This window comes from Gemmatimonadaceae bacterium (genome assembly GCA_040882285.1).
Taxonomy (GTDB): Bacteria; Gemmatimonadota; Gemmatimonadetes; order Gemmatimonadales; family Gemmatimonadaceae; genus JACDCY01.
The window spans coordinates 1-115,343 of record JBBEBQ010000007.1; the positions used below are offsets into that span (position 1 = coordinate 1).

General features: G+C 65.1%; 102 protein-coding genes (1 of these 102 running past the window's edge). 46 read left to right on the forward strand and 56 right to left on the reverse strand.

Annotated features, from left to right (window positions below):
* Window positions 1-104 precede the first annotated feature (104 nt).
* On the reverse strand, window positions 105-3,452 hold the full coding sequence (locus tag WEA80_04105; GenBank protein ID MEX1185748.1) for a VCBS repeat-containing protein: 3,348 nt from the start codon (window positions 3,450-3,452) through the stop codon (window positions 105-107).
* Window positions 3,453-3,652: 200 nt separating this feature from the next.
* Between WEA80_04105 and WEA80_04110 the strand changes: the two genes are divergently transcribed.
* Window positions 3,653-3,982 (forward strand): TonB-dependent receptor plug domain-containing protein, encoded by a 330-nt coding sequence (locus WEA80_04110; protein ID MEX1185749.1) that lies wholly within the window; start codon window positions 3,653-3,655, stop codon window positions 3,980-3,982.
* Here the strand turns inward: WEA80_04110 and WEA80_04115 are convergent.
* The 11 genes from WEA80_04115 to uvrA all read right to left on the reverse strand — a co-directional run bounded on the left by WEA80_04115 (window position 3,976) and on the right by uvrA (window position 22,918).
* Entirely contained in the window at window positions 3,976-5,361 is a 1,386-nt protein-coding gene (locus WEA80_04115) for a vanadium-dependent haloperoxidase (protein ID MEX1185750.1), read from the reverse strand. The two genes, WEA80_04110 and WEA80_04115, sit on opposite strands and share 7 nt — an antisense overlap.
* Window positions 5,358-8,735, reverse strand: coding sequence for a VCBS repeat-containing protein (locus tag WEA80_04120; GenBank protein MEX1185751.1), 3,378 nt, complete (start codon window positions 8,733-8,735; stop codon window positions 5,358-5,360). The genes WEA80_04115 and WEA80_04120 overlap by 4 nt, the downstream gene beginning before the upstream one ends.
* An 80-nt stretch (window positions 8,736-8,815) precedes the next feature.
* Window positions 8,816-10,348: a RagB/SusD family nutrient uptake outer membrane protein gene (locus tag WEA80_04125; protein MEX1185752.1), complete on the reverse strand. Its 1,533-nt coding sequence runs from the start codon at window positions 10,346-10,348 to the stop codon at window positions 8,816-8,818.
* Between the two features lie 58 nt (window positions 10,349-10,406).
* On the reverse strand, window positions 10,407-13,514 hold the full coding sequence (locus WEA80_04130; GenBank protein ID MEX1185753.1) for a SusC/RagA family TonB-linked outer membrane protein: 3,108 nt from the start codon (window positions 13,512-13,514) through the stop codon (window positions 10,407-10,409).
* Between the two features lie 866 nt (window positions 13,515-14,380).
* Complete coding sequence (locus WEA80_04135) at window positions 14,381-16,288, reverse strand: hypothetical protein (GenBank protein MEX1185754.1); 1,908 nt, start codon at window positions 16,286-16,288, stop codon at window positions 14,381-14,383.
* 145 nt (window positions 16,289-16,433) lie between these two features.
* Window positions 16,434-16,583, reverse strand: a complete 150-nt coding sequence (locus tag WEA80_04140) for a helicase HerA-like domain-containing protein (protein ID MEX1185755.1) — start codon at window positions 16,581-16,583, stop codon at window positions 16,434-16,436.
* A 58-nt stretch (window positions 16,584-16,641) separates the two neighbouring features.
* Window positions 16,642-17,103, reverse strand: coding sequence for an isoprenylcysteine carboxylmethyltransferase family protein (locus WEA80_04145; GenBank protein MEX1185756.1), 462 nt, complete (start codon window positions 17,101-17,103; stop codon window positions 16,642-16,644).
* A gap of 43 nt (window positions 17,104-17,146) precedes the next feature.
* The gene (locus tag WEA80_04150; GenBank protein MEX1185757.1) at window positions 17,147-17,752 is read right to left on the reverse strand and encodes a hypothetical protein; all 606 of its coding nucleotides are present in this window, start codon (window positions 17,750-17,752) and stop codon (window positions 17,147-17,149) included.
* Between the two features lie 60 nt (window positions 17,753-17,812).
* On the reverse strand, window positions 17,813-19,252 hold the full coding sequence (locus WEA80_04155) for a multicopper oxidase family protein (GenBank protein ID MEX1185758.1): 1,440 nt from the start codon (window positions 19,250-19,252) through the stop codon (window positions 17,813-17,815).
* Between the two features lie 150 nt (window positions 19,253-19,402).
* Entirely contained in the window at window positions 19,403-19,897 is a 495-nt protein-coding gene (locus tag WEA80_04160) for a DinB family protein (protein ID MEX1185759.1), read from the reverse strand.
* Window positions 19,898-20,089: 192 nt separating this feature from the next.
* Window positions 20,090-22,918: an excinuclease ABC subunit UvrA gene (gene uvrA / locus WEA80_04165; GenBank protein MEX1185760.1), complete on the reverse strand. Its 2,829-nt coding sequence runs from the start codon at window positions 22,916-22,918 to the stop codon at window positions 20,090-20,092.
* A gap of 268 nt (window positions 22,919-23,186) precedes the next feature.
* On the opposite strand from uvrA, the gene cutA reads away from it, so the two are divergent.
* The 4 genes from cutA to WEA80_04185 are packed head-to-tail and all read left to right on the forward strand — an operon-like array spanning window position 23,187 to window position 26,823.
* A complete protein-coding gene (gene cutA, locus WEA80_04170) occupies window positions 23,187-23,522 on the forward strand; it encodes a divalent-cation tolerance protein CutA (GenBank protein MEX1185761.1) in 336 nt (111 codons plus the stop codon).
* The gene (locus WEA80_04175; protein MEX1185762.1) at window positions 23,519-24,382 is read left to right on the forward strand and encodes a hypothetical protein; all 864 of its coding nucleotides are present in this window, start codon (window positions 23,519-23,521) and stop codon (window positions 24,380-24,382) included. The genes cutA and WEA80_04175 overlap by 4 nt, the downstream gene beginning before the upstream one ends.
* Before the next feature lie 13 nt (window positions 24,383-24,395).
* Window positions 24,396-25,154, forward strand: a complete 759-nt coding sequence (locus tag WEA80_04180) for an ABC transporter ATP-binding protein (protein MEX1185763.1) — start codon at window positions 24,396-24,398, stop codon at window positions 25,152-25,154.
* Window positions 25,147-26,823 carry a hypothetical protein gene (locus tag WEA80_04185; protein MEX1185764.1) on the forward strand — a complete coding sequence of 559 codons (1,677 nt, stop codon included), beginning with the start codon at window positions 25,147-25,149 and terminating at the stop codon, window positions 26,821-26,823. The genes WEA80_04180 and WEA80_04185 overlap by 8 nt, the downstream gene beginning before the upstream one ends.
* 141 nt (window positions 26,824-26,964) lie before the next feature.
* Here the strand turns inward: WEA80_04185 and WEA80_04190 are convergent, their stop codons facing one another.
* The 4 genes from WEA80_04190 to WEA80_04205 all read right to left on the reverse strand — a co-directional run bounded on the left by WEA80_04190 (window position 26,965) and on the right by WEA80_04205 (window position 30,217).
* Complete coding sequence (locus tag WEA80_04190; GenBank protein MEX1185765.1) at window positions 26,965-27,183, reverse strand: zinc ribbon domain-containing protein; 219 nt, start codon at window positions 27,181-27,183, stop codon at window positions 26,965-26,967.
* Window positions 27,180-28,718 carry a cytochrome c biogenesis protein CcsA gene (gene ccsA, locus WEA80_04195; GenBank protein ID MEX1185766.1) on the reverse strand — a complete coding sequence of 513 codons (1,539 nt, stop codon included), beginning with the start codon at window positions 28,716-28,718 and terminating at the stop codon, window positions 27,180-27,182. The genes WEA80_04190 and ccsA overlap by 4 nt, the downstream gene beginning before the upstream one ends.
* Window positions 28,719-28,752: 34 nt before the next feature.
* Window positions 28,753-29,049, reverse strand: coding sequence for a DUF2279 domain-containing protein (locus WEA80_04200; GenBank protein MEX1185767.1), 297 nt, complete (start codon window positions 29,047-29,049; stop codon window positions 28,753-28,755).
* A 148-nt stretch (window positions 29,050-29,197) separates the two neighbouring features.
* On the reverse strand, window positions 29,198-30,217 hold the full coding sequence (locus WEA80_04205) for a hypothetical protein (protein MEX1185768.1): 1,020 nt from the start codon (window positions 30,215-30,217) through the stop codon (window positions 29,198-29,200).
* Between the two features lie 35 nt (window positions 30,218-30,252).
* Between WEA80_04205 and WEA80_04210 the strand changes: the two genes are divergently transcribed.
* The 4 genes from WEA80_04210 to gyrB all read left to right on the forward strand — a co-directional run bounded on the left by WEA80_04210 (window position 30,253) and on the right by gyrB (window position 34,797).
* Complete coding sequence (locus WEA80_04210) at window positions 30,253-31,032, forward strand: enoyl-CoA hydratase-related protein (protein MEX1185769.1); 780 nt, start codon at window positions 30,253-30,255, stop codon at window positions 31,030-31,032.
* On the forward strand, window positions 31,029-32,159 hold the full coding sequence (gene recF, locus WEA80_04215) for a DNA replication and repair protein RecF (GenBank protein ID MEX1185770.1): 1,131 nt from the start codon (window positions 31,029-31,031) through the stop codon (window positions 32,157-32,159). Before WEA80_04210 ends, recF begins: the two co-directional genes overlap by 4 nt.
* A gap of 205 nt (window positions 32,160-32,364) precedes the next feature.
* Complete coding sequence (locus tag WEA80_04220) at window positions 32,365-32,679, forward strand: DUF721 domain-containing protein (GenBank protein ID MEX1185771.1); 315 nt, start codon at window positions 32,365-32,367, stop codon at window positions 32,677-32,679.
* 177 nt (window positions 32,680-32,856) lie between these two features.
* Window positions 32,857-34,797, forward strand: coding sequence for a DNA topoisomerase (ATP-hydrolyzing) subunit B (gyrB, locus tag WEA80_04225; protein MEX1185772.1), 1,941 nt, complete (start codon window positions 32,857-32,859; stop codon window positions 34,795-34,797).
* Window positions 34,798-34,890: 93 nt separating this feature from the next.
* On the opposite strand, the gene WEA80_04230 is transcribed toward gyrB, so the two are convergent.
* Both WEA80_04230 and WEA80_04235 read right to left on the reverse strand, forming a co-directional pair.
* The gene (locus WEA80_04230; GenBank protein ID MEX1185773.1) at window positions 34,891-36,216 is read right to left on the reverse strand and encodes a thymidine phosphorylase; all 1,326 of its coding nucleotides are present in this window, start codon (window positions 36,214-36,216) and stop codon (window positions 34,891-34,893) included.
* A 172-nt stretch (window positions 36,217-36,388) separates the two neighbouring features.
* Complete coding sequence (locus WEA80_04235; GenBank protein ID MEX1185774.1) at window positions 36,389-36,742, reverse strand: YtxH domain-containing protein; 354 nt, start codon at window positions 36,740-36,742, stop codon at window positions 36,389-36,391.
* A 76-nt stretch (window positions 36,743-36,818) separates the two neighbouring features.
* On the opposite strand from WEA80_04235, the gene WEA80_04240 reads away from it, so the two are divergent.
* From WEA80_04240 to WEA80_04255, 4 genes are read left to right on the forward strand one after another with little or no spacing between them, the layout of a single operon-like run.
* The gene (locus tag WEA80_04240) at window positions 36,819-37,208 is read left to right on the forward strand and encodes a response regulator (protein ID MEX1185775.1); all 390 of its coding nucleotides are present in this window, start codon (window positions 36,819-36,821) and stop codon (window positions 37,206-37,208) included.
* On the forward strand, window positions 37,198-38,235 hold the full coding sequence (locus tag WEA80_04245) for a diguanylate cyclase (protein ID MEX1185776.1): 1,038 nt from the start codon (window positions 37,198-37,200) through the stop codon (window positions 38,233-38,235). Before WEA80_04240 ends, WEA80_04245 begins: the two co-directional genes overlap by 11 nt.
* An 8-nt stretch (window positions 38,236-38,243) precedes the next feature.
* Window positions 38,244-40,265, forward strand: coding sequence for an NAD-dependent DNA ligase LigA (gene ligA, locus WEA80_04250; GenBank protein ID MEX1185777.1), 2,022 nt, complete (start codon window positions 38,244-38,246; stop codon window positions 40,263-40,265).
* A gap of 9 nt (window positions 40,266-40,274) precedes the next feature.
* Window positions 40,275-40,811, forward strand: a complete 537-nt coding sequence (locus WEA80_04255) for a hypothetical protein (GenBank protein MEX1185778.1) — start codon at window positions 40,275-40,277, stop codon at window positions 40,809-40,811.
* Window positions 40,812-40,966: 155 nt separating this feature from the next.
* Here WEA80_04255 and WEA80_04260 read toward each other — a convergent pair whose 3' ends face one another.
* Window positions 40,967-41,524 (reverse strand): phosphoribosyltransferase family protein, encoded by a 558-nt coding sequence (locus WEA80_04260; GenBank protein MEX1185779.1) that lies wholly within the window; start codon window positions 41,522-41,524, stop codon window positions 40,967-40,969.
* 172 nt (window positions 41,525-41,696) lie between these two features.
* On the opposite strand from WEA80_04260, the gene WEA80_04265 reads away from it, so the two are divergent.
* Genes WEA80_04265 through WEA80_04280 form a run of 4 tightly spaced genes read left to right on the forward strand, consistent with a single transcriptional unit; the run spans window position 41,697 to window position 45,556 of the window.
* Complete coding sequence (locus WEA80_04265) at window positions 41,697-42,182, forward strand: tetratricopeptide repeat protein (GenBank protein MEX1185780.1); 486 nt, start codon at window positions 41,697-41,699, stop codon at window positions 42,180-42,182.
* Window positions 42,183-42,950 carry a ParA family protein gene (locus WEA80_04270; GenBank protein ID MEX1185781.1) on the forward strand — a complete coding sequence of 256 codons (768 nt, stop codon included), beginning with the start codon at window positions 42,183-42,185 and terminating at the stop codon, window positions 42,948-42,950.
* Window positions 42,947-43,699: a hypothetical protein gene (locus WEA80_04275; protein MEX1185782.1), complete on the forward strand. Its 753-nt coding sequence runs from the start codon at window positions 42,947-42,949 to the stop codon at window positions 43,697-43,699. The genes WEA80_04270 and WEA80_04275 overlap by 4 nt, the downstream gene beginning before the upstream one ends.
* Before the next feature lie 15 nt (window positions 43,700-43,714).
* Window positions 43,715-45,556: a long-chain fatty acid--CoA ligase gene (locus WEA80_04280; protein ID MEX1185783.1), complete on the forward strand. Its 1,842-nt coding sequence runs from the start codon at window positions 43,715-43,717 to the stop codon at window positions 45,554-45,556.
* 165 nt (window positions 45,557-45,721) lie between these two features.
* Here WEA80_04280 and WEA80_04285 read toward each other — a convergent pair whose 3' ends face one another.
* From WEA80_04285 to WEA80_04300, 4 genes are read right to left on the reverse strand one after another with little or no spacing between them, the layout of a single operon-like run.
* Window positions 45,722-46,336 (reverse strand): hypothetical protein, encoded by a 615-nt coding sequence (locus tag WEA80_04285; GenBank protein MEX1185784.1) that lies wholly within the window; start codon window positions 46,334-46,336, stop codon window positions 45,722-45,724.
* A gap of 12 nt (window positions 46,337-46,348) precedes the next feature.
* On the reverse strand, window positions 46,349-47,053 hold the full coding sequence (locus WEA80_04290; protein ID MEX1185785.1) for an SDR family oxidoreductase: 705 nt from the start codon (window positions 47,051-47,053) through the stop codon (window positions 46,349-46,351).
* A gap of 2 nt (window positions 47,054-47,055) precedes the next feature.
* A complete protein-coding gene (folE, locus tag WEA80_04295; protein MEX1185786.1) occupies window positions 47,056-47,670 on the reverse strand; it encodes a GTP cyclohydrolase I FolE in 615 nt (204 codons plus the stop codon).
* On the reverse strand, window positions 47,663-48,076 hold the full coding sequence (locus WEA80_04300; GenBank protein MEX1185787.1) for a 6-carboxytetrahydropterin synthase: 414 nt from the start codon (window positions 48,074-48,076) through the stop codon (window positions 47,663-47,665). Before WEA80_04300 ends, folE begins: the two co-directional genes overlap by 8 nt.
* Window positions 48,077-48,436: 360 nt before the next feature.
* Here WEA80_04300 and WEA80_04305 point away from each other — a divergent pair, with 360 nt between their 5' ends.
* A complete protein-coding gene (locus tag WEA80_04305; protein MEX1185788.1) occupies window positions 48,437-49,549 on the forward strand; it encodes an NAD(P)H-binding protein in 1,113 nt (370 codons plus the stop codon).
* Window positions 49,550-49,752: 203 nt separating this feature from the next.
* Here the strand turns inward: WEA80_04305 and WEA80_04310 are convergent, their stop codons facing one another.
* From WEA80_04310 to WEA80_04340, 7 genes are read right to left on the reverse strand one after another with little or no spacing between them, the layout of a single operon-like run.
* Window positions 49,753-50,727: a GNAT family N-acetyltransferase gene (locus WEA80_04310; protein MEX1185789.1), complete on the reverse strand. Its 975-nt coding sequence runs from the start codon at window positions 50,725-50,727 to the stop codon at window positions 49,753-49,755.
* A complete protein-coding gene (locus WEA80_04315; GenBank protein ID MEX1185790.1) occupies window positions 50,727-53,192 on the reverse strand; it encodes an SMC family ATPase in 2,466 nt (821 codons plus the stop codon). Before WEA80_04315 ends, WEA80_04310 begins: the two co-directional genes overlap by 1 nt.
* Complete coding sequence (locus WEA80_04320) at window positions 53,189-54,412, reverse strand: DNA repair exonuclease (GenBank protein ID MEX1185791.1); 1,224 nt, start codon at window positions 54,410-54,412, stop codon at window positions 53,189-53,191. Before WEA80_04320 ends, WEA80_04315 begins: the two co-directional genes overlap by 4 nt.
* A complete protein-coding gene (locus WEA80_04325) occupies window positions 54,409-55,236 on the reverse strand; it encodes a hypothetical protein (protein ID MEX1185792.1) in 828 nt (275 codons plus the stop codon). The genes WEA80_04320 and WEA80_04325 overlap by 4 nt, the downstream gene beginning before the upstream one ends.
* Window positions 55,237-55,240: 4 nt before the next feature.
* On the reverse strand, window positions 55,241-57,196 hold the full coding sequence (locus WEA80_04330) for a hypothetical protein (protein ID MEX1185793.1): 1,956 nt from the start codon (window positions 57,194-57,196) through the stop codon (window positions 55,241-55,243).
* Complete coding sequence (locus WEA80_04335) at window positions 57,193-58,173, reverse strand: hypothetical protein (GenBank protein ID MEX1185794.1); 981 nt, start codon at window positions 58,171-58,173, stop codon at window positions 57,193-57,195. Before WEA80_04335 ends, WEA80_04330 begins: the two co-directional genes overlap by 4 nt.
* Window positions 58,174-58,187: 14 nt before the next feature.
* Window positions 58,188-58,466 (reverse strand): Lrp/AsnC ligand binding domain-containing protein, encoded by a 279-nt coding sequence (locus WEA80_04340; protein MEX1185795.1) that lies wholly within the window; start codon window positions 58,464-58,466, stop codon window positions 58,188-58,190.
* Window positions 58,467-58,542: 76 nt separating this feature from the next.
* Between WEA80_04340 and WEA80_04345 the strand changes: the two genes are divergently transcribed.
* The 4 genes from WEA80_04345 to gcvH all read left to right on the forward strand — a co-directional run bounded on the left by WEA80_04345 (window position 58,543) and on the right by gcvH (window position 61,695).
* Entirely contained in the window at window positions 58,543-59,820 is a 1,278-nt protein-coding gene (locus WEA80_04345; GenBank protein MEX1185796.1) for a hypothetical protein, read from the forward strand.
* On the forward strand, window positions 59,817-60,428 hold the full coding sequence (locus WEA80_04350; GenBank protein ID MEX1185797.1) for a thymidine kinase: 612 nt from the start codon (window positions 59,817-59,819) through the stop codon (window positions 60,426-60,428). Before WEA80_04345 ends, WEA80_04350 begins: the two co-directional genes overlap by 4 nt.
* A 185-nt stretch (window positions 60,429-60,613) precedes the next feature.
* Window positions 60,614-61,243, forward strand: coding sequence for a dephospho-CoA kinase (gene coaE / locus WEA80_04355; protein ID MEX1185798.1), 630 nt, complete (start codon window positions 60,614-60,616; stop codon window positions 61,241-61,243).
* A 68-nt stretch (window positions 61,244-61,311) separates the two neighbouring features.
* Entirely contained in the window at window positions 61,312-61,695 is a 384-nt protein-coding gene (gcvH, locus tag WEA80_04360; protein ID MEX1185799.1) for a glycine cleavage system protein GcvH, read from the forward strand.
* A gap of 9 nt (window positions 61,696-61,704) precedes the next feature.
* Here gcvH and WEA80_04365 read toward each other — a convergent pair whose 3' ends face one another.
* Window positions 61,705-62,769: a DUF1028 domain-containing protein gene (locus WEA80_04365; GenBank protein MEX1185800.1), complete on the reverse strand. Its 1,065-nt coding sequence runs from the start codon at window positions 62,767-62,769 to the stop codon at window positions 61,705-61,707.
* 302 nt (window positions 62,770-63,071) lie between these two features.
* Here WEA80_04365 and WEA80_04370 point away from each other — a divergent pair, with 302 nt between their 5' ends.
* From WEA80_04370 to WEA80_04380, 3 genes are all read left to right on the forward strand, one after another.
* Entirely contained in the window at window positions 63,072-63,428 is a 357-nt protein-coding gene (locus WEA80_04370; protein MEX1185801.1) for a hypothetical protein, read from the forward strand.
* Window positions 63,429-63,677: 249 nt separating this feature from the next.
* A complete protein-coding gene (locus tag WEA80_04375) occupies window positions 63,678-64,481 on the forward strand; it encodes an AraC family transcriptional regulator (GenBank protein ID MEX1185802.1) in 804 nt (267 codons plus the stop codon).
* 69 nt (window positions 64,482-64,550) lie between these two features.
* Window positions 64,551-65,717 carry a hypothetical protein gene (locus WEA80_04380; protein ID MEX1185803.1) on the forward strand — a complete coding sequence of 389 codons (1,167 nt, stop codon included), beginning with the start codon at window positions 64,551-64,553 and terminating at the stop codon, window positions 65,715-65,717.
* A gap of 155 nt (window positions 65,718-65,872) precedes the next feature.
* Here WEA80_04380 and WEA80_04385 read toward each other — a convergent pair whose 3' ends face one another.
* The 7 genes from WEA80_04385 to WEA80_04415 form a co-directional block, all read right to left on the reverse strand.
* Window positions 65,873-66,058, reverse strand: a complete 186-nt coding sequence (locus tag WEA80_04385) for a type II toxin-antitoxin system HicA family toxin (protein ID MEX1185804.1) — start codon at window positions 66,056-66,058, stop codon at window positions 65,873-65,875.
* A 12-nt stretch (window positions 66,059-66,070) separates the two neighbouring features.
* A complete protein-coding gene (locus WEA80_04390; protein MEX1185805.1) occupies window positions 66,071-66,295 on the reverse strand; it encodes a type II toxin-antitoxin system HicB family antitoxin in 225 nt (74 codons plus the stop codon).
* 149 nt (window positions 66,296-66,444) lie between these two features.
* Window positions 66,445-69,300 (reverse strand): pitrilysin family protein, encoded by a 2,856-nt coding sequence (locus WEA80_04395; GenBank protein ID MEX1185806.1) that lies wholly within the window; start codon window positions 69,298-69,300, stop codon window positions 66,445-66,447.
* A gap of 31 nt (window positions 69,301-69,331) precedes the next feature.
* Window positions 69,332-69,577, reverse strand: coding sequence for a DUF4926 domain-containing protein (locus WEA80_04400; GenBank protein ID MEX1185807.1), 246 nt, complete (start codon window positions 69,575-69,577; stop codon window positions 69,332-69,334).
* 1,384 nt (window positions 69,578-70,961) lie between these two features.
* Window positions 70,962-71,189: a hypothetical protein gene (locus WEA80_04405; protein ID MEX1185808.1), complete on the reverse strand. Its 228-nt coding sequence runs from the start codon at window positions 71,187-71,189 to the stop codon at window positions 70,962-70,964.
* Between the two features lie 164 nt (window positions 71,190-71,353).
* A complete protein-coding gene (locus WEA80_04410; protein ID MEX1185809.1) occupies window positions 71,354-72,037 on the reverse strand; it encodes a DUF4145 domain-containing protein in 684 nt (227 codons plus the stop codon).
* A gap of 122 nt (window positions 72,038-72,159) precedes the next feature.
* Entirely contained in the window at window positions 72,160-72,885 is a 726-nt protein-coding gene (locus tag WEA80_04415; GenBank protein ID MEX1185810.1) for a hypothetical protein, read from the reverse strand.
* Between the two features lie 467 nt (window positions 72,886-73,352).
* On the opposite strand from WEA80_04415, the gene WEA80_04420 reads away from it, so the two are divergent.
* From WEA80_04420 to WEA80_04440, 5 genes are all read left to right on the forward strand, one after another.
* On the forward strand, window positions 73,353-73,652 hold the full coding sequence (locus WEA80_04420) for a type II toxin-antitoxin system RelE/ParE family toxin (protein MEX1185811.1): 300 nt from the start codon (window positions 73,353-73,355) through the stop codon (window positions 73,650-73,652).
* 19 nt (window positions 73,653-73,671) lie between these two features.
* Window positions 73,672-74,799 carry a helix-turn-helix domain-containing protein gene (locus WEA80_04425; GenBank protein ID MEX1185812.1) on the forward strand — a complete coding sequence of 376 codons (1,128 nt, stop codon included), beginning with the start codon at window positions 73,672-73,674 and terminating at the stop codon, window positions 74,797-74,799.
* An 18-nt stretch (window positions 74,800-74,817) separates the two neighbouring features.
* Window positions 74,818-75,396 (forward strand): hypothetical protein, encoded by a 579-nt coding sequence (locus WEA80_04430; GenBank protein MEX1185813.1) that lies wholly within the window; start codon window positions 74,818-74,820, stop codon window positions 75,394-75,396.
* A gap of 573 nt (window positions 75,397-75,969) precedes the next feature.
* The gene (locus WEA80_04435; protein ID MEX1185814.1) at window positions 75,970-78,099 is read left to right on the forward strand and encodes a DNA methyltransferase; all 2,130 of its coding nucleotides are present in this window, start codon (window positions 75,970-75,972) and stop codon (window positions 78,097-78,099) included.
* On the forward strand, window positions 78,096-80,678 hold the full coding sequence (locus WEA80_04440; protein ID MEX1185815.1) for a DEAD/DEAH box helicase family protein: 2,583 nt from the start codon (window positions 78,096-78,098) through the stop codon (window positions 80,676-80,678). Before WEA80_04435 ends, WEA80_04440 begins: the two co-directional genes overlap by 4 nt.
* 103 nt (window positions 80,679-80,781) lie before the next feature.
* Here WEA80_04440 and WEA80_04445 read toward each other — a convergent pair whose 3' ends face one another.
* From WEA80_04445 to WEA80_04520, 16 genes are all read right to left on the reverse strand, one after another.
* Window positions 80,782-82,302, reverse strand: a complete 1,521-nt coding sequence (locus WEA80_04445) for an ATP-dependent helicase (protein MEX1185816.1) — start codon at window positions 82,300-82,302, stop codon at window positions 80,782-80,784.
* Entirely contained in the window at window positions 82,299-84,038 is a 1,740-nt protein-coding gene (locus tag WEA80_04450; GenBank protein ID MEX1185817.1) for an AAA family ATPase, read from the reverse strand. Before WEA80_04450 ends, WEA80_04445 begins: the two co-directional genes overlap by 4 nt.
* Before the next feature lie 241 nt (window positions 84,039-84,279).
* The gene (locus WEA80_04455; protein ID MEX1185818.1) at window positions 84,280-84,510 is read right to left on the reverse strand and encodes a BrnA antitoxin family protein; all 231 of its coding nucleotides are present in this window, start codon (window positions 84,508-84,510) and stop codon (window positions 84,280-84,282) included.
* A gap of 2 nt (window positions 84,511-84,512) precedes the next feature.
* Window positions 84,513-84,803 carry a BrnT family toxin gene (locus WEA80_04460; GenBank protein MEX1185819.1) on the reverse strand — a complete coding sequence of 97 codons (291 nt, stop codon included), beginning with the start codon at window positions 84,801-84,803 and terminating at the stop codon, window positions 84,513-84,515.
* Window positions 84,804-84,903: 100 nt separating this feature from the next.
* Window positions 84,904-85,509: a hypothetical protein gene (locus WEA80_04465; GenBank protein ID MEX1185820.1), complete on the reverse strand. Its 606-nt coding sequence runs from the start codon at window positions 85,507-85,509 to the stop codon at window positions 84,904-84,906.
* 159 nt (window positions 85,510-85,668) lie between these two features.
* A complete protein-coding gene (locus WEA80_04470; protein MEX1185821.1) occupies window positions 85,669-86,244 on the reverse strand; it encodes an HNH endonuclease signature motif containing protein in 576 nt (191 codons plus the stop codon).
* Between the two features lie 107 nt (window positions 86,245-86,351).
* The gene (locus WEA80_04475) at window positions 86,352-87,158 is read right to left on the reverse strand and encodes a hypothetical protein (protein ID MEX1185822.1); all 807 of its coding nucleotides are present in this window, start codon (window positions 87,156-87,158) and stop codon (window positions 86,352-86,354) included.
* A 131-nt stretch (window positions 87,159-87,289) separates the two neighbouring features.
* Window positions 87,290-87,739, reverse strand: a complete 450-nt coding sequence (locus tag WEA80_04480) for a hypothetical protein (protein MEX1185823.1) — start codon at window positions 87,737-87,739, stop codon at window positions 87,290-87,292.
* Between the two features lie 142 nt (window positions 87,740-87,881).
* The gene (locus WEA80_04485) at window positions 87,882-88,598 is read right to left on the reverse strand and encodes a hypothetical protein (GenBank protein MEX1185824.1); all 717 of its coding nucleotides are present in this window, start codon (window positions 88,596-88,598) and stop codon (window positions 87,882-87,884) included.
* A 120-nt stretch (window positions 88,599-88,718) separates the two neighbouring features.
* Window positions 88,719-89,396 carry a hypothetical protein gene (locus tag WEA80_04490; protein MEX1185825.1) on the reverse strand — a complete coding sequence of 226 codons (678 nt, stop codon included), beginning with the start codon at window positions 89,394-89,396 and terminating at the stop codon, window positions 88,719-88,721.
* 144 nt (window positions 89,397-89,540) lie between these two features.
* Entirely contained in the window at window positions 89,541-90,182 is a 642-nt protein-coding gene (locus WEA80_04495) for a hypothetical protein (GenBank protein MEX1185826.1), read from the reverse strand.
* 566 nt (window positions 90,183-90,748) lie between these two features.
* Window positions 90,749-91,228: a hypothetical protein gene (locus WEA80_04500; protein MEX1185827.1), complete on the reverse strand. Its 480-nt coding sequence runs from the start codon at window positions 91,226-91,228 to the stop codon at window positions 90,749-90,751.
* 60 nt (window positions 91,229-91,288) lie between these two features.
* Window positions 91,289-91,747 carry a hypothetical protein gene (locus tag WEA80_04505; GenBank protein MEX1185828.1) on the reverse strand — a complete coding sequence of 153 codons (459 nt, stop codon included), beginning with the start codon at window positions 91,745-91,747 and terminating at the stop codon, window positions 91,289-91,291.
* 149 nt (window positions 91,748-91,896) lie between these two features.
* On the reverse strand, window positions 91,897-92,685 hold the full coding sequence (locus tag WEA80_04510; protein MEX1185829.1) for a hypothetical protein: 789 nt from the start codon (window positions 92,683-92,685) through the stop codon (window positions 91,897-91,899).
* A gap of 320 nt (window positions 92,686-93,005) precedes the next feature.
* A complete protein-coding gene (gene gcvP, locus WEA80_04515; protein ID MEX1185830.1) occupies window positions 93,006-95,906 on the reverse strand; it encodes an aminomethyl-transferring glycine dehydrogenase in 2,901 nt (966 codons plus the stop codon).
* Window positions 95,907-96,071: 165 nt separating this feature from the next.
* Entirely contained in the window at window positions 96,072-96,245 is a 174-nt protein-coding gene (locus WEA80_04520; protein ID MEX1185831.1) for a hypothetical protein, read from the reverse strand.
* A gap of 113 nt (window positions 96,246-96,358) precedes the next feature.
* Between WEA80_04520 and WEA80_04525 the strand changes: the two genes are divergently transcribed.
* The 7 genes from WEA80_04525 to WEA80_04555 all read left to right on the forward strand — a co-directional run bounded on the left by WEA80_04525 (window position 96,359) and on the right by WEA80_04555 (window position 104,447).
* Window positions 96,359-97,156 (forward strand): hypothetical protein, encoded by a 798-nt coding sequence (locus WEA80_04525; protein ID MEX1185832.1) that lies wholly within the window; start codon window positions 96,359-96,361, stop codon window positions 97,154-97,156.
* A 29-nt stretch (window positions 97,157-97,185) separates the two neighbouring features.
* Window positions 97,186-98,847 carry a peptide ABC transporter substrate-binding protein gene (locus WEA80_04530; protein MEX1185833.1) on the forward strand — a complete coding sequence of 554 codons (1,662 nt, stop codon included), beginning with the start codon at window positions 97,186-97,188 and terminating at the stop codon, window positions 98,845-98,847.
* A 1-nt stretch (window position 98,848) separates the two neighbouring features.
* Window positions 98,849-99,820 carry an ABC transporter permease gene (locus WEA80_04535; protein ID MEX1185834.1) on the forward strand — a complete coding sequence of 324 codons (972 nt, stop codon included), beginning with the start codon at window positions 98,849-98,851 and terminating at the stop codon, window positions 99,818-99,820.
* Window positions 99,813-100,673 carry an ABC transporter permease gene (locus tag WEA80_04540; protein MEX1185835.1) on the forward strand — a complete coding sequence of 287 codons (861 nt, stop codon included), beginning with the start codon at window positions 99,813-99,815 and terminating at the stop codon, window positions 100,671-100,673. Before WEA80_04535 ends, WEA80_04540 begins: the two co-directional genes overlap by 8 nt.
* A complete protein-coding gene (locus WEA80_04545) occupies window positions 100,666-101,700 on the forward strand; it encodes an ABC transporter ATP-binding protein (protein ID MEX1185836.1) in 1,035 nt (344 codons plus the stop codon). The genes WEA80_04540 and WEA80_04545 overlap by 8 nt, the downstream gene beginning before the upstream one ends.
* Window positions 101,697-102,773, forward strand: a complete 1,077-nt coding sequence (locus WEA80_04550; protein ID MEX1185837.1) for an oligopeptide/dipeptide ABC transporter ATP-binding protein — start codon at window positions 101,697-101,699, stop codon at window positions 102,771-102,773. Before WEA80_04545 ends, WEA80_04550 begins: the two co-directional genes overlap by 4 nt.
* A gap of 123 nt (window positions 102,774-102,896) precedes the next feature.
* Window positions 102,897-104,447 (forward strand): peptide MFS transporter, encoded by a 1,551-nt coding sequence (locus WEA80_04555; protein ID MEX1185838.1) that lies wholly within the window; start codon window positions 102,897-102,899, stop codon window positions 104,445-104,447.
* 338 nt (window positions 104,448-104,785) lie between these two features.
* Here WEA80_04555 and WEA80_04560 read toward each other — a convergent pair whose 3' ends face one another.
* A complete protein-coding gene (locus tag WEA80_04560) occupies window positions 104,786-106,528 on the reverse strand; it encodes a hypothetical protein (protein ID MEX1185839.1) in 1,743 nt (580 codons plus the stop codon).
* 94 nt (window positions 106,529-106,622) lie between these two features.
* Between WEA80_04560 and WEA80_04565 the strand changes: the two genes are divergently transcribed.
* The 4 genes from WEA80_04565 to WEA80_04580 all read left to right on the forward strand — a co-directional run bounded on the left by WEA80_04565 (window position 106,623) and on the right by WEA80_04580 (window position 110,008).
* On the forward strand, window positions 106,623-107,351 hold the full coding sequence (locus WEA80_04565) for a gamma-glutamyl-gamma-aminobutyrate hydrolase family protein (protein MEX1185840.1): 729 nt from the start codon (window positions 106,623-106,625) through the stop codon (window positions 107,349-107,351).
* A 12-nt stretch (window positions 107,352-107,363) separates the two neighbouring features.
* Window positions 107,364-108,437 carry a glycosyltransferase gene (locus WEA80_04570; protein MEX1185841.1) on the forward strand — a complete coding sequence of 358 codons (1,074 nt, stop codon included), beginning with the start codon at window positions 107,364-107,366 and terminating at the stop codon, window positions 108,435-108,437.
* Between the two features lie 81 nt (window positions 108,438-108,518).
* Entirely contained in the window at window positions 108,519-109,283 is a 765-nt protein-coding gene (locus WEA80_04575) for a glycosyltransferase family 2 protein (GenBank protein MEX1185842.1), read from the forward strand.
* Window positions 109,280-110,008, forward strand: coding sequence for a DUF3108 domain-containing protein (locus tag WEA80_04580; protein ID MEX1185843.1), 729 nt, complete (start codon window positions 109,280-109,282; stop codon window positions 110,006-110,008). Before WEA80_04575 ends, WEA80_04580 begins: the two co-directional genes overlap by 4 nt.
* A 28-nt stretch (window positions 110,009-110,036) precedes the next feature.
* On the opposite strand, the gene WEA80_04585 is transcribed toward WEA80_04580, so the two are convergent.
* Window positions 110,037-110,270: a hypothetical protein gene (locus WEA80_04585; protein MEX1185844.1), complete on the reverse strand. Its 234-nt coding sequence runs from the start codon at window positions 110,268-110,270 to the stop codon at window positions 110,037-110,039.
* 152 nt (window positions 110,271-110,422) lie between these two features.
* Here WEA80_04585 and WEA80_04590 point away from each other — a divergent pair, with 152 nt between their 5' ends.
* The 5 genes from WEA80_04590 to WEA80_04610 all read left to right on the forward strand — a co-directional run.
* Window positions 110,423-111,493, forward strand: coding sequence for an FAD-dependent oxidoreductase (locus WEA80_04590; protein MEX1185845.1), 1,071 nt, complete (start codon window positions 110,423-110,425; stop codon window positions 111,491-111,493).
* Window positions 111,494-111,540: 47 nt separating this feature from the next.
* Entirely contained in the window at window positions 111,541-112,452 is a 912-nt protein-coding gene (lipA, locus tag WEA80_04595; protein MEX1185846.1) for a lipoyl synthase, read from the forward strand.
* 107 nt (window positions 112,453-112,559) lie between these two features.
* The gene (gene pdhA / locus WEA80_04600) at window positions 112,560-113,558 is read left to right on the forward strand and encodes a pyruvate dehydrogenase (acetyl-transferring) E1 component subunit alpha (protein ID MEX1185847.1); all 999 of its coding nucleotides are present in this window, start codon (window positions 112,560-112,562) and stop codon (window positions 113,556-113,558) included.
* A 107-nt stretch (window positions 113,559-113,665) separates the two neighbouring features.
* Window positions 113,666-114,649 (forward strand): pyruvate dehydrogenase complex E1 component subunit beta, encoded by a 984-nt coding sequence (locus WEA80_04605; GenBank protein MEX1185848.1) that lies wholly within the window; start codon window positions 113,666-113,668, stop codon window positions 114,647-114,649.
* A 6-nt stretch (window positions 114,650-114,655) separates the two neighbouring features.
* Window positions 114,656-115,343: the 5' end (the start) of a pyruvate dehydrogenase complex dihydrolipoamide acetyltransferase gene (locus WEA80_04610; GenBank protein MEX1185849.1), read on the forward strand. 794 nt of this gene lie beyond the right edge of the window; 688 of the gene's 1,482 nt are visible here — the first part of the coding sequence; its start codon is at window positions 114,656-114,658; the stop codon falls past the right edge of the window.

A 115,343-nucleotide genomic window follows, 5' to 3' on the forward strand; every position in this document is an offset into this window, starting at 1 on the left:
GCATCGTCGCCCAGATCGCGACTCCAAAGACGAGCAGGAAGTACAGCGCGATGATCACCCAGTCCCACGTCGCAAGCAAGCCCGTCACGTGCGCCTCTCTTTGCTCAGGGTTGTTGCTGCATTACTGGTCTCGCCGGGGCGAGTGGTCGAAGAATCTGGAGCTTGGCACCATTTCGTGCCACCACGACCAGCCGTTCGCCGCCCGCGCGCTTAAGCAGCTTCATCTCCCGCACCTCACCTTCGATCACGAGCTTGCTGGCCTCGAGATCGGCCGCGGCAAATCGACCGCTGCCGTCGCCGCTCAGCATGAGTCCATAGCTCGCGTCGTACCGCCCGCGCGCCGGGGTCACGCCGCTGAAGTTTCCGGCGACGATCAGATCGATATGCCCATCGGCGTTGAAGTCGTCCGGCACGACGGCGTAGATCGGAGCGAACTGGGCTTCGATCGGGAGCGGCGCAAGGGTGAACGCTCCCTTGCCTGTATTCAGGGCGACGGAGCTCGCAAAGAGCTGCGCTTCCCGCACCTCCGCCTGGGCCAGCTCTGATCCAGGAAAAATGTCCTCGATCCGGCTGGCGCCAAAGCTGGAGTAGGACGGGTACTTGCCGCGGAGCTGCGGCATCAGGCGCACCATGTCATCGCGTCCTGCGAGCGGATAGCTCACTCCGTTCTTGTAAAAGGTGAGGATCTGCTCCACCGCACCGTTGCCGAAGAAATCGTGGACGTACATCCGCGCGGGCTCCCCGGGTGACGCCCGGATATACGAGTTGAGGCCGAGATTGCCCAGCACGAGATCCTTCCTTCGATCTCCGTTCAGGTCGACGGCCTTCACTGTGTTCCACCACCCGCTCGTTGCCGACATGCCGGCCTCGGCAGTCCGGTCCACAAAGCGCCCGTTCTCCTGCCGAAAGACGCGTACCGGCATCCACTCTCCGACTACCACCAGGTCGAGCTCGCCGTCGCCGTCGTAATCCAGCCACGCGGCCGAGGAGACCATTCCCGCCTCACCGAGTGCGCCGCCCGCACTGGCGGTGACATCCACGAAACGGCCTGTCCCGTCGTTCCGCAGCAAATGGCTGCGAGGAGTCAGGCCGTATTGTCTCGAGACGACACGGCTCCCAACGAAGAGATCAGTCCAGCCGTCGCCGTCAAAGTCCGCGGAAACTACACACGATCCGTTCTCGAAAAAATCAGGAAGGGCCTCCCTCGCCCGATGGAAATTTCCACGCCCGTCGTTGACATAGAGGCGGTCACGAAGCGCCTCGGCGGTGCCCCAGAACTCGTTCCCGCCGCTCACCACGTACAGATCCAGCTTGCCGTCGCCGTTGGCATCGAAGAACTCCGCGTCGACGTCCTCGTGCAGGCTGTCGGTACGAAACGCCGTTTGCGCGCTGGCCTCGAAGCGCCCGTCCCGACGCTGGATGAAGAGGCGTCCAGCCTGCCACTTCGCGCCGCCCACGTACACATCATCCAAGCCGTCCCCGTTCACGTCGCCTGTCGCGAGAGCCGGTCCCTCGGCCGAAAGCAGGTGCGGCATGAACGGCTCGCGATTGTAATCGAAAAACGCGTTCTCCTCGTGCTCGAAGTCGAGGCCCGCGGAAGCCGTCACGTCCTCGAAAAGCGGCGGCGTCGCGGGCCGCGCGCCGTAGTCGTACTCCCCGCCGGCGTCGTCCTGCGAAAGCGTAACGAACTGATCGGCGGCTACGCCTGTGATCACTTGATAGCGGCCGTCCGGCCAGATGACCGTGAGCGAGTCTACGCGTTCCGTTAGCCCCAGCCCGAAATGCAGCCGCGGATCGACTGACGACTGGAACCCCCGTGTCGGCATCTGCTCGAGCATCTGCGTCGCGCCGGCATGCTTGAGCAGCACCTTGGCCCCGATGCCCGCGGTGTTGGCGCCGGCGCCGCGCAAGGCGACCGTGAGATGGTGATTCCCGTTCCTCTCACGCGCGCGGTTCCGATAGATCGCGGCAGGCGCGTTCACGTTGTTGACGACGAGATCGAGAGCGCCGGTGTTATTGAGATCCACGTAGACGGCGCCGTTGGAAAAACCGGGCTGCGCCAACCCCCATCGTTCAGCCATGTTCGTGAAGGTCAGATCGCCATTGTTGCGGTAGGCGAAATTGGCCAGCGGGACCCGGGGCATTTTCTCCAGCAACGCCAGGTTTTCACGGGTGATGCCCTGCGAGAGCGAAGCCTGGACCGCCTCGTTTCCCACATAATTGATGTAGTCCAGGTCGTTGGGCCGGCGATAGACCCCGTTCGTGATGAAGAGATCCTTGCGGCCGTCGTTGTCGAGATCCGCGAACAACGCGGCCCAGCTCCAATCGGTGGCGAAGACACCGGCCAGATATCCGATCTCACTGAATCGGCCGCCGCCGCGATTGACCTGCAGCGTGTTTCGCGCGTACTGAGGGTGATAGCCCGCCTTCACCTTCAGGTTGAAAACGTTGAAGCTTTCCGCGTTCGCTGAAGTCTTGAGTATGTCCTCCCGTTCGGGAAGCATGTCGAGGACGACCAGATCCGGTCGTCCATCGTCGTTGAAGTCCGCCGCGTCCACTCCCATCGAAGAACGGCTGGTGTGGCCCATGGCGTCGGCTATGGATTCGGTGAACGTGCCGTCGCAGTTGTTGCGGTAAAGAAAATCGTTCTCCTGGAAATCGTTCGCGACGAAAAGGTCGGGGCAGCCGTCCAGGTTGAAGTCGCTCGCGACAACGCCGAGTCCGTAACCCTCGACCCCGCCGAAAATCCCGGCCTGAGCGCTCACGTCGGAAAACCGGTTGCTGTCGTTCCTGAAAAGCCGGTCGCCTGCTGCCGGGTGGCGCACGGCGCGTTGCGGCTTCGCGCTCACGCCGCGCTCGGTGTGAGTGGAGTAATTCAGCAGGTACATGTCGAGGTCCCCGTCTCCGTCGTAATCGAAGAAGAGAGCCTGGGTTGAATATCCGGCGTGCTCGAGCCCGTACTCCGTGGTCCTGTCACTGAAGGTCAGGTCGCCGTTGTTGATGTAGAGGACGTTCCGCCCGCGCATCGTGAGATAGCTGACCGCGGAAACATAGATATCCAGACGACCGTCCCCGTTGACGTCGGCCATCGTCACGCCGGTCGTCCAGCCGCCCGGAGACCCCGCCACGCCCGCACGCTCGGTAATGTCTTCGAACCTGTAATCGCCCTTGTTGAGGTAGAGCCGATCCGGTCCGAGATTCGAGGTGAAAAAGAGGTCCGGGAGTCCGTCGCCATCTATGTCGCCAGCGGCGACCCCTCCGCCGTTGTAATAGGCGAGAAAGTTGAGAATGTTGAGCTCCGGCTTCTCCGGTAGCTCGTTAGCGAACGTGATTCCCGTGGCCGCGGGAGTGAGGAGGTCGAACAGGGGGTCCGCGGGCGTCGCGCGCTCGCAGCCCGCCAGTGCCACCGCCAGCACGCCCGCGGCGATGCGCATCGCGGGCGCGCGTGACATGTTTATGCCGCGAGGGAGCGATTTATGCAGCACATCCATGCAGCCATGCGATGCGATCTCCGCTGATGAAATCGAAAGTCCACGGCTTGCTCCCCCTTGGTCTGCTGGTCGGACTACTCTGCGCGTGCGCCCATCCGGGCGGAACGGGCCCGGATGAAACAACAAGCGCCTTGTCCGGGGATCCACCCGGTGGAAGCGCCGTGACCGCGGAAGACATTCAACGCACCCCCAGCGTCCCGTTGGAAGAGCAGCTGAGGTCCGAATTCCCGGGGGTCTGGCTGACGCGCACCCCTGATGGTCGTATCGCCGTCCGCATCCGCGGCGCTACCTCCATGGTCGGGAGTAATGAGCCGTTGTTCGTGATCGACGGCATCCCGATCGAGCCGGGGCCGAATGGGGCCCTGACCGGAATCGTACCCAACGACATCAAGTCGATCGAGGTACTCAAGGATGCAGCCAGTACCGCGTTCTATGGATTGCGTGGCGCTAACGGCGTAGTCGTCATCAAGACCAAGCGACCGGGTCAGTAGGGGGAAAGACCGGCTGACACCCGCCTAGCGGCGCTGGAGGCGGTCGGTTTAGCCTTGGCAACCTCCTGGCGAGTGCTCACCCGCCGGACGACGAGCTCACCCACCTTGCGTCCCTGAGTTATCCCTTCCTCGATCGCCATCCTGTAATGGATGCCGCCGTAGAGCCGGCTGATGGCAGCTTCGGCGGCTGCCTGATCGAATGATGAGAATGACCGCGCGGGCAGCCCATACTCGACTTCAGTGCTGTCGCTGAATGCAAACTTGTCGCCGAAAATGTCCGTCAGTACCGTGGCGGCAGCGGTCGAGATGACGCTGTGGCCGCTCGTGTATTCCGGGAACGGCGGTGTCTGGAGAAGCGGCTGCCACGCCTCGTCCAGGTGGGCGTTGATCACCGTCTCCGGTCGCACCAGGTTGCTCCTGTATTTCTCATCCCAGCTGCTGATGAAAGCATCGGCCAGGGCAATGGCGGTGAGCGCATAGGCTTCAGCCGACCGCACGAGATCGGAACCCGACTCCCGGGAAGCGATTGCCACGATGCCCATCCAATGGCCACCGGGCGTGATCTTCTTCATCGCGTACATCGCATGCCCGCGTATGTGCATGACGTATGGGTTGCAGTCCCAGAAGCCCGCGATCTCCCGCTGTTCGTCGCTTAGCTGGTTCCCTATATCGAAGACTTCTTTCACCTGCAGGAAAAAAGGACTTGCCTGCGCGGTATCGAATGCGTGTGGCGGCTTCGGGCGGAACTGGCTGGACGAGTCCATCAGGAACGGACGCAGCGTGGCCCAACTGGGTTCGATCGCGTCCATGTAGCCGGGCGGGGTTGGGATCCACCGGCCCGGCTCGGAACCAACGGTGAATTTCGGATAGCCGCGGGTCTGAGGGAAATGATCCTTCGCTGCCCAGGCGAGTATGTGCTCGGCGACCTTTCCCCCGTACGCTATTGAGCGGTCGAATACGGGAGCGCCAATTCCCTGACGCCGGAAGCTCGTGTGCATGGCGGACCGCAGCGAATCCATTCGCGCCCGCGAGAAAGTGAGCGCCTTGCCCACCGTCATGAACGCGTGCACGCCGGCGAGCGACAAGTCGTACTGGGAGTCTGGCTCCGGAGCAGCCACGGGTTCCAGTCCGTTGAGCTGACCCGCCAGCGTCCGATACTCGGGACGTCCGTGGCGAAGGGCTTCGTAGGCGGCGACGCTCGCATAGGCATACACGCGACTCGACTGGGGCGGACTGAAGATGTCATAGACGATGACGCGGGTGAGCTGGCCCATGGCGGTATGAAGCAGCTCGGCATCCTGCTCGGTTCGATTACTGTCGCGCCCGCAACCCTGGAGCAGGCACGCCGCAAGCATCGCCAGTGCGATCCGCCCTGTCATCGCGCGGGGGTCCGAGTGGACCGGAAGACGAGCGGGCGATCGTTGTTGCGCGTAACGACGTACACCTCTCCCTCACTCGTCCGAAGCCGCTGGATATCGCGCGCCTGCCCGGGCACGAAGAAGCCGCTCTCGGCTGCCCGCATCGGCGCGAACCTCCCGTTTCCGGTCCCGCGCAGAAACAGGCCATACCCCGCGGTCATCCGGCCGATCTCCGGCTTGACCCCGTCGAAATTTCCGGCCAGCAGCAAGTCTGTTTTCCCGTCGGCATCGAAATCGGACGCCAGGATTCCGTAGATCGGTGAAAGCTGCGCTTCGAGCGGCAGCGGGATGAGTGTGAAGGAACCGTCACCATTATTCCTGACGAGGGTCGTTGCAAAGGTGTGTGATTTCCTGAGAATCGCATCACCGAGCTCACCAGCCGGGAAAATATCCGTCACGGTCTGGCCCGCGTAGTCCTTGTAATTGAGGTAACGCGCCTTGAGAAAGGGGAGCGCCTTGATCAGGTCGTCACGCAGCGCGAGTGGATAACTGACGCCTCCGGTGTAATACGATACGATTTGCTCGACGAATCCGTTCCCGTCAAAATCCTTTACATGCATGGTCGCCGGTTCACTGTCGGTGGCACGAAGGCGCGTGTCGAGGCCCAGATTACCGATGACGAAGTCGGTAAGACCGTCGCCGGTAAAGTCGCCGGCAACGATCCGGTTCCACCAGCCGTGGCTCTTCTCGAGACCGCGCGCATGCATCCGCACGAGCTTTCCGTTACCGGCGTTTCGAAAAATGGTGATAGGCATCCACTCGCCCACCACGACGAGATCGAGCCGGCCGTCCTTGTCTACATCCTGCCAGACGGCGTCGGTGACCATGCCGGCCTGCGCCAGACCGGGCGCGGCTTGGCTGATGACATCGGTGAAACGGCCGCCCCCGTCGTTCCTGAGGAGCGCGCTCGTGGGATCTATCCCGTACCGGCCTGGAAGCACCCGTCCGCCGACGAAAAGATCCATGTCGCCGTCCCCATCGTAGTCGGCGGCCGTCACACGCGATCCGCTGGTGAGCGCTGGCGGTATGCTACCCACTGCTTTTCTGAAATTACCCCGACCGTCGTTCAGGTACAGCCGGTCCGCGAGTGCCGGCGCCATGTCGGAAAACTCATTGCCGCCGCTGACGACGTAGAGATCGGGGAATCCGTCCCCGTTGGCGTCGAAGAATACGGCGCCGAGGTCTTCCGAAATCCTGTCCTGCTCGAAGAGCCTATCGTTGGTTCCGACGAATCTGCCGCCACGCCGCTGGATCAGGAGCTTGCCCGGCTGATCCTTCGCACCCCCGATGAACGCGTCTTCCAGCCCGTCGCCATTCACGTCGGCTACGGCCATGTATGGCCCTTCCGTCGAAAGCATCTTGGGAATCAGACGCTCGCGATCGAAATCCACGAACGCGTTCTCCCGGTGCACGAAACCGAGATCGATACGGTCCGTCACATCCACGAAGACCGGCGTGGAGCGTTTGGGCTCCACGTCCACCGGCGAAACCGAGCCCGACTGCCGGACCACCAAACGCTGGTTGGCCGCGACGTCGTTGAGGGTGCTCACCCGGCCGTCGGACCACTCGACCCTCACTGTGTCCACCTTGTCGAGCGTACCGAGCCCGAACGTAAGCACATAGTCAACGCTCGACTGGAATCCGCGGGAGGGCATCATTTCCTGAAAGAATACGGATCCTCCGCCCGTCACTGTGACCTTGGCGCCAATGGCGAACCGATTGAGTTTTTCTCCTTCGAGCCTGACTTGGAGATACCGGTTATTCAGCAGTGACCGCGCGTTGTTTCGATAGACGAAAGCTTCCTGATTCACGTTGTTCACTACGAGGTCGAGCGCGCCGTCGCCGTTCAGATCACCGTATGCCGCTCCATTGGAGAACCCGCGCGTATCCAGTCCCCAAGTTGGACCCTCACTCGTGAAGGTGAGGTCACCGTTGTTTCGGAACGCATAGTTCGGAAGCTCCGTCGAGCTCATCGCGTTGACGAGGCCGAGGAAGTCAACCCGCTTACCGCCCTTGGTCGCGGACGCCATCGTCTCATTGTTCGCCAGGAACGAGATGTAATCTTGTGACGTAACGTCGCGGGCCATGCCGTTCGTCACATGGATGTCCTTATGACCATCCAGATCGAAATCGGCGATAAGCGCGCTCCAGCTCCAGTCCGTCCGGGCTACGCCCGAAAGCTGTCCGATTTCGCTGAACGTTCCGTTCGCGTTATTGAGCTGAAGCGTGTTCCTGGTGAACTGGTGGTGGTAGTCGTTTCTGACCTTGGTCTGGTACACGTCCCAGCCCTCGAACGAGCCCGTTGTCTTGAGCCTGTAATCATCCTCGGGCAGCATGTCGGTGACGTAGATGTCGAGCCAGCCGTCGTTGTTGATATCGGCCATGTCGAGACCCATCGACGAATAGCTGATGGAGGGCATCTGCCGCTCGAGGTCCTCAACGAAAGTCCCATCGCGGTTATTGATGTAGAGATAGTCGCGCTCGAAGAAATCGTTCGAAACGTAGATGTCCGGCCAGCCGTCGCGGTTCACGTCGCCCACCGCGACACCGAGACCGAACGCGATCTCGCTCCCGTAGATCCCGGCTGTCTCGCTCACATCGGTGAATCGCGCGCCGTCGTTGCGAAAGAGCTTGTGCCCGCCGAACTCGCTGCGCACATGCCGGATATTGCGCAACCCGAAGCTGCTGACGGGCCGAAACGAATTGTTGACCACGTACAGGTCCAAGTCTCCGTCGCGGTCGTAGTCGAAGAAGGCAGCGTGCGTCGAGTAGCCTTCGTCCGCGATGCCGTAGGCGGTCGCCCTCTCGATGAAGGTCGGCACTCCCTCGGCGTTCAGTCCCCTGTTGATGTAAAGCTCGTTGGCCCTCCGCTCCCCTTCGACGTTTCCGGCATAGCAGATGTAGATATCCAGCAGACCGTCGCCATTGACGTCGGCGATCGTGACTCCCGTCGCCCAGAAACCTTTTCCTTCGACCCCGGCTTCCCTGGTCACGTCGCGGAAGCGAAAGTCGCCCAGGTTCAGGTACAACCGGTTGCCGCCCAGGTTCGACGTCAGCAGAATTTCCGGCAGCCCGTCTCCGGTGAGGTCGCCCAGCGCCACACCACCGCCGTTGTAGTAGTTGCGATACGTGAAGACGTTGAGCTCGCGCGTGTCGGTGAGGCGATTCTCGAAGCGAACGCCCGTATAATCCGACGGCAGGCTGGTGAAGAGATGGTTACCTACCGCAGGCGCCTCAACAGCCTGGTTCGCGGAGCCATCGGCAAGTGAGCAAGCCGCAACGAAATACAATCCCGAGAGCCTGAACAAGACGTTCAGGCCGAATGCCTTCTGCATGAAATAACCTGTTAAATGCATCGTAGCCTGCTCTCACCCTGAGAGCAGGCTACGATGCCGAGTCGATAACTACCCGGAATTCAGTATCCGACGTTCTGCACGAGCAGCGGGTTGGTCTCGATCTGAGTCTGAGGAATCGGCATCAGGATGCGATACGGATCGGTTACACCCTTGTTGAACCAGGCTCGCTGCGTGAACTGCCCGTGGCGTATAAGATCCTGCCTCCGCTTGCCCTCGGCGGTGAGCTCGAACAGACGCTCCTTCAGGATCACATTCCGAAACTCAGCCTGTGAGGTCGTCGCAGGAATCGGCTCGGGAGTAGCGAATACTCGCGCGCGCACGGTATTCACGAGCGCGATAGCCTCCGCGGTACGCCCAAGCTCGTTGAGCGCTTCGGCCTTGATGAGGTAGATCTCGCCGAGGCGAAAATGCGCGAAATCGTTGCCGTTGTCCTGGTTGACGTGATTCGGATCGACCGTCCACTTAGCGATTCGCACACCGGCGCCTTCGCTGGCATTCGTCGGATCACCGATGTTCGGATCAAAAACGAGCGGCTCTCCCGTCCGGTCGTTGACCGGCTCTCCCGTCTCCAGATTGAACTGCCTGCCTTCGAGGAATATCTCCCGGCGCCGATCATCCGCGTCGAAAGCAAAATAGGTCTCGGCGATCGTAGCAAAGCCGTTCCAGGGGCTGGGCGTGAACTGGGTGTAATGCAGCGCCCGCAGGAGGAAGTTTAGCCCCAGCCCACTTTCGTTTAGGAACTTCACCGCCAGGATGATTTCCGGCGACAGATAGTTGTCGTGGGTGAAGTTCGAGCGCCAGTTACCCGCGAGACTGTAGACGCCGGAATTAATGATTCTGTCCGCGACGGTGACGGCATCCTGCCACCGGGCCGCGCCTTTCTGCAGGCCCGCCGCGGTAACAGACCCGGAGAATACTTCGGCGTTCAAATACAGGCTCGCCAGAATAGCGTCGGCCGCGCCGCTAGTCATGCGCCCTTGCATCTCGGATGGCCAGGTAGCAGGCAGCACGGCCCGCGCCGCGTTCAGCTCGTCCTCGATGAACTTGAATACTTCCGCACGGGTGTTCTGCTTTCGAGGCATGATCTCCGTGGTGGTCACGATCGGCACGCCACCGAACATGTCCTGGAGCAGGAAGTAATAGAACGCACGTAATACCTTCAGCTCGGCCTCAACGACCGATTTGCTCGGGAAGCTCACCTTCTCCACGCCGGCCAGCACCGCGTTGGCCCGGGCCACGCCGATAAAGAGAGCGTTCCACGCGCCATTGATGTCGTCCAGGCCCGAGGGACTGTTCGCACCCCAAAGCTGCCGGTCGATCTCCAGCCACCGGCCGTTGTCGTACCAGTCGGTGCCGCGCGTCGGCACGATGTACTCGTCCGAGCTGATCTCGGTCAGATTGTAGTAGGCCTCCGTCGTCTGCCGCAGCTGCGCATAGACTGACGCCAGCGCTCCGATCACTTCTTCTTCGTTGTTGAAGAAATTCTCCGGAGCGATCGCGCTGGTCGGCTCCTCCGTCAGGTCGGTGCATCCCTGTAGGACCCCGACGGCCGGAAAAAGGACCAGCAGCGCGCGCAGTGCGGCCGTTCTCATTATTTCCCTCACAGCATCGGTCATACAGGTCGGATCCTGACGGAGGTTGGCGAGAAGGCTAGAACTGGACACGAAGTCCTCCCGTGATGGTGCGGGGGCGCGGATAATGGAGGTAATCTATCCCCCGGGTGCCCACACTGTTGATTCCGGCATCGGTGTGTACTTCCGGGTCGTAGCCTGAGTAGTCCGTCAGCAGAATCAAATTGTCGCCCGAGAGGTAGACCCGGGCCCGCTGGCCCATGCCCGTGAACGTGGGCATGTCGAAGCTGTATCCTACCGTCAGATTCTGTAGACGCACGAAAGATCCATCCTCGATCCAGCGTGACGAATAGATCTGGGGCTCATCAATATCCACGCCGTCGTCGAGAGCCTCCTTGAGGAAATTCTTGCCGCGCTTCGCATTGCCCTTGGTCGCGTACACGAGCGCCGTGTTGTTGAACACATCGAGCCCCTGCTGGCTGTTGACCAGAAAGCTGAAATCGAAATTGCCGTAAGTGGCTCGGCTGTTGATGCCGAAGCTGAAGTTTGGATTGGCATCTCCGATTACGACGTAATCGTCACCCCCTGGAGAGGTCGTGACTCCGGACAGCTCGCGGGTCAATTCCCGTCCCGCGGCGTCCCGCGTGACCGTGTACTTGTTGAACTCCTGCTGGCCGGAGGCGTTCACGCCAATGAACTGCGGTCCGTAGAACGTTCCGATCGCATGGCCTGGTATCACTCGCTGGGAGACCTGGCCGGACTGGCCCTCTCCGCTGACTCGGCCGGTGGAGATGAAACTCCGGCCGCCGAGATCCACGACCTCGTTTCGCTGAACATCGAAGACGATGCCGGCGTCCCAGGTCAGACCGGTGCGGTTTATCAACGATCCATCGAGCGAGAATTCGAAGCCCTTGTTCTGGGTCTTCCCGATGTTCTCCAGCCTGGTGGACGCTACCGCGGGCTGAGGTACCGGAACGGTGAGCAACAGGTCATTCGTCTTCTTCACATAGTACTCGACGCTGCCGTTGAACCGATTGTCCAAAAAGCCGTAGTCGAGCGCCACATTCGTCTGCGCGGTCTCTTCCCACTTGAGATCCGGGTTGGGATTCTGAGTCGGAGAGAAACCGGTCACTGCCCGTTCGCCGAACACGTACCGCGAGTTTCCGTCGGCAGCCAGCAGGATCAGTGACGCGTACGGCGGCACGCCGGGGTTGCCCTGCAATCCCCAGCCAGCGCGAAGACGCAGCTCGGAGAACGGGCCGCGGGGAATGAAGCTCTCTTCGCTCAACCGCCAGGATCCCGAGATGGCCGGAAAGACCGCCCACTTGTTCCCCTCTCCGAACATGGACGCCCCGTCCCGCCTGAGTACGCCGGTCAGGAAGTAGCGGTCCTTGAAGCTGTAATTCGCTCTCGACAAAAAGCCGATCAGCCGACTGTCTTCGCGCCGCGAATAGAGAGGCTGCGGCTGGCTTCCGCTGCTGAGGCTGTGATAGGCGGACGCATCGGTGAGGAAATTCCGAGTCTCCGCGTAGAATTCAGTGAGCGTGTTACCGAAGAACTCGTACCCGCCCAGCACGTCGAAGTCGTGGTTGCCGGCGAATTGTGGGTGATAGGTCAGAATCGTTTGCAGCGTCTTGGACTGATTGTTCCGGTTCGCCTGCCGGGCGAGCCCCTGATACTGCGCTCCAACGGGATTTGCCCGCGGGAAGTAGGTGTCGCGGTTGCTGTCGAATCGATCGATGCCGACGCTCACCCTTGCGGTCAGAGCCGAGAAGATGTCGTAGTCGGCCGAGACGTTGCCGAGGACTCGGGTGGTCTTACCCAGGTCCAGTATCTGCGTGGCGAGCGCCACCGGGTTTCGCACCGACTGAAAGCCGGGTCCAAGCTCGAAGAAAGTAGCCTCTCCCGTGGCCGGGTCGGTCATGGAAACCGGATACGTGGGGTTGTACACGAGCGTATTGATGAACACGCCCCCTTCAAAGCCGCCGGTGTTGTCGAACGGGAGATAGTCGTTGATGACGTGCGAGCCGGTCAGATTGAGTCCCATGCGCAGCCGCCCGGTCAAGGCATGATGAGTTCCGTTCAGCCGCGCCTGGTACCGCTTAAAGCCGTTATCCAGCACCACTCCCTGCTGGCTGAGATGGTTGAGCGAAGCGCGGAACTGCGTGTTCGGGGAACCACCGGCGAAGGACAGGTTATGGTTGACTGTCGCGGCGCTGCGGGTCATCGCTTCTTCCCAATCCGTATCAGCCGTCCCCAGCCCTGCAAGGACGCTCGCACTCACGTTCCCCTCGGCCACCTGTTCCTGGATGAAGTTTCTGAATTCGGCGCCGGAAAGCACTTCGAGCGACCGCCCGAGTGAAGATCGGCCCGCAGAAAACTCATACTCCATCGTGGGGCCGCCCGCTGCGCCCTTCTTGGTCTCGATGACGATGACACCGTTCGCGGCGCGCGTGCCGTAGATCGCTGCCGCAGCATCCTTCAGGATGGTGACCGACGCAATGTCGGCGGGATTGAGGAGATTCAGCGGATTGCGCGGCAGGGCCGGCTCATTGTCGCTGATTCTGACGGCGGACGCTTCGGTTGGCACGTTGTTGACCGGAACGCCGTCGATCACGTACAGCGGGTCGTTGCTCGCACTGATAGAGGTGCCGCCGCGGATGCGTATCTGCGCCCCGCCGCCCGGCTCGCCGCTGTTCTGAGTGATGTTGACTCCGGCGGCCCGCCCCTGGATCATCTGGTCGACGTTGGCTATCGCCCCGACGTTCGCCTCGCTCGCGTCAATAGTCGCAATCGAGCCTGTGATCGCCACTCGGCGCTGGGTGCCATAGCCCGTGGTGACAACCTCTTCGAGCACGGTCGCCGCTCCGCCGAGCATGAACTGGAGCGTAGCCGTCGCGCCAGCGGCTACGGTCACGCTTTGCACTTGCGGGGTGTATCCGATCCGGCGTGCCCGCACGCTGTGAGTTCCTGCGGGCACTCCGCTTAAGACGAAGGTTCCGTCATTCCGTGTGAGGGCGCCTCGGTCTGTCCCTTCGATGAAAACGGTGACACCGGCAAGCGGCTGCTGACTCGTGCTGTCAACGACTCGTCCGGTGACGGTGCCTGTCTGGGCCTGGGCGGCAAGCGGAGCCGACAAAAACGCGCATCCAACAAGCGCCAGAAAGACGTTACGGACCTTTACCATAATGATTGCGCTCCATTGGATGGGAGTTCGGACGCATCGCGTGCCAGGTACCCTCATGACTCGGGCAAGAGTCAAGAGTATGGTTCCGGGCAACGCCCTGTCAAGCAATTCCGGCCTGCAGGGCCTTTCTTCGGCTTGTATGCCGCGAATCGGGTCTCATCTGGATGAGGCGATCCTGCATCGAATGAAGTTGTGCGCCGCGTGCTGTTTGCCGGGATCGTCTTCGTCGGAACCCACGATAGGCCGCGTTCGGAGCTAATTGACATGGCGGCTTCCGTTTAGGGAGTGAACGATGCGCGTTCCGGCCAAGTGCCGCTAGTCGACGGAAAAGCCCTGCGGCGCCAGACCGGTCAGAGGATCTCGAGCTCCGCCGGTCGGCGCGCGAAGCCGGCCGTCATCGCCGTGGGCTGTCATATCCAGCGGCGCACCCGCCGGGCATACGCCTCGAACGCTCCGGGAAAAAGTGCGCGCAACGATTTCTCCTCCGGGCCGATCTGAAAGCGGTTCATGTATGCGACGAAGATGGCCACACCCAATAGCGAAAGCGGATGCGATAAGGTAGACCGCCCAACCCACGAGCACGCTCGCCACGCCAAGGTACATCGGGTTTCTGGTAAAGCGGTATATGCCCGTGGCCACCAGCGCCGAGGCAGCCGCCGGATTCAGCGGATTCACGGTCGTGCGCGCGCGACGGAATTCGAGGACCTCCGGCGAGCACGATGAATACGCCCAGGATTGCCAGACCCGACGCGAGCGCGGCACGCGCGGGAACCGAAATGCGCAGCTCCGGTGTCGCGCTCGCCACCACCCACATGCCCAGAGCGGTGACGAGCGCGACTGCGGGCGGTGGAACTCTGTGCTCTAGACTAGCGACCCCCATCACCGAGGCTGATGCGCCAGACCGAACTGCCCTTCCAGATCTCTCCCGGATATGCGATGAAGCGCCCGTCCGGTGAGACCTCGAAGCCCCACTTCGACGCCGGGTCGCTCCGCGTGACGTTCACCGGCTGCGCCCCCTCGGCGACAGGAATGCGCACGATGTGCGCTTCCGCGCCCGCTCCCCCTCCGACGACGAGCACGCCGCTGTCGTCCGGCATCCAGCGCGGCCAGTACCAGTAGCTGAGCCCGGTGTCGACGATGCGCGGCGGCGCGACGCCGGATGGATCGACGAAAGCCATCAAGTCGGGCGAGCCCGGGCCGCGCGAGTAGTGCAGCGCGAGCAGCTTGCCGTCGTGCGAGAACGAGATCTCGTTAGTGCCCGGCATGGCGTATATCGTCAGCAGACGCCGGTGCTCGGCGTTCTCGCCGTCGGCGATCATGAGGTCCACGCTATCGCCCCGCTCCTGCTGCCACGCGACACGATTACCGTGCACCGCGAAGTTCGTTCGGCCGAGGAGCGGCGCCGGCAGTGAATGCAGCGTGCGGACCTCTCCCGGCCCGCGCCATCCCTTTACGTCCAGCCAGTCGCCGCGACGCTCAAGGAAATACAGCTCTTCGTGCGCTCCCCATGTCCCCCCCGGGCCATATGGCAAGAGCATGTTGTGTCCGGGAGCTGATTCCGTGATGACATGACGCGACGCGTCACGCAGGTCCAGCGCGACCAGCGAGCGGGGATTGTTTCCTTCCCGCCGCGATGACTGAAACAGGAAGCGGCTGTTAGCGCCCTCCGCGCCCCACTCGGGCGTTTCCGGGAAAGTCCGCGGCGTGCCGCCGTCGACCGGGACGGCTGCCAGGACGGCGGTCCCGTCCTGCTCCGTCCAGGTGTATAGCGTCTTGCCGTCGGCGCTCCAGCGCATCACCCAATCGTACGCCAAAGGCGCGGTGACGTCGCGGTACGCACCGCCATCGATCGGCATGATGCGCGTCGGCGCCACTACGTCGGTCTCAACGACCACTAGCGCGCCGTCGCGCGTGACCTGCGTCGCGCGCGTGTTCCGGTTGACGGGAATCGTTCGCACGAGCGTGCCGCTCTGGTCGTACAACTTGAGCAGGCGATTCCGGGGGCCGGCGGCGTTTTCAGCGACGACGAAAATCTCCGCGCCCGGCCCTATCAGCAGCTGCCCCGCCGGGGGCAGCCGGTTCGACACGGCGACGATCTCGCCGCCCGCTGCAGGCACACGATGCAGGACCCGTTCGCTCTGCAGAGCAACGTTCGTCAGAAAGTACAGATGCTGGCCGTCGCCGCTCCACGCGATGTTGCCTGATCGTATGGGCATGCGCGCGACGACCCGCGTCTCCCCGCCGGATGCCTGCACAACTTTGAGCAGACGACGATCCGTGCCGTCCACGAACGCCACCGTTTTTCCATCCGGCGAAACGCGGATGAAGCCCTGCACGGGATCCGGCGATATCCGCCGCGGCTCTCCGACGGCGCGACCGGTCGCAGGGTCGAACTGAACCTCCATGCCGTAGTAGTACTGATCTCCCGCCGCCGCGGCGCGATTGGACAGGAAATAGATGCGGTCGCCCGACGGTGACCATTCGGGATTCTGGTCCCACGAGCCGGCCGACGTTAGCGGCTGGATCCCCTCGCCGCCGACGCGGACGACTGTGAGGTTGGCCTTGGCCGGCGACGTCATCACCGGGAAGACCACCCACTTCCCGTCGGGAGAGAGGACCGCGGGGCCGGTCACGGCCGTCGCGGAGTCGGAGAACAGCCGTGTTTTCTCCGTGCTTGACGGAGACTGCTGTGCGGCCGCGGAGAACGGGCCGACAAGCAGGAGCAGGAGCGCGAGCGCTGTCGCGCGAACGTAGCCGTCGACAAACGGTCCCATGTAGCCTCCTGTCAGGAGCAATAGAAACGGGGATTAACGATGCGCCTCCCAGGCAGGTGCCGCTAGTAGACGGCTGGCGGGTGTTGCGTGAGTTTTCCCGGGAGCACCGGGAAACCGCCATCGCAGGGCTATCATCGGCATCCCGTCAGGGCCGTACTGGTCGCCCCTCGGCGAGCACCATGAGCGAGACGGTCTTGCCGGTTCCGGTCGCGCCCGCGATGAGCCCGTGACGGTTGCCGTACTTCGCGAGGAGGTGCACGGGCTGCTCGCCCTTGCCGATCAATATTTGAGTCACGACCGTATGTTATCGCCCGGTCGTGCATTTGCCAGCGCGCCGAGCGCGATGCCGAGCGTCACAGCCAGCGGCGTACCTGGCCCGCGTATTCCTTGAAATCTCCGGGAAAGAGCGCGCGCAGCGCCCGCTCCTCGGGGAGGATTTGGAACCTGTGGATGTAGGCGGCGAACGCAGCCACGCCCAGCGGCGCGAGCGCGTGCGAAAGATAGGCCGCCCCGGCGAGCAGGACGATCGCGAGGCCGAGGTACATAGGATTTCTGCTGATGCGGTACACGCCCGTCACGACCAGCGCCGAAGTCGCGTCCGGGTTCAGCGGATTGACCGTCGTTCGCGCCCGCCGGAACTCGAGCACGCCCGCGACGGCGACGAATGCTCCGACGACGGCCAGCGCGAGTGCAAGGCCCGCGCGCGCAGGCACGTCCACGCTAAGATCCGGCGCAGCGCGCGCGGCCGCCCACATCAGCAGGGCAGCCACGAGCGCGACGACCAGTGGCGGGACACGAAGCTCTAGACCACGCATTTGACCTGCTCGACCGCGCGCATACCCACGCGTTCCGGCTGGCCTACGGCATCCTCTCGTTCGCCGTGGGAAACGGTGCCGGCGGACGCGTGCCGATGATCTGGGCGTACGTACCCGCCCAAAAGTCGGGCGGACCCTCGCTGTCCTGCACCCGGTTGGTAACCGGCCTCACGCCGCGCTTGATGTAGGCGGCAATCGCGCGCAACTCATGATCGGACATGTGGCGGAACGCCAGCCACGGCATCGGTGGCGCGAGATACTTCGGATTCGCCGGGAAATTCCCCTGGCCCGGGATGCTCGAAGTGATCTCGACATCCGGCGTCTCACCCGGCCTCAGCCCGTACCGCAGGGCGTTGAAGATCTGGCGCTCGCCGAATCGTCCGATGCCGGTCGTGTTGTCCGGAGTGATGTTGCGCGCGTAGGTCTTGAAGGGACCGACCTGAAAGATCTGCTCGGGGCGCATCACGCCGGCAAGCCATCCGGTGGCCGCCGGATTGTCATACCCGCCATGGCAGTCACCGCACCCGTGGTGGATCACCAGCATCCGTCCCTCGCGCACGAGCGCGTCCGCTGGCAGCTCGGTTGCGGCGAGGTCGCCGGACCGGGTAGAGACCGCGGGCGCGGAGCACGCCACGATCAACAACGCCATCGGAGCGAGTCGGGTACGGCGCGCCAAAGCTCGTGACCAATGCGGCATCATCTCTCCCCGTTATTTGATTTCGAGAATGCCCATCATCCCGTGATCCTCGTGATCCAGGATGTGGCAGTGGAACATCCATTTGCCCGGATAGCGCTCGTATCGCACGATGAAGCGCACGGTCTGGTGCTTGGGCACGTTGACTACGTCCTTCCAGCTGCGATACGGCTCCGGCACGCCGTCGCGATCGAGCACCTGGAACTGAAAGCCGTGCAGGTGAAACGGGTGGTCGAGCCCCACGAGATTCTCGACCTGCCAGATCTCGGTTGCGCCGAGCGAGGCGCTCACGTCCACGCGATTCATGTCCATGAGCATGCCGTTGATCATTCCCTGCGTCAGCACCATGACGCGCGTCGCGGTCGCGCTCGCGGAATCGAGCAGCGGGATCGGCCGCAGAGTTTCCGGCAGCGCCACCGGAGCGACCGGCGCTTCCGTTCCGTAGCGCAGCGTCAGCAGGTCGCGCGTCCGGTCCCAATCGCCGGGCCGGGTCTGCGGTATGTACCGGTCGTAGGGCAAGGCCTGCAGTACCGTCTGGCTCCCCGGCCGCCCCGTTCCGCGCACCAGCAGTTCGACGCGCTCGGCGCTCGCCAGCAGGATCTCGCTCACCTCGACCGGCCGCTCGAACAGACCCCCGTCGTTGCCTACGTGCAACAGCGTGTGTCCGGGCAGTGCCAGCCGGTAATACCGCCCGGCTGACGCGTTGATCACGCGCCACCGCTGCACTTCCCCGCTGCGGATCGACAGCGTAGGCATGACCTCGCCGTTGACGAGGAGCACTTCCCCCTCGCGTCCATTCTCGAAGTCGGTGCGCCATTGCGGCGAATGGAGATCCGGAATATCGAGCGAGCCGTCCGGAAGGAACCTGTTGTCCGAGAGAATCAGCACCTTCTCGGTGAGAGCGGCGGGCAGCGGGTCGTCAAGGGCGCGCACGATGACCGCGCCGTACAGACCGCGGGCGACCTGAATTCCCGTCTCGTGGTTGGGATGAGGGTGGTACCAGTACGTGCCCGCGCTCCCGGGTCGCACGGTGAAGGCGTACTCATACTCCTCGCCCGGCGCGACGGGATGAAACGGGCTGCCGTCCGCCTCGAACGGCAAATGCAGTCCGTGCCAATGGACGGTTGTCGCCTCGGGAAGGTCGTTCCTGAACCGCACTATGACCCGGTCACCTTCGTGGACTTCGAGGGTCGGACCGGGAACCCGGCCGTTGTAGGCGTACGCTTCGGTCGTGGTGCCGGGCAGAAGCGAGAGCCGCACGCGTGTCGCGGTCAGCGTTACTGCTACGACGTTGGGAACGGACGACTCATTCTCGAAGACAGCCGGCCCGACAGCCGCGCCAAGTGCAGCGGAGACCGGGGCACTCTGCTTCGGATGAACGTGCTCCTGGGCCGGGAGCGGGCCGGGAGCCGTCGCGCATGCCAGCAGAACAGCTGTAACCGTCCTATGAATCATGCTCGCACCGTGAAGGGCCGAATGTCTCAGCGCCGAAAGACAGGAGACGCGGAGGGGCCCCTCCGCGCAACGATCGGCGCAGCCGGATCAGGCGCGCAAATCTACACGCTTCGTGACGACGCACCAGTTGTTCAGCGACGCTACTGCGGGCTACCGCCTTTTAGCCGTCCACAATCTCTTGAGCAGCTGGATCTGGCCCGTGTGATACGCGTCGTGCTGCGCGATGCCGAGGATCATCTCGCCCATCGTCCAGCGCTTGCCCTCGGGGACTTCGACGCCGTACCGGCTCGGCGGGACCGCGGCGATCACTTCTACGAGCCGCTCGTGCTCCTGCTTGAGCAGCGCCACGTCCTGCCGCCACGCCCGCTCGTCGGCGGATTTTGGCAGCCGGGGCCAGTTTGCCGGCGCGCGCGGGAAGCGGGAATCAGGACCACCTTCGATCCGCCGCCGCACCGCGTACTTCCAATAACCGATGTGGAGTGCGAGCTGCCAGATGCTCTTCCGTCCCGGCGCCGGCGTCCACGCGGCCTGCTCCGCCGTTACTCCGCGGAGAGCGCCGGCGGCCCTCGGTCCGCCGTGCCAGCTGCCGCGGCCGGGACGTGGCTGAAGGTTCTCCAGCAGCAGGTTGGCAATTGAATCAGACATTTGGGCCACTCCGCTTCACGAACGGGCTAGTGCGGCTGACCGAATTTGGCAAATCTTTGCTCCCCCGCCGTGAAGCGAGTGGCGGGCAAACCACCATGCATCAGGGGGCGAGCGTTGACCAGGGCCGGACGAATGGATGCCTTCCATGACCTCATGCCGACTAATATGCCGCCGGCCCAGCGAAGTTCTACGCTATCGTACCGACGGCAGTATTGGCCTGAGATATTGGCCGGTGTATGAACCGGCAACCCGCGCCACCGCCTCCGGCGTTCCCGCAGCAACTACGCTCCCGCCCCGCAACCCGCCCTCCGGCCCGAGATCGATGATCCAATCCGCGGTCTTGATCACGTCGAGGTTGTGCTCGATCACCAGCACCGTGTTCCCGCGATCCACCAGCCGGTGCAGCACGTGCAGCAGCATCCGCACGTCCTCGAAGTGCAGGCCCGTGGTCGGCTCGTCGAGAATGTAGAACGTCCTGCCGGTGTCGCGCTTCGACAGCTCGGTCGCGAGCTTCACGCGCTGCGCCTCCCCGCCCGACAGCGTCGTCGCGCTCTGCCCCAGGTGGATGTAGCCGAGCCCGACGTCGGTCAGCGTCTGCAGCTTCTGCCGGATGCGCGGCTGATTCTCGAACATCGCCAGCGCGTCCTCGACCGTCAGCTCGAGCACGTCGGAGATGCTCGCGCCGCGGAAGCGCACCTCGAGCGTCTCTCTATTGTAGCGCTTCCCCTTGCACACGTCGCACGGCACGTACACGTCCGGCAGGAAGTGCATCTCGATCTTCACCAGCCCGTCGCCCTGGCACGCCTCGCACCGCCCGCCCTTCACGTTGAAGGAGAAGCGGCCCGGCCCGTACCCGCGGATCTTCGCCTCGGGCAGCTCGGCGAACAGCTCGCGAATCGGCGTGAACAGTCCCGTGTACGTCGCGGGATTCGAGCGCGGCGTGCGCCCGATCGGGCTCTGGTCGATGTCGATGACCTTGTCGAGATGCTGCAGCCCGCGGATCGCCGTGTGCGCGCCGGGGATCACGCGCGCTCTGTAAAAGTGCCGCGCGAGCGCGCTGTGCAGGATGTCCTCGATCAGCGTGCTCTTCCCCGAGCCCGACACTCCCGTCACCGCGACGAACAATCCCAGCGGAATCTCGACGTCGAGGTTCCGCAGGTTGTGCTCCTTCGCTCCCTCGATGCGGAGCACCTTGTCCGGATCCATCGGCCGACGCTCCGCGGGGATCGGCACCGACTCCTCGCCCCGCAAATACTTGCCCGTCAGCGACGCCGGATTCTCCATGAGATCGGCCAGCGTTCCGTGCGCGATCACCTCGCCACCGTGCTTGCCCGCGCCGGGACCGAGGTCGATGACGTGGTCCGCCGCGCGCATCGTCTCTTCGTCGTGCTCGACGACGATCACCGTGTTGCCGAGGTCGCGCAGATGCTTGAGCGTCGCGAGCAGGCGGCCGTTGTCGCGCTGGTGCAGCCCGATGGACGGCTCGTCCAGGATGTACAGCACGCCCACGAGCCGCGAGCCGATCTGCGTCGCGAGCCTGATCCGCTGCGCTTCCCCGCCCGAGAGGCTCTCCGCGGCGCGGCCCAAAGTCAGATAGTCGAGCCCGACGTCCTCGAGAAAGCGCAGCCGGTCGCGCACTTCCTTTAGTATCGGACCCGCGATGTCGGCGTCGAGCCCGCGCTTCCCGTTGCCCCGCACCGGAACGCCCGTGAAGAACGCGAGCGCGTCGGTCACGGACATCTCCACGACTTCGCCGACGTTCTTTCCCGCGACCGTGACCGCGAGCGATTCCGGCTTGAGCCGGCGTCCGCCGCACACGGTGCACGGCCGCACCATCATGTACTCCTCCAGCTCCAGGCGAACGGAATCGGACTCCGTGTCGTCGTACCGGCGCTGGATGTTGGCGACGATCCCTTCCCACTTCTCCGGCGCGGGCCTGCCCGTGCGCGATGCGCCCGAGCCGTACAGCAGCACGCGCTTCACGTCCGCGGAGAGCTTGCCCCACGGCATGTTGAGGTCGAAGCCGAGCGCCTTTGCGAGCGGCGGCAGGATCACCCGCCGCAGATAGCTGTCGGGCTCGCCCCACGGGAGGATCACGCCCTCGAGAATGCTGATGCTCGGATCGCCGAGTATCAGCTCTTCGCTGACCTCGCGGCGGGTGCCGAGCCCGCCGCACGCGGTGCACGCGCCGAACGGGGAGTTGAACGAGAAGTGCCGCGGCTCCAGCTCCGGCAGCGAGATGCCGCAGTCGGGGCAGCCGTACCGCTCCGAGAACATGCGCGATCGCTTGGCCGCGGTCTCGTCCACCAGCACGACCTCGACGATCCCTTCCGCGGTCTTGAGCGCGGTCTCCAACGAATCCGTCAGGCGCCCGCGATCGGCGGCGCGCACGACCAGCCGGTCCACGATCACGGCGATCGTGTGGTTGAGCTTCTTGCTCAGCTTCGGCGGGTCCGCCAGCTCGGCCGGCTTGCCGTCCACGTACGCGCGCACGAAGCCCTGCTTCCGCGCCGCCTCGAACAGCTCCTTGAACTCGCCCTTCCGCTGCCGCACGAGCGGCGCGAGAATCTCGACGCGCGTTCCTTCCGGCCAGGTGAGGATCGTGTCCGCGATCTGGCTGGCGTTCTGCCGGCCGACTTCGTTCCCGCAGCTGGGGCAGTGCGGCGTGCCGGCGCGCGCGTATAGCAGCCGCAGGTAATCGTAGATCTCGGTGACGGTGCCGACGGTGGAGCGCGGGTTGTGGCCCGCGGTCTTCTGCTCGATCGAGATAGCCGGCGAGAGGCCTTCGATGGAATCGACGTCCGGCTTCTCCATCAGCCCGAGGAACTGGCGGGCGTACGCCGACAGCGATTCGACGTACCGCCGCTGGCCCTCGGCGTAAATGGTGTCGAACGCCAGCGAGGACTTGCCGGAGCCGGACAGGCCGGTGATGACGGTCAGCTTGTCGCGGGGGATGGTGACGTCGATGTTGCGGAGGTTGTGCTCCCGCGCACCACGGACGACCAACGATTCTTCTGCCATAGCCCTGTAAGGTCGCCGTTTACTCCGGGCGATTCAACTGATGGGCTGGTAAGAACTGCGGGGAGCGTTGTGCGTTACCCGTTTGACTGTTGGCCCGTTAGGACGTAGACGGCGGTGGGATAAGAGGCCTTCGTGGTTCCCGCCGCCTTTCACGTCCTGACGCAGAACGCGTCAACGGTTAACGCACAACGCTCTCCGGTTTTTTCCCTGGGGCGATCGCGACTCGTCAACTAGATTAGGCCGTCTTCCACGCCGAGATCTCTCCAGCATGGCCCACACCGATGCCGTAGTGGTTCTCACGACGGTTGCAAACGAGGAAGAAGGTCTCAAACTCGTCAAAGCTCTGCTCGACCAGCGAGTGATCGCCTGCGGCACTCTCCTCCCCGGCGCCCGGTCGCTGTACCGCTGGGAGGGCAAGATCGCCGACGAGCGCGAGGTCGTGATCCTGCTCAAGACGCGGTCCGGGACGATCTCCGCGCTGGAGAAGGCGTTCGGCGAGCTGCACCCGTACAAGGTCCCCGAGCTGCTCGTGCTCGCGGTGGACGCCGGGCTGGAGAAGTACATCTCCTGGATCGCCGACGAGACCAGTCTGGCGATAGTGTGAGCCGGCGCGGGATCGCTCTCGCGGTGCTGGGCGTCTGGGCGGTCGCCGTCGGGCTGCTGGTCTCGCGCAGCATCAACCGCGACCCCGTCGAAGTGCTCGCGATCGCCGCGCTCCGCATCCAGCCGCGCAGCCTGTACTACACCATCGAGCACGAGGGCGCGATAGTGGGCGTGGCGTCGTCGGAGATCGACACTCTCCCGACCCGCATCATCGCGACCGACTACGTCGAGGGCGCTCTGCCCGTCGCGGACAGCACGGTCGACCTGAGACTTCGCGCCCGCTCGACCTTCACCCGCGCGCTCTCGTTCCAGGAGATCCGCATTCTGCTGCAGCCGGTCGGCGACTCCATCACCGTCGTGATCCGGCGCGTGTCCGACGAATCCCTGCAAGTCACCGGTGATCGTCGCGGGACCGTGCTCGGCACGCAGGACATCGCGGCGCGGGATCCCGTGTTCATGCCGCAGTGGGCAGCCCTGCCCCTCATGCTCGTCGAGGACCCGCGCCCCGGCGCGAGCAGGACCGTGCGCATCCTCGACCCGCGCACGCGCATCGCGCGCGAGACTGCGGTGCGCATCGCGGCGGAATCGCTGTTCGTGGTCGTGGACAGCGCCCGCTTCGATACCATCGCCCGAACCTGGGTTCCGGCGCTACGCGACACCGTCCGCGCCTGGCGCGTGACCGGCGAAGGGCTGCCGCCCACGTTCTGGATCGACGTCGCCGGCCGGATCGTCGAGGCCGAAGACGAGCGGGGGCTCGCGCTGCGCCGGACGGCGTACGAGATAGCGTTCGAGAACTGGCGCGCGGCGCGCGCGGCGCTGCGCGCGCGCGCGGTTACATCAGAGCGCGCCGGGCGTCCATAGCCAGCAGCTCCCGATGATACAACTCCGCTCCCTGACCAAGCGCTACGGCAGATTCACCGCCGTCGACTCGATCGATCTCTCCGTCACCCGGGGCGAGATCTTCGGCTTCCTCGGACCCAACGGCGCGGGCAAGACGACCACTCTGCGAATGATCGCCGGCATCCTGCGCCCCACCGCCGGAACGATCCTCATCGGCAACGTGGACGTCGTTAACGATCCGCTGCGCGCGAAGGCGAAGCTCGGCTACATCCCCGACCGGCCGTTCATCTACGAGAAGCTCACGGGCGCCGAATTCCTGCGCTTCGTCGCGGGACTGTACGACCAGCAGGGTCCTGACGTGGAGCACCGTGCGCGCGAGCTGCTCGCGTTGTTCGATCTGGAGGAATGGCGGGACGAGCTCGTCGAGAGCTACAGCCACGGCATGCGGCAGAAGCTCATCATCTCCAGCGCGTTCGTCCACCGCCCCGACGTAATCGTCGTGGACGAGCCGATGATCGGGCTCGATCCGAAAGCGGCCCGCATCCTCAAGGACCTGTTCCGTGAGTACGTGACTCGCGGCCACACGATCATGATGTCCACCCACACGCTGGAGGTGGCGGAGACGCTGTGCGACCGGATCGCGATCATCCAGGGCGGGAAGATCCGCGCCGAAGGGACGATGGCCGAGCTGCGCACGCAGTCCGAAGACGGCACCGAGCGGCTCGAGGCGATCTTCCTCAAGCTCACCGGGCAGGAAGCGCAACGGCACCTGATGCAGGTGCTCGATGCGTGAGCTGCTCCACCTGCTGCTGCCGAAGTGGTGGACCGCCCGCGCGCGCTCCACTTCGTCGGCCCGCGGACGCGTGTCGCGCTGGCTGTTCTTCGGCATCGCGGGCGCGTTCTTCTGGCTGTTCGTGTTCGGTGTCCTGTACCGAGTACTCGGCTACTTCCGCGGCATCCCCGAGATAGGGGCGCTGCTCGCGGGCAAGCTGCTGGGGCTGCTGCTGCTCAGCTTCTTCGCGCTGCTGCTGCTGTCGAACATCGTCACCTCGCTGTCGAGCTTCTTCCTCGCGCGCGATCTCGACCTGCTCGTCTCGGCCCCGGTGGATTGGCTCAAGCTGTACGGGGCAAAGCTGCTGGAGACGGCGGTGAACTCGAGCTGGATGGTGGTGCTGATGGCGCTGCCGGTGTTCACGGCATACGGGCTGATCTACGAAGGCGGGTGGTGGTTTCCGCTGGTCGCCCTCGGGATCTTCGTTCCGCTGCTGCTCATTCCCGCCGTGCTCGGCAGCGCGATCACGCTGCTACTCGTCAACATTTTTCCGGCGCGCAGGACGCGCGACATACTGGGACTGGTGACCGTGCTGTCCGCGGCCGCGATCGCGCTGCTCGTGCGGCTCATCCGTCCCGAGCAGCTCGCCCGACCCGAGTCGTTCCGCTCGCTGGTCGACTTCATCGCCCTGCTGCGGACCCCGGCATCGCCGGTTTTGCCGAGCGAGTGGGCGCAGGCGGGGATGATGAGCTGGCTCACGTACGAGCCCGATTACCTGCCGTTTTTCCTGCTGTGGTCGACGACCGCGGGGCTGATCGTGCTGGGCGCCGCGCTGCACCAGCGGCTGTACGCGCAGGGTTTCAGCAAGTCGCAGGAGAGCTCCACGCGCTTCAAGAAGCCCGATCCGGCGAAGAGCTTCACGCGCAGGATGCTCTCGCCGCTCTCGATCCGCAGACGAGAGATGGTGCTCAAGGAGATGCGGATCTTCTTCCGCGACACGACGCAGTGGTCGCAGCTGATCCTGCTCGCGGTGCTGGTCGCGGTGTACATCTTCAACATCAAGTTCCTGCCGCTCCGCACGGAGGGAGTGACGTTCCTGCTCGCGAACATAGTCCCGTTCCTCAATCTCGCGATCGCGGGCTTCGTGCTGTCGGCGGTGGCTGCGAGATTCGTGTTTCCGTCGGTCAGCCTGGAGGGCCGCACGCTCTGGCTGCTCCGGTCGAGCCCGCTGCCGGTGAAGGACGTGCTCTGGTCCAAGTTCTGGGTGGGAACGCTGCCGCTGCTCATCGTTGCCCTGGCGATCGTGTTCATCACCAACGTGCTGCTGCAGGTGACGGAGTTCATGATGTTCGTCTCGATCGCGACGATCACGCTGTTGACCTTCGCCCTGAGCGGGCTGGCGATGGGGTTCGGGACGATGTTCCCGCAGTACGAGACGGAGAACGCCGCGCAGATCCCGACGTCGTTCGGCGGGCTGTTCTACATGATGACGTCGATCGCGCTGATCGGCGCGGTGGTGGTGCTGGAAGCGCGGCCGGTGTACTCGTACGTGCGGCAGGTCACCTACCGCGGTGACGGGGATCCGACGGAGATGATCGTGGGGTTCGGACTGGTGGCGCTGCTGTGCGTGGCGGCCACGCTGATTCCGCTGAGGGTGGCGGTCCGCCGGCTCGAGCTCGGGGAAGCGTGACAGAGAACAACAGGGTTGGGTGGGAAGTCATCGGTTTTGGTTCTGGTTAACAACGGGTGAACGGTTCGCAGGTCCACGGTTTGGAACCGCTGTCACCGCCAACCATCAACCGGTGACCAGTCGGTTAACCAAAACCAGAACCTACGGCCTGTATCCCAACCCTGTTTTCCCCTGCTGCTGGTCCAGTGGCGATCCGCAGTCGGAGCAGAAGCCCGCATCCCGGTGAAGACGCGCTCCGCATTTCGGACAGATTGCCCCCGCCCCATTTCCCTCGCGGGGCCTGCTCCCCGCCAGCAGCGGGTACAGCACGTACCCGAGCGCGAGCAGCGCGAGCGCCGTACCGACCGCCATCGCGATCATTCGCCCCTCCGCGTCGCCGTCTCCACGAGCAGCAGCATCCCTCCGATCACCATGATCGTTCCGGCCATCCACACCCAGACCACCACCGGGTGAAACCCGACGCGCAGCCGCACGCTCTCGTCTTCTCCGACATCGACGAGCGTCACGTACGTGTCCTGCTCGAGCGTGCGGAGTATGCCCGCGGTCGTCGAAGGCGCGAAGGTGGGGTTGCCGCGGCTGTCCGCGTATTGCCGCCGCTCACTCGTGACGACCTCAGCGCTCCTGGCCGATTCAGCAACCTCGATCGCCGCGGCCAGGACGGATCTGTTGAGCTCGTTGTACTGCGACACGCCCTGACTCGTGAGCCGCCACGTCCGGCCGAGCGGATCGCGCAGCTCGCCCGACGCGCCGGGAGGCAACGTGAGCGAGTGATCCTTCCTCCACGCCTGCACCGAGAGAGCGACAAGCATAACGACGATCCCCGCGTACACGAGCGCGACGCCGAGCCGGCGCGGCGCGGGCGGAAAAGCTGCTCCCGCTTCGCCGCCGCCATTCAATGCTGGCAGGCGCATCAACAAGAGATAGGTGGCGGCCGCGACCGCGAGCACCAGGAGTCCGGCGAGCCATCCGCCCACCGGCGACCGCGCGAAGGAGTGGGCCGTAGAGATGATCCCGCCGCGCGCGAGGAACGCGCTGAACAGCGCGAGCGGGAACGCCAGCAACAGCAGCGTAACGTTCCATTTGCGCCACGCCGCGCGCTCCGCGCGCGCGCCGAGCAAATACAGCAGCACCGTATCGACGAGCCACGGGTACACGGCCGCATTGCCAACGGCATCGCGCGTCCACTCGCCGCCCCAATCCGGCTGACCGTACGCCCACCACATCCCGGTCACAATCCCGATCGTGAGAAAGATCCAGGTAACGATCACCCAGCGTCGTACCACGCAAAGGCATTCGCCGTCGAGGCGGCGCGTGAGCAGAGCGGCGATGCCGAGCGCGAACGGCACCGCGGTGCCGGCGAGTCCCGCGTACAAAGTCGCCGGATGAAGAATCATCCCCGCTGACTGCAGCAGTGGACTCATTCCGCGGCCGTCGAGCGGACTCCAATCGAGCCGCTCGTACGGATTGACGCCGAGGCAGAGGGTCGCGACCACGAAGGTCAGGACGATCGCGAGCGTGCCGGTGACATACGGCAGCAGCGCGCGATTGCGCCCGCGGTTGCCGAACACCACGGCCGCGGAGCAAGCGGAGAGCAGCAGCGCAAACAGCAGCAGCGCGCCGGCAGGGCCGGCCCAGAAAGCGGCCAGTGTGTACACTAGCGGCAGATTCGCCGCGGTGAACGAGGCGACATGCGCCAGCGAGAGGTCGTGCGCGGCGAGCGCCGACCATAGACCGAGCGAGGCGAGCAGCAGCATCGCGAGCGCAGTGTGAATACCGCGCTCGCCGCTGGCGATCAGGTCCGATCTGGCCTGGATCCCGCCGGCGAACGAGACGATGGCCGCCCACGCGGCCAGCAGCAGCGCCACCCAGAGCGAGAGCTCGCCGACGAGGATCAAGCCCGCGTTCTCCCGCGCCGCCGCGGGCTCCCGCTCACCTCTGCGCTTTGTTTACCAGCGCGATTCCCGCGGCGAGCCCCGCGCCGTCCCACACCAGGTCCTTGTAGCTGAACGCTTTTTTCACGCGCCCGTCATAGATCTCGCGACCGATGCCGAGCCCCACCGTCGCCGCGGTGGCCGACACGAACGCCCCATCGTGCGACGCGCCGGCCGCACGCGCGGAGCTGTACGCCATGCTCTGAATGAATGCCGACATGAAGAAGTGCTTCATCTTGTCGGCGCCGAACCACTTGTCGGCAGCGAGCGGGAACGTCAGCGCCAGTAGAGCCACACGGGCACCGCGGGATAGGCTCAATGTTTTTGACATTTACTGCCTTGGTGGTGACTAGTGGCTAGTGACTAGTGACTAGTAACTGCTAGCCGCGGAACATGAGGGACGAAGGGATGTTAGTAGTTGACTAGTCACTAGTCACTAGCCACTAGTCACCTGCCAGCCGCTGTCTCCGTCGCCGCTCAGGGAAAAAGCGGTCTAGAAAATCTATCAACCCCTTCTCCTCCGGCGCGTGCGACAGCGGATCGGCGCGGCGCGATCGCGCGTAGCTCGCGTCGATCGTGGCCCCCCGCCGCATGTACTGCGTTATCAGCGCCGGGTGAACGTACGCCTTCCGGCAGATGGCCGGCGTGTTGCCCAGCTCGGACGCGACCAGCCGCAGCGCGGTCGAAACGTTCCGCTTAGCCTCGGTCCTGCTCTTCCCGGGTCCGAGCTCGGCAAGCACCGTGGCGGCGCGCAGTGTCCCGCCCCACGTCCGCAAATCCTTGACCGTGTAGGGAAAATTCGTCAGCGACCGGAAATAATCGTTGACCTCGGCCGAATCGAGGTCGCGCCAGCCTTCCTTCGTCTTGTACCTGAACAGCCGCGCGCCCGGCGTGCCGAGCAGCGAGCGGATGAGCCTGGCGAGGTCCGCGTCCACGACGATCTGCCGGTGCCGGATGTTGCGCTTCCCCACGTAGTCGAAGACGACGTTGTCGCCGTACACGCTCACGTGCGACTTCCGCATCGTGGTCATCCCGAACGTGTTGTTCTCGCGCACATACCGCTCGCTGCCGACGCGAAAGAACCCGTGCGCGATCAGCCGCACGACGATCGCGGCGACCTTCTCGCGCGTGAAGCCGCGCCGGCGCGAGTCGGCCGCGACCTTGCGCCTGATCGCCGGCAGGTCGCGCGCCATCTGCCGGACGCGGTAATACTTCCGGAGCTCGCCCTTGGCGACGGCGCGCGGGTGATAGCGGTACTGCTTGCGCCCGCGCGCGTCGAGCCCCCACGCCTGGATCGCGGCCCGCGAATCCCACGCGACGTGCACGTCCTTCCATGCCGGCGGGATGCCGAGCGAGCGGATCCGCTCGCGCAGCTCCGCGGAGACGGGACCCTTTCCCGCGGGGGTGACGTACCGGAATCCCCGCTCCTTGGTTCCCTTCCGCAGAATCCATTTGCTCGCCATAGACGCACAAGCTAATTCCAGCCATCTTCACCCGTATGACCTACCAATACCTGACCTTCGAGGTCGCGGAGAGAATCGCGACCGTCACGATCAACCGCCCGGACAAGCTCAACGCGCTGAACAGCGCTACCCTCGGCGAGCTCAGCCACGCCATCGACGACATCCGCATCCGGGACGACATCGGCGGCGCGATCATCACCGGCGGGGGACGCGCGTTCGTCGCGGGCGCTGACATTCGCGAGCTGGCCGGCCAGACGCCCGTCGTGGCCAAGGCGCGCGCTCGCGGCGGACAGGACGTATTCCGCCGGATCGAGACGTGCTCCAAGCCCGTCGTCGCGGCCGTCAACGGCTTCGCCCTCGGCGGCGGCTGCGAGCTGGCGATGGCGTGCCACATCCGCATCGCGTCCGACCAGGCGAAGTTCGGCCAGCCCGAGGTCAAGCTCGGACTCTGTCCCGGTTACGGCGGAACGCAGCGGCTTCCAAGACTCGTGGGCAAAGGGCGCGCGCTCCAGCTTCTGCTCACAGGCGAGACGATCGACGCGAACGAGGCGTTCAGGATCGGGCTGGTGAATCGCGTCGTCCACGCCGCCGAGCTGATGAACACCGCCCGCGAGCTGATCAGGCAGATTCTCGCTAACGGCCCGCTCGCGGTCGCGCTGTGCATCGAGGCGGCCGACCGCGGCATGGAGATGTCGCTCGACGAGGGGCTGCTGCTCGAGGCCAACCACTTCGGCCTGCTGGCCGCCAGCGAAGACACGCGGGAAGGCACCGCGGCTTTCCTGGAGAAGCGCGCGCCGTCGTTCAAGGGGAAGTGAGTCAGGAGGGCGCGGACGATCCCGCGGTAGCCGTCTCCTCCATCTCACTGATCGGCTTCCGGAACCTGGCCCGCGCGAAAATCGATATCCCGCGATCCGGCGCCGTGCTGATCGGCGAGAACGGCCACGGGAAGACGAACTTCCTCGAGGCGCTGTACTACCTCCAGCTGCTGCGCTCTTTCAGGGGCGCGCTCGACGTCGACGTCGTGGGCTTCGGCGAGGACGGCTTTCACCTGGGAGCGTCGGTCGAGGTTGGCAGCGCGTCCACCTCGCTGTCGATCGGGTTCGAACGCGCGTCGCGCCGCAAGAAAGCCACGATCGACGGGAAGAAGCCGCCGCGGCTGAGCGACGCGTTCGGCCACGTGCCAACGGTGCTGTTCTCTCCCCGCGACGCGCAGCTCGTCTCCGGCGGGCCGAGCGAGCGTCGGCGGTACCTCGACATCATGCTCGCCGCGACGTCGCGCAGGTACCTGCACGCGCTGCACAGCTATCGCCTGGCGCTGCAGCAGAGAAACTCCGCGCTGCGCGCGGCCATGCGCGGCGGCGGCAGCGAAGCCGAGATCGAGGTGTGGGAGCCGGCGATGGCGGAGCACGGCGCGGTGCTGGTGGATGCGCGCGCGGAATGGAGCGGGCTGCGCGCCGGCGAGTTCGGCGAGCTGTGCGCCGCTATCGGCGAGACCGACGGCACGACGCTGCGGTACCGCGCCCGGCTCGCGGGCACGGGCGACACGCGCGCCGCGCTGGCGGCATCGCTCGCGGAGCACCGGGCCATCGATCTTCGCCGCGGAATCACGCACGCCGGGCCGCACCGGGACGAGCTGGTGCTCGAGCTGGGCGGGCGGGAGATGCGCGAGTTCGCGTCGGCGGGGCAGCAGCGCACGGGCGCGATCGCGCTCCGGATGCTCGAGGCCGCGACGCTGCGCGAGAGCCGCGGCGCGAAGCCAGTCTTGTTGCTCGACGATCCGTTCGCCGAGCTGGACTCCCGCCGGTCCGCCGCCATCCTCGCGCTGCTCGCGAGCAGCGGATTCGGGCAGACATTCCTGTGCGTGCCGAAAGCGGAGGAGATTCCGGCGGAGCTGTCGCGCGTTCAGCGTTGGAGTATTCGGGCGGGGTCGATCACGCGTTAGCACCGAGAATGCTGACGGGGGATGCAAGCTATGAGCTCGAGTTTCTGAGTGAGTGTTTTGAGACGGGACTCCAAACTCCGACTCACAAACTCCTACTCATAGCTTGCATCCCGCCGGTCGCCCGCTCGGAGCCGCCCTCCCGATACGCCTCAGGCCCCCTTGTCAAGAACTGTCCTTAAGCAACCAGACCCACGAGATTGACTCCATGGCCGAGCAGCGAAAGAAATCCCGACCCGCCCCCATCTCCGACTCGGTCTCGACTTACCTCAAGAAATCCGGCCTCGAACGCCGCGTGGACGACGCCGGCGCCGTGACCGCCTGGCCCAAGCTCGTCGGCAAGCAGATCGCGGCCGTAACCGAGCCGCTGTACGTCACTGCCGACGGCACTTTGCTGGTCGCCGTGAAGACCAATGCGTGGATGTCGGAGCTGTCGCTGCTGGAGCCCGAAATCCTGCGCTCGCTCAACTCGCGAAAGGACCGCAAGACGGTCAAAAAAATACGTTTTCGACTCAAGCGATAAGCGCTTTTACCACAAAGATTTAGGGCGTCACGAAATATTTGCGCGAGTCACCGCCTCGGCCGTATATTTCAAGCAGTGATAAACCACGCGCTTTCGGTATAGTTTCGGTGCCAATTTTCGCACCCGATTCCGTCCGCGTCCCCACCGTTTTTTCCCCGTTCCCCACCAACTGAAATCATGGCGAAGACTCTGACCGCGGAGCCGACGGCCAGTTACGACGCAGGCCAGATCCAGGTACTCAAGGGACTGGAGGCCGTTCGTAAGCGCCCCGGCATGTACATCGGCTCGACGTCGGGCCGTGGTCTTCACCATCTCGTGTACGAGGTCGTCGACAACTCGATCGACGAAGCGCTCGCGGGCTACGCGCACGAGATCGGCGTGTGGATTCACCCCGACAACTCGATCACGGTCGAGGACGACGGCCGCGGAATTCCGGTCGACCTGCATCCCATCGAGAAGATCCCCGGCGTCGAGCTGGCGATGACGGTGCTGCACGCCGGCGGAAAGTTTGACAAGTCGAGCTACAAGGTGTCGGGCGGTCTGCACGGCGTCGGCGTGTCCGTCGTCAATGCGCTGTCCGAGCAGCTCAAGGTGTGGGTCAAGCGCGGTGGGAAGGAGCACTACATGGACTTCGTGCGTGGCCACACGAAAACCAAGCTCGAGGTGCGCGGAAAGATCGGTAAGGAGACCGGCACCAAGGTCTGGTTCAAGCCGGACCCGGAGATCTTCACCGAGCTCAACTACGAGTACGCCATGCTCGCCACGCGGCTGCGCGAGCTGTCGTTCCTGAACAAAGGCGTCACGATCACGCTGAGGGACGAGCGCGAGGGCCAGGAGAAGGAAGAAGTCTTCCACGCCGAGGGCGGGCTCAGGGAGATGGTGCGGTACCTGAACATCAACCGGAAGCCGCTGCACCAGGAGATCGTGTACATCGAGGCCGAGCGCGACGACATCGGGATCGAGATCGCCTTCCAGTACAACGACGGCTACAACGACAACGTGTTCTCGTTCGTGAACAACGTGAACACGCACGAGGGTGGGACGCATCTCACCGGCTTCAAGTCGGCGCTCACGCGCACGATCAACGCGTACGCGGCCAAGGGCAACGCGCTCAAGAAAGCCGACTTCACGCTCACGGGCGACGACGTGCGCGAGGGGCTCACGGCCGTGCTGTCGATCAAGATTCGCGAGCCGCAGTTCGAGGGTCAGACCAAGACCAAGCTCGGCAACTCCGAGGCGGAGGGCGCGGTCAAGACCGTCGTCAACGAGCAGCTTTCCTCGTATCTCGAAGAGCATCCGCGCGTCGCCAACATCGTCATCGAGAAGGCGGTCGCGTCCGCGCGCGCGCGCGAAGCGGCGAGAAAGGCGCGCGACCTGACGCGCAAGAAGTCGGCGCTCGACGTCGGCAACCTGCCAGGCAAGCTGGCCGACTGCTCGCTATCGGACCCGCGGCTGTGCGAGATCTATCTGGTGGAGGGCGACAGCGCCGGCGGCTCCGCCAAGCAGGGTCGCGACCGCTCCTTCCAGGCGATTCTGCCGCTCCGCGGCAAGATCCTGAACGTGGAGAAGGCGCGCATCGACAAGGTGTTCTCCAACGAGGAGATCCGGACGATCATCACCGCGATCGGCGCGGGGATCAAGGAGGACTTCACGCTCGAGAACGCGCGCTACCACAAGATCATCCTGATGACGGACGCCGACGTGGACGGCGCGCACATCCGCACGCTGTTGCTGACGTTCTTCTACCGGCAGATGCCGCAGCTCATCGAGGCGGGCTTCATCTACATCGCGCAGCCGCCGCTGTACCGCGTGGCGAAGGGTCGCGAGGAGTACTACGCGTACAACGAAGAGGAGCGCACCGAGCTCACCAACCGCCTAGGCAACGGCGAGGGCCGCGCGTCGGTGGGAATCCAGCGGTACAAGGGTCTGGGAGAGATGAACCCGAGCCAGCTCTGGAAGACGACGATGGATCCCGACACGCGCACGATTCTCAAGGTGGAGATCGAGGACGCCGTGCAGGCGGACATGCTCTTCCAGACGCTGATGGGCGACGAGGTCGAGCCGCGGCGGCTGTTCATCGAGCAGAACGCAAAGTTCGTATCGAATCTGGACATCTAACGAACAGCGGCTGTTGGCTATTAGCCATTAGCTATTAGCTCAAAACTGGACACTCGCTAAGAGCCAACAGCCAAGAGCCAATAGCGCCTCTGCTCAGCCCACCAAGTCTTCCACCCCGCTCATGGTTACGCGGTGCGAGATGAGTGGCAGCGCAGTCGCCGGGCCCTGCCCGATGATGATCGCGCGCGCCAGCACGTCCAGCCCTTTCCGCAATCCTTCGTCGTCGCCCGCGAACACGGTAGCGAGCGGCTCGCCCTTCTTCACCTGATCCCCCGGCTTGGCCGTGATCACGAAGCCCACGCTCGGATCGATGTCGTCGTCCACGCGCACCCGCCCCGCGCCGAGACTCACCAGCCCATGCCCGATCGTCCGCGGCTCCACCTTGTGCACCGTGCCGTCGTGCACCGCGGAAAAAATCTCCACCGCGCTCGCCTGCGGCAGTAGCGCCGGATCGTCCACTATGCGCGGGTTGCCACCCTGTGCCTCGATGATCCGCTGAAACTTCTCCGCCGCGCGCCCCGACTCGATCGCCTGCCGCATCATGTCGCGCGCGTCGAGATGCGTCTCCGCGACGTCCGCCAGCACCAGCATCTCCGCGCCGAGCGCGTAAGTCACCTCCATCAGATCGTCCGGCCCCTCGTCGTGCAGGCCGGCTATCGCCTCCTCCACCTCCAACGCGTTGCCGCACGCGCGGCCGAGCGGACGATCCATCGCCGTCGCCAGCGCCACCACGGGGCAGCCGTGCTCGTGCCCCAGCTCGATCATCGCCTTCGCCAGCTCCATCTCCGTCGCCTGGATGAACGCGCCCGAGCCGCGCTTCACGTCGAGCACGAGCCCGGTGAGGCTCTCCGCGAGCTTCTTGCTCATTATGCTCGACGCGATCAGTGGAATCGCTTCCACCGTGGAAGTCGCGCTGCGCAGCGCGTACATCTTCCGGTCCGCCGGCGCGATCTCCTCCGACTGCCCGAACAGCGCGCAGCCGAGCTGCTCGATCTGCGCGCGCACTTCGTCGAGCGTGAGCTTGGTCCGGAACCCGGGAATGGACTCGAGCTTGTCGAGCGTGCCGCCGGTATGCCCGAGCCCACGCCCCGACATCATGGGCACGGCCACTCCCAGCGATGCGATGAGCGGCGCGAGCAGCAGAGAGACCTTGTCGCCGACTCCGCCCGTGGAGTGCTTGTCGATCCTCGGCAGCGGGATGTGCGACAGGTCCAGCCGCGCGCCGCTCTCGATCATCGCGTCGGTCAGCGCGGCCGTCTCCGCCTTGTCCATGCCGCGCAGGAAGATCGCCATGAGCAGCGACGCCATCTGGTAATCGGGAATCGTCCCGGCGGCGTAGCCCCGCGTCAGCGCGCGCCACTCTTCCGGGGTGACGCGTCCGCCGTCGCGTTTGCGCTCTATGACTCTGGTGACGATCATTTCCTGGGCAGTGGGTAGTGCGAGGATGAAAAGCTACGGGCGGCGGGAGCGCGGGCTAGGTCCTCGATGCCGTTGACACCGGCAGAGATCGCCGCGCGGAAGCCGCGCTCGCGCGCTACGAGCGGGCGTCCCCGGCCGAGACCGACAACTTCGCGGCCCTGCGGCTGCTGCCCTAAGTCGCCGCCTTCACCGCGGCAGCCGCCGCCTCCGCTTTCACCCGCCGGACGCGGGACCGGGCGGCTACCTCGTGCGCGGCGTCGTCCATCGCGCGCGCCAGCGACTTCCAGACTCCCCGCTCCCGCCGCGTCACCTTCCGTACGCGCCGCGTGATAGCCGCGCGTGTGTCCTCGCCGCTCCCGGGCGCCAGCAGCAGCGCCGCGCCCGCGCCGATCATTGCCCCGACGGCTACGCCGGCGATTATTGTAGCCATCTTTCCGAGGTCCCTGGTCTCGCTGAACGGATGACCCTCGACCTCGAACATCCCGTCGTCCGTGTCGTCGCGCGGGGAGTTAGCGTTGTCAGCCATGAGTTTGCGGGAAATTTGGGGCTGGTAAGGAACTTGCTCCTGCAGCCAATTTGCAATACCCGTGCGAGGATAATTGATGGAATCGAAAGGTAAGACCGTCCTTCTGGTCGAGGACAACGAAGACAACCGCATCGTTTATTCCACGATACTGCGCCACTTCGGCTACGAGGTGTCGGAAGCGTTGAATGGCGAGGAAGGCATCGCCAAGGCCCGGGCCCAGAAGCCCGATCTGATACTCATGGACATCAGCATTCCCATCATCGACGGGTGGGAGGCCACGCAGATCCTGAAGCACGATCCCGACACGAAGCACATACCGATCATCGCGCTCACCGCCCACGCTCTGGCGTCGGACCGGGAGAAGGCAATGGAGGTCGGCTGCGACGGATATCTGGCCAAGCCCTGCGAGCCGCGCGCGGTCGTTGCTGAGGTACAGCGGTTCCTCGGGCGTAGCAATGGCCAGTGAGGAACGCCGGCCGCCGGACGCCGACTCGATCCTCGTCGTAGACGATCAGGAAGACAACGTAGAGCTTCTCCGCGCCCGCCTGGTCGCGCGCGGCTACTACGTACGCACTGCCACCGACGGCCAGCAGGCGCTCGATCTGATCAGGGAAAGCCCGCCGGATCTCGTCCTGCTCGACGTCATGATGCCGAAGATGAGCGGCATCGAGGTCGTCCGCCGCATCAAGAGCGACGAGAGCCTTCCGTTCATAGCCGTGATCATGCAGACGGCGCTCGATTCCACGGAAAACCGCGTCGAAGGGCTCGACGCGGGCGCCGACGACTACATCACCAAACCCATCAACTTCGCGGAGCTGGAAGCGAGAGTCCGCTCCATGCTCCGGATCAAGCGGCTGCAGGAGGATCTGGAGAGCCGGGAGCGCGAGCTGGAGGAGATGAACGACCGGCTCCGGCGGGTATCGCAGACGGACGGGCTCACCGGCCTGGACAACCGTCGCTACCTCGAGGAGCGGCTGCACGAGATGTTCGAGCACTCGCTACGCCTGCACGAGCCCCTCTCGGTCGTCATGTGCGACATCGACCACTTCAAGAGCGTCAACGACACGTACGGGCACCTGGCGGGAGACGCCATTTTGCGCCAGTTTGCCGACCTCATATCGGAGCAGGCCCGGGAGATCGACCGGGTCGGTCGCTACGGCGGCGAGGAGTTCCTGATAATTCTGCCCGGCACGGTGCTGGACGCCGCGGTGACGTTCGCCGAGCGCGTCCGGGAGGAGATCGGGAACCACGTGTTCGTCTACGAGGCTGAGCGGATCAAGCGCACGGTCAGCTGCGGAGTCGCGGCCTGGCCGCACCCGCTGATCTCGTCGCGCGACCAGCTGATCCGGTCCGCGGACGATGCCCTGTACGTCGCCAAGGAGCGGGGCCGCGACAGAGTGGTACGTTTCGACAGTGAGGAATTCAAAGCGCATTCCACGCCGCCCGAGCCGGCCCACCCCGGCGTCGCGGCATCGGTGCATACCGGCAGCTGACAACGCCAGTGCCAGGGACGCCGGCGGCCCGGGCCGCTGAGCTCCGCGACGCGCTGACGCGCGCGTCGCACGAGTACTACGTGCTCGACCGTCCGCGGATGGCGGATGCCGAGTACGATCGCCTGTTCCGCGAGCTCCAACGGATCGAGGAGCAGCACCCCGAGCTGCGCACCGCGGACTCGCCCACGCGGCGCGTCGGCGCTCCCCCCGCGGCCCAGCTCGCCAAGTACGAGCACCTGGTGCCGATGCTCTCGCTCGGCAACGCCTTCGACGACGACGAGCTGCGCGCGTGGGAGCAGCGGCTGGTCCGGCTCGCCGGCGACGACGCGCTGCGCTCGGGCTACACCACCGAGCTCAAGATCGACGGCGCGGCCGTGAGCCTCACTTACACCGGCGGCATCCTGGTGAACGGCGCCACGCGCGGGAACGGCTCCGTCGGCGAGGTGGTCACGAGCAATATCCGCACTGTGCGGGACGTGCCGCTCAAGCTTGCCGCCGGCGCGCCGGCGGGGACGCTGGAGATTCGCGGCGAGATCTACATTCCGTTCAGCGCCTTCGAGGAGATGAACGCGGCCCGCGCGCGCGAGGGCGATTCCCTCTTCGCTAATCCGCGCAATGCCGCCGCGGGCTCGCTGCGGCAGCTCGATCCGGCGGTGACGGCGTCGCGCCCGCTCCGCTTCTTCGGCTATACCGTCGCGGCCCCCGGCATCGCGCTACCGTTCCAGACACAGTGGGAGGTGCTCGACGCGCTCGAGAGCTGGGGCGTCCCGGTCGCGCCGCACCGCAGGCGCTGCAAGACCATCGACGAAGTATTCACATGGGCCCACAAGCTCGAGCACGAACTGCGCGCGTCGCTCGATTTTGCCATCGACGGCGGCGTCGTGAAGGTCGACTCGTTCCGCGTGCAGGAGGAGCTGGGCGTCGTGGGCGGTCGCGAGCCGCGCTGGGCAATCGCGCGGAAATTCGCGCCCGACATCGCCGAGACGACCCTGGTCGCGATCGAGGTGAACGTCGGACGCACCGGCGCGCTCAATCCTTACGCGAGGCTCGAGCCGGTGGAGATCAGCGGCGCGATCGTGAAGCTCGCGACCCTGCACAACGAGGACTTCGTCAAGCAGCGCGATCTGCGGGTGGGCGACCGCGTGCAGGTAAAGCGCGCGGGCGAGGTGATTCCGCAGGTGATCGCGCCCGTTACCACGGCGCGGACCGGTGCCGAGCGGCCGTGGGCGATGCCGACGCGCTGCCCGCGCTGCAACACGCCCGCGATCCGCGAGGAGGGCGAGGCGCTGTCGTACTGCCCGAACGTGGCCTGCCCCGGGCGCAGAGTCGAGGGGCTGGTTCACTTCGCGTCCCGCGGCGCGATGGACATACGGGGGCTGTCCTACGCCCGCATCGAGCAGCTGATCGAAGCCGGCCTGGTGCGCGATGCCGCGGACCTCTACCTGCTCACGCCGGAGCAGCTCCTCGAGCTCGACGGCTACGCCGCGAAGAGCGCGGCCACGCTCGTCAAGGCGATCGGCGCCTCCCGCGCACAGCCCCTGTCGCGGCTGCTGTACGGCCTCGGCATCCGTCACGTGGGAGAGGCGGCGGCACAGCTGCTCGCGCGCCACTTCAGCGATCTCGACTCGCTGGCAGCGGCCGGTGGCGAGGAGATCGGGAAGATCCGCGGCATAGGCTCGGTCATCGCGCAGGCCGTCGTGGATTTCTTCGCCGACCCGAGCGCGCGCGAAGAGATCGAGAAGCTCCGGACCGCCGGCGTCAACTTCATCGAGCCGCGCCCCGCGGTTACGGGGACCGCGCTCGCGGGGAAGACCGTCGTGGTGACCGGTACGCTCCCGACTCTGTCCCGCAAAGCCGCCACGGATCTCATCGAAGCGCACGGCGGACGCGTCACCAGCTCGGTCTCGAAGGCGACGAGCTTCGTCGTCGCGGGCGAGGAGGCCGGAGGCAAGCTCGACAGGGCGCGCACGCTCGGCGTCGAGATCGTGGATGAGGCCGAGCTCTTGCGGCGCGTGGCGTCGGAGGGATAGTTAGACACGATGAACCTGAGACCACCGCCGGGCGTCGTCGCGATGCCACGCGAAGTTCTACACCTGCTGCTCGATCTGCCCGGCGATGCCGACATGGCGACGCTCCGGGCCGCCGGCGACGCGGGCGGGGGTGCGTTGCTCGAGGCATTCGCCCGCTGGTCGAGCGACGGGCACACGGACGATCTGGCCGACCTTCCAGTCGAGGAATTCCGCCGGCGCGCCGCCGAGTTCTTTGAGTGGTGCGGGTGGGGCGACATGTCGTTGTCCACGCGGTCGGACTCGCTGATCGAGGTCGGCATCGGCGGGTGCTGGGAGACCGCGCGGCAGCACAGCGACCGGACGGGCTGCCATCTCACGACCAGGCTGCTGCATGGCTTCTTCGCCGCGCTCGCGGGTTACGAGCTGGGGGTCATGGAGCTGGAGTGCGCCGGGCTGGGCTCAGGCGGCCCTTGTCGCTTTGTCATCGGCACGCCGGAGATGGTGGATGCGATATACGCGGGACTCAGCTCGGGGGCGAGCTACGAGGAGATAGTGGCTGGGTCCTAGTTGCGAGACTGGCGGAATCCGGGCCGTGAGCTGAGAGCTATCAGCTCTGAGCTGTCAGGCAACTGCGATTCGGACGTTCCTGGAATTTGGCCGGCCCCCGCAACGACACGTCCAAATGTCAGTTGCCTGACGGCTGACTGCTGACAGCTCGCTGCTCACGGCCCGGATTCCTCCTGGAATGTTCCAGGAGCCTGTATCGCATCCTCATACAGAGGATTTGGCACAAGCTCTCCGTTCACCAGGACCTCCCGGTCCCACGGCAGCACGATCGTACTCTCCGTTTCCAGCGCGTGAAAATCCGGAACGTACGACCCGGTCTTGAAGCTCACCGCCGTTCGAACCTCAGCCGCGCCCGCGTTGACTACCGCTCCGACCGCCAACCGCATCGTGTCCCCCTCGTCGCACGTCTCGTCCACGATCAGCACCCGCTTGCCGCGTACCGCCGGCGGTGCGGCTGACAGAACCTGCGGCGTCTCCCGCACCGACTCGGCGGCCAGACTGCGGCTCACCACGATCGAGTGGAATTCACGGTGCAGAATCGCCGCGACCACAGCACCCGGCACGACGCCGGCCGTGGCGACGCCGAGGACGATCTCGGGGTCGTAGCTGCGCGCGACCTTGAGGGCCAGCGCGCGCGACAGCTCGCCGAAGAGGGGCCACTCGACGTGGAGGACACCCTTGGATGGATCGACTGTATAACGGCGTGGAGACATTGACGATCCCTTCGCGTGGCGCCTGAGTGAGTCTAAGTAAGCTAGCCGGGAGGCTTCGCTCACGATAGCGGATGTCTCGCTCCGGCAATAGCTTAAGTCGAATCGCCGTAGCGCCCGCGGGAACGCGGGCACGAAGCCCGTATACCGGCCGTTTCAACTGTTCGGAATTGCCATGTCATGGTGGAGCCGCCTCACCGGCGGAGGCACGAAAAGCGGGGCCAAGCCGCAGCGCGTCGATTATCTGGGCGAAGCGCTGGCGCTCGAACGTCAGGGCGATTTCGACGCCGCGCTGACGTCGTACCGGCTCGCCCTGCGCGATCAGCCCCACAACTATCGCGCGCTCCAGAACATGGCGATCGCTTTCTCCAAGACCGGTCAGATGGAAGAAGCGATCCGCGCGTACAAGCGCGCGCTCGAGATCCAGCCGACTCTGTCCGGCTCGCACTACGGGCTCGCCTTCCTGCTGCTCAAGCGCGGCTCGATCGCGGACGCGGCGTACCATCTCGAAGCGTTTCTCATGGATCCACCCACCGGTCCCGACGCCGAGCGCTGGATAGAGCACGCGCGCGCCACCCTCGACAAGCTCAACGCGACCGGAGGCCACGCGGCCGGCGAGAACGAGCACGACGGCGTCCCGCCGGCAGAAGCCGGGGAATAGGTGGGTTACGTTCTCTCCGTCGTCAGCCAGAAGGGCGGCGTAGGCAAGACGACCACAGCTGTGAATCTCGCGGCCGCGTTCGCCAAGCGCGGGATGAAGACCCTCATCATCGACGTGGACCCGCAGGGCTCGGTGCGGTACGGCGTCGGGCTCCGCCGCGGTCATCCCACTGTCGGCTTCGCCGATTACCTCAACGGCGCGCGCCAGCTGCGCGACGTCATCCTGCCGACCGCGCTCCCCTGGCTGCGGGTGATGCTCGCCGGAACGGTCGCCGACGAGGTGGATCACGTCCGGTACCACCAGCTCGTCTCCGACACGCGCGTGCTCCCCGACCTCCTCGAGACCTCGAAGCAGCGCTGCGAGGTAGTGGTGGTGGACAGCCCGCCGGGACTGGGTCCCGTCACCCGCCGCGTGCTCGAGGGGAGCGACCACGTGATCGTGCCGCTCCAGTGCGAGCCGCTCGCGCTCCAGACAACGCCGCAGATACTCCGCGCGATCCAGGACATCGTGCGGGTCAACGAGAAGCTCACGCTGGACGGGCTGCTGCTCACCATGCACGAGCGGGACAACCCGGCGAGCGAGCGGGTGGTGGATTACGTGCGGCGGCATATCCCGGCGAATCTCGTGTTCAACGTCACGATACCGCGCACGACCGCGACGGCCGACGCGTTCGCTGCGGGACAGCCGGTCGTGCTCCGGACGCCGGCGGATCCCGCCGCGCTCGCGTACATGCAGCTGGCATCGGTCTTGGTGAGACGGTTCGAGTGAGCGCCGTCCGCGTCCTGGTCGCCGGCCTGCTCGCCGCGGCATGCACCGACGTCGACACCAGCCCGAACGTCGCGACGTCCATCGAGTTCCCGGCGCTGCCGTTCCCGGCGGTCGTCGCCGGCGATACGCTGCGCGACACGAGCGGCGTTGCGGCCCCGCTTCGCGCCATGGTGTTCAACTCGGACAACGAGGAGATCGTCGACGCGCCCATGCGGTACGCCGCGTTGGAGGCGGTCGTTACAGTGGACAGCGTGACCGGCGTGCTGGTCGCTGGCTCCGCCGCCGACACGTCCGCGCGGCTCGTCGCTTACGTCGGATCCCTCCAGGCCCCTTCGCTCCGGCTGAGCGTGGTGCCGCGGCCGGACTCGGTCGGTCCCTCCGGCACGAGCGACACGCTGCGCTATTCGGTGATCGACACGACCCGGAACCTCTCCGGCGAGCTCGCGGTACGCGTCGTTCACCGCGGCGACACCGCCGACGTGCCCGTGCGCGACTGGATCGTGACCTTCACGTTGCAGGATCCGGCGGACTCGGTCCGCGCGCGAATCGTCGGCGACAACCAACGCCCTTCCGCGGTGGATACGACGTCTGCCGCGGGCGTCGCGGCGCGCAAGGTCAGACTCCTCCCCGCCGGATTGACGAGCCCGCGCGACTCGATCGTCGTGCTGGCGCGCGTCCGCTACCGTGGCACGCATGTAGCGGGTAGTCCGCTGCGGCTGGTGCTTCCCGTGGTACCCCGCGTTCCCTAGAACAAAAGAGCCGAGATGAGCCCAGAGACGCTCGCACGCGGCGGCCCGTGCCCGAAGCCGGGAACACTCAACGAGCTGTTCTTCACCGCGCTCGAGCGCGATCTGCCCGACGCGCTCCGCTTCAAGCGCGACGGCTCCTGGATTCCGATCTCCCACCACGAGCTCGGCGAGCGCGTGCGTCACGCCGCGCGCGGACTCGAGGCGCTCGGCGCGCGACCGGGCGATCGGATCGCGCTGCTGTCGGAGAATCGCCCCGAGTGGGCCATCGCCGACTACGCCTGCCTGACCGGACGATTCGTGGACGTCCCGGTGTACCCCACGCTCCCCGCCGATCAGGCGGTTCACGTGCTGCGCGATGCCGGCGCCATCGCGATCTTCGTCTCGACGACCGCGCAGGCGCGCAAGATCGAGTCGATCCGCGGCGAGCTGTCGGATCTGAAGACGGTGATCAGCTTCGTCCCGACCGGCGGACACGCCGACATGACGCTGGCCGAGCTGGAGGCGCACGGCTGTCAGGGTGAGACTGAGGAGAGCGTCGCCGCGTACCGCGCGAACGCGCTCCAGGCGCGCCCCGACGATCTCGCGACGATCATCTACACCGCGGGCACGACCGGCGTCCCCAAGGGTGTGATGCTGAGTCACGACAACCTGCACTCGAACGTGCTCGGCTCCGCAGCGGTGCTGCCGTTCGTCGGCGAAGACAGCTGCCTCAGCCTGCTGCCGCTGTCGCACGTATTCGAGCGGATGGCGGGGCACTACATGATGCTGTCGATCGGCATCCGCATCGCCTACGCGGAATCGATCGAGGCGCTGCGCGGGAACATGCTCGAGGTGAAGCCGACGCTGGTGCTGGCCGTGCCGCGCCTGTACGAGAAGATCGTCGCGTCGGTGCGGGACAAGGCGATGACCGGCGGCGCCTTGAAGCGGCGGATATTCCTGTGGGCCAGCAAGGTCGGCGGGGAGTGGGCCGACGAGGTCCTCGCGGGCCGCAAGCCGGGGCGCATGCTCGGGATCAGGTATCTGCTGGCGCACAAGCTGGTCTTCTCCAAGCTGCACTCCGCGGTCGGCGGCCGCATCAGGTTCTTCGTGTCCGGCGCCGCGCCGCTGAACCCGGAGATCAACAAGTTCTTATTCTCGGCGGGGCTGCCGGTGCTCGAAGGCTACGGCCTCACGGAAACCTCGCCGGTCATCTCGGTGAACGCACCCGGCAACATCCGCATCGGCACCGTCGGCCGGCCGATCGACGGCGTGGAAGTCCGCATCGCCGACGATGAAGAGATCCTGGCGCGCGGGCCCAACATCATGCAGGGGTATTACAAGAAGCCGGACGAGACTCGCGCGGCGGTCACCGAGGACGGCTGGTTTCACACGGGCGATCTGGGCAAGCTGGAGGAGGGCTTTCTCACGATCACGGGACGCAAGAAGGACATCATCGTGACCGCGGGCGGAAAGAACATCGCGCCGGCTCCGATCGAGCACCGGATGAAATCGAGCAAGTACGTGGCGCAGGCGGTGATGCTCGGCGACAAGCGCAAATTCCCGATCATGCTGATCGTGCCGAACTACGACACCCTCGAGCAGTGGGCGCGCGAGCAGGGGCTGACGTCCACCGATCCGAGAGCATTGATCGCCGAGCGGCGCGTGCAGCAGCTGTACGAGCGCGAGATGAACACCGTGCTCGCGGGACTCGCGCGCTACGAGACTCCGAAGAAGGTCGTGCTCGTCGAGAAGGATTTCTCGATCGACGGCGGCGAGCTCACGCCGAAGATGAGCATCAGGCGGAACATTGTGGAGGAGAAGAACAAGGCGACGATCGACGCATTGTACGCCGGGCCGGCACCGACCGACAATCAGTAAGCAAAAACAGCAGGGTTGGGTGACAGGTAATTTGGTTTTGGTTTCTGGTTAACCGATTGGTTGACGTGAACGGTGATTGGTGACCTACAACCGGTGACCCGTGACCAGCTAGTTAACTAGAACTAAAACCGATAACCTGTCACCCAACCCTGTTGTTATTGCCTGTCATCGCCGGGCGATCTGTACCGGCGCGCTCGCGCTCCCTCCTTCCCGGGCGGCGACCCAATGACTGTCGTCGCGCGCCAGCTCGACCAACCTTGCGGGAAGCGCGACTTCGGCCGGCGCCACCATCCGAGCCCCGCTCTTCAGCGCCCGCGCTCCGCTCTCCACCATCGCCGGCTCCGCCGTGTCGAGCGCGGCTCCGTCCAGGCACTCGCGCGCCAGCGGCACGATACCGTCGCATCGCACGCGTGACACTCTCGTGGTGGCGGTGAGGTCGGGAGAATTGAAGGCGATGACCGTGTTTCCCAACCCGGCAAGAAAATCCGCCGCTCCGGCCCACCCTCCCTCGAGCAGCACTATCCCGGGCTCCACGAGATTCAGGTACGCGGCCGCCTTCACTCCATCGTCAGCCGGCGCGCGCGCCGCGTTGCTCGCCGTTCCGGGCGTCACGTCGAACCAGGCGACGCCCTGCGCTATCGGATACCGGGCGTTGCACACCGGGCAGCTGAGCAGCCCGTCGATCACGTCCCGCTCGCGCATCTCGTAGAAGGCCGCCACGAGCCAGCTGTCCTCGTGCGGCCGCGTGCAGCGCAGCAGATCGATCAGCTCGATGAACATTGCGCGCCGCGCCTACGTTCGCGTGAGGCGGAGCTCGTCGATGTTGGTTTCAGGCTCCCGCGTAACCGCGTACAGCACCGCGTCCGCCACCGACTCCGCCGTGAGCATCGCGGACCGGGGCGGGAAATCCCCCGGGCCGGCGTCGTCCCAGATGGACGTGTCGGTCGAGCCGGGCGAGACGAGCGTCGCGCGGATCCCGCTCCCCTTCAGCTCGGCCCGCAGCACCTCGTGCATGGCGCGCGCCCCGAACTTGGTCGCCGAGTACAGGGCGTTGCCCTCGAAGATCTTCCGGTCGGCGATGGAGCCGATCGTGACCATGTGTCCGCTGTTCCGCGCGCGCATCCCCGGCAGGAACGCGCGCACGATCAGCAGCGGCGCCGAGAGATTCAGCGCGACCGAATCCAGGATCGTTTCCGCCGGCAGCTCGTCCATCGGGGCGACGCGAAACACGCCCGCGTTGTTCACCACGATGTCGGGCGCGGCTCCGAGCCGGTCGAGCACGGCCTCGACGCCCGCCTGCAGGGCCGCCGGGTCCCGCAGGTCGCACGGCACGGCGATTCCGCCGGTCTCGGCCGCCAGACTGGCGAGCTGCGAGCCCGTGCGGGCCATGAGCGCGACCCGCGCGCCCGCCTTGGCCAACGCCCTTGCGGTGGCGGCGCCGATCCCGCGCGACGCGCCGGTGACCACCGCGGTCCGGCCGGCGAGCGGCAGCGCCATCCTCAGCCGCCGTTGCTGTGGGCGAGCCGCAGGAACTCGTCGCGCGTCTTGTAGTCGTCGCGGAAGGCGCCGTGCATCGCCGACGTGATCGTCTTCGAGTTCTGCTTCTGCACCCCGCGCATCATCATGCACAGATGCAGCGCCTCGATCACCACGCCGACTCCGCGCGGCTGGAGGATGTCGGTGAGCGCCTGCGCGATCTCCTCGGTCATGCGCTCCTGCACCTGCAGCCGGCGCGCGAACACGTCCACGATGCGCGGCAGCTTGGAGAGCCCGATAATGCGGCCGTTCGGGATGTACGCCACCTGCGCCTTCCCGAAGAACGGCAGCATGTGGTGCTCGCACAGCGAGTACACCTCGATGTCGCGCACCATGATCATGTTGTCGTGCTTCTCCTCGAAGATCGCGTCACCCACTACGTCCGCTACGTTCACTTCGTATCCGCGCGTGAGCCATTTGAGCGAGCTGGCGACGCGCGAGGGCGTCTTGAGCAGGCCCTCACGCGCCGGATCCTCTCCCAGCAGCTCGAGCTGCCGCCGCACGAGGTTCGCCAGCTCGACCTCGCCGGTCGCGAGCTCCGGCTCCGACGGCCAGGGCTTCTTGGCTTTTTCAGCCACCCGTATACTCGACATAGTTGTTCTCCGTCTCCCACAGCACGAGCCGCGTCAGCCGCGCCGGGCTGACGCGGTCGACCAGCAGGCGCCAGAAGGCGATGATGATGTTCTCCGACGTCGGAATCACGCCCCGCATGAAATCGACGTCGAGATTGAAGTTACGGTGGTCCACCTTGTCCACGATCTGGCGCTCCACCAGCTGTTTGAGGGCGCTCAGGTCGAGGACGTACCCCGTCCGCTCGTCGATGTCCCCCTCCACGGAGACATCCAGGATATAGTTGTGCCCATGCCAGTTCGGGTTGTTGCACTTCCCGAAGATGGCCGCGTTCTCCTCGTCGGAGAGCGCGGGATTGTGGACTCGATGCGCCGCATTGAACCGCAAGCGGCGCGTGACTGTCACGCCAGGCATGTTGGTCGTAGTATATCAGCGCAAAAGAAACTCCGCCGAACGCGGGAGGCGCCGGCGGAGCTCGAGAACTGGGAACGAAGAGGTTTTTTGAAGCCCAATCGAATGTATGAGGTCCTCACCATGCCTTCCGTCTTCCCCGCACTGGGGCGTGGCGTCAACACAGCTTGTCGAACCCACTCTATGGACTTATCGGCTCAAAAAGTGAGCTCTCCGTCCCTACTGCAAACCTGATTCTACCATGAAAGCTACGGCTACGGACCGGACAGGTCAAACGAAATCTCGCGCGATTCCGGTATTGATTTCGGCGGTGCTGCTGCTCGTGATTTGGGCGTATGTAACCTTCACGACGGTCGCGCCCGGATGGGTACACATCCTGCTGACGGCCGGCGTGTTCCTGCTCATCTACGGGGTCGCGCTGCGCGATCCGTCGCTGCCACCGCGCCCGAGGAGCTGAGCATCTACCGGCCGGGCGCGGACTTCGACGATGCCGGCTCCGCCACCGCCGTAGCGGAGCAGCCGCTGGCGCAGGCGGCCGGACGGGGCAAGCCCGTGCTGGTCACCGGCGCGGCCGGCTTCGTGGGTACGCACACCTGCCGCGAGCTGGTGCGCCGCGGGTGGAAGGTCCGGGCACTCGTGCGCGACGCGGCCAAGGGCGCGTCCCGGCTCGGCGAGGAGAAGCTCGAGCTGCTGGTGGGCGACGTCCGGGACGAGAGCGCGCTGGCGTCGGCGCTCGAGGGAGCGTCCGCCGTCGTTCATCTCGCCGCGATCGCGATCGAGCGCGGCGGGGACGATTACGAATCGACCAACACGGAAGCCACGCAAATGCTTCTGCGGCAGGCCGCGCGCGCCGGCGCCACGCGCTTCATCTACATGTCGCAGAACGGCGCGTCGTCCAGCTCGCCGTACGAGTTTCTCCGCAGCAAGGGGCTGGCTGAGGACGCCGTCCGCGGCAGCGGGCTGCGCTGGACCGCCCTCAAGCCGTCCGTGATCTTCGGACCGCAGGACGCTTTCGTCAACGTGCTCGCGCGGATGATCCGGCTGAGCCCGCTCGTCTTTCCCGTTCCCGGGGGCGGTCGCGCGCGCTTTCAGCCGATAGCCGTGCGCGACGTCGCCGCCGCCGTCGGCATCGCGCTCGATCGTGACGACACCATAGGCAGCGCGTATCCCCTCGGCGGACCGGCCGAGCTCTCGCTGCGGGAGATGACCGAGCGGATTTTCGTGGCGATGCGCACGCAGCGCATGCTGCTGTCCGTGCCGGTCGCGCTGCTGCGTCCGGTCGTCGCGCTGATGCAGCGCGTCGTGCCGAAGCCGCCGGTGACGACGGGACTCCTCGACCTGCTGTCGATCGACAACACGGTGCCGGACAACGAGCTCCGGCGGACTTTCGGGATAACTCCGGTGCCGTTCGCGCCGGAGGAGATCGAGTACGTGCGGCGGGTTACGCTGCGGAACGCGATCGAGTCGATGTTCTGAAATTGCGGCGAGCAATCTGACGCAACAACAACAGGATTGGGTTGAACGGTGGTTGGTTGTAGGTGGGGGTTAACTACCGGTCGAAGGTTCACGGTGAGAGGTCGGCTCACGGGAGCCAGAAACCATGAACCCGTAACCAGTCATTAACCAAAACCAACACCAACAACCATTCACCCAACCCTGTTGGCGCAGTTGTAGTCCAGTCATATCTCCCAATTCGACAGCACGACGCCGGACTTGGCCAAAACCTCGCCGTACCCGTCCACCGTCATCCGTAGGTCGGTCCACCGCACCTTCGCTCCCTGCGCCACCAGAATCCGGTACGCCGACGGATAAGCGCCCTGCACCCTGACCGACATCGTCCGCGCCCCGATCTTCCGCGCGTACGCCGCGAGATCCACGACGATCCGCGCGAACGCGTCGTCGTCGCGCGCCACGAGCTTGAGCACTCGCATCTCTTCCCGCTCGCGGCCCTCGACGAGCGGCACCGAATGGCACAGCGCGAACGCCCGCAGCTCCGACCCCGTGTAGCTCAGCAGCGTATCGCCGAGCCCCAGCTCGTGCGTCAGCCGCAGCTCGCGGGTGAAGTCGTACCCCGGGCACAGCGCGCCCAGCAGATCCGCGCATTGCGTGATCGCGGCGTCGCGCTGTTCCTCGGTCATCCGCCCCAGCTCGACCGCCTTGGTCGCGCCGAGTGCCGCCGGCGACGTGAGCGTGACCGTCAGTGGGCCGGGCAGGAAATCGAGCGACGAGTAGAAGCCGATGTTGTCCATGGTGCGCGGCATGGTCTCGAGTCCTATGACGCGGGCGCCGCGCGCCTTGAGCCACTCCACCCCGTGCGTCACGATCATCTTCCCCGCGCCGCGCCCCTGATGCAACGACGCCACGGCCAGCGGCCCCATCCATCCCTCCGTCCCGGACGCGTGCACCAGGTTGAACGCCGCGATCCCGCCGTCCTGATCGCGCCAGAGCACCGCGCCGCGCGCGGCGTCGGTCACGGCGTACTGCCACATCTGCGGGTTCAAGCCGGGCACGCGCACGCTCATCATCCCGTCCTTGCGGTAGCGCTCGGTGAACGCTTCGCTGAACAGCCGGTTCAGCGCGGGGATGTCGTCGTCGACGATCTGGAAGGGACCGTCCAGCGACCGCTCGCTCCGCCAGCCCCGGGCCGCGGACATCAGCTCGCGGCGGCGACCGGCTCGAGCACCGGAATTCCCGCGAGCGCGCCCGCGAGATCGTCGCACGGAGCGCTCTCCTCCACCCGCGATGCGCCGCTCGCCTCGTCGTACCGCACCGAGATGACGCGGTCGAGCCCTTCGCGCACGGACTCGATGTGCGTGATGAGGATCACCTGCTCGAAGCGGTCGTGCAGCCGGCGGAGAAGGTTGATCACGTTGTGCCGCCGCGCCTCGTCGAGCGAGCCGAAGATCTCGTCCAGGATCAGCAGCGAGAACGGCTGCCCCGCGCGCTCCGCGATCATCTGCGAGATCGCAAGCCGCAGCACCAGGTGCGCGACGTCCTCCTCGCCGCCCGAAATCACCGGCTTCGGGATCCCGTCGTCGAGCACCGTGAGATCGTAATCGTTGGTCAGCTCCAGCTCGGAGTAGCGCGAGTCGGTGAGCTCGGAGAGGAATCCGCTGGCGAGCTCCGACAGCTCGGGACGGAGCTGCGCGTTCAGGTCGCTGCGCAGATCGGAGTACGCCCGGTCCAGCTCGTCGTGGATCCTGCGCGCGCGCTTGAGCGCGGCCAGCTTCTCCTCCCGCTTGGCCAGCTCGGCGGCCGCCTCGCGTGCGCCGTCCGCGGCGGCGTTCGCGCTGCGCAGCTCTCCCTCGGCGGTTATGCGCTCCATCTCCGCCTTCCGCGCGGCTTCCGTGGCGCGCTCATGCTCCACCTTCGTCGAGAGATACTCTTCCTCGGAGAAAGCGATCTTCTCCTGCGCTTCCCGCAGCTCCTGCGTGCGCGACCGGTGCGCGACGAGCAGCGTGGCCACCTCGTCGTACTCCGCGCGGATCTGCGGCTCGCGCCCGGCCAGCGCGCCGAGCCGCTCTCCCTTCGCGGCCAGCGGAGTCAGCTCCTCGATCCGCGCGCGGACGCGCGCATGCTCGGCCGCGTCGAAGCCGCCCGGCATCGCGGCGATCTCCTGCACGAGCTGCGCGTAGCGCTCCTGCTTGAGCGCCAGCTCGCGCGCGACGCCCGTCATCTCCTGGACCGCGCTCTGCACCTTCGCGAGCCGGCGCTCGAGACCGGTGACGGTCTGCACGGCCGCGCGCTTCGCCTCTTCGAGCGCGGTTATGTCCTCGGGCATCTGCTCCAGATCTTTCAGCCGCTTCCGGAAGTACTTGCCGTCGGACGTCAGCGCGGTCATCTGCTCGGCCAGGTGATCCATGACGCGGCTGAAGTTCTCGCCGAGCGCGCGGCTGCACGTGGGACACGCTCCGTCGGGGCCGAGGCCAGCGAGCAGCTGGCGCTGCTCCTTCACCTCGCCGTGCTGCCGCAGCAGCGACTGCAGCTTGGTTTGCGCCTCCTGCGTGTCGCGCACCCATTCGGTACGGCGCACTTCCAGCTTGCCCTCGATCTCCTCGCGCGCCGCGCACTGCTTCTCCAGCTCCAGCGTGACCGTCTCCTCCTCCGCCGGCGCGGCCGCGAGCTTCGCCTTCCTGGCGCTCAGCCGCTCGATCTCCCCGGCGATCTCGCGGGACTGTTCGGCCAGCGTCTGCCGCCTGCCTTCCTCGCGGTAGAGGGAATCCAGCCGCTGCAGCTCGAGCGTGAGCGCGGCGAGCGGCTCCGTGCGCTGGCGCAGATCGTCCAGCTCCGCTCCGGCGACGACGATCTCGTTGAGGTCCGCGCCGATCCGCTCGCCGCGCGCTACCAGCGCGCGCACCTCCGATTCGGCAACCTGGATCTCGGCCGCGATCTTCTGCAGCGACTCCCGCGCCTCCTGCGCCGCGGTCCAGCGCGGCGCGATTTGCTGCAGCACCGCGTCGCACTCCGAGTGTACCCGCCGCTTCTCCGTCGCGAGCCGCGCGCTGTCGGCGGCGTGCTTGCCGGCCTCGGTCAGCGTGCGCGCGACGACTTCAGGATCCGGCATCCCCGCGCGCAGCCCCGACATCTCCGCGAGAATCGTCTTGCGCCGCTCGCGCACCAGCTCCTGCGCCGTCCGCAGCTTCTCGTAGCCGAGCACGCGCGAGAGAAAATGGGCGCGCTCGGTCGGCTTCATCGCGGCCATCACGCTGAGCTGCTTCTGGTCGGTGAAGTACGTGTTGAAAAACTCCGCGCGCGTCATCCCGAGCCGGCGCTGGATGAACTCGTTCACGCCGGTCTTGGTGGTCGCGACCGGCGAGTCGTCGTCGTTGACGTATACCTCCGCGCGCGACAGCTCCCGGCTCACGCGATAGCGCTGGCCCGACAGCTCGAAGTCGAGCACGACCCTGACCGGCGCGCGCTCGCCCGCGCGCTGGAAGCGGATCGTCTCGAGCTTGTCGCGCTGCGCGCCCGTGCCGTACAGGCACCACGCGATCGCCTCGAGGATCGTCGTCTTCCCCGCGCCGTTGGGACCGATGACGCCGGTGATCCCGGTGCCGAACTCGATGCTCGTGTCCGCGTGCTGCCGGAAATTCGTGAGCTGGAGCCGGTTGATCCTCATACGGGCCCGTCGGCGAAGACCGGCTGCTCGACTGCTTCGGCCTGGCTGAGATAATCGAGTCCCGCGGCGACCAGCTCCTCGCGATCGATCTCGGAGTCTATCGGCCGGCTGCGCAGCCCGTCGCGCACCAGCTCGGCGAGCGACGCGCGCCGGCCGGGAGCGGCGTGGCCGTGCACCCTGATGACCTCGGGCCGGCGCGGATCGAGGTGGAAGTGCAGCGCGCGGCGCTTGTACTCGCGCAGCGCCCTGTGATCCAGCTCGCGCGCCACGTGCCGCGCGACGTTCTTCGCGACCAGCCGCACGATCGCGTCGTCGATCGGCTCGCGCTCCACGCGCTCGCTGATCGCCTGATCCACCTCGGCGGCGGTCATCCCGCGCGCGTCGAGCTCCGGCAAGTCGATGACCGCGCGCGTCTCGATCGGATGAAAAGTCTGCTTCCCGCTGTCGAGGTCCCACTCGATGAAGCCCTTGCCGGGCTTGCCGAGCCGCGCACGCGGCGCCGCGGCCCGCCACGTCTTCCCGTCGAGCGCGGCTTCCTCGGCGACCTCGCCCCAGATGGTGGTGCTGGTGTATTCGAGGGAGCCGGAGTAAAACGCGTTCGGCGCGATCTCGCGCCAGACGTGGTAGTGCCCGAGCGCCACGTAGTCCCAGTTCTGCGCGCCGAGCTCTTCCTTGCTGATCTCCATGGTCCCGCGCTCCGCCATCCCCAGATGCGGCGGAAGTAGCCCCTCGATCTCGCCGTGCAGCAGCAGCACGTTGTAGCGCGACTTCCCCTGCGGCCGCAGCACCGGATGCTCGCTGTGTCCCATGTCCGGAACCGCGAGAACGGAGAGATTCCGCTCGTTGAACGTGAGCAGCTCCGGGCTGCCGTCCACGACCTCGATCCCGAGCGGCTTGAACAGCTTGAGCAGGCACCCCGTCTCGGACGTGCGCGGGGTATCGTGATTGCCCGCGACCATTACCACGATAGCGTCGGGCAGCATCTGCGTCAGGCGCGAGAGCTGCTTGAACGCGTGAATGATCGCCGGGTTGGTGGGCCGCACATTGTGGAACACGTCGCCCGCGAACAGCACGATATCGGGCTGCAGCTCGATCGCCTTGTCGATGGCCTTCCGGAACGCGAGCGCGACGTCGTGCTCCCGCTGATTGATCCCCATCGGTGTGAAGCGCTGGTACTGGCGGAAGCCGAGATGGAGATCCGACAGATGGACTAGTCTCATGAACCTCGCATTGCGCGGAGTCGCTGCGTGACCTTCATCTGCACCTGCACGGGCGGCGTCCCGTCTTCGCCCGACGTCATCACCGTCCGCACGTTCAGCACGAGATGCGTATCGGTGATCCAGCCGAGCCTGCGATCCAGCTGCATGAAGCCCGCGAGCGTGCCGGTGCTCCGCTGCGAGCCGCCCCTACCGCCGGATCCGCCGATCCTGGTGAGCGTGCCGGTCATCGAGATGTATGCAATATCGCCATTTCCGCTCAGCGAATCGAGCCTGAAGTTCGCCTGCACCCGCGCCGTCTCGCCGGCGCGGGTGCCGATGGGAAGCTCGAGCGTGCGGGCCCACCGGCCACGGACGTTGACCGGCGCGTCGGGCAGCATGGGCGCCGCGGGCGGGAAGAAAGGCGTCGTCTCGCCGTCGTGCTCGCCCGTGTCGAGGACGCGCATGCCGCCGTCGTGGCCGACAATCATCGTGACCGTCGCTCCGGCCAGCGCGCTGCGCGGCGCGGCGAACCGCTTGCCGCCGACCGGCGTGATCTCCATGGAGTCCGTCACCGCCAGGACCCGGGTGCCGGACGCGAGCCGCCGCAGCGGAATCGCCCGCGTCCGCACGTGCGCGGAGCCGGTCATGGACTGCGGCGCGCCCGCGGCCTCGGGCGAGGTGCCGCTGACCTCGATCTCCTGGTCGAGCTGCATGTGGATCGTGTCACCGACCTGCGGCCGGATCTCGAGCCGGACGCGCTGGGCGTGCGCCGGCGCCGCGCACAGCAACAGCACGAGCATCGCCGCAGCGCCGCCGATCCCGCACCGGATGCGGAGCGCTCTCACGCGCTCAAAATCCATACGGGTCGTCGCCCGCCGGAAGCTTGATGGGCGCGGGCCGCTGCCGCGGCGTCTCCGCCCGCACCGGCGCCAGCGGCCGCAGCCGCGACGCGAAGAACGCCTTCACGTCGCGCGGGCGCGCCAGCACGGTCGCGTTGCGCGCGTGAATCACTTCCTCGTCTTCCCGCAGCGCGATGTGTTGCTTGACCCACTCGAGAGAGATCGTCGGATCCAGAACGCGGAGCGAGCGCGTCACCGCGGCGTCGAGCGCCACTTCCGCCGCCTGCGGGAACAGCTCGGCGCCGTCGCGCCCCTGCATCACCGCCGGCCGCGGGAACCTGATGAACACGGGCTGCGTGAAATGCGGGTGCCGCACCATCAGCTGACCCTTCTCCAGCGTGGACAGCTTGGTCTTGACCGCCTGGCTCAACACCGCGTACCCGGGAGCGGCGAGCTCGTCCGCGTCCATCCGCCCGAACAGCGACGTGCCGGAGTTGCCGACGACGCGACGGTGCACCTGCGAGCGGAACTGCTGCGCGCCGAACAAAACGAGGCCGAGGTAGCGCCCCCGCTCGGCGATGTCGAGCAGCATTTTTCTGACATAGGTCTCCGGCCCCTCCGTCGCGGCGTACTTGTTCAGCTCGTCGACGAAAACCACCACATGGTCAACGCCCAGGTTTCGCCGCTCGAGGTGCTCGCGGAGCTTGGAAACGATGCGCGTGAAGATCAGGTCCTGCGCGTCCTCCTCGAGGAGCGCCACGTCCACTACGTACACTCCGCGGTCCTCGAAGCTCCCGAACGGAAGGTCGCTCACGGTGCCCTCGGCCGTGACCAGCCCGGCGCAGCGCAGGGCGATGTTGGTCAGCCGGTTGCGAACCTTCCTGATCGTCGCGACGTGGTGCGTCCGGTAGCTCTCGGAGTTGCTCTCCTCCAGCATCGAGAGAACGTCTCGGAACCACTCATCCAGCTCGGCGAAGGAGCCGACGCTGTACGCGCGCTTCGCCAGCCGCTCGTCGCGAAACTCGCGGCCCGCGATCTTGTCGCGGATGAAGTCGATCACCGCGTCGGCCTTTGCGTCGACGTCGTCCCTGTTGAGCAGCACTTCCGCGTACTGCAACACCTCGCGCAGCCCCCAGGTCAGCGGCTGCACGTTGTGCAGCAGTGCTTCATTCGAGCGGAGAGTGTTGAGATTGTAGCCCCCGGCGTCGTACGCCGCGAAGTACCGCACGTTCGAGAACGGCTTCGCCGGAACGCCCATCTTCTCGTACATGATCTCGTCCGCCGGCTCGATCCGCCCGGGCTGGTCTAGATAGCAGAGATCCGGGCCCTTCACGTTGAACGCGACCGCCGCGATCGTGCCCTTCTTCTCCGGGAAGTGCGTGAACAGCGACGACAGCAGCCATTCGACGGCGCTGGTCTTGGTCGCAAGCCCCGACACGCCGGTGATGTTCAGGTGCGCGGCTTCGGGCCCCACGAGAAAATCCGCGTCGAGATAGATCGGCGCGTCCGTCCCGCCCGCGTGGTAGATCCCGATCGGGATTCCGGTGCGCGCGCCTTCCTTGAGATAGCCGTCCATCCGCAGCGCGACGGCGACGTCGTTCTCGTCGGCGAGAAAGACCGACCCCATCGGCACCGGCTGGAGCGGCTCTTCCGGGATCATCCGCAGCACAGCCGCGGTGTACAGCCGGATCTCCGTCCGCTCGGTGGGCGCGAACCCGGCGCTCGACGGCTCGCCGTCGTGGCCGAGCACGTCGTGCATCGGAGAGACGAGATCGCTGTAGCTGAATCCCTCGATTACCGCGCCGTAGATCTTCGGCAGCTGCCCGTCCACCGGATGCTCGCCGTCCACGCGCACGATCGTCCCGATCCCGACGGGGGAGGTGACCGCCGTCCAGAAGTGGAACTGGTGCGGCGTGTTCGGCCGCCGCTCCGTCGCTACGACTCTTCCCAGCGCCTGCTCGCTCACGCGATCGCCCGCAGGAACTCTTCGGAGTTGCGCACGCCGTAGCTCATCTTGTCCCAGCGAGAGTCGGGGAGCGCGAGCGGCGCCGCTTCCGCCAGCACCCAGCGGGAGATCCGGTCCACGTCGGCGTCGGACGCGATCGTGTCGCGCGCCTCGATGCGCACCAGTCCCCACGTCGCGTCGTGTCCCTTGTTGTCGCGCAGCCGCAGGTACCAGCTCGACACGGGAGCGCGGCCGCCCGACTGTATCCGGAACGGCGGCGTGCGCTCACCCTGCGCGAGCCCGAGCACGACGTCGAGGTCGGCCCCCTCCGCGTGAATGGTGTTGTGCGTCTTCACCACGCCCACAGCCACGCCCGACCCCGCGACGCGCGCGCTCGACGCGATTCCGCCGTCAATGCAGACCGGCTCCTCGCGCGCCGCGCACCACGCTTCCGCCAGTATCGCTTCGACGCGCTCGCGATCCCGGCGAACCGACTTGATCGCGCTCTCGAGCAGCGCGGCGGGATGGCGGGATGGCAGCTCGCCCATGCTCGCGTCAGTCGTGTCCACGACGGTAAAAGCCGGATCGCTCTCGCCCGCCAGTGCCGGCGCGTACGCGAAGGGCAGATACAGCCGCCGCTCGACGCGCGGCGCGCACCCCGTCCATGTCACGAGCCTCCGCTCGATCCGCTCGCGCACGCCGGCCGCGACGATCCCGAGCACGATGGGCACGCCGCCGTGGCGCGCGACGATGCGCACGCTCTGCGTCCCATCGAGAAACGCCGCGAACCGCGCCTCCGGGTCACCGCTCACTTTTACAGCCCGCATCGCGCCGCCGCCGAGCAGCGGAGCCGCAGCGAGCTGCGGCGGGTCCATCCGTGGAAACGCGGGATCGGACAGTTGGCCGGCCTCGACCGCGTCGACTCCCGGCAGCAGCCGCTGCACGTACCGCAGCGCAGCGCGGCTCGCGGCGTCCGGACCGGGCTGAAGGAGCGCCATCTAACGACCCACCTTCACTCTATGCCGATATCCCAGGCCTGCTCCAGGTCCTTCTTCGAGTAAGCGCGGAACGCGGTCAGCGTCTGGGTGTGGACGAGACCGGGAACCGTCGGAAAATTCTCGGTCACGACGCGCGCAACGCTCTCGTAGTCGGTCACTTCGATCATCGCCACGAGATCCCATTCGCCCGACACGGAATACACCTGCGAGACGCCCTCGATTCCAGCGAGCGCCGTCGCGCATTGCGGGATGAGTCGGGGCTCGGCTTTGATGAGAACTATCGCGGTTATCATGCGGACGCGGGGTGGTAGATTCCTGATATTACCGGGCGGGAACGGGCGACGCTATCAATGTACGGCAACCACTGAAATGACCGACAAGAAAACCGACGACGAGACCACGGCCACCAGCTCACGCTCCCAGAACGTCGTCCGGGTTCTGCCGCGGGATTGGAGCTCGCTCGCGGAGGTCATCACCCCGTCGATGGAGCGGATCGACAGCACGCTCGCGGCGACGCAATTCCTCGTGATCACCCCGGATCCCGCCAGCACTTTCGCCGTGGTTCGCGGAGCGTTCGAGCGATTCGGCACGGTCGGGATCGACCTCTTCCCCGCGACGGCCGAGCACCGGGCAGCGCGGATGATGGCTGGGGTGCCCGTGCCGGCCGTGGCCGGCCACCCGGACGTCCTGCGCGCGCTGCTGTCCCGGTCGGTGCTCCGGCTCGACGGCGTCAAAGCCGTGCTCTTCGCCTGGATCGAGGACGTCATCGAGACCGGCGGCGACCAGCTCGCCGCGCTCGAGGCGGTTCTTGCCGAGGTGCCCGAGAGCGCGTCCAGAACGCTGGTGGTGCGGGAGGTGACGCCCGCGGTCCAGAGCTTCATTGACCGGTACATGTTCCGCGCGCGCCGCGCTGTGGCTGCCGTGCCGGCGCCGGACGGCGAGGAGCCTCGGCCGATGGCGATGGAGTACGTCACCACCCCCTTGGCGGCGCGCCCGGCGTCGCTCTGGCGGCTGCTCGACGAGCTGGACCCGCCGTCGGCGGCAGTGATTGCGAGACATCCCGAGTCCGAGAGCGACGCGCGGCGGACGCTGGCGCAGCTCGGCTACCGCCGGGCTGACGATCCTGTGACCGTGAGCGCGGCGCCGGCCGGTGAGAACGTCCACACGATCATCTTCTACGATCCGCCGCTATCCGCCGCCGACGTCGAGGCCGCGCGCGCGGTGACCGCGGCGCGCGTGATCGCGTTCGTCGAGGCGCGCGACCTGAACGGCCTCAAGCAGCTCACGGGCGGACTGGCGAAGCCGCTGGCGGTGGGCGATGCCGTGCGCCAGGCGCGCCGCAAGGACGACACGCTGCGCGCGGAGCTGAGGCAGGTGCTCGATACCGGTGTCGCGTTCCGGGAGATGACGGCGCTCGAGCCGTTGCTGGAGCAGTACGACGGCGTCGAGGTGGCGGCGGCGCTGTTGCGGCTGCTCGAGCGGGAGCGCGAGCGCGCGCTGACGGTCCCCGTCGCGCCAAAGCCGCCCAAGCCCGCGCGGGACGACAAGCCGCCGCGCAGGGACGAGCGACCGCCCAGCAGTCGAGACTCGGGCCGCACAGGCCCGCCCCGCGGACGCGGAGGAGATCGCGGAGGCAGCCGCAGGTGAGCTCGATCTTTCAACCCGCGGGCGGCTGGATCGAGGTCATCGCCGGCGTGATGTTCAGCGGCAAGAGCGAGGAGCTGATCCGGCGCGTGCGCCGGTCGCTGATCGCGCGCAAGAAGGCGCAGGTGTTCAAATCGCACCTCGACGAGCGGTACTCCGGGCTCTACGCCGTCTCCAGTCACGACGGCCGCGTCGTGGACGCGATTCCGGTGGACTCCTCGGCGCAGCTCGCGCGCGCGGTGGATCCGGGTGCGCACGTCATCGCGATCGACGAAGCGCAGTTTCTCGACGCCGGGATCATCGGCGTGGTCACCGACCTGGCGCAGCGGGGGCGCCGCGTGATCGTGGCGGGCACGGACACCGACTTCCGCGGCGAGCCGTTCGGGGCGATGCCGCAGCTCATGGCGGTCGCCGAGGTCGTGGACAAGCTGCACGCCATCTGCGTCATGTGCGGCGGACCCGCGAGCCGCAATCAGCGGCTGATCGACGGCAAGCCGGCGCCGTATTCATCCCCCCAGATCATGGTAGGGGCGGCCGATTCGTACGAGGCGAGGTGCCGCATGTGCCATTCCGTACCGCCCGCGGACGCCGCCCAGGTCACGCTGTTATAACTGCTCTCCGTCTTACGCCCCAACGGAGCAACTGAACGACGGGAAACGCACAACGCTCCCCGTCGTTATGCCGCTCGCCATATGTTTACAGAAACTCGGCATTGCTCCTGCCCTGTGAATCCCCCAAAGTGTACGCCCCGCGCCGGAGTCCAGGCGGGCTCACCTCCTTCTCATACCGCACTTAAATGCTTCTCGTTGGCCTGACAGGCAACATCGCCGGAGGAAAAACCGAGGTCAGCCGCCTGCTCGGCGACCATGGCGCGACGATCATAGACTCGGACGTGCTCGCGCGTGAAGTAGTGGAGCCCGGCACGCCCGCGCTCAAGGCGATCACGGCGAACTGGGGGAAGTCTGTTCTGGCGCCGGACGGCTCGCTCGACCGCGACGCGCTGCGGAACACCGTCTTCCAGGATCCCGACGAACTGGACGAGCTGAACGAAATCGTTCATCCCGAGATCGAGAAGCGGCGCGACGAAGCCATCGCCGAGGCGCGACACAGGGGCGACAGCGTCGTCGTATGCGTGGTGCCGCTGCTATTCGAGAAGCACATGGCGGACGAGTTCGACAAGATCGTGCTGGTGGACGCGCCGCGGCCGATCCGCTTCGAGCGGCTCCTCAAGAAACGGGGGCTCGAGGAGGCGGAGGCGCTGCGGATGATCGCCGCGCAGATGCCTGCCGAGCTGAAGCGCGTGCGCGCCGACTACGTGATCGAGAACACGGGGTCGATCGACGTGCTACAGAAGGAAGTCGATTCGCTCTGGGCCGAGCTGGAGCGCGAGTCCGCCCTGACGACGGAGGAAGCGCCGGTTTCTTGAACGGACCCAGCCTGCTCGGTTAGACTTCGGGCTCCACCGTCTCTCTACGAGCCCTGACCGGAGCAACATTGGCGAACGTCCCTGGCGACCTGCGCTACACCGAGCAGCACGAGTACGTCCGCACGACTGCTCCCTCTGCGGTCGAGGTCGGCATCACTGATTTCGCGCAGGGCGAGCTGGGCGACGTCGTGTACGTCGAGCTTCCGAAGATCGGCGCGAAGTTCGCGCGGCAGGACGTGTTCGGGACGATCGAGGCGGTGAAGGCCGTGTCCGAGCTGTTCAGCCCCGTGGCCGGCGAAGTCGTCGAGGTGAACGAGCGGCTCGACAAGGAGCCGGCGCTGGTGAACAGCGATCCCTACGGCGCCGGGTGGATGATCCGGATGAAGCTCGACGCCGCCGCCGAGACGGAGACACTACTTACGGCGGAGGCGTACTCGGAGTTGACCGGGTAACGCTCTGGGTCAGCGCTGTCTGCCTGCTGGTCGCGCCGTCGTGATCCGCTCGATCAGGCGGGAGTCATCGGGCAGCAACCCGGACCGCGGCAGCCTCGGGGTGAGCTCGCGCCAGGCCGGCTGTAGCTCGAACGCGCGGGCAAACAGTGGCAGTGACTCTTCCAGGCGGTTCATGTTGACCAGCGCGACCGCATGCCAGTAGAGCATCTCCGCGTGCCGGCTGGGGGCGATGCCCGGGGTTGTCGCCGCGATCCGTTCCGCGGCCGCGTACTCCCGCAGCGCCGATTCGGCGTCGCCGTGTTCCACCGCCAGATCGCCGGCGTTCATGTGGTTGTACGCGCGGTGTATGGCCACGAGCCGGCGGAGCTCTGTCAGCGGCTCCGCGTGGTCGTCCACCCGGACGTCGAACAGCCGGTCCTGCCACGGCCTGCCGGTGCCGGTCCCCTTCACCACCACGAGCGCCGCGGACTGCTTGCCCCGGATGTCGCCACCCGCCGCCTGGGCCGCCTCTAGCGCAGCGAGCATGCGGTCGGCGAGATCGCCGGTGGTGCCGGTGAAGGCCCTGGACATGGCGGGCCATACCGTCTCATTCGCCATCAGGTTCGCCTGTACGGCGAAGTCCCGCCCGACGAGCAGCGTCCCGCCCGCCGATCCGCACTGTACCTGCGTCGTCGCGGATTGGTTTCCCGCGATACCGCCCGCGGCGATGATGTCGCGACTGCCGGTGAAGGTTGCGACATCTCCCTTAGCGTCAACCATGCCGACCTGCCGTACCTGGCAGGCAGCGTCTCCGTGCAGCAGCGCGCGTAACGCTTCCGGCGCGCTTTTGCCCGCACGCAGCAGATCCAGCCCGAGCTTCCCGTACGCCGGGTCCACGAAACTCTGAGTGGCGATTCCGCCAATACCGGCTTCCGCCCACGGCACGATCTGGCCGACGCCGAACCAATGCGATTGGACCGCCACGCCGATCTGGCCGGTGGCCGAGTCACGCGCGACGATCGAGTATGTGCTCACCGGACGCAGCTGCGCGGCGAGCGGTGAGGCGACCAGCAGGAGGCAGAGGAGAGTTTTCATATGATCCGTTCAGGGCAGAGGGTTTGGGCCAACAATAGCGCAGGAGCGTGACTGGCCGCCATGTCTTGGCGCCGCCTGCTGGATCAGAGCCAGCGACATCTGCGGTTTGGGCTGAAACCAGCTCCTCGAGATGACATAACATCAGCCCACTGACTCGACCGACGCCGATTGAAACCACGCAGGGGCTTCCCGATCGCGCGAGTGCGCCGGCGGTAGCACGATTCTCCAGTGGCTACGACGGCAACCTCAACGCCACCGAGCTCGCCGGCAGCATCGAGGGCGCACTCGGCCGCACCGGACGCGTGCGCTACGTGACCGGTGGCGCCTGGCGCGCCGGCGACGACTACACCGCAGGCGATGGCAGCACCGTCGCCGCGCGGTTCCGCTCCGCCGAGGGTCGCACGCGCGTCGGCGTGCAGACGAGCACCAACGGTACCCTCTCACTCCTCGGATCCTTCCAGGCCCAGCGCGACGTAGACTTTCCGGGCCGCCCGCTCGACGCGAGGTTCTTCGATACGTACCAGGTGCAGGCCGAGTACACGTCGCGTGGACTGCGTTCGGACTGCTGCGATCGTCGCTCGGATTATCGCTGGATGGCGTGCCTGGTTCGGTGGACGCACGCGCCGTCATCGAATGGCTGCAGTCGCGGCCCGGGGTAGCGGTTGTGCATGACCTGCACATCTGGTCGTTGAGCACGACCTCGGTCGCACTCACGGCGCATATCGTGATGCCGGGCGGTCATCCCGGTGACGCCTGCCTCGACGAGATTGCCTGCAGTCAAGCCATTTCCTGAAGATCAGCGTCCCGGTCCGGCACGAATACAGACATCGCTCCATAGTGCGCGCTCCCAACGATCCGTCATAGGAAGCCCGTCGAACGTTCAGCCCGAGAGCGGCTACCTTCCCCATATGCAAAGCGTCCTGAGACCCGCGTCGCAAGGGCTGGGCATTTCTGAATGGGAGTGCGGCGGCTTCCGCGCCGTGGAAGCGTTCCACCAACCCGGGCTTTCCCTGCCGCGCCACGAACACCAGTGGGCGACCATCTCGGTGGTGATCGATGGCGAATTCGCGGAGATCTTCTCCGATGGACCGCGGTGGTGTCCACCCGGTACGGTCCTCGTGAAACACGCCGGCGTGCCGCACGCCAACATCTATGGCACGAGCGGCGCACGATGCCTCATCGCGGAATTTCGGGAGCCGCTCGACGACCAGGGTGGCGGCCGGCCGAGAACGCCGCCGGGCGTCGCCTATTGCGCCCACGGACCGTTGAGCCGGCTGGCGGCGCGGCTAGTGCGCGCCTGGGTCCACGCGGACGATGCGTCGCACATGACCGTCGAATCTCTGTTCCGCGAGATTTCCGCCGCGCATGCGGACCCCTCACCCATACGACCGTCGAACGTTCAGCGAGCAGTCGAATACTTGCACGACGAGTTCAGGCATCCGTTGAGGCTTCGCGATGTAGCCGCCGCAGCGGGACTTGATCCGACGTACCTCGCGCGCGCGTTCCGTCACCACTTCGGCCGGACGCCAGGCGACATGCTTCGCGAACTGCGTGTTCACTGGGCCGCTCACCTGCTCGGCGAAACGCGGATCGGGATCTCCCAGGTGGCGCTGAACGCAGGATTTACCGATCAGAGTCACCTCACCCGGGTGTTCACGCGTCGCATAGGTGTCACACCAGCCAGCTATCGGCGGATGCGCCACGCACACTGAGCCGTTGGCGAGGTTGATCCGGTACAAGACAGGCGACGCGCGTTATCGCAGTTTGCGACCATGAAGCACATGACGCTGACGCTGCTGGTGACGGCGGCCTTCATGAAGATTGGCGCGCAGGCCCCGTCGCCGCCGACCGGCACGGTCACCCTGCCCGAGCCCTGGGGGCTGCACGCCGTGGGGTACCGACGCTTCGACCTGACGGATTCCAGCAGGTCGGAAACTCGAGGACCCCGCGCGGGCAGTGCGCGGCGGCTCGTCGTCCAGCTCTGGTATCCCGCACTCGGCCCGGTGACGAACCGCGTCCCCTACATGGATTCCCTGACCGCGCAGGCGTGGGCCGAGAACCAGCGGTTGCCCGCTGGCTTCCATCACCACGTTCGGACCCACGCGCAGCGGAACCTGCCGTTCGTGGACTCGCTGGGCCGGTTGCCGGTGCTGCTGTTCTCGCACGGCCGCAGCTGGCCCGTGCAGACGTACCAGGCGATGCTGCAGGACCTGGCCAGTCGCGGCTGGCTGGTCATGGCAATGAGCCATCCTCATGAGGAAGTGAACACGACCTTCGCCGACGGCTCCGTCGCGGAGTTCGATCAGCCGCGGTGGGATACGCCGGCGGAGCGCGGCACCCTGCTGACGCGTGCGGTCGACGTGCTCGTGAGCGACGCGGCCTTCCTCGTCAAGTCGCTGCAGCGGTGGAACAGCGACACGAGCCACATCCTCTATGGCCATGTGGATCCATCCCGGATCGGATACTTCGGGCACTCGCTCGGCGGTGCAGCTGCCGCCCAGGCGCTGTCCCGCATCGGCGAAGTTCGAGCGGCGGCAACCATCGAGGGAAGCGTCTACGATACGACGGCCCGCCCGATGCTCGTGACCAAACCGCTGCTCAGCATGATCGGGGGGTACAATCGCGCCGATCTCGGGCTGCGGGACTACCTCGCCGGCCACGGAGGAATCGTCTTCGAGGCAGTCGTGCATGGCGCGTGGCACGCGTCGTTTGCGGACCTGTTGCTGGTCTACGGCGCGTCAGCGCCGCGCACGTTTCACGAAAATCATCGCCGGGAACTTGCGCCGGAGCGTGTCAATCAGATTGCGACAGACTATCTCGACGCATTTTTCCGGCGCTATCTGGAGGGGAGGCCTTCGCTCCTGCTTCGTCCTCATTCCGAGCTGGAGCGGGGCAGCTACGTGACGTCTGGTTACCCCGAGGTCGAGCTGCGTATCGTCGTACCGTGACATGGCGATCCTGCTGGCAAAGGCCACGTCTTGTCCCGGCACCACAGGGACCGCGGAAGACTGCACGCCCGTACCTACGGCGGGCCCATCTCCAGGTTTCGCGCAGGGCCTACTAGAAGCTCGTGGGTGACGTCCCGCCGACGTGGTCGTGCGCGTCACGGTGCGGGAATCTCAAGGTCGCGGCAAATCTTGCGCGCAAGGAGTTCCTTCACCTCGCGGTGGCGCGGAACGGTTGAGATTTTGCGCAACGTCGGATTCAGATAAATCGAATGGCCACCGCCTTCTCGAAGAAGACGACAGCCATGCTTATCCAGATGCCGTATCAGGTCAACGCGCTTCACACCCGGCCTAGCTCACGCCGGCAGCCGCAATCGCTCCCGGATGACCTTCCCGGCCCCGAGGTCCTCTTCTGCCAAAGCCCGGTTCGCTGCCAGTACCATCCCGACTGCCTCGCGCAGATTCTCCCGCGCTTCATCCAGCGTTTCGCCCTGCGTATTGGCTCCAGGCAATTCCTGAACGAATGCGACGTACCCGCCCTCCGGAGCCTCCCGGAAAATCGCGGTAAACTCGAACTGCATAGCGGCCTCCATACTTCAAATTATAGCTGCGCAGCTGGGACAGCTAATCATTCCGTTGCGCAACGTTGCGTTCGATAGGGCCTCGTGCTTCTCCTCCCGTCACGAGATCCCAGCGGGTCTGGGGCCGGGCTACCTATCCGGCATGCCCGCTACTTGTCCAGCCGTCCCACCAGGTCGTTGATCATGACCGGCGCGCCGAAGCCGAGCGCTTCCAGCCGCTTCGCCTGCGTCGCCGCGTCGCCGACGACGACGAACGTCATCGCACCTGGCCGTACGTACCGGCCGGCGAGGTCCCGCACCTGCGCGACTGTCAGCCCCTCGATCACCGCCTGCTCGCGCTGCGGGTAATCCACCGGCAGCCCGTAGTCCGCGATGGCCGCCAGGTAGTTGAGCTTCGCGGCCGGAGTCTCGAACGTGCGCGCGCGTCCCTTGGTGAGCGCGCTCCGGGTGACCTCGAGATCGGCCTCCGAGAAAGTCGGGCCGAACTCGGCGAGGATCTGCCTCACCAGCTCGGCGGCTTCCAGCGTGACGTTGGCGCGGACGCCGCTCGTGATCTCGAACGTGCCGTGGCGGATCCCGCCGAAGAATCCCGAGCGGATACCATAGGTGTACCCCTTCCCTTCGCGCAGCTGCTGGGTGAATCGCGACGCGAAGCCGCCGCCACCCAGGATGTAGTTCATCGCGGTCGCCGGATAAAAGTCCGCGTCCGCGCGCGCGGGCGCGGGATAACCGAATGCGAAGATGGACTGCACCGCGCCGGGCACGTCGTAGAAGTAAATCTTTGACGCCGCCGGAGCCTGCGGCGCGGGATAGACGGGGATGAACACACTCCGCCGCTGCCACTTGCTGCCGAGATCCTGCAGCGCGGCCTGCACGCGCGGCTGCTCCACGAATCCCACAACGCGGAAGCTCGCGACGTTGGGCGCAAGGTTGTTCGAGTGGAAGCGCTTGAGGTCGTCCATCGTGAGCGAAGCGACCGACGTCTCCGTGCCGAGCGGATTGCGCGAGAAGATGTGCCCCTCGCCGTACGTCACGACGTCGAACGCGCGCGCGGCGATCGCGTTGGGCTGAACCTTCCGGCTTTGGATCAGACTGGTCACCGCCGCCTTCTGCAGCGCCAGCTCTTCCGCGTCCCAGCGCGGCTCGAGCAGGATCTCTTCCAATAGATCAATCGTCTGCTCGAAGGTGCGCGTCAGCGTCCGGCCCGTCACGACGAAGTGCTCGTTGCGCACGGAGATCGAGATATCCGCGCCCAGCGATTTCAGCGCGTCCTCCAGCTCGGCGGGCGTCCGCCGCGCCGTGCCGCGCAGCAGCATCCGCGCGAGCAGATTGGCGGCGCCGGGACGACTGATGTCGTCGAGCAGCCTGCCGCCCTCGATCGCCAGCTCGAAGCGCGCGACGGGCAGCTCGTCGTCCTGGATGCCGTACACTTTCATTCCGTTCGCCAGCTCCGCCGTCCAAATGGTCGGGACGACGACCGCGGGCTTCGCGCCGCTCGGCGGCTCCACAGTCCGGTCGAAGGTCGAAGGCGTGCGCGCGTACGTCGCCTCGGCGCTCGCGTCCACCGCCTGCTCCGCACCCTGGACGATCGCCTCCTCCGCGACGTTCGCGCGGATAGAGCCCTCGAGCGCCAGCTCGACGGCGCCCTTCGGCACGAAGCTCGTCGCGACGTACGGCTCGTCCTTGATGTACGCGCGATACACGCGCATCACGTCGGCCGCGGTCACACCGCGGAGCCTCGCGATGTCGGTGTCGGCGAAGTCCGCCGTCCCGGCGTACAGGTCGTAGCGCGCGAGGCGCGACGCTTTCCCGAGCACGCTCCCGATCTGGTCGTAGAAGCGCACTTCGCGGGCGGTCTTGGCCCGGTCGAGCGCGGCGGCGTTGATGCCTTCGCGCTCGAATCGCGCGAAGCCCTGCTCGAGGGCGGCGGCGACTCTGTCGAGGTCTATGCCCGCGAACCCGCGCACCGAGATGTACGACTCGCCCGCGAGCTTGGCGTGGTCGCCGAACGCGTTGACCGCGCTCGTCAGCTTCTGCTCGTCCACGAGTGTGGCGTGCAGCGGAGTTTCCTTGCCGTCCGTGAGGAGGTCGAACAGGATCTGCAGCGCATAGCTGTCCGGGTGCAGCGCCGGAACCGAGGGCCAGGCGATCGTGAGCTCCGGGAGGCGCGCGAAGTTGTCCTCGTGGAACAGCTTCTTCGTCGCGGGCAGCGTGGCCGGTCGCGGCTCCAGCGGCGGAATGTCGCCGCCGCGCGGGAACTCGCCGAAGTATTTCTCCACCCATCTGCGCGCCTGCGCCGTGTCGAAATCCCCGGCGATCACGAGCGCGACGTTGTTCGGCACGTACCAGCGGCGGTAGAAGTCCCGCACGTCGGCCAGCGTCGCCGCGTCGAGATCCGCGAGCGAGCCGATCACTTCCCAGCTGTACGGGTGTCCCGCCGGGTAGAGGTTCTCCGAGATGACCGTCGAGGTGTGACCGTAGGGCTGGTTGTCGTACGACTGCCGCTTCTCGTTCTTGACGACCTGCTTCTCCTTGGCGAGCACCGGCTCGGTGACCGTGTTGATGAAGAAGCCGATCTTGTCCGCTTCCGCCCAGATCATTTTCTCGAGCGCGTCATTCGGAACCGTCTGGAGGTAGTCCGTGATGTCGCGGCTCGTCGAGCCATTCGCGCCCGACCCGCCGATCCGCGCGCTCATCGCGTCGAGCCCGCCCTTGCCGAGGTTCTCCGACTCGAGGAAGAACAGATGCTCGAAGAGGTGGGCGAAGCCCGTGCGTCCCGTCACCTCGCGCGAGGAGCCGACGTGCGCGTTGAGCGAGACGGCGACCACGGGATCCGAGCGGTCCACGTGGAAGATGACTTTCATCCCGTTCGCAAGGGTGAACTGCTCGACGTGGATGAGCTGCCGCGGAGCTTGCGCGGTTGCAGGGGGCGCCGTCGGCGGCGTAGTTGCGCAGGCGGCGAGAGCAGCCGCCGTCGCTGAGAGGAGCACTTTTCTTATTGTCATAAATGAGAGCTCGAGCGAGGATTCACGGAGACTACTGTGCAGTGAACGACCGAGGCGGGACGGCCCGGACAGCGGGAAGATCGCCATCGTGGACGGATCGGATATCCGCGGCCTGCAAGGAGATCACCGCCTGTGTCTGTCCTGAGGCGCGCACAAACTCCACCTCATAAGCGTCCGATCCGTGCCGATGCACGACTGCGCCGAGGTCTCCGCGCCTGAGATCGTGCTCCGGCAGGTCGCGGTCGAGTACCACTGTGTCGAGTTCGCGGAAAGTCATGTTGCAGCTCCTGGGTAAGCCGTCACGAAGCGCGGCACCTCTTCCCCAGCTCGGATGATCCAGACAGTCGCAACGGCCAAAGAGCCGCCATTCGGTCCCCGAAGAATACCACGAACAATGAATTTTTGCCCGAAGATACCGCTCGCCTGCGGCTCGGCCACTTCTCACACCCTCGGCATCCACTGTAGAAAGAGGACGGCGAAGCCGTCTGCCCGCCTTTTGGATCCACGCATGAAGCAATAGCTCTCGCCAGCGATGATCGCGCATTCCGAATTGAGCCTCAGCAACGGAAGCGGATACAGTACGCCACCGTGCGGACCGCCGACGCAAAGGATGTGGTTTTCCGGGAGAACCAACTCGGCAGCTTCGGCGGGCGAAACCACGGTAATCCCCGGGAGGTCGCACGGCTCCGGCACTTCACGTTTTACTCGCCGGTCGCGTCGGGGACGCGAATTCTTTCCGCGAGCATTCACTTTTGACATGTAGACACCCTTTCGAAGGACGTTCCTGTCCCATTCGCACATGGTTCCGGATTTCTCCGGCCGGCTGGGCCACCGTAAAGGATCACGGTCTGGCGGGCGGGTCAGAGCCGGTGCTCTAGCCGCCACTCGTCATGTCGGCAGCCGGGACAGTGGCTGCCATTGCCTTTCAATTGTCAGGACGCAAATACAGTTGCGCCGACCAGCAAAAATTAAAAAACCCGCGAGGCATGGTCGCGGGAAGTATCGCGACTTAGACGGTTTGTCGGATCATTCCGATGCGCGGCCCGTCAAGCCGGGAAATCGCCGCGCAACATTACTATCGCTTTACGGGTCCCTGCAGTCAAGCCATTTCCTGAAGATCAGCGTCCCGGTCCGGCACGAATACAGACATCGCTCCATAGTGCGCGCTCCCAACGATCCGTCATAGGAATCCAAGCTGGCATGGACAGAGTGTCGAACGCACCCGCTAAACCCGCCCAAACTATCCGGTAGGTCGCGGCCGGGCACGACACCTGAAGACGCTGGGTGAACGAGCCATCAATTGCCCGCACCGTGACGAATGCGACTGTTCCAGTCAGATAGACTGAGTGGCGCTGCCACTCTTGATCCTTCCACGTCGCGCATACCCATGTCGAGTCTGTGCAAGCAGGGTCTCGGCTGGATGGCAACGAGACCCAACCCGTATCGCCGACTTGCGCAGCAGGCGGGGTTCTCGCGCTATCCCGGTTGCATCCCGCAGCGAAGAGGAGGAGGATGGCAACCAACAGTCGCGAGGTCATAGCGAGGTTCCTGTGAGTGCCAGGCGCAGCGTCAACGCCGCCTGCATAGGGACGAATTTGCTTCCTCGCGCAGAATGCGCGCGAAGCGCGAATGGTCCTTGAACGGTCGACTGCGACTTTTTCCTATCGCACACGTTGAGAATACAACTTGCGCACGTGCCGATTGATGAAAGCGTTCAGGCTGTCTCCAGACGTCGCGAGACGCTTCATCTCCGCAATATTCGCCGCACCCGCGCTTGCGTCTGTGTACTCGTAGACTGCCCCGTCTTTGAACTGCACACGGATGTATCCTGCGCCATCCTCATAGGCGGCCACACCTGAATCTCCGTCAACATCGCGATAGGGTTTCATCATATACTCCAGTTGGTCGTAGTATGCCTAACGAACCGCGTTGAACTGCGAACGCTCCAAAAGAATGCGGCCGCGAAGCCGCCGCCACCGACAGGTCTGCGTTCGACAGCTCCAACGCATGTTAGACAACTCATGCACGGGTGGCGGCGGACTCCTCACTACGTTCACTTCGGTAGAGCTGAGGCGCGCTGCGGGATAATGTAGAGCCCGTTGAGCGTGTGCTCCACGACATCCATTGCGATCGAAAGGGCGGAGATGGAGTGCGGCTTGACTTCGTGCGCAGCGGCATTGCCCATGACCCGAAGGCTGTGAAGGATTTCGGCCCCAGCCTTGGTCAGCGCCCCTTGGGCGATGAGGTCGTCGATGCGCTGCTCGAGGTTGATGCCCTGGGCACCGCGGTCCTTGCAAACGGACTCAACGATTGCTCGAATCCCCACGCCAGCAAGAACCGGCATGTCGGCAGCGAGGGCCTGCACGGTTTCCTCGTAGGCGCGCCGGATCGTTGGCGGAAGCAGATACGTGTCCTGAATCGTGTGGCGCCCGGGTAGGCGGTGCGGGTATACCGCGACGCGCTCGTGCAGGACCTCCTGCTGCGTGTAGGGGTCGTAGCTCGCGTCTTCCGTGTCGCGGCTGCTATGCCGGAAGCTCATCGCTTGACAGCCCTTGCACTCGACGACCTGATACTCGTCCCAGCCCGTCACGCCGAAGTCACCGTCCTCGTAGTTACCGACGTACTCCGCTGAGCGAACGATGGTGTGGGTCGTCTCGCGGTTGCACGCCGAACACGATAGTCGGACCTCCTTGCCCTGGTCATCGCTTTTCGGACCTTCGCGTGTCTGTGTGGGCATTGGCCAGGCGTAGAGTTGTCTAACGCCCTGCGCGTAAGCTGCAGCGCATTACAACAGAGCGCCAGCGCGCGCAGCGCGCAGGCGCATTCCGCAACCGGTGCGCCGACAGCGTCATGCGCTCGTCATGCGGCACTGTGCGCATAGCTGCAAGCCGTTCTCATGAAGCACGAAGGGCATTCTGGGTTTCGGGCAAGGCAGGTGGACTGGCCGAGGGAATACAGTGGACGATCAAGAAGCCACGGGTTCTCAGGATGCATTGAGCGAGTTTGCTCAACAACTGACGACGTTTCCTCAGTTGAGAACTCCGCTCCCCGAAGAAGTCGACCGAGCACCCTTCGAACGTGCCGGTCCACCTTGACGTCTGCCGTGCCAGAGAGGAAGCCGGCATCTATCAGGCCGCCAACCACCATGCGCGAGAGTTGCTGCCCAACTCCAAGGTCATTTAGGCGATACAGAGTCGCCTCGATCGATCCGCCCATCCAGACGTTACGGGCGTCGCCCTGGTACTGCGCGACGACTCGGCACCCGATGGTGTAGACGCGCTCGTGACCTTTCGGGAATCGGTGCAGCGAATACGCGGTCTTCCTGGCCATCCACTCTTCCAACGATACTGCTGTGATTGCATGCCACAGATCTTCCGGATCACCGAGAATGTCTTCCGCGAGCCGACGCGCATTCTCCCACGCGGTGGAGGCAGGAATCTGATAGTCAAGGATTGCGCCGACGAGAAACTTGTTGGCCCCCTTGCGCGAAAGAGGCTGGCCGGGCTGAAGCCAGCGCCAGAACGACGCATCACTGTTGCGGTTAGCCAAGAGCAGCGACGCGATCTGTCGTGGGTCAGCATTCATTCCAGAGTTCCCGGCTCGTGTCCGCATAACTTCTGATTAGGCTGCCGACATATACTGCGGAGAGCGGCGAAACGTAGCAAGCCGACGCTGGCTTTCGCGCCACGGCGAAATGGCGCGCCGCGCTGCACCGCCGGAGCTGAATGCACTTACGCAGTTACCGTTAAGCAGGAGAGCGGAAATAGGCTGCAGGAAGTCCGCTGCATGTTTTCGCGCAATCGCTACGGAGAGCTGTAACGAGCCCGAAATGCCCTTCCCTCATCCGGTCCGGCCGGTCGAGATCGGTGAGCGAGCCGATCACTTCCCAGCTGTACGGGTGTCCCGCCGGGTAGAGGTTCTCCGAGATGACAGTCGAGGTGTGGCCGTAGGGCTGGTTGTCGTACGACTGCCGCTTCTCGAGGCCGAAATTAACCTATGGGGTTAATGGGACTATTGTTATATTGGAAGCTACAAGCTACATTAACTCCTATATGGAGGTCGGCATCCGTGATAAGACGCTCAGACAGCTTTATACGGACCCCACGGCACAGGCGCCCTTTCCGGCTCCGGTCATCGAGAGGTTCCGTCGTGTTGTCTGGCTCATTCAGGGGGCAGTCGATGAACGGGATTTCCGCGCATTCGGAAAGGGACTTGGTTTTGAAAGACTGAAAGGAGATCGCGCACACCAACACGCATTCCGCCTTAATGACCAGTTTCGCCTAATTGTGGAAATTACGGGAGAAGCACCCAACAAACGAATTGAGGTGATTGAAGTTGTTGACTACCACTAACCGCGCGGAGGATGGCCAGATGGACGATCTAATTCCTGCTGTTGCTTTCCCGCCGGGAGATTACTTGCTGGAAATCCTCAATGATCGCGGCTGGTCGCAGATCGACTTTGCCGAGATCACTGGTCGCGCCCCCAAGACGGTAAACGAGATCATCAAGGGCAAGTCGTCCATCACACCGTCGACCGCGAAGGAGATTGCCGCGGCCACGGATACCAATCCACTGTTGTGGCTGAATCTGGAAACGGCATACCGACTTCATCACGCGCGAGAGGAGCCATCGCCAAGGATCGCGCGACACGCTCGGCTTCGGAGCAAGTACCCTGTGCGTGATATGGTGTTGCGTCATTGGATCGAAAGTTCGTCGGATCCGGTCGTTCTTGAGAACCAGATCAAGGGCTTCTTCGGCATCAATGACATCGATGAAGAGCCCCGGCTGATGTATGCTGCGAAGAAGACAGGCTATCCAGAGGACGTCAATGGAGCGCAGCGAGCCTGGCTATTTCGGGTTAAGCAACTTGCGATGACGATGACGCTTCCGAAGTACTCGAAAAAAGCTCTTCGCGCCGCGATTCCTCAGCTTCGTGAGTTGCTGAGTTCGCCATCCGGCATAAATCGCGTTCCGAAAATATTGAATGATTGCGGTGTGCGGCTTGTAGTTGTCGAGCACGTGCCATCGTCAAAGATCGACGGTGTGTGTTTTTGGCTTGGGAAGAACGCGGACAGCCCTGTAATTGGAATGTCCCTGCGACTCGACCGAATCGACAACTTTTGGTTCGTCCTCCGGCACGAGATTGAACATGTCCTCAACGGAGATGGACGCGAGGTTGCTATGATCGATAGCAACACGGGTGAGGTTACAACCACTAGCGTCTCACCCGAGGAACTGAGAGCAAATGCAGCAGCAGCAAACTTTTGCGTTCCCGCCGTCGAAATGGCCGACTTCGTTATGCGGCACGGTCGGATTGTGAGCGAGCAGCATATCCTAAACTTCGCGAGCCGGATGGGCGTCCACCCTGGTCTTGTCGCGGGTCAAATCCAACGCCGAACAGCTAATTACCGACGGTTCAGGCGGTTCTTGATAAGCGTTCGTCCCATCATAGCGCCGGTCGCTATGACGGACGGATACGGCCATACGATTCGTCTTTAGGAGGGCGCCGTGCCAGCAATGACAAAAATCCAACAGTTGCTCCGCATCAAGAATGACTATCGCGCTGAACACGACAATGCGCCTGCCTCGACGCGAACTATGCTCGATTGGGCAATTGATACGGGACGCTACAAGCTCGATCTATCAAAAGCGCGAGCGCGGGCGGCCGAGGAGTTAGCCGACGCGATGCGCTCAGAGAAGACGCGGGATGCGCATGGCCGCGAGATACACGTGAACGTTGCTTTCGATACCGAGCAGGGTTGGCTTTGGGATCAGCGGGATACAATTGGCCGTGAGCATGTCGAACTTCACGCGACCCGCGGTCGGCGAATGGTCGTTGGGGAGATTAAGGCTCAGGTACTAACAGTGATCGACTGGAACGAAAACCATCCGGACGAAGCGCCAATTCAGTACTCTTTGAATTTCGCCGCTGACTTGCTCGACGACGGTATTAGTCTGCCTTATTCAACCGAGCTTGAGCAGTTGCTCGCCCAGGATCCTTCCGATGTTGCGGGCTCAGTGCGGCCGCGTGAGCAGTCCCGCCCTTCATCCCTTCGCGGTTCTTTTCCGTCCGATCGCACTGGGGGAGTGTCTTAGCGCTCCCCCGTCGCTACCTAACAACGCGGAAACGTTTCTTAAACGTCGCGACGGAGCTCAGCCTGAGACTTCTTCTTCACTAGCAACAATGCTCGCTAGCCCTTGAAGGGTTACCTCAGCGCGGTCAATCATCATCCACACCGGACCCTGCACCGGATCGCGCGGATCTAGTGCATGGCGGGCCGCGATAAGGGCAGCGGCAACCTCCTTGAATTGCCGGGCAACGACGGTATCGGACTCGCTTATCGGTTTCCATGGCATGGATTGAAAATAGTCACTGCGTATCCACGCCGCCCGTTTGGCACGATTGAACTGATCTACTACCCTGTGGTCCGCCGAGGGTCGTGATTGTCGAGGCTCGCGAGCATATGTACTCCAACCGCAAGACACTCACGGGAAGGTCAGCATTAGAAGAAACACAGGCGGAGCCTGATACGCCGCTTCAGCCCTGCAGGATATGCGCAGTGCGAGCCAAGGCAGCTCGGAGCGATGGCTCGCTTGTAGACCAGCTATTTTGCCCACGGGCAGCTGGGCGCTGCCAGCTTCTGTCCTCCCTAAGAAAAATGAGCGGACGTGTCTCGACTTACTGACCTGATTGCCCAGGCAAAGGCCAAGGACCCGCAGGGGGGCGCGGACCTCGAACGAGAGTTCAAGGCGCTGTCGTCGCGCCTGCCATTCGGGTTGAATTTCGAGCGGCATCGACCGGAGGCAGTCGAGCTTCCGCTGCGTCCGATTCGGAAGGGCGACAAGGTCCGCGTGTTGCCCGAGCGCGGGTCCACTCGGAAGGGCGATCAGCGCCTGTGGCAGATAGTGAGGATCGCCACCAGTGGTAAGCGCAAGGTGGCCGATCTGCAGCTGCTTGATGCGGCGGCGCCGGAAGCGCAGTCAGTACCCGTGGAAGACCTCGTCGTTGTCGCCGAGTTTAAGGACATCATCTATCCCGGCTTGGTGAGTACCGGGAAGGTGGAGCGCGGCGGGGACAAGCCGCATCACGCGGTCATCAATGCCGAGAACTACCACGCGCTCAAGGCGTTGACGTGGTCGCATCGTGGCATGGTGGACGCGATCTACATCGATCCGCCGTACAACACGGGTGCGAAGGACTGGAAATACAACAACGATTACGTCGAGGGCGACGATCTCTATCGGCATAGCAAATGGCTGGCCTTCATGGAGCGGCGATTACTGCTCGCGAAGGAACTGCTTAACCCCGCGGATTCCGTGCTGATCGTCACCATTGACGAGAAAGAGTTTCTCCGGCTGGGGTTGCTGCTCGAGCAGCTGTTCCCAGAGGCCCGTCTACAGATGGTGAGTAGCCTTATCAACCCGAAAGGGCAGTCTCGAAATGACTCATTCGCTAGAACCGACGAGTACGTGTTCTTTCTCTTCTTTGGAAAGGCCGGCCCGCAGCAGCTTGTGCTGCCTGACGACTGGCGAACTGGCAAAGCGGCTGCTTCGTCGGAATTGTATTGGCAGCAACTCCGCCGCCGCGGCTTACGCGGAGAAGTGCGGAGAGAGGATCGACCGGGCCTGTTTTATCCGATATATGTGAAGACCGACGGGTCGGGCGTGGCCGAGGTGGGTGAACCAATACCCTTCGAGGAGGTCCCACAAACGCACGCACCGAGGGGAACAGTGGCCCTTTGGCCCACGCGTGCCGATGGGAGCCATGGGTACTGGCAAGTAGCACCTAAGCGGCTCCGTGAGCTGATCACGCGCGGGATGGTGCGAGCGGCGAAGCCAGAAGTCGGAGCCATCTACTATCTGAAGCAAGGTGAAGTAGCCAAGGTACAAGCTGGCTTCTATCGTGTTACCGGGCATCGTCCGGACGGCTCGATCATCACCGAAGCGAGCGAAGGTGGGAGCGGTTACGTACCTGGCACACAGTGGAGGATTTCCTCCCACAACGCGGGGGAATACGGCACAAACATCGTGAGCGCGCTACTCCCGGCGCGTCGTTTTCCGTTTCCGAAGTCCCTCTACGCCGTTGAAGACGCATTGCGTTTTTTCGTGGCGCCTAAGCGGGATGCGCTAGTGCTTGATTTCTTCGCTGGATCGGGAACAACCGCTCACTCAATAATGCGGCTGAATCGGCAAGACGGTGGCCGACGACGCAGCATTTCTGTGACGAACAACGAGGTTGCTGCCGATGAACAGAAAGCGCTCCGTGAACATGGCCTGCGCCCCGGAGACGTCGATTGGGAGAGGTGGGGCATTAGCGAATACATCAACAAGCCTCGGATAGCCGCCGCCATCACGGGGAGGACTGCAGAAGGGGAATCCGTAAACGGTGACTACAAGTTCACCGACGAGTTCCCGATGGCCGAGGGCTTCGAGGAGAATGCCGAGTTCTTCACGCTCACCTACGAGAGTCCCGTCGCCGTCAGCCACCACATTGCCTTCGCTCGCATCGCGCCGCTGTTGTGGATGCGATCCGGCAGCCGCGGGCGGCGCATCGAGAAAATTCCTGACGCCGGCTGGGACGTGGCGGATAACTACGGCTTGCTTACCGAGCTCGATCAGGCAACGCTATTCCTCAAGGCCGTGCGCAAAGCCGGCGAGCTGCGCGTCGCCTACATCGTCACCGACGACGAGCGGCGGTTCCAGGCGATCGCGCGCCGACTGCCCGAAGCGGTTGAGGCCGTGCGCCTCTACGAGTCCTACCTGACCAACTTCGCCTTCGCTAACGGCAGCGAAGTATGAAGGTCACCCTCAAGGACTACCAGGACGACGCGGTCCGCGACATCCTCGCCAGTGTGCGAAAGGCGCGCAAGCGGTGGCACGAGGACAAGGAACGCCACGCCTTCTCTCTCACCGCGCCAACAGGTGCGGGCAAAACCGTCATGGCGGCGGCGGTATTCGAAGCGCTCTTTCATGGCGACGACAGCTACGATTTCGACGCCGACCCTGGCGCGGTTGTCATCTGGTTCAGCGACGATCCGTCCCTGAACGAGCAGACTCGCTTTCGCCTGATGGCGTCGGCTGATCGGCTCCGTAACACAGACATGGTCGTTGTAGACAACAGCTTCCATCGCCCGCGCTTCGAGGCCGGGAAGATCTACTTCCTCAACACTCAGAAGCTCGGCAAAAAGAGTTTGCTCGTCCGCGGGTTCGATGAGGGCGAAGACCAGGATGCATTTCCCGAGATGCGTGCCGACACTCGCGCGCACACGATCTGGGATACCATCCGCAACACCATCGAGGACCCGTCGCTCACGCTCTATCTCGTGCTCGACGAGGCGCACCGTGGAATGGGCAAACGCACGAAGGCGGCGGAGGCGGAGAAGACGACGCTCGTGAAGCGGCTCATCAATGGCGAGAAGGGAGTGCCGGGTATTCCGGTGGTGCTCGGCATTTCCGCCACAGTCCAGCGGTTCACCAGCGCGATGGAGGGCGCAAAAGGACGCACTACTCTGCCCGGCGTAGAGGTGGACGCAGCGAGGGTACAGGACTCAGGGCTGCTGAAAGACACCATCGTCGTGGACATTCCTGACGAGGAAGGTCAGTTCGATACGGTATTGCTGCGCCGCGCCACGGAAAAACTCAGGGACTCCACCACCGAGTGGGCACGTTACGCTACGGAGCAGGAGAGCGGCGAGAGTGTCGTCCCATTGATGGTCCTTCAGGTGCCGAACACTCCGAATCACAACACCGTCGGGCAATGGCTCGATGTCATCTTCCAGGCGTGGCCGGATCTTCCTGAAGACTGCGTTGCGCACGTGTTCGGCGAGCACACCACCCAGACTTTCGGCAGGCACACCGTCCCGTACATCTCACCTGAGCGCGTACAGGACGCGACCTGGGTGCGCGTACTCCTCGCCAAGGACGCCATCAGCACCGGCTGGGATTGCCCGCGCGCCGAGGTGATGGTGTCGTTCCGGCCCGCTAAAGATCCCACCCACATCACCCAACTGCTGGGCCGCATGGTGCGTACACCTCTCGCGCGGCGCATTCCGGGCAACGACCGCCTCAACTCCGTGGACTGCCTGCTGCCATTCTTCGACGAGGAAACGGTTAGGAGAGTCGTAGATGCGTTGATGCAGGGCGGAGGCGAAGTCCCCCCGTTTGGACGCGTGCTGATCAATCCCGTCGAGATGACGCCCCACCCGGAGGCAGATGCAGCCATCTGGGAGAAGTTCACGACGTTGCCGTCGCAGACGCGCCCGCAGCTCGGCGCCAAGCCGCCGAAGCGCCTGACCGCGCTCGCGCACGAGCTGGCGATGGATGGCCTGTTGCCAGGCGCGGGTCAGAAGGCACATGCGGCGATGCATAAGGCTCTGGATGCGTTCATCGAAACTGATCCGTACGGCTTCAGGTCCAAACGAGAATCGGTTAGTACAGTCGAGGGGCGAACGGTTGTCCTTCACGTCAGAGAGGGTGAAACTGAGTCGCGGTTATTCCAGACGGAGGCGGATGCAGCCGTGTTCAACGACGCTTACCGCCGGACAGCGCGCATCATCAGCCCCGACATCGCCCGCACTTACACGGAGCACCGCGCGCGGCAGAAGCCAGAGGCGGCAGACGATTTCGAGGATGCGCTGATCGAGGCACGCGAGGACATCGGCGCCTTGGGCCTTATGCAGAACGTCGATGTGTACTTCAATACCGAGGCTACGAAGCTCGCCGACGCCTGGTTGAACAAGTACCGCGACAAAATAAAACAACTCCCTGACGACCGGCAGGAAGCTTATCGTGAGATCAGAGCGCTGAGCCGCGAGCCGCAGGATGTTGATCTCGCCCAGCCAGTGTCACGCTGGGAGGCTACCGCGGCACGCGAGAAGGATGGCAGCGAAACGAAGCTGCCGACTTACAAGAATCACCTCCTCTGCGACGAGCGGGAGATGTTTCCCGCCGAGCTGAACAAGTGGGAAAAGGCCGTCCTCAAGGAGGAGATGGAGCGCGACGGGTTCAGGTTCTGGTACCGTAATCCCGGTCGGCCCACGCAGGATTCACTGGGTGTCGCATACGCGGATGGTGACGACACGAGGATTATGCGGCCGGACTTCCTCTTCTTCGCCGAGGATTCGCAGGGCAAAATCGTGGTGGACATCGTGGATCCGCACAGCATCGATTGGGCGGACGCTCTGGCGAAGCTACAGGGACTGGCACGCTACGCCGCGGCGCATGCCGATGTATTCAGGCGGGTTGAAGCTGTCGCGGAAGTAAAGGGAAAGCTGCGTGTGCTCGATCTGACGCGGGCGGATGTTCGGACGGCGATCGAGGACGCGCGTGAAGTGCGCGCTCTCTACGAAGGGGCTTTGGCCAAGGACTACCCGGACTAGGCACCGTCGGCAACACACCATAAACTCAGGTGGTGAGCCAGCTGCGGGCTCGCACCTCAACAAACCTCGCCGGACGATCAGCAGAAGGATGCAGAAGGTTGACCTACATGAGGAACAACGGGGATGGCTTCTCGCGTGAGACGACGAGCATCAGCCGCTTCGTCGCGCGGCTGAGAGCGACGTAGAGAAGGCACCTGGCCTCGCGGATGCCGGGGAAGGTCTGCGCATCGCAGGGCATCACGATCACGCTGTCACACTCCAGACCCTTCGCCTTGTGGATAGTGCTGATCGCCTTTCTCGGTGGTCGAGGCCGCGTGTACGTCCGATGATGCGTGATCTCGGCCAGCCCCTCATAAGTATCCTCGTAATCTCCCAGCCGGATGGCGTCGCGGAACTCGCTGTGGTGGTCAATCTCGACATCCGCGAATGCCGCGTCCGCCTTCCTCAGCTCGGCGATGCGGGCGAGACACTTGGCAACGCCGCGATGGCTCGGATCATCAACGAGGTACCGTGCCAAGGATTGAATCGTCGCGGGTTTCCCCTTGCGCGCCTTCGTGCAGTCCTCCGTTGCCTCTTGCACAAAGGCATTTCCGAACGACGACGGGCTGAATCCCTTCCCCACTTTGCCCATGAACGAGACGATCGTGTCCGCAAGCCCGGCGCTGTTTCCCTTCGCGGCATTCATGCCGTCTACGAGGGTCTCCAATGCTGACCTCGTATGCCCCTCCCAGAGCGGAACGCGGCGGCCGAAAAACCCGCGAAAAGATCCCGCCGTCTGGTTGTAACGCGTCAGGATCAGAAGCGATGTGTCGTCATCAGCGAACCGATCAATCGGCGCGCGATCTCCCTTGGACAAAGCATATTGAAGATTACTCTGCGCTCGGTTTTCGGCCACTACCACATCAAGACTCGACGGCAAACCCGTTCGGAGGTCGATCGGGTGGTCGTTCAGAAGGCTCCGTCGCGCGGCGAGAGTCCAGATACCCAGATCGGGACAGCTCTCCTTCCACCGATGTGGAAAATCGAGTTCGTCGCAAGCGTGAGCCTTTGCCCGGAGGGCAGCCCAGTCCCACTGTGGGTTAGACCCGGCGACGGACTTGTCCCGGAAGATCGACTGCATCGGGTCGGCGAAGACGCGAACCTTTGCACCAGCTGCGAGCATCGCCATCACGATCGTGTGCTGATCTCCGCTGGAATCCTGATGCTCGTCGCAGATCACGACTGGATATCGCCGCGCCAGCGCAGATGCGATCATCGGGTACCGCGCCAGTAACAACGCCACCTTCTGCGCGAGCAGCGCATAACCTTCGTCCTGCCCGCGTACCCAGGCTGCGGTATCAGCAGGAATGCCAAGGCCGACATGGTACGCGGCGGCGACGTTCGCTATGATGCTGTCGATGGTGCGGATTTCCACCTTGGTGCCGGCCCCCTTGGTGCGGTCGGCGAACACCGAACATGCCGCATGTGTGTGCGTCAGGATCAGCGGGCGGCCATGGCCGAGGCGATCAACAAGTTCCCGCGCGTAGTCCGCACCTTGGTGCGTTTTTCCGCAGCCGGCCGGCGCCTCGACGACCACGAGCGCATGATCGGCCCTGAGCGCGTCACGAACGCTGTCATCGCTCACAGCTGCACGTCAGGGACATCATCAAGCCCCACGGTTCGGCGTATCGCGTTGCAGAATGGAAGCAGCTCTCCGCTGACCGCTGGCCAGCACCCGAGCTGAAACGTCTTCTTCGCGAGTTCCCGACCGCCCTCGTTATTCTTGAACCAGCAACGTGCGTGCGCCTTGTGTATTCTCTTCGATTCACGATCCTCAACTCCGGCCAGCACTGCGCCCGTTGCCGCGGCAACGATCAAGTCTCGAAACGCCGCACCCGCCTTCGCCTGAAGGGCTGCGAAGCCCTTCTCGTCGCCCATGCTCATGCGATCGGCCAAGGTCCGAAGCCGTGCGCCAGTCTCCTCGCCATCGGGGTCGATCAGGAACGCCTCGAGTCGGTCGTCAGCGACGGCGCGAAGAATGTTCTCCTCGATGCAACCCGAAGCCCATCGAAATAGCAGCGGGCCGTGCGCCGCTCTCACCGCCTTCCAACGGTCCGGGTGCGTTCCTTCGTCGTCGACGAAACCTCCGAAGCTCAGCCCGCCCTCAGCCAATGCCTCCAAGAGGTCCAGTGTCGTGTCGTTCCCCCCGCCATCGCTGACGTGAACGCCATGCTGCTGGAGGGAGGAACTGAGAGCGGCTTCGAGCAGAGCGGTCGCGAACCCGACTTCCGTGATGCCCTCACAAACGATCGCCATGCGCGCCAAGAACATGTCGGGGTCCTTGGCACGGTGCTTCGCGATCTTCGCGGCGGCGAGCGGCCCTACTCTCTGATCGTGATCGACGTACCATAGCGCCGCTTCGGAAGCCGCTGAGATCGCGGCCGGGCTGTGGGTGGTGACGAACGCCTGCGACCTTCCCGCCTGGAGTTTTCTGAGCAACATCCGTTGCCGGTACGGTTCGAGGCCACGCTCTACCTCGTCGACAAGCAGTATCGGGTGCTCGCCCTGGTTCTGCTCCGCGATGGTCAACGCCGAGAGGCGACGGGTCCCGGCCCCCCAACTCGCAAGCGGCAGTTGAACGCCGGCATTCCTTGCCCGCAGACCAATCAACGACGCGATGGATGCTCCTGGCCCGCCCGTGATGGAAACATCCAGACCAGTCGGCAGGCTCTCCTTCCCAAAGGCCTTATCCAGTTCGCCCAGCGCCTCCTTGGCCTCTGACGCCAGTTGATCTTGGACGTCCGTCTTCGCAAGCTCGCTCGCGATACGCGAGCGGAGGGCCTTGTCGGAGAGAAGACGATCGAGGGCGGATCCCTGCACCAGCCGAAGGTCACGGTCACTTCGATCGTCACCGCCCAAGCGCACGAGACCGATGGACCGACGCAACGCGACGGTGAAATGATCGTCCGCGCCGTCGGGCTGCACGATCTCGAAAACGAGTTCCAATTCGGCAGTTCCGCGAACGCGAACGCGGTACACCGCCTCTGATGCCGTGGATCCGTCGTCCTCGATGTTGGGGACGACGGCAGTGCTACCGTTCCACGCCCATGGCCACGATGGCTTGACCTGCTGATTGACCATGCCCTCCAGGGGAAGCGACATGATCGCCTCGATTGCGAACTCCGCAGCGACATCACGGAGGTGGTAGTCGGTGTCCGACAGGTTCGCCGCGTTGGTTGGACTGAGAAGAAGACCAATCGCGTCGAGTATCGTGCTCTTGCCGACGTCGCCACCACCGAGAACGAGGTTGACGCCTTTGGCCGGCTGCCACGTGAGCGAATTGATCCCTCGGAACCGAGTGATCATGAGCTCGTAGATCACCGGAACCAACGGCGGCGACGCCGTCGGCGGTGGTGGCTCTGGAGCTGGCTGTGAATTCTTCATCGCCCTAGGTACACCGAACGCCGCGAAGATTCAACAGTTCTCCTCCCGAAGGTTCGCCTAGGCTGGAGCCCGCGTGAAATCAGAAGCTTGCGTACGGCAGCGAACGATCCGGAAGCCGCTTGGAAGTCGAAGGCTTCCGAGTCGAGCCCCGGCATCGGCTGACGGGTGCAGCGCGTCGTTAAGCAGCGCCCGCACGTGACGGTCGCCAACTCAACGCGGGGCGGCGTCCAGACATTGCACAGTCCCGCAGATAAAGGTTGATAAGCGTTTGATAAGGAATCTCTGATTCTGCGGCGAGCTGCTTGAAGTAGGCAATCGTCGCAGCATCGAGCCGAATAGTGACCGGCTTCTTGAGCCGCTTCGCATAGGGATTCGGCCGTGCCTTCGAAAAGTCATATTCCTTGCGCATTTTCACCACCTTTCCGCGTATTGGCGGCGTTCAGTCCGGGTCGCTTTCCGAGCCGAGATGATTCTGATCACCTCGTCTCCTTCACGGTAGCAGTGACAAACAACCAGCAACCGCAGCTTCGCACTCACTCCAATCAGGATGAAGTTGTCTTCCTCGATTGAGTGATCAGGATCGTCGAGCAGGAGCGCGTGCTCGTCGCTGAAAACGGTCTCAGCTTCCTCGAACGAGACACCGTGCTTGCGGAGATTGGCCGCGGCTTTCTGGGGATCCCATTCGAAGCGGAGGTCTGCCACATCTCAAATGTACGTACAACGTACATATGACGCAAGGTTGAGCGTCGATGGATGGTGTATTGCGGTAAGCTGCGGACGCGGCAGGCAAGCTGCCTCGCATTCATTGATCTAAGCAGGACCGCTTAGCAACGCCGCCATGATACATCACAAGCTCGATGGCGCGCATGGGATGCACACGATAGCCGATGACTTCCCCTACGCGATCCGCAACCGTGCTTGCCTCAGGCCTACCGCAAATAGAACGGCAGCAGTCGTTGTATGCGGCATACTGCTCTCCTGACCGATCGCCGAGAATGAGGCTTGAACCAAGATACTTCGCCACACGTGAGTCCCAAATAGCGTAATGACTTGGCGAAGCGAAATGCAAAAGCTTTGATGCGCCGACCATCGAGTTGTTTACAAGTCGGGACAATGCGAACAGCTCATGCGATTTTAGGTCGCCCGATTGGCGGGCCCGCTCGAGATATCCGACCGCACCCTCGTACGCGTCACTGCGAAAATCGAGAATGGTGGGCATCCAGCCGTATGAGAAGTTCGCGGCAATTATCAGATGATGCTTCGTTAACAACGGAACCGCCCGGAAGTATTCGAGAAACTCGGGATAGCTGACTTCATAGCTTCCGGGGTTAGGGGCTGGAACATGAGCGCAGTCTCGAATGAGAGCCTTGAGCAGAATGCCCTGATTGACGCAGCCAGGCGGAATCACACCTCTAAGATGTTTTTGTCTAGGCAAGTTTGAACGACATGGGTAGCCGGCTCTCTAACGGAATCGCGTTCTGCGGCGGGACGTCATAATAGATGCGGCCAGCGAGCGGAGCGAGCAAGGTCGCTTCCTTACACCAGCGCCGATAGCAGCCACGCGGGGTCAGCGTGCGCCTGCATCAAGGGCGGCCCTATTCCAGCGTGCGATCAGGCCGACTTGCAATAGTGAGGGGTGGGCAGCCACGTGCCGGACAAACCATGAGGTGAGTCCGTCCCAATCATGAAGTGCGCCTGCCGGGCATAGGGCCCAGCCAAGTTCCTCGAGAGTCCAGTTGGATTTCGCACTGTTCCGCCTCATGGATGTCGTCACCCAATTGGCCGCATCATCGCGACCGCCGCGGGAGACCGGGATGATGTGGTCGATAGTCGGCGAGAGTTCCCAAAACGCCTCGTGCGTCTCACTCATCTTCCAGTTGGGATGGAACGGGAAGTCCTCGGGCAGCTCGGCGGACAATACTCGGAGGACGCCTGGGAAGACGAGGCGCGTGCCAGCATAACGGTCAATAAATCCGTCGCGAAAGAATATTCTCGTGGCCTCGAGGTCCCCGTACTTTCGTTCTATGGCGGCAACGGGTTCGAAGGGATAGTCCTGACGAACCCGATTAGCGGCAGCTTCGCGGTCGCCGGTATCGAGCGCTGCGCAGACTTTGGCAAGGATAGCACTGCGGTCAGCTGGCACTAAGACCAACTCGGTTGCGTCACGCCAATGTTACGGTTGAGCTGGGTGGGCGCCGCCTCGGCGACCACGTCGGCTCAACCGATGGCTAGGCTCTTGGTCATTGCCGATCAAATTTGCACTCGCGGCTTGACCTTCTCATTTGTCGGAGCGTCAAGCTCCAGGCCCTCAATAAACGAAGGCACACGCCCCTGAAGTTCTAGAGCCAGCTCGTTCAACATGACAAGACGAGGGTGGTTCTTAAACGAAAGAAGCGCAACAAAGAACCCTGCAAGCGCGCTTTCAGCACAGGCCACCAGCGCCTGCCGCAGCTCAAACGAGCCGACACCATGGATATACGCGAAGTCCAGGGCGTGGCTACCGGAGGTCAGTTCTTCGATCCGGACACTACTTATGATCGACTGGCTGTTCGGGTGAGCTCCAAAATCGATCGTAGCTTCATAGACATCCCGCAGGCCATCGGAGAACTCTTTCTCATGAGCCTGCTCTAGGTATCGAAAAACCTTTGCGACGGTAAAGGCGTTGCGGCAGGCCTGGCGCGACTCACCATCTTTACCCCGATTCAACCAGACATCTTGCAGTTCCGGGTTAACCACCATCGCGTGCGCGTAAAGGGCGCTCTCGATGCTACCCCGCAGCACCATATAAACAGGGAGCAGCTGGCCGCTTAGAGCTAGTCTTATCGCCGCTCGGAGTGAGGCATGGGCATTCAGAAGAAGTATGCCAGCTGTCGGGGGGCGGATACCTCCGGCCTCGCCAAAGAAGTCCACGTACAGGCGGTCTATGTTGCTCAAGAAACTTAGAGGCTCCTCAAGCTCTGCTTCAGCCTCGGCCCCGGACTCATTCGCGACACGAATGAAGTAGGCGAGCTCGTGCGCGTCAGCTTCTCTATGTCCGGTATGTTTGGGCTTGGTCATCCGTTGAGAGTCCTGCGAAGGCGGTTGCTTCGTCTCTTATCCATGACGCCTAACGCCCGCAATTCTGCTGCGGCACGATCAAATTAAATGCGCCGACTGCAGCAATTGCTCCTTCGATAGCCGCTGCAACGTCACCAGTTCCATGAGCCATCCTTGGCCCAACGTCTCGGCAAAGGACCTAGGATACCGAGTCGCTGCAGCAAGAGCCCGCTCATGCTACGATCTTTCATACTGAAGCCGTCAGCGTCGGCACAGGATTGCTCGCCCCCGAATTTCTGGTCGATCATCTCGCGGTACACGGCTGGGTACAAGCGAGCGACGGCGACGAGCACGGCCATGCTGTCGTGATAGGATGTTTTTCCCCTTTGCCGTTGTTCAATCTCCTGCTCTTGTGTCGACGTGAGTCTCAGGCACGGTGGCGAGATGTATCGGTTGGTCTCTGGGTTTATGAAGACGCGGGCGTTGTAAGGCATGCTGACGTGGGTCTCGGCTCCAAAGCCGAGTACGAACCCAGCCAGAAGTACGATGCTGGCGACTTGAAGCGATCTGACGATGCGCTGTACGCCGACCACGGTCTTCAACGGGAGAGGGCGGCTGTGGCTAGCTCACGCGCGTGCGTTAAGCCGTGGCGCTTCATAGAAAATGCGGCAGGCGAGCGGAGCGAGCCAGCTGCTTCCAGCGTAGGCGCCGTCGGCTTCACCGCCAAGTTAGGTAGCCGCACAGCTAAGGCTCGCTTGTGAGGCTCTGGTACAACGCCGGATAGGCCTCTCTCACGTATCGGGCTTCAGCTTGGCGCCCGAGGTAGAAACTTGCCACGTGATTACGAAGCATGTCGGTATCGTTTTGCGTGACCTCGGTGTAAATGCCGGAGATCGGTAGCGGCAGGAAGTGCTTCAGCGCGACCGAATATGATGCGAGCGCAGGTCCATTCGTCGCGCCGATGACGTCGGATGCACGAAGCCAGTGAACGGACATTGCTCCGTACTGGAGAAGCCAGAAGAATGCGACATACCCGAGCCCTAAGGTGAAAGGCGTCAGCAGGGCGCCGAGCATAAGGCGTGGCATGGATATCTTGGGCGCTTTCAGGCCGCCAAAGGCCAGCCACACCGACACAAAGAGCGGTAGCACGATTCCGATGCCGTACAGAAGCCCAAAGACAATCGGGATGTACAAGCTGAGAAGAAGAAGCGATAGAAATGCCCCAACGCTCTGAACGGGAAAGGCGGTGGCTATTATCAGTTGCAGGACGAAGTATCGGAATGGGCTGAAGACGAGAATGCATAGCATGATCCAAAGCACAAACCACCTGGGGATCTCGTCCTCGGCCTGCTCCAACAGCAATCCCATAGCGCCAGCAAGTATACCGAAAAGCGCAGGAACGGCGAAGATCCAAGCCAGGATCAACGAGACGGTACTAGAGGCGAACGGTTCAGAATTCATTGATACAAGTGGCTACCTAACGCGCCGGAGTTAAGCTGCGGCGCACCATTAACACTGCGGCAGGCGAGCGCAGCGAGCCAGCCGCGTTCAAAGCGAGCGCCGTCAGCTTCAACTCCTCGTTTAGGCCGCACCATCGGAATCCGTTCGCTGCGGAGTCATGCGTTCGAATTCAAGGCCGAATGCCTTGAGCTTCGCTGCAAACGGCACCAGTACAAGCGCCGCCGCTATGCCTAGGAGAGCCAAGCGCTCTGCCGTCAACAGGGAGATGGAGGAAAACTGCTCGAGCAAAAAATCCCCAACCGCCAGCAAGAAAGATGCGGCTGCCACCACCCATGCTACGATGCGGAAGCGATCCGTAGTGCGCTTGATATCGGCGCGTACTGCAGTACGGCTAGAGGCAAGGGAGGTAGATCGTAAGTCCGAATAACGGGGAAAGGTCGAAAGGGGGATCAGCGTAAACGCACCACCTGCCATCATGCGATAAAAGCTGATCGCGTCGGGCCCATGGCCTGGTACCGCAACGAAGGCCTCTAGTGGCCGCGAACTAAGCGTTGTCACGTAGCCGCGAAGTCGATCGCTAGCTGTTGTGATCGCGACAGAGTCATTGCTTCCCTTTACCTCAAGGACCGCGATGTACTCCTTGGCGGCAGGGTCAAGAATGCCGATATCCGGCCGGTACTGAGTTCCAGCATTCGGCAGAAGCGAGGGCGCGCGCACGAGCGAGCCGCTCGGGTATCCGAGTCCTCTCAAGAACTCAAGGACGATCTCTTCGAAACGCGAGTGCGGCTCAGGGATCATGATCTCGGCCTAACTATTGATTGCCTAGCTACGTATACTGCGAAGAGCGGCGAAACGCAGCAAGGCGGCGCTGGCTCTCGCGCCCCGGCGAAAATGGCACGCCGCGACGAACCGCCGGAGCTGAATGCACTTACGCAGTTTCCGCTAAGCAGGAGAGCGGAAATAGGCCGCAAGAAGTCCGCTGCATATTTCCGCACAACCGGTACGGAGAGCTGTAGCGAGTCCTCGCAGCCTCTTTCCCCGCTTGGCACCGCCAGCAGCGGAATGCCTCAACCCCCCGGCTGCGCATCCGCATACGCATCCGTCGGCAAACACGAGCACACCAGGTTCCGATCCCCGTACGCACTCTCCACCCTCGCCACCGCCGGCCAGAACTTTCTTCCCCCGGATCCACTCCGCCGGAAACGCGGCCTGCTCGCGCGTGTAGCCGTACGTCCATGCGGTCGCGGTCACCCGCTCCAGCGTGTGCGACGCATTTTTCAAAACGTTGTCCTGCTTGTCCGCGGTCCCGATCTCGATCTCGCGGATCTCCTCCCGGATCGAAATCATCGCGTCGCAGAACCGGTCGAGCTCGGCCAGCGACTCGCTCTCGGTCGGCTCGATCATCAGCGTCCCCGCCACGGGGAATGACACGGTCGGCGCGTGGAAGCCGTAATCCATGAGCCGCTTGGCGATGTCCTCCACCTCCACACCCGACGCGCCCTTCACCACGCGCGTGCCCACGATGCACTCATGCGCCACGGTTCCGTTAATCGCGCGATACAGGACCAGGGAAATGCTGCTCACGTGCCTTGACGCCCGCGCATGCCCACACCAAGGGCCTTCGTACGCTCTTCGAGCCACGCGACGAGAGGCCTGAGGTCCTCTTCGAAAAGCATGAGTCGCCTAACGGATGATCTAGGATAACTTTCCCCCAGCGATTCGCGACTCGACTTTTGCTCAATCCAGAGTTCTGGCTTCGGCACAGGCTCCATCGACAGGACACTGCCACCGGGGAATTGTCGCTGCGACGGCCACTCATCGGCCGTATAGGATCCCCGGAGCCAACGAGCAACCCATGGCAGATCATCGATCTGAATCTCGATGCCTTCGCCCACTGTCTTTTCCTGAGGATTCCACTGCTCAACGTGAACAGTTTGTCGTTCGTCTCCAGCGAAGCGCATCCGCCACAGCCAACCACGAGATAGCGCGAGCATCGGCGTCTCGCTTGAGAAGTCATTAGAAGGCACTGTATGCCTCCGCGGAGTAGCGAGTGATGCGCTCGTGCACAGAGGTCACGGATGGAGAGAGAAATACCGCCAAAGCGGAAGCGCCGTAAGTGACCGATCCGCCGACCTTGTTCCACACCTTGACTACGGCGAAGCTGCGGCGGATCGCCCGGACGCCCAGATCCAGGTGGCCACCAGCAAGGCGACGATCACAGCAAGCACCGTTGTCAAGAGGCCGTAACGCATATTCGCCGCCTGCTGTGCCCGACGGGCGATGCGCCGTTGATCAGCTTTGCGGCGCGCGGATACCAATTCTGCACGCCCGTTGAGGTCTGTTCGCAGACTACGCGCTTGCTGCCGGGAATCCTCAACAACCTCAGGGACAGCGCCGGTCTGCCGTAACTCGAAGTACCATCGTTCAGCAGAATCCACGCGGGCCCGCGCGGCACCCAGTTCTCGTGAACGCTCGGCGTGGTCGTGCGCTGCTTGACGTAGCTCTGCCGCCGACCGGTTCGAAAGGGCACCATACTGCCATGCGACGGAGCCTAATACAGCGAAGCCACCGATCCACAGGACAAGGACCTGCACCGGGTGCCAGCGCACAATCCGCAGCTTCAACTCCACGTCAGGTCCGCATCATCGCGCCGACAGCTTCACGCGCCCATTAGGCGGCAGTGTTTCACTTTAGGTAGCCTTTAGCAGCCGGTAATCGGCAGCACGAAGGCGAGTCTTGGCCACTAGGTCAGACGAGAGGGCGTCCTTTCGAAGAGTGGCAATGAACGAAGCGAAGGCGTGCTCCTTCTCGGCTTCAGGCGTCCCGCTACCAATCCGAACGGAGTCGAGGAATCCATACGCGGCCTGGATCACATCGTCCGATGCGTACAACCAGCATAGCTGGAGCTCGTCGAGAAAGGTTTGCTTGAGCGACGTTGCCTCAGCTTGGCCCACCATAAACCCCTTGCTCAACTCCAAGAGCTTTCGATAACTCCTCTCCTTTCGCTCGAACTGCTGGAGGAATCGTCTTTCGCGATCTGCGCGACGTCGGGCCTTTTCGTTAAGTAGCCAGCCGATGACCACCGTAAGGACAGGAGCCATGATCTTCCAAAACTCGACATCACCGAGAACCTGGCGGAAATTGTCCATGTGCCTCTGATTGATCGGCTACCTGCCTGCGCGTGGCCCGCCTACGCTTCAGCTAACCTGCGAGCGCACCCAACGAAATGCGAGCGAAGCGAGCCTCAGCAAATCGCTCGATAGGTTCAGCGTTCGTTAGACGTCACTGCGACGCGAAGCTAGTCACCGACCCTCACTGAGGGCCATTCGAATTGCAAATGTCTATCGTAGTAGGTTCGCTTCAACCAACGGAGATCGCGAAACCATTGGGTACAGGCGGTACTATCGCTTCCGAGACGGCCTGCGCCCAGGTGATAGGACTTTGCGATGGCATAGGCCATTCGCCGGAGGCGGGGAGCCGACTTCGGCGACCCACAATCCGCGGCGTACTCAGTGCCAAAGCGCGTTGGAATTGCGCCCGCGTATGCCCGTGCCAGTGCGCGTCGTCGCGAGGTCGGATGGTTGCCAGCGCCATCGCCCACCCGATAGCCCTTGGCCTTGAGGAAGCTCTCCGAACGCCAGTCCGCGGAGAGTAAGCGCAACCGACCATATCCTCTAACGACGATACTCGGCCACCTGAACCCGACCTTCATCAAGTGCTCAAGCCCCGGGTGCCCCTTGCCCATTCGCAAGGCGATCTTCGGCGTATTCAGTGGATCGTGTCCGGAAATCAAGTAAGCCAGGAACATCTCATGTGAATAGACACGCAGTGTTTTTCCGGCACGCTTTCGAAGGAGTTGGTCGAGATCTCTAGCTTGCCATTCCTCTCGGCCCAGAACGAGCACTTCCGTGTAGGCCGCCGGCTCCCATGTATCGATCTTCCTTCGGCTCAGGAACTGCTCGAAGTCGTCTCGGGCGTACGGGCCGTGTCCGATCAACGAGACGTCCTCGAGATGTATGCGCGATCCGTCGACGCCACGGAACATCCAATTGCGCAGCGTGATGCTCGTGAAAGGTGTGCCGGCCATGTTTTATCGGGCGCGAGAAATTGCTGCTTCGCCGAGGCTGATCGACAGCGATGAATCGGCTACGTCTAACTATTGATTATCTGGACTACATATACTGCGGAGAGCGGCGAAACGCAGCAAGGCGGCGCTGGCTCTCGCGCCCCGGCGAAAATGGCACGCCGCGACGAACCGCCGGAGCTGAATGCACTTACGCAGTTTTCGCCAAGCAGGAGAGCGGAAATAGGCCGCAAGAAGTCCGCTGCATATTTCCGCGCAAACGATACGGAGAGTTGTAGTAAGTCCTCACAGCCCCCTTGCACACCTGCCACCACCGGAGCTCCTTACCCGCCCGGTTGCGCATCCGCATACGCATCCGTCGGCAGACACGAGCACACCAGGTTCCGATCCCCGTACGCGCTCTCCACCCGCGCCACCGCTGGCCAGAACTTCCTCCCCCTGATCCACTCCGCCGGAAACGCGGCCTGCTCGCGCGTGTAACCGTGAGTCCACGCGGTCGCGGTCACCCGCTCCAGCGTGTGCGGCGCGTTCTTCAGCACGTTGTCCTGCTTGTCCGCGGTCCCGATCTCGATCTCGCGGATCTCCTCCCGAATCGAGATCATCGCGTCGCAGAACCGGTCGAGCTCGGCAAGCGACTCGCTCTCCGTCGGCTCGATCATCAGTGTCCCCGCGACCGGGAATGACACGGTCGGCGCGTGGAAGCCGTAATCCATGAGCCGCTTGGCGATGTCCTCCACCTCCACACCCGACGCGCCCTTCACCACCCGCGTGTCCACGATGCACTCGTGCGCCACGGTCCCGTTGATCGCGCGATACAACACGGGGAAATGCTGCTCCAGTCGGTGCGCGATGTAGTTGGCGTTCAGGATCGCGATCTTCGTCGCGTGCGTCAGCCCTTCCCCGCCCATCATTTGTATGTAAGCCAGCGAGATCGGCAAGATGCTGGCGCTCCCCCACGGCGCGGCCGAGACTGCGCCGTTGCGCGAGCCGTGCGGCTGCACCACAGGATGACCCGGCAGAAACGGCGCGAGATGCTCGGCCACGCCGATCGGGCCCATCCCCGGCCCGCCGCCGCCGTGCGGAATGCAGAACGTCTTGTGCAGATTGAGATGACACACATCGGCGCCGAAATCGCCGGGCCGGCACAGCCCGACCATCGCGTTCATGTTCGCGCCGTCCATGTACACCTGCCCGCCGTGCTCGTGCACGATCCGGCAGATCTCGATCACGCCGCTCTCGAACACGCCGTGCGTGGACGGATAGGTGATCATCAGCGCGCCGAGATTGGCTTCGTGCGCGGTGGCTTTCGCGCGCAGGTCGCCCACGTCCACGTTGCCGTGCTTGTCGGTCTTTACCACCACGACCTTCATCCCCGCCATCACGGCGCTAGCGGGATTGGTCCCGTGCGCGGACTGCGGAATGAGACACACGTCGCGATGCGACTCCCCGCGCGACGCATGGTAGCCGCGAATGGTGAGCAACCCGGCGTACTCGCCCTGCGAGCCGGCGTTGGGCTGCAGCGACACGGCCGCGAAGCCGGTGATCTCCGCCAGCGCGGACTCCAATAACCGAAACAGCTCGGCGTAGCCCTGCACCTGCTCCAACGGCGCGAACGGGTGCAGCTTCCCGAAGCCGGGCCAGGTGATCGGCATCATCTCGGCGGTCGCGTTCAGCTTCATCGTGCAGGAGCCGAGCGGGATCATCGAGTGCACCAGCGACAGGTCGCGCGACTCGAGCGTGTGCAGGTACCGCAGCAGCTCGGTCTCGGAGCGGTGCGTGTTGAACACCGGATGCGTGAGGAACGGCGTCGCGCGCTTGAACCGCTCGTCGTAGCGCGCGTCCGCTTCGTCCGCCAGCTCGTCCAGCGTGATCCCCGGCTTCGCCCCGCCGCCGAACACCAGCAGCAGCTCTTCCACGTCCCGCGCGGTCACGGTCTCGTCCAGCGCAACTACAATAGAAGAGCCGCCGAGGTGCCGCAGGTTGATCCCGCGCGCGGCCGCGGCCGCGACGATCTCCTCCGCGCCGCCCGAGCCGATCTCGACGCGCACGGTGTCGAAGAAATCCTCGTGCGCCACGGCGTGCCCCAGCTTCTTCACTCCCGCCGCGAGCAGCGCGGCGAACCCGTGCACGCGCTCGGCGATGCGCGTCAGACCCTCGGCGCCGTGATACACGGCGTACATCCCCGCGACCACGGCCAACAGGACCTGCGCGGTGCAGATGTTCGAAGTCGCCTTCTCGCGCCGGATGTGCTGCTCGCGCGTCTGCAGCGCCATTCGCAGCGCGGGGTTCCCGTCCGCGTCGCGCGACACGCCGATGATCCGCCCCGGGATCTGCCGCTTGTACTCGTCGCGCGTGGCGAAGAACGCCGCGTGCGGGCCGCCGTAGCCGAGCGGCACGCCGAACCGCTGCGAGTTGCCGACGACGATGTCGGCGCCCCACTCGCCCGGCGGCGTCAGCAGCACGAGGCTCAGCAGGTCAGCCGCGACGGTGACCAGCGCGTTCGCGACGTGCGCGCGCTCGCACAGCTGCTTGTAGTCGTGCACGGCACCGTCGGTCGCGGGATACTGCACGAGCACGCCGAACACCTCGGGGCCCGGCTTGAACGTGCGGAAATCTCCCACCTCGATCGTGATCCCGCGCGCCGCCGCGCGGGTCTGGATCACGTCGATCGTCTGTGGATGACACTCCGACGAGACGAAGAACACTTCCTTGCCCGGCTTGCCGGCGACGCCGTAGCTCATCGACATCGCTTCCGCGGCCGCGGTCGCCTCGTCCAGCAGCGATGCGTTGGCGATCTCGAGTCCGGTGAGGTCCATCACCATCGTCTGGAAGGTCAGCAGCGCCTCGAGCCGGCCCTGCGCGATCTCCGCCTGGTACGGCGTGTACGCTGTGTACCAGCCCGGACTCTCCAGGATGTTCCGCTGCAGCACGGGTGGCGTGATGCAGTCGTGGTAGCCGAGGCCGATGTACGAGCGGAAGACTTTGTTCTTCGCGGCCAGCGCGCGCATGCCCGCAAGCATGGCGTGCTCGCTCAGACCCGCGCCGATGGCCAGGAGCTCCTTCGCCCGGATGTCGCGGGGGATGACGGCATCTATGAGGTCGTCGAGGGAGGCGTGGCCGAGGGTGGCCAGCATCTTCGCGACATCGGCTTCACTCGGGCCTACATGGCGGCGGACGAAGTTGTCGAAGCCGGGGAGGGTGCGGGGTCTGGTCTGGGTCGTCATTTACAGGCTTCGAGGCGGGCTAAGGGGAATCCAAGTTTGGAGTGTGGCAGTTTGGAGGGGGGGGTTTGGAGTTTCCGGAGGCTCCGATCCGAAAGCCTATAGATCCTCTGGCTTGAGTCCTGTATGGCGAGCGATGCGAGAGAGCATGCGCGGACCGATCCCTCGCTATCGTGCTGCTCCGTGTTCAGAACGCTCGGCCAAAACACGCAAAGCCAACGCCTGCACCTTGGCGACCGCATCGGTCCTGGTGGTGCCGTACGAGGCGGTGCCGGGGAGCGCCTCGACCTCGGCGAGCCAGCGGCCGTCCGTCTCCTGTTCGATCTCGATTTTGAACTTCATTCTGCCCGTCCGCGAGAAGAAGGACTGTCCACTAAAATACCCGGAAACCGAACCAAATGCGCCATAGTCCTGAGGCCGCAACCGGGTACCATTCACTCCCTATGCTGGAAACGGTGAACGAAAGGCTCGACACCGCGCGACCATATCTCGCCCAGCTGGCGTGGCGGACGCTCCTCACGCCGGCCCTCTCCGGCCCGGAGAACATGGGGTGCGACACGGCGCTGATGGAACGGGCCCGTTCGACCGGCGAGGCGGTTGTCCGCGTTTACTCCTGGAGCACGCCGACGCTCTCCTTCGGCCGGAACCAGAGGACCGGAGCGTACGACCGGGAGGCGCTCGCGCGCGCGGGAATCGCAGTCGTGCGCCGCCCCACCGGCGGACGCGCGATCCTGCACCACCGCGAGATCACCTACAGCGTGACCGCGCCCGTCGCGCCCGGCGGTTCGATCGCCGCGGAATACGACTGGATCAACGCCTTGCTCCTCCGCGCGCTGCGCTCGCTCGGCGTCGATGCGGCGATCGCGGCGCGGACGGGCCGCGCGCCCGCGCCCGACGCCAACCCCTGTTTCGCCGAGCCGACCGCCGGCGAGATCACCCTCGGCGGACGCAAGCTCGTCGGGAGCGCGCAGTACCGCGAGGCCGGCGCCATGCTGCAGCACGGATCGATCCTGATCTCCGACGACCAGTCGTCGCTGGCGGCGCTCGCGGGCGAGGGCGACACGCCGCCTCCGGCCACGCTGGAGCAGGCCCTCGGCCGCGCTCCCAGGCCGGCGGAGCTGCACGACGCGCTGCTCGCGGTGATACGGGAAGACGGCATCGAGCCCGCGCCGGTCGCGCAGGCGGAATTGGCGGACTCGGTCACGCGATACGTGCCCGCGTTCGAGGATCCGCAATGGACATGGCGCGGGTGAGGCGCAATCTTCCGGCGATGCGATCGATCTTGAAACGCTCCGCAGCCGGCGTCGTCCTCCTGTGCACGTTGAGCGCGTGCGACCGGCGGGCCGAGTCCGGCGCCGTGACCGGCGGCACGATCGTCGTCGCCGTCGCGGCCGACGTGGACGCGCTGATTCCGCCGTTGGTGACATCCACGCAGGGACGGCAGGTCACGGACCTGATCTTCGACCGGCTCGCGGACATCGGCGATTCGCTCAACACCACCGGCGACTACGGCTTCCGGCCGCGGCTCGCGGAGCGGTGGACGTGGAGCCCGGACTCGCTCCAGATCACGTTCACGCTGAACCCGCTCGCCCGCTGGCACGACGGGCGCGCCGTCACCGCCCGCGACGTCCGGTTCACGCACCAGCTCTTTCAGGACCCGGAAGTAGCGGCGCCGCTGGCCGCGCTGCTGGCGAACATCGATTCGGTGAGCGCGCCCGATTCGCTCACCGCGATCTTCTGGTTCAGGGGCCGCTCGCCGCAGCAGTTCTTCGACGCGGTGTACAACCTGCTCATCGTTCCCGAGCATCTGCTCGGCGGCGCGCCGCGCTCCCAGCTGCGCGGGACGGCGTTCGCGCGGTCGCCTGTCGGAAGCGGCCGCTTCCGTTTCGCGCGCTGGCAGCCGGCGGTCTCGCTGGAAGTCGTAGCCGACACCAACAACTACGCCGGCCGGCCGAACATCGACCGCGTGATCTGGACGGTGTCGCCCGATTTCACGACCGCGTCCACCAAGCTGCTAGCCGGTGAGGCGGACGCGTTCGAGGCCGTGCGGCCCGAAATGATACCGGAGATACAGAAGAACCCCGCGCTCCGGCTGGTCACGTATCCCGGCCTGGAGTACGGCTTCCTTCAGTTCAACCTGCGCGACCCCCGCCGGCCGTCGCTGCCGCACCCTCTTTTCGGCGACCGCCCGACACGCGTCGCAATATCGGCGGCGCTGGACCGTGCGGCGCTCGTGCGCAACGTATTCGACACTCTCGCGACCGTGGCCATCGGTCCGACCGTGCGGGGCTACGTCGGAGCCGATCCCACCCTGCCGCGGATCGGGTACGACTCCGCGCTGGCCAACGCGGTGCTCGACTCTCTCGGATGGAGACGCGGGCGCGACGGCGTGCGCACGCGCGGGGGACGGCAGCTCGCGTTCTCCATCGTCACTCCGACGTCGAGCCGGAACAGGGGTAGGATGGCCGTGCTGATTCAGGAGCAGCTGCGCGGGATCGGCGTAGCGGTGGAGATCGAGTCGCTGGACAACGCGGCGTTCCTGACGAAAATGAGGGATCGCTCGTTCGATGCAGCGCTCGGCGGCTGGCGGCTGGATCCCGCGCCGGGAATCAGACAGACGTGGGGAACCGCCGGATCCCGCGCACCCGGCGGAACCAACTTCGGGTCCTACGAGAGTCCGGAGTTCGACCTGCACGTGGACAGCGCGCTGTCCACGATGGACCCCGTGGAGGCGCACGCGCACATGCGCCGCGCGTACGAGGTGATCATCCGGGACGCGCCCGCGGTGTGGCTGTACGAGCCGCTCTCGATGCTCGCGCTGCACAGCCGCATCCGGCCCGGCGTTCTGCGGCGGGACGCTTGGTGGGCGCATCTCGCGGATTGGACGATCGACCCCGACGCGCGACTGCCGCGCGACAATATCGGTCTGACTCCGACGCCGTGACGTGATCGCGTTCCTACTGCGTCGCGCCGTCCATACGCTCGTAGTAGTCGCCGCAGTCGCAACGCTCGTTTTCGTCCTGATTCACGCGGCCCCCGGCGATCCCTTCGCCGGCTCGCTCGACAACCCGAACGTCACCGAGGAAGTGCGCGCGCGCTGGCGCGCGTCGTACGGGCTCGACCAGCCCCTCCCGGTACAATACGGCCGCTACCTTGCGCGCCTCGCCCGGGGAGATCTCGGCTGGTCCTTCTCGCGGCAGCAGCCGGTGAGCGCGGTGATCGGCGATTCGCTCCCGCGCACGCTGCTGCTCGTGGGGCTCGCGCTGGTGTTCGCGTTCGGCGCGGGAGTCGCGCTCGCGCTCGCGCAGACGCGCAGGCGCGGGCGGCCGTTCGATCGCGTCGCCGGCGGGCTGTCGCTTGTCCTGCTCTCGATGCCCGACTTCTGGCTCGGACTCCTGCTGCTGCTCGTCTTCAGCTACTGGATCCCCCTGTTCCCCGTCGGCGGAATGACGGACGTGGTGGAGTACCCGTATCTCGGCGCCGGCGCGCGCCTGCTCGACCGCGCGCACCACATCGTCCTCCCGCTCGCCACTCTCGTTCTCGCGGCGGCCGCCGCCGTCGCGCGCTACCAGCGCGCGGCGCTGCTCGAAGTGCTGCCGCGCGATTACATCCGATCCGCGCGCGCGAAGGGCGTGGACGAGCGCGCCGTCGTCCGCCGGCACGCGCTGCGCAACGCGCTGATGCCGGCCATCACGCTGCTCGGCACCAGCCTGCCGGCGCTGGTCGGCGGCGTGGTGTTCGTCGAGAAGGTCTTTTCCTGGCCGGGAATGGGACTCGTGGCCGTAGACGCCGTCTCCTCGCGCGACTACCCGCTGGTGCTGGCGGTCGTGATCGTCGGCACCGTGGTCGTGGCGGCGGGAAATCTTCTGGCGGACGTGTTGTATCGCGTGGCCGATCCCAGGCTGCGCGATGGCTGAGCGGCCGCTCGCGGTGCCGGCGCCGCGCCCGATGCGGATGGGCACGAGGGTGGCGGTCGCCGCTCTCGCCGTCATCGTGCTCGCAGCGGTGGCGGCTCCGTTGATCGCCCCGTACGACCCCTTCGCCCAGCCCGACATCGTCGGCGGCAACATCCTGCCGCCGACGCCGGAACATCCGCTGGGGACCGACCAGTTCAGCCGCGACGTGCTGAGCAGGGTGCTGTTCGGCGCGCGGGTCTCGCTGCTGGTCGGACTGCTGGCCACCACTGTGGCCGTGACCGTCGGGACTGCCTGGGGTCTCGCCGCGGGGTACGTCGGCGGCGTGGTGGACGAGATCATGATGCGCCTGGTGGACGCCCTGATGTCCATCCCGCGCGTCCTGCTCGTGCTGGCGCTCGTGGCGCTGTGGGGGCGGATGTCCACTACGGGGCTGGTGCTCCTGCTGGGGCTCACGGGCTGGTTCCAGCTCAGCCGCCTGGTGCGCGCCGAAGTGCTGACGGCGCGGGAAACGGACTATGTGGCCTCGGCCCGGGCGCTGGGCGCGCACGACTTTCGCATCGCGGTCCGCCATGTGCTCCCGAACGTGCTCCCGCCCATTATCGTTTTTGCGACGATCGGACTCGGCAACGTCATCGTGCTCGAGGCGGGACTCTCCTACCTGGGGTTCGGGATACAGCCTCCGATTCCGAGCTGGGGCAACATGATCCGCGACGGCTCCGAGCTGATGACGGCGGCGTGGTGGATCTCCCTCTTTCCGGGCCTTGCCATAGTGGCGACGGTGGTGGCGGTGAACGCTCTGGGCGACGGACTCCGGCAGGCGCTCGGACACACGGACAGCTACGCGCATGAGTAGTCCGCTCCTCACCGTGAAGGACCTGCGCACGTACTTCTATCTCGGCGGCGACGCCGTGGCGCGCTCGGTGGACGGCGTGTCCTTCAGCATCGACGCGGGCGAGACGGTCGGGATCGTCGGCGAATCGGGGTGCGGCAAATCGGTGACCGCGCTCTCGATCATGCGGCTGATCCGCTCCCCCGGCAGAGTCGAGCCGGGGAGCAGGATCGAGTTCGACGGCAAGGACCTGATCGCGCTCGACGAGGAATCCATGCGGCGGATCCGCGGCAACCGGATCGCCATGATCTTCCAGGAGCCGATGTCCGCGCTGAACCCCGTGTTCACGGTCGGCGACCAGATCGCCGAAGTCGCGCGGATTCACGCGGGCGCGACACGGCGCGAGGCGTGGAAGAAGGCCGTGGAGATGCTCGGGCTCACCGGCATCCCCGCGCCCGACCGGCGGGCGAAGCAGTACCCGCATCAGCTCTCCGGCGGAATGCGCCAGCGCGTGCTGATCGCGATGGCGCTGGTGATGAACCCGGCGCTCATCATCGCGGACGAGCCGACGACGGCGCTCGACGTGACGATCCAGGCGCAGATCCTCGAGCTGCTGCGCGACGTGCAGCAGAAGTTCGGCACCGCCGTGCTGCTGATCACGCACGACCTCGGCGTGATCGCGGAGATGACGCAGCGCGTCATCGTGATGTACGGCGGCGAGGTGGTGGAGCAGACGTCCACGCCCGAGCTGTTCACGTCCGCGCACCATCCGTACTCCGAGGGGCTGCTGCACGCCATGCCGCGGGTCGGCGACAAGCGCGAGCGGCTGAACGTGATTCCCGGCACGGTGCCGCCGCCGACCGCGTGGCCAAGCGGCTGCCGCTTTCACGACCGGTGCAAGTACTCGTGGGAGCGCGCGGAGCGCGAGCACCCGCCGCTATACACCATCGCGCCCGGTCATGTGAGCCGCTGTCATCTGGCCGAGGAGCCGCAGCGGCGGAACGAGCCGCACAGGCCGCTCGTCGCGCGGCGGAGGATCGACGCGTCATGACCGCCGCGTCAGTCGGAAACGGTCAGCCGCTGCTGTCGGTGCGGAACCTGACGAAGGCGTTCCGCTCGCGGAAAGGGCTGCTCGGGCCGGCCGAGGTCGTGTACGCGGTCAACGACGTGTCGTTCGACGTGTACGACGGCGAGACGCTCGCGATCGTCGGCGAATCCGGCTGCGGCAAGACGACCACCGGCCGCTCGATTCTCCGCCTGATCGAGCCGACGTCGGGAGAAATCACATTCGCCGGCCAGAACGTGGCGGATCTGAAAGGCGGCGCGCTCCGGCGGATGCGGCGCGAGATGCAGATAATCTTCCAGGATCCGTTCTCCTCGCTGAATCCGCGCATGACCGTGGGCGCAATCATCCGCGAGGGGATGCTGATCCACGGCCTCGCTACCCGCGCGGAAGCGGACAAGCGGGCCGGCGCCCTGCTCGAGGAAGTAGGCTTGCGCGCTGAGTACGCGTCGCGCTATCCGCACGAGTTTTCCGGCGGCCAGCGCCAGCGGATCGGCGTCGCCCGGGCGCTGTCCGTGGAGCCGCGGCTGATAATCTGCGACGAGCCGGTATCCGCGCTCGACGTGTCGGTGCAGGCGCAGGTGATCAACCTGCTGCAGGACCTGCAGCGGGAGCGCAGCCTCACCTACATCTTCATCGCGCACGACCTGTCGGTGGTCGAGCACATCGCCGACCGCGTCGCCGTGATGTATCTCGGCAAGATCGTAGAGCTGGGCCGGTCCGAGGCGCTGTTCAGCCGGCCGCTCATGCCGTACACGCAAGCGTTGCTCTCCGCGGCTCCCGTGCCGGATCCGGCGCGCAGGCGCGAGCGCATCGTGCTGCAGGGCGACGTCCCCTCCCCCGCGAACCTTCCGAGCGGCTGCGTGTTCCACCCGCGCTGCCACCACCCCGCCAGGGACGAGGCGTGCGGGAAGATCGCCCCGCCGCTCGAGGAGAAGGAGGCCGGCCACTTCGCCGCGTGCATCAAGCAGCCGCCAACCAAGGTGACCTGGGAGGAGCAGCAACGTGCCGGTGGCGTGCATGAGCCCAGGCGGTATCTTCCCGTGGCGGCGCTGCACTGAATTCAGCTATTGGCTGTTGGCTATTGGCTATTGGCAACGGCCGAAAACCATTTGGAACCGATTGCAGCACGAAGTAAGAAGGCCAACAGCCAACAGCCAACAGCTAACAGCGGGGTTCCATTCATGTCGGGCATTGTCGACGTAGGCGCAACGACCATCGATAGACCGCCGGCGCTGGACGACCGCGCGCTGTTCGGACATCCACGCGGTCTCGGGCTGCTGTTCGTCGTCGAGATGTGGGAGCGGTTCTCGTACTACGGCATGCGGGCCCTGCTCGTCCTGTACCTCGTCAACGCGCTGCACTGGCCAGACGGCGACGCCGCGCGGCTGTACGGCGCGTACACCGGCCTGGTCTATCTCACGCCGCTGATCGGCGGCTACCTCGCCGACAGGATCATCGGCACCCGGCGCTCGCTCGTGATCGGCGGAATCGTCATCGCGCTGGGGCATTTCGTGCTTGCGTTCGGGCCGGGTGCGGTGCCAGAGGGCCAAACGCTCAAGGACATGGGACAGCTGATCCCGTTCTACCTCGGGCTCGCGCTCGTCGTCATCGGCACCGGCTTCTTCAAGCCGAACGTCTCGACGATGGTCGGACAGATCTATCTCGAGGGCGACGTCCGGCGCGATTCGGGCTTCACGATCTTCTACATGGGCATCAACCTCGGCGCGTTCATCGCGCCGCTGGTGTGCGGCTACCTCGGCCAGAGAGTCGGCTGGCACTATGGCTTCGGCGCCGCCGGAGTCGGCATGACGCTCGGCCTCATCATCTACATGTGGGGCCGGGACAGGTATCTCCCGGGGATCGGCCTGCACGCCAAGCACGATCCGAACAACGCGGCCGCCGTCGCGGCGGAGTCCATGGAAGTGCCGTGGAATCCGTGGGCCGTCACCATCGGCGCCGCGCTGGGCGCGGGCCTCGTCTTCCTCGGAGCCGGCGACATCCATCCGGTGGACCTCACTATCCGCATGGCCATCGCCGGCATGGGCGTGGCGGCAGCGGTGCTCGCGATCTCCGGCACGCGCGGCGAAGAGCGCAACCGCGTGATCGCGCTGTTCATCGTCGTCTTCTTCGTGATCTTCTTCTGGATGGCGTTCGAGCAGGCGGGCAGCTCGATGAACCTGTTCGCCGACCGCCACACGAACATGAACATCAGCGGCTGGGAGATGCCGTCGAGCTGGTTCCAGTCCATGAACCCGCTGTTCATCCTCGTATTCGCGCCGGTGTTCGCGATCATCTGGATCTCGCTCGGCCGCCGCGGCATGGAGCCGTCGACACCGCTGAAGATGGTGCTCGGACTCGTGCTGCTCGGCACCGGTTTCCTGTTCCTCGTCGTCGCCGGCCGCTCGGTCGATCAGGGGTTCCAGGTGAGCGCGATGTGGCTCACGATGGCGTACCTGTTTCACACGCTGGGCGAGCTGTGCCTGTCGCCCGTCGGGCTGTCCTACGTCACCAAGGTGGCGCCGTACAAGTTCGCGTCGCTGCTGATGGGTGCGTGGTTTCTGGCGAGCTCGGCCGCGAGCTACCTAGGCGGCTGGCTTGCGGCGCAGACGGAGACCATCACCTCGCAGGCGAGCTTCTTCTCGATCCCCGTGGCGACCTCCTTCGGCGCGGCGTTCCTGCTGCTGCTGCTCGTGCCGCTGCTCAAGCGCCTTACCCGGAGCGTGAAGGCCTAGTCCCCTCGCGCTGGGAAACGACAAAGGCATCCTCTCCGAGAGCTACGCTTTGCTAACACGCTCTCTGAGAGGATGCCTTTGTCGTTCCAGCGCTCCCGGCTCTTTGTGCGTGCGTACTGCGGAGGTAAGGGAGCGGCGGGCCCGCGGGCCCTAGTCGGCCGCAGGGCTATGCGGAGGTCGCCGCTGCGTGCGAAGGTGTGCCCCGGGGCATCCGGGTGGGTGTCCCGTGCAGGCGCGTGTTAGCGAGCGCAGTTTGCTCGCGTAGCGCCGAAACGGGATACCCATTCGGATGCCAACCGGGCACACCTTCGCAGGGACCGGCGAACTCGGATAAGAGCTTACGGCCAGCTGAACACGCTCGCGGGCCGGCTCCGCTCGCGAGCCTGGTACAGATCCCGCGGCTCTCTCCAGAACACGCGGCCGAAGTCGCGCACCGTCAGGCGCGCCTCCAACCGCCGCTTGCCGTCGGTGTTGAGCGGATACGCCAGATCGAGCCGCGCGAGCCGGCGCGAGCGCGGAGGCACCGCCATCAACAGACTGACACCCGCGCTGTACCGAACCGGCGTGTCGACGCCGAAGGGCGAATCACCCGCCCAGATCTTCCCCGCGTCGACGAACCCCGCGATACCGATCGTCGCGTACTCCCGGAAGCGTCCCCAGACGTACTTGTCCTCCGCCCGCAGCACCAGCCGGCGCGCCCCGCCGGTCTGCGAGCTGCGATACCCGCGCAGTCCGCCGTCGGGTGAAGCGAACGTGACCTGGTACGGCACGCGCGACCTCCAGCCGCCGCTCCATTCGAGACTCGCGGTGGACGTGTGGCGGAGAAACGGCCGCGCGAACAGCGCGAGCCGGCCGCTCGACGCCACGCTGTTCCAGTTGTCCTCCTTGCCCGCCCTTCGCCCTTCCACGTTCACCTCCAGCGCCGTGAACGCGGACGGCGACCCCATCCCGGCGTAGGCGCTGACCGACGCGAAGTAATCCTCGTCACCCTTTGGGTCGAGGAAAGTGAATCCGCGTCCGAGCACGAACCCGAGCTGCAGGCCCTTGCGCACGTCCTGCCTCGCGTCCAGCGCGTCGAAGCCCGTCACCGCCATGAATCGCAGGAGGCGAACGCCGAGCAGCGCATTGGCTCGCGCCTGCCGCTGCTCGATGTAGCGGCCGATCAGTACCGTCGAGGTGTCGGTCACGAGCGCGCCGTCCACCATGCGGACCGGCCCTTCTCCCGGCATGACGCGCTCGCGCGTGATCGATCCGCCGGCCAGCAGAATGCGTCCGATGGGACCGACGCGAACCACGCCGCCCGCCTCGATATATTCCCGGTCGACCGCGATGTGGACGGGATCCGCATCCGGGCGCCGGAACCGCGTGTAGATGTCGAGCTGCCCGGCGCCGACCCGCCAGGCAATGCGCTGCAGGTCCGTCAGAAAGGGGTGGCTCGCGTCCACCAGCCACTCCGTCCCGACCTGCAGCCGGCCCGCCTCCGCGGCGATCTGGTACGGGCGACCGAAGAACTGGTAGTCCCTGACGCGGATGTTGTACGCGTCACGAAATTCCCGGCCATCCTCCCACCTCACTTCGGCCTGCAGCCCGCTCCCGAAGAAGTTTCTGTTGCCGAGCTTCACCGAGCGGACGTGCGGCGACGAAGCCGAAATCGAGCCGCCCGCGATCAGCGAGATTTCGTCCACCGTCGTGACGCTGAGCACCACTCCCCCCTGGCCGTCGCTCAAGGCGACGACGGTGGCATCCGAGATGAACGGTTGGGCGCGCAGGATGCGCTCCGACTCCGCGCGTCGCAGCTCCTCGCAGCGATCGCCGAGACCGAGCGCCATGTACCTCCGTACCGTTTCGGTCCGCGTCGTCGTATGTACCTTGCTCGCCGCCTGCCCGGTGCGTCCTATGAAAGTCCCATCGGCGCCGGGAAAGGGCGGGCGCGTGTCGATCTCGGTCGCCGTGATGACCTGGCCGGCGCAGGGGACGGCTTCACGCTGCGCCACCTGCGCGGCAGCGGCGGCCGGGACGGCTGCCATGAGGCAGCAGAGGGCGGCGCTCAGCCATGGGGGTCGCGCGAAGCGAACGCTCATGGGTACGATATAGGGGCTCGGCACGACTACGGACAGGGCTGGACCGGGCGACCGGGTGACGCGAGTCGTCACGCTATTGCACCAGGAGACGCACTTGTACACAGGGCCAGTCGTCGCTGTCACTGCATCCATCCAGGAAGAAGAAGAACCCCGCCGCGTCCGATTGAACGCGGCCTATCTCACGGCCCTGGAGAACGCAGGGCTCGTACCACTCGTTGTTCCGCCGCTGGCCGACCCGCATGCGGCCGACCGGATCCTCGCGGGAGTGGACGGCCTGGTGCTGACCGGCGGAGAGGACGTCGCGCCCGACTACTTCGGGGAGGAGCGCCATCCAGCGCTCGGCACCGTCAACAAGGTGCGCGACGCAACCGAGATCGCGCTGATCTCCGCGGCGCGTCGGCTCCGGATGCCGGTGCTGGCGATCTGCCGCGGAATCCAGGTGCTCAACGTGGAATGCGGCGGAAGCCTCATCCAGGACATCGCCGCGCAGCGGCCGGGCGCCCTCGCGCACAGCGGAGACGGCGAACGAAATGAAACCGTGCATTCCGTGACGATCGAAGATGATTCCATTCTCGCGCTCGCGACGGGCGCGGTCCGGCTCGACGTGAACTCGCTGCACCATCAGGCCATCGACCGGCTGGGCGATGGGCTGCGGGTGACCGCGAGCGCGCCGGACGGGATCATCGAGGGCGTGGAGAGCAGCGACGACTGGTGGGTGCTCGCCGTGCAGTGGCATCCGGAGGAGATGGACGCGGGCGCGCAGCCGGGCGCCGAGCCTGGCCCGCTGTTCAAGGCGTTCGCCGAAGCGGTTCGATCGTTCTGAGGATCTGAGCGGGTGGGGCTCGATATCGTGCACGTCGACGCCGGCGCGAGCTGGCGGGGCGGGCAGCGTCAGGCGCTGCTCCTCGCCGCGGGGCTGCGGGAGATCGGCGACGAATGCCTGCTGATCGCGCAGCCGCGCGGACCGCTGTCGGCCCGAGCGCGAATGGCCGGCTTGCGAGTCGCGCCGGTGCGAATGCCGAGCGAATGGAGCCCGCGGGCCGTCCGGCAGATACGCTCGCTGATTCGCGACCTCGCTCCCGCGATCGTTCACGCCCACGACGCGCGGGGCCACGCGCTGGCACTGCTCGCACTCGCGTCGCTGCCGCGCGAGAAGCGCCCTCCCCTGATCGTCACCCGGCGGGTCGTGTTTCCTCCGCGCTCGGCGCGACTCAAGTACGGCGGCCGCGTCGCGCGCTTCATCGCGATCTCGCAGGCGGTCCGCGACGCGATGGCAGCAGCGGGCATCGCTCCCGGGCGAATCTCGGTCGTGTACTCCGGCGTCCCGGCGCCGGTGGTGACGGCGCCCCGCGACTGGCGGAAGGAATGCCACTGGCCCGCGAACAGCGTGATCTGCGGCGTGGTCGGCGCGATGACCGGCGAGAAGGGCGTCGCCGAGGTCGCCGCGATCGCGCGCCGGCTGCCGGCGGACGCCGCCCGAAAGGCGCGGCTCGTGCTCATCGGAGGCGAGCGCGCCGACCGCTCGACCATGGGCGGCATCGAAGTGCACCGCCCAGGCTTCATCGAGGACGTGCACGACGCGATGGCCGGCCTGGACGCGCTCTGGCATCCGTCGTCGAGCGAGGGACTGGGGACCGCCGTCATCGACGCGATGGCGCTCGGAATTCCTCCGGTGGCATACGCCACCGGTGGGCTGCCCGAGCTGATCGAGGACGGCGTCAGCGGCCTGCTTGCGCCCGCGGGCGACGTCGCGGCTCTTGCCGCCGCGGCGGCCTCGCTGATCCGCGACGCCGCCCTGCGCGCCCGCTTGAGCGCCGCGGGGCCCCCGCGCGGGGCGCTGTTCGGCGTCGAGCGCATGGTGCGGGGCACGCGGGCCGTGTACGGAGAAGTACTCTCCCCGGAGCCTTAGTCGTCCATAGGTGTACCCATCTTGCATACGCCTTCTATACTTGCACGTTCGTTCCAGCTCACCCAACAGCTCCGCTGAATAGTGCTCTATATCTGCATTCCGACGTACAACGAAGCGCCCACCGTTGGAGTCCTGCTCTGGCGGATTCGGTCGGTATTCCAGGAATACTCCCGGGAATACGAGATCGTCGTGTATGACGACGCGAGCACCGACTCCACCGCGGAGACGCTCGAGCCGTACAGGGAAGTGCTGCCTCTCACGATCATTCGTGGAAAGAGCCGCGCGGGATATCCGGCGGCCGTCGAGGCTTGCTTCCGCGAGGTCGTCCGTCGCACGCGGTACCCGCGGCGCGACGCCATCATCGTGATGCAAGCCGACTTCACCGACGCGCCCGAGCAGCTGCCCGAGCTCGTGCGGCGCTTCGAGGGCGGCGCGGACGTCGTGGTCGCGGACCGGACCGGCTCCGCCGAGCTGCCCAAGCCGGTTCGCCGGCTCAAGCTGCTGTCGTCGCTGCTGGTCAAGCGGTTCACCGGGCTCACGGGCGTCGGCGATCCCTTCAGCGGTTTCCGGCTGTTCCGTGTCTCGGTGGTGAAGGACCTGCTCGCGAAGGGCGGAAACGGCGGTCTCAGCTCGGCGCCGGGGCTCGGCGCCAACCTCCAGCTGCTGCTGGCGGCGTCGCGCGTGGCGCGGCGTGTCGAGAGCGTGCCGCTACCGGCCAGCTATGATGTTCGCGTGCGCGAGAGCCGGGTGCGCCCGGTGAGTGACGCGGTCGCGCTGTACAAGTTCGCGCTGGGCCACTGGAGGGCGCCGCTTCCCCCGGCGGCGCCGGCGAGGGCCGCCCGATGATCGCCGCGGTGGCGCTCGCCATTCTTACGGGAATCGGCGCGGCCGTATCGCCGCCCGCTGTGGACCACCCGTTCGGCGTCGGTGAAAAGCTGGTCTTCGATGTCCGGTTCGGTCCCGTGAAGGTCGGAACCAGCACGATGGAAGTGCGCGAGATCAGCCACATTCGCGGGCGGGCCGCGTACAAGACCTACTTCCGCGTGCAGGGCGGGACGTTCTTCTACAAGGTCGACGACATTCTTCAGAGCTGGATCGACACCGAGACCCTGTCGTCGCTGCGCTTCGTGCAGCGGCTCGACGAGGGGTCGCGCGAGCGCGAGCGGCACTTCGAGATCTACCCTGACCGCTCCGTCTACGTGGAAGTCACCAAGAGTGCCACAGAGCATCCGTCGGTGTCGAATCCGCTGGACGACGCATCCTTCCTGTATTTCATCCGGACGATTCCGCTGGAGGTCGGTCGGACCTACGAGTTCAACCGCTACTTCCGGCCCGATCGCAACCCGGTGAAGGTTCGCGTGCTGCGCAGGGAGCGGATCGTCGTTCCGGCGGGAACGTTCAACGCGATCGTGCTCCAGCCGACGATAAAGTCCAAGGGGATCTTCGCGGAGGGCGGCCAAGCCGAGCTGTGGCTGTCCGACGACGATCGTCGGATGGTGCTGCAGCTGAAGACGAAGGTTGCGTTCGGGTCGCTGAACCTGTTTCTCCGGTCATTTACGCCCGGCAGGTAGCAGTGACTAGTCACTAGTCACCGCGTTTTCAGTACGTGCTGACCCGCGTCTCCGACCAACGCTCGCGCAGACGCCGCGCCGTGCCCGGGCTGACGATGCGAATCGCGAGATACGCGATCGCCCCGACGATGGCTATCTTGACCGCCACTACGACCAGCCATATGGCGATACCGAGCAACCCGCCGAAGATCTTGAACACCAGACCCAGGGCGAACAGTCCCAGCATGGCGAACAGGCCGGTCATGAGAATTGTGCGTATCATACGAATCTCCAAAGCGCTATTGGCTATTGGCTGTTAGCTGTTGGCTAACCATACCTCTAGCTCGTCACATTAAATACGAAAGCTGGCTGCGAGTGTTTCAGCAACCACTAGTCACCAGTCACTAGTCACTAGTCACCATTCCGCCACCCCCCTTGGCAGACGTCGCAATCGCCGGCGGCGGCCTCATCGGCAGGGCGTGCGCCGCTGCGCTGGCCGAGCGTGGCGCCACGGTGCTTCTTCTCGAGCACGCGCGCACCGGGGAAGCGTCCGGCGCGTCAGCCGGAATGCTGGCTCCCTCGGTGGAGCGCGCGAGCGGCGCCGACAGTGCCGCCAGCGCGCTGGCGCTGGCCGCGAGAGAGCGGTACCCGGCGTATCTCGACTGGCTGCGCGAGCGGTCGGGCATCGCCGTCCCGCTCAACCGCCTTGGCATCCTGCAGGTCGCGCTCTCCGCGGCGGGAGTCAAAGGCCTGCGAAAGACCGCCAATCCGGGGTCGCACTGGGTCGACCGCGCGGAGCTCACCGCGCTCGAGCCGGCGCTCTCCCACGCGCTCGGCGCGCTCTTCTCGCCGCACGACGGCTGCGTGGACAACGTCGCCCTGCTCGCCGCGCTGGACTCTCTGCTGGCGCGCGCGCCGCTCGTGCGTCGCGTCGCCGCGCGCGTGAGGGCCGTCTCGTCCACGGAAGAGTCAGTGACGGTCGTTACCGCCGACGGCACGCGCCACTCCGCGGGCTATGTGGTGATCGCCGCCGGTGCGTGGTCGGGCGGGATCGAAGGCGCGCATCTGGCTGCGGTGGTGGAGCCCGTACGCGGGCAGCTCGTGTCCTACGCGGCGGCGCCCTGCCGGCACACACTGTACGGCCCGCGCGGCTACGTCGTACCCCGCGGAAGCTCGACCATCGCCGGCAGCACCATGGAGCGGGTGGGCTTCACGCCGGGCACGACCGCCGAAGGGATCGCGCGAGTCCGCTCCGCCGCCGAAGAGATCTGTCCTTCGCTGGGAGCCGCGCAACCGGCATCGGCGTGGTCCGGCTTCCGGCCAGTGACCCCGGACATGCTCCCCCTCGTCGGTGCGGACCCGCACACCCGGAGAATCGTGTACGCGACCGGCCATTCCCGGAATGGCGTCCTGCTTGCTCCGCTCACGGCGGAAATAGTCGCAAATCTCGTATTTGAGGACGTCCTAAATTTTGTTGCCGCACGATTCCGTCCGGACCGGTTCTAGCATACATTGACAGTCAAATGCCGCCTGCCGAGCTCGGGGACGCCGCCGTGAGTCAACCGCTGTACCAGATTCTGGGACGACACAGGTCGGAGGCCCTGCCCGAGCGGAAGCCGTCCTGGCTGAAGGTCCGCGCGCCGGGTGGAGGCAATTACCTGAAGCTCCGGCAGATGATGCGGGAGCTCGACCTGCACAGCGTCTGCGAGGAAGCCCACTGTCCGAACGTGGGCGAGTGCTGGGAGCACGGCGCCGCCACGTTCATGATCCTGGGCGACACGTGCACGCGAAACTGCGCGTACTGCGCGGTGAAGCACGGCCGGCCGCCCACGTACGACGTCGCCGAGCCGGCGCGCGTGGCGGAAGCGATCGCGCGAATGGGGCTGCGGCATGCCGTCATCACCTCGGTCGACCGGGACGACCTCCCCGATTTCGGCGCGTACATCTTCGCGGAGACGATTCGCCAGATCCACGACCGGCTCCCCGGCTGCTCGGTCGAGGTGCTCGTGCCCGATTTCCAGGGGAGCGAGCCGAGCGTCCGCATGGTGCTCGAGGCCGGTCCTGATATCTACAATCACAATACGGAGACGGTGCCGCGCCTGTACAAGCGCTGCCGGCCCGGTGGCCGCTACGAGCGCGTGCTCAGGATCTTCCGCATGGCCAGGCGGATCGCGCCGCACATCCCCACCAAGACCGGAATCATTCTTGGCATGGGCGAGACGATCGAGGAAGTGAAGCAGACGATGGCCGACCTGCGTGAGGTGGACGTGGACATCCTCACGCTCGGCCAGTATCTGCGTCCGTCGGATTCGCACATCCCGCTTGACCGGTACGTGAAGCCCGAGGAGTTCCGCGAGCTGTACGTGGCTGGCATGGCGATGGGCTTCCGCCACGTGGAATCGGGTCCGCTCGTGCGCTCCAGCTACCACGCGTGGGAGCAGGTGCAGTCGGCGGGAGTGGCATGAGGGAGCTATTGGCTATTGGCTGTTGGCTATTAGCCAAAAGCCCCGCGTTCCTGCTTTTCCCAGCCCCAAGCCAAGAGCCAATAGCCAACAGCCAAGAGCTTTATTGAATGGCCAAGAAGCCGACTAAATCGCCGGGCTCCAAGAGCGACGCTGAGCTGAACCGCGCGTTCCTCCGCTCCATGCTGCTGCAGCGGCGGTTCGAGGAGCGGTCCGCCGAGGCGTACGCGCTCGGCAAGATCGGCGGCTTCTGCCATCTGTACATCGGGCAGGAGGCGATCAGCACGGGCGCGCTCTCGGTGCTGCGGCCGGACGACTACGTAGTGACGGCATACCGGGACCACGGCCAGGCGCTCGCGCGCGGGATGACTCCGCGCGCGGTGATGGCGGAGCTGTTCGGCCGGCGCGACGGCTGCAGCGGCGGCAAGGGCGGCTCCATGCACCTGTTCGACGCCAAGCTCAACTTCCTCGGCGGCCACGGCATCGTAGGCAGCCACATTCCGCTCGCCACCGGCGTCGCGTTCGCGATCAAGTACCGCGGCGGCGACCAGGTGTGCCTGTGCTTCTTCGGCGAGGCAGCGGTGAACATCGGCGCGTTTCACGAGGCGCTGAACATGGCGGGCCTGTGGAAGGTGCCGGCAGTGTTCATCATAGAGAACAACCGGTACGGAATGGGGACGGCGGTATCGCGCGCCATGGCGAACGAGGACGTGAACGCGCGCGCGGCGACGTACAACATCCCCGCCGAGTCGGTGGACGCGCAGGACGTGTTCGCCGTGCGCGACGCAGTGACGCGGGCGGTCGATCTCGCGCGCGCCGAGAAAACTCCGACGCTGCTCGAGATGCGCACGTACCGGTTCATGGGTCATTCCATGTCCGACGCCGTGAGCGGCACGTACCGGACGAAGGCGGAGCTCGAGCAGGAGATGCGCCGCGATCCGATCATCCTGCTGCACAACCACATGACGGAAGCGGGCGAGATCGACGATGCCGCCTACGCCAAGCTGGACGAGGAAATCAAGGCCGAGGTGCAGGACGCGTGGGACTTCGCGGACGCGAGCCCGGAGCCGGAGCTGGAGGAGCTGTACGCACACGTCGTAGTTGATTGAAGCTGGTGACTAGTGACTTGTGACTAGTGACTAGAAACGGCCGATATCCGACAACTTCCAGTGTTTTTGCAGTTACAAGTCACTAGTCACTAGTCACTAGTCACACTATGTCGATTGTTACGTACCGTGATGCCTTGAACCAAGCCCTCCGTGAGGAGATACAGCGCGACGACCGCGTCTTCCTGATGGGCGAGGAAGTCGGGGAGTACAACGGCGCGTACAAGGTGTCGCGCGGCCTGCTGGACCAGTTCGGCCCGATGCGCGTGGTGGACACGCCGATCGCGGAGCTGGGCTTCGCCGGCATCGGCGTCGGCGCGGCGATGGTCGGGCTGCGTCCGATCATCGAGTTCATGACCTGGAACTTCGCGCTGCTCGCTCTGGACCAGGTGGTGAACTCAGCGGCCAAGATGCTGTACATGTCCAACGGCCAGTTCCCCATGCCGATGGTATTCCGCGGCCCGAACGGCGCGGCACTGCAGCTTTCCGCGCAGCATTCGCAGGCGTGGGAGAGCTGGCTCGCCCACATTCCCGGGCTAAAGGTCGTCACGCCGGCGACGCCGTACGACGCGAAAGGGCTGCTGAAGAGCGCGATCCGGGACGAGAACCCGGTGGTCTTCCTGGAAGGCGAGATGCTGTACAACACCAAGGGCGATGTCCCCGAGGGCGAGGAGATCCTCATCCCCCTTGGCAAAGCCGAGCGCAAGCGCGAGGGCGAGCACTGCTCGATCATCGCGCACGGCAAGACGGTGCTCATCGCGATCCAGGTCGCGGACGCGCTCGCGAAGGAGGGGATCAGCATCGACGTCATCGACCTGCGCACGGTGCGCCCGATGGACGTCGAGGCGATCGCCGAATCGGTGAAGAAGACGAACAGGGCGGTCGTCGTCGAGGAAGGCTGGGAGCTGTGCGGCGTCGGCGCCCAGGTCGTGGATTACATCCAGCGCGAGTGCTTCGATTTTCTCGACGCGCCGGTGCTGCGCGTGCACCAGGCCGACGTGCCGATGCCGTACGCCAAGAATCTGGAGCGCGCGGCCAAGCCCGACGCGCAGAAGCTGACCGCCGCCGTGCGCAAAGTCCTGTACCTCGAGTGATCGCCAATGGCCACTAAAGTCGTGATGGAGGCGCTCTCGCCGACGATGGAAGAGGGCCGCCTCGTCAAATGGACGAAGAACGAAGGTGACGCCGTCAAGTCCGGCGAGATCCTCGCGGAGGTCGAGACCGACAAGGCCGTGATGGAGCTGGTCGCGCGCGGCGACGGCGTGCTGCGCAAGCGGCTGATCAACGAGGGCGACACGGCGCCGGTCGGGCAGCTGATCGCGATCGTGGCCGCGGCCGACGAGAACATCGACGAGCTGGCGGCCGGCGCGCCCGCGGCCGCGGAAGCCCCGCCCAAAGCGGAAGGTGCGCAGCCAGCGGCAGCCGCTCCCGATGAAAAGGTGGCGCCCGCGGAGGAAGGCGCGCCGGCCAGATCCCCCGCCGACACAGACAAAGCGCCGCCCGCGGAGGGGGACGTACCGTCCAAGCCCCCCGCGGACCGCGTAGCCGACGGCCGAACCTCCGTTCCGGAAGATCCCTCGCATTCCCAGGGCGAGGCATCGATGCCGCCGCAGGAACGCGACCGCCGAGGCGCCCAGCGATTCGCAACCGACGCGCGCGGGGCGGCGGCGGGCAGCGGCCGGGCCGAGTCGGGCGATCGCGTGCGCTCCTCCCCGCTCGCGCGCAAGCTCGCTTCCGACCGCGGGGTCGAGCTGGGCAGCGTACAGGGATCCGGTCCGGGCGGCCGCA

Excerpts from the sequence above, each read along its gene's own strand:
- WEA80_04105 (MEX1185748.1), bottom strand. The coding sequence starts at position 3,452 with ATGTCACGCGCGCCCGCGATGCGCATCGCCGCGGGCGTGCTGGCGGTG.
- WEA80_04115 (MEX1185750.1), bottom strand. The coding sequence starts at position 5,361 with ATGACAGGGCGGATCGCACTGGCGATGCTTGCGGCGTGCCTGCTCCAG.
- WEA80_04120 (MEX1185751.1), bottom strand. The coding sequence starts at position 8,735 with ATGCAGAAGGCATTCGGCCTGAACGTCTTGTTCAGGCTCTCGGGATTG.
- WEA80_04125 (MEX1185752.1), bottom strand. The coding sequence starts at position 10,348 with ATGAGAACGGCCGCACTGCGCGCGCTGCTGGTCCTTTTTCCGGCCGTC.
- WEA80_04130 (MEX1185753.1), bottom strand. The coding sequence starts at position 13,514 with ATGGTAAAGGTCCGTAACGTCTTTCTGGCGCTTGTTGGATGCGCGTTT.
- WEA80_04135 (MEX1185754.1), bottom strand. The coding sequence starts at position 16,288 with ATGGGACCGTTTGTCGACGGCTACGTTCGCGCGACAGCGCTCGCGCTC.
- WEA80_04145 (MEX1185756.1), bottom strand. The coding sequence starts at position 17,103 with ATGCGTGGTCTAGAGCTTCGTGTCCCGCCACTGGTCGTCGCGCTCGTG.
- WEA80_04150 (MEX1185757.1), bottom strand. The coding sequence starts at position 17,752 with ATGGCGTTGTTGATCGTGGCGTGCTCCGCGCCCGCGGTCTCTACCCGG.
- WEA80_04155 (MEX1185758.1), bottom strand. The coding sequence starts at position 19,252 with ATGATTCATAGGACGGTTACAGCTGTTCTGCTGGCATGCGCGACGGCT.
- WEA80_04160 (MEX1185759.1), bottom strand. The coding sequence starts at position 19,897 with ATGTCTGATTCAATTGCCAACCTGCTGCTGGAGAACCTTCAGCCACGT.
- uvrA (MEX1185760.1), bottom strand. The coding sequence starts at position 22,918 with ATGGCAGAAGAATCGTTGGTCGTCCGTGGTGCGCGGGAGCACAACCTC.
- cutA (MEX1185761.1), top strand. The coding sequence starts at position 23,187 with ATGGCCCACACCGATGCCGTAGTGGTTCTCACGACGGTTGCAAACGAG.
- WEA80_04180 (MEX1185763.1), top strand. The coding sequence starts at position 24,396 with ATGATACAACTCCGCTCCCTGACCAAGCGCTACGGCAGATTCACCGCC.
- WEA80_04185 (MEX1185764.1), top strand. The coding sequence starts at position 25,147 with ATGCGTGAGCTGCTCCACCTGCTGCTGCCGAAGTGGTGGACCGCCCGC.
- WEA80_04190 (MEX1185765.1), bottom strand. The coding sequence starts at position 27,183 with ATGATCGCGATGGCGGTCGGTACGGCGCTCGCGCTGCTCGCGCTCGGG.
- WEA80_04205 (MEX1185768.1), bottom strand. The coding sequence starts at position 30,217 with ATGGCGAGCAAATGGATTCTGCGGAAGGGAACCAAGGAGCGGGGATTC.
- WEA80_04210 (MEX1185769.1), top strand. The coding sequence starts at position 30,253 with ATGACCTACCAATACCTGACCTTCGAGGTCGCGGAGAGAATCGCGACC.
- WEA80_04220 (MEX1185771.1), top strand. The coding sequence starts at position 32,365 with ATGGCCGAGCAGCGAAAGAAATCCCGACCCGCCCCCATCTCCGACTCG.
- gyrB (MEX1185772.1), top strand. The coding sequence starts at position 32,857 with ATGGCGAAGACTCTGACCGCGGAGCCGACGGCCAGTTACGACGCAGGC.
- WEA80_04230 (MEX1185773.1), bottom strand. The coding sequence starts at position 36,216 with ATGATCGTCACCAGAGTCATAGAGCGCAAACGCGACGGCGGACGCGTC.
- WEA80_04235 (MEX1185774.1), bottom strand. The coding sequence starts at position 36,742 with ATGGCTGACAACGCTAACTCCCCGCGCGACGACACGGACGACGGGATG.
- WEA80_04240 (MEX1185775.1), top strand. The coding sequence starts at position 36,819 with ATGGAATCGAAAGGTAAGACCGTCCTTCTGGTCGAGGACAACGAAGAC.
- WEA80_04245 (MEX1185776.1), top strand. The coding sequence starts at position 37,198 with ATGGCCAGTGAGGAACGCCGGCCGCCGGACGCCGACTCGATCCTCGTC.
- WEA80_04255 (MEX1185778.1), top strand. The coding sequence starts at position 40,275 with ATGAACCTGAGACCACCGCCGGGCGTCGTCGCGATGCCACGCGAAGTT.
- WEA80_04260 (MEX1185779.1), bottom strand. The coding sequence starts at position 41,524 with ATGTCTCCACGCCGTTATACAGTCGATCCATCCAAGGGTGTCCTCCAC.
- WEA80_04265 (MEX1185780.1), top strand. The coding sequence starts at position 41,697 with ATGTCATGGTGGAGCCGCCTCACCGGCGGAGGCACGAAAAGCGGGGCC.
- WEA80_04280 (MEX1185783.1), top strand. The coding sequence starts at position 43,715 with ATGAGCCCAGAGACGCTCGCACGCGGCGGCCCGTGCCCGAAGCCGGGA.
- WEA80_04285 (MEX1185784.1), bottom strand. The coding sequence starts at position 46,336 with ATGTTCATCGAGCTGATCGATCTGCTGCGCTGCACGCGGCCGCACGAG.
- WEA80_04290 (MEX1185785.1), bottom strand. The coding sequence starts at position 47,053 with ATGGCGCTGCCGCTCGCCGGCCGGACCGCGGTGGTCACCGGCGCGTCG.
- WEA80_04300 (MEX1185787.1), bottom strand. The coding sequence starts at position 48,076 with ATGCCTGGCGTGACAGTCACGCGCCGCTTGCGGTTCAATGCGGCGCAT.
- WEA80_04305 (MEX1185788.1), top strand. The coding sequence starts at position 48,437 with ATGGGTACACATCCTGCTGACGGCCGGCGTGTTCCTGCTCATCTACGG.
- WEA80_04310 (MEX1185789.1), bottom strand. The coding sequence starts at position 50,727 with ATGTCCGCGGCCCGGGGCTGGCGGAGCGAGCGGTCGCTGGACGGTCCC.
- WEA80_04315 (MEX1185790.1), bottom strand. The coding sequence starts at position 53,192 with ATGAGGATCAACCGGCTCCAGCTCACGAATTTCCGGCAGCACGCGGAC.
- WEA80_04320 (MEX1185791.1), bottom strand. The coding sequence starts at position 54,412 with ATGAGACTAGTCCATCTGTCGGATCTCCATCTCGGCTTCCGCCAGTAC.
- WEA80_04335 (MEX1185794.1), bottom strand. The coding sequence starts at position 58,173 with ATGGCGCTCCTTCAGCCCGGTCCGGACGCCGCGAGCCGCGCTGCGCTG.
- WEA80_04340 (MEX1185795.1), bottom strand. The coding sequence starts at position 58,466 with ATGATAACCGCGATAGTTCTCATCAAAGCCGAGCCCCGACTCATCCCG.
- WEA80_04345 (MEX1185796.1), top strand. The coding sequence starts at position 58,543 with ATGACCGACAAGAAAACCGACGACGAGACCACGGCCACCAGCTCACGC.
- coaE (MEX1185798.1), top strand. The coding sequence starts at position 60,614 with ATGCTTCTCGTTGGCCTGACAGGCAACATCGCCGGAGGAAAAACCGAG.
- WEA80_04365 (MEX1185800.1), bottom strand. The coding sequence starts at position 62,769 with ATGAAAACTCTCCTCTGCCTCCTGCTGGTCGCCTCACCGCTCGCCGCG.
- WEA80_04375 (MEX1185802.1), top strand. The coding sequence starts at position 63,678 with ATGCAAAGCGTCCTGAGACCCGCGTCGCAAGGGCTGGGCATTTCTGAA.
- WEA80_04380 (MEX1185803.1), top strand. The coding sequence starts at position 64,551 with ATGACGCTGACGCTGCTGGTGACGGCGGCCTTCATGAAGATTGGCGCG.
- WEA80_04390 (MEX1185805.1), bottom strand. The coding sequence starts at position 66,295 with ATGCAGTTCGAGTTTACCGCGATTTTCCGGGAGGCTCCGGAGGGCGGG.
- WEA80_04395 (MEX1185806.1), bottom strand. The coding sequence starts at position 69,300 with ATGACAATAAGAAAAGTGCTCCTCTCAGCGACGGCGGCTGCTCTCGCC.
- WEA80_04400 (MEX1185807.1), bottom strand. The coding sequence starts at position 69,577 with ATGACTTTCCGCGAACTCGACACAGTGGTACTCGACCGCGACCTGCCG.
- WEA80_04405 (MEX1185808.1), bottom strand. The coding sequence starts at position 71,189 with ATGAAACCCTATCGCGATGTTGACGGAGATTCAGGTGTGGCCGCCTAT.
- WEA80_04410 (MEX1185809.1), bottom strand. The coding sequence starts at position 72,037 with ATGCCCACACAGACACGCGAAGGTCCGAAAAGCGATGACCAGGGCAAG.
- WEA80_04415 (MEX1185810.1), bottom strand. The coding sequence starts at position 72,885 with ATGAATGCTGACCCACGACAGATCGCGTCGCTGCTCTTGGCTAACCGC.
- WEA80_04420 (MEX1185811.1), top strand. The coding sequence starts at position 73,353 with ATGGAGGTCGGCATCCGTGATAAGACGCTCAGACAGCTTTATACGGAC.
- WEA80_04425 (MEX1185812.1), top strand. The coding sequence starts at position 73,672 with ATGGACGATCTAATTCCTGCTGTTGCTTTCCCGCCGGGAGATTACTTG.
- WEA80_04430 (MEX1185813.1), top strand. The coding sequence starts at position 74,818 with ATGACAAAAATCCAACAGTTGCTCCGCATCAAGAATGACTATCGCGCT.
- WEA80_04440 (MEX1185815.1), top strand. The coding sequence starts at position 78,096 with ATGAAGGTCACCCTCAAGGACTACCAGGACGACGCGGTCCGCGACATC.
- WEA80_04455 (MEX1185818.1), bottom strand. The coding sequence starts at position 84,510 with ATGCGCAAGGAATATGACTTTTCGAAGGCACGGCCGAATCCCTATGCG.
- WEA80_04475 (MEX1185822.1), bottom strand. The coding sequence starts at position 87,158 with ATGACCAAGCCCAAACATACCGGACATAGAGAAGCTGACGCGCACGAG.
- WEA80_04485 (MEX1185824.1), bottom strand. The coding sequence starts at position 88,598 with ATGAATTCTGAACCGTTCGCCTCTAGTACCGTCTCGTTGATCCTGGCT.
- WEA80_04490 (MEX1185825.1), bottom strand. The coding sequence starts at position 89,396 with ATGATCCCTGAGCCGCACTCGCGTTTCGAAGAGATCGTCCTTGAGTTC.
- WEA80_04505 (MEX1185828.1), bottom strand. The coding sequence starts at position 91,747 with ATGGACAATTTCCGCCAGGTTCTCGGTGATGTCGAGTTTTGGAAGATC.
- WEA80_04510 (MEX1185829.1), bottom strand. The coding sequence starts at position 92,685 with ATGGCCGGCACACCTTTCACGAGCATCACGCTGCGCAATTGGATGTTC.
- gcvP (MEX1185830.1), bottom strand. The coding sequence starts at position 95,906 with ATGACGACCCAGACCAGACCCCGCACCCTCCCCGGCTTCGACAACTTC.
- WEA80_04520 (MEX1185831.1), bottom strand. The coding sequence starts at position 96,245 with ATGAAGTTCAAAATCGAGATCGAACAGGAGACGGACGGCCGCTGGCTC.
- WEA80_04540 (MEX1185835.1), top strand. The coding sequence starts at position 99,813 with ATGGCTGAGCGGCCGCTCGCGGTGCCGGCGCCGCGCCCGATGCGGATG.
- WEA80_04545 (MEX1185836.1), top strand. The coding sequence starts at position 100,666 with ATGAGTAGTCCGCTCCTCACCGTGAAGGACCTGCGCACGTACTTCTAT.
- WEA80_04550 (MEX1185837.1), top strand. The coding sequence starts at position 101,697 with ATGACCGCCGCGTCAGTCGGAAACGGTCAGCCGCTGCTGTCGGTGCGG.
- WEA80_04555 (MEX1185838.1), top strand. The coding sequence starts at position 102,897 with ATGTCGGGCATTGTCGACGTAGGCGCAACGACCATCGATAGACCGCCG.
- WEA80_04560 (MEX1185839.1), bottom strand. The coding sequence starts at position 106,528 with ATGAGCGTTCGCTTCGCGCGACCCCCATGGCTGAGCGCCGCCCTCTGC.
- WEA80_04580 (MEX1185843.1), top strand. The coding sequence starts at position 109,280 with ATGATCGCCGCGGTGGCGCTCGCCATTCTTACGGGAATCGGCGCGGCC.
- WEA80_04585 (MEX1185844.1), bottom strand. The coding sequence starts at position 110,270 with ATGATACGCACAATTCTCATGACCGGCCTGTTCGCCATGCTGGGACTG.
- pdhA (MEX1185847.1), top strand. The coding sequence starts at position 112,560 with ATGGCCAAGAAGCCGACTAAATCGCCGGGCTCCAAGAGCGACGCTGAG.
- WEA80_04605 (MEX1185848.1), top strand. The coding sequence starts at position 113,666 with ATGTCGATTGTTACGTACCGTGATGCCTTGAACCAAGCCCTCCGTGAG.